The sequence below is a fragment of the Paracidobacterium acidisoli genome (genome assembly GCF_003428625.2).
In the GTDB taxonomy this organism is placed as follows: Bacteria; Acidobacteriota; Terriglobia; order Terriglobales; family Acidobacteriaceae; genus Paracidobacterium; species Paracidobacterium acidisoli.
Window position 1 is genome coordinate 346,028 of sequence record NZ_QVQT02000005.1, and the last position, 115,343, is coordinate 461,370.

Genomic DNA, 115,343 nt, shown 5'->3' on the forward strand with positions numbered 1-115,343 from the left:
GGAGAAAAGACATCTGCGGAAGCACCGGCAGACAGCGGTGCCGCGGGCCCGGCAGCGTAAAAGCGGGGAAGCAGCAGCCCGAAGGGTATCTGGCACATTTCTTGTTACAGGTAAGTTGTCATGGCAGGTACGGCGAAAGCCGTGCCTTTGTTTTTTGGGACGATATCCGAAATGAGCGGCAAGTTTTCCTGGTAGTCGGTCGGTTTGAATGATTTTGGGAAGGGCACGGCTTCAGAGCCCGCTCTGAGAGAAGTTGAAGGGTGCCGTAAAAGGCTCAAATGGAGTGCGGCTTCAGCGGCTCTGAGGGATGGTTTGTTTTCCCTGCATTGCAAACTGTCCCACGACCTTTTTTCCTGCTGTCTTGCCAGGCGGCAATGCTACACTCCAGCCAGCCCCCCTTAGTCAGTTGTCCTCGCTCCAATCCACTCCCCCGGTGACAAAAACCAGCATTCTTCGTTCGGCAGCAGCCGGACTCGGGTTCAGTCCGAAGACCGGAACCTGACGGATCAGATCATCATGCCAGTTCCGCAAGCCCTGGGTACACAAGCTCTCTCTCAGCCTGCCTCCGAACTCAATCGTCTTTCCGTGAAGACATCCTGCCTTCTGCCGCGTGGCACAGTTCTTCTTGCGCTGCTGATCTCGCTCGTAATGATCGGCGTAGTCTATCGCGATCTCAGTCCCACCTGGGATGAGCCGGCTCACATCGGCAACGGCATCGCCTGGCTGACACCTCCGCACCGCATGATCGATCCGGTCGATCCACCAGCAGGACGTGTCTCCGCAGCCCTCGGTCCTTGGCTCTTCGGAGCAGAGGCAGTCAATATCCATCGCCCCTGGGATGCCGGCAATCTTGTTCTCAGTCAAAGCGGTCATTACTGGCGAACGGCCACACTGGCCCGTCTTGGCATTCTGCCGTGGTATCTCCTCGCCGTCTTTCTCGTCTGGAGCATGACCAGGCGCTGGCTCGGCGAGTGGCCGGCCGCGCTCGCTGCCGTGCTCTTCATCTTCTGTCCACCGATTCTCGCCAATGCCAGCCTCGCCACCACAGACGTACCGTTTCTGGCGGCTTTTCTGCTGGCCGTCGACCGTATCTGGATCGCTCTTCTGCATTCCGGATGGCGCAATTACGCCTGGGCAGGCTTCGCCATTGGCCTGGCCTGCGCTTCGAAGATGTCCGGTCTGCCGTTCCTCTTTCTGATGGTGCTGGTCCTGGCCGGTTATCTCTGGTTCGCTGAGCGGAAAGCTCCTGCTGAGGCGCGTCATCCTCTGCCGCGCTTCACAGCCGTCGTCTTTACCTTTGCCGTGATGCTGATCACCATCTGGGCCGCGTATCGGTTTCAGACATCTCCGGTCATATCCTCTGCCGCGGGTCAGCGGCATGCGGCTCGCCTGGCTGCGAAGACCGGTCCGCTCCGTCCGGCGATCATGGCTCTGCTGAATCACATGCCGGCCAGCCAGTTTCTCCAGGGAATCCGCGACGCCCGCACGCTGGCCAAACATCCTCCACGCGACTACCTCTTCGGCCACAACTATACGCGGGGATATACCTGGTTCTTCTTCTTCATGCTCATGGTGAAGACGCCGATCCCCCTGCTCATTCTGGGACTCGCCGGCCTCTGCCTGGCGCTGCGAGCATTGCTCTCCGGCGGCGACCTCTTCGTCATCGTGCCCCTCGCCGGATTCTTCATCCCCATGCTGATCGCCACAGCCTCTCACGTACACCTTGGGATCAGGCACATCCTGGTCGTGTATGCGTTCCTTGCCATGCTGAGCGCCTTTGCCGCGCGGTGGCTCATCGCCCGGAGCGGAATCGCAAAGCCCGTAAAGATCGGCGCATTATGCGCGCTTGTAGCCTGGAACGTGACGGCCACTCTCATTGCCACGCCGGATTTCCTGCCCTGGTACAACGAAATCTCTGCTCCCTGGGCAACAGAGATTCACCTGGGCAGCGACTATGACTGGGGACAGGATCTCAGCCGTCTCAGCACGAAGCTGCGCGATCTCCACGCCGATCAGGCATGGATCACCTACAATGGCTCACTCGATCTGAACCAGTTCAGCCTGCCTCCGTGGCAGCCGTTGCCTGAAGGCAAACCGGTCACGGGATGGATCGCCATCAGCGAAGCGCGTTATCGCACGCAGCCCGAGGCCTATGGATGGCTCGCCGCATACAAGCCCGTAGCCATAGCCGGTAAGACCATACGCATTTACCACATTCAGTAAGCCATCAGGGAACGGCTTTAGCCGCAGAGGGATGCTCTGCCTTCTCCACACTTTTCAAAAACGACACGCCGGAAGCATCGCAGCAGGGGCAGTTACTTTGCGCTGCCCTGCTTTTCCCGCGCCCGCACTTTGAACCAGATCGGCGATCCTTCAAAGCCGAAGGCCTCCCGCACCTGGTTTTCAAGGAACCGCTCGAAAGAGAAGTGCAGCTTCACCTGCCGGTTGGTGAACAGAACGAAGGTCGGCGGTGCGACAGCCGCCTGCGTCATATAAAAGATGCGCATCTTCTTCGCCAGCGGCACACCGGCACGCTGAAAGTCGACGCGCTCCAGAAAGCGGTTCATCTGCCCGGTCGTAACACGCTTGCGGCGTTCTGCGGCAACGCGCACTACAGCATCCAGAACCCGGTGAATATTGCGCCCTTCCGTCGCTGAAATAAAAATCACCGGCGCATAGTCCAGATACTTCAGCGAGTGGCGAAGCTGCTCCTCGAAGATTTCGCGGTCGGCGGGCGGTTTGCCGTCGGTTCGCCCCGTGGTCACCAGATCCCACTTGTTGACGACGATCACGACCGACCGTCCGCTCTCATGCGCATAGCCGCCGATCGTCGCATCCGAGGCCGTCACGCCTTCCGTGGCATCGATCACCAGCAGCGCCACATCCGATGCCTCCAGATGCCGCCGCGCCATCACCACCGACAGCTTCTCCGCCATCAGGTTGGTTTTGCCCTTGCGCCGGATTCCGGCCGTATCGACAATGCGCAGGTGCCGGCCCTGGTACTCGATCACCTCATCGACCGCATCCCGTGTTGTTCCCGCAATCGGCGACACAATTGCCCGCGTCGTCCCCGTAAGCGTATTCAGCAGCGTGGATTTACCTACATTCGGACGGCCGATAATCGCCACCCGGGTCTCATGCTGCTCAAACTCGCCATGCGTGCGATGCACCGCCGGCTTTTCCGCAGCAGCCTCTTCCTCCTGCGCCGGTTCTTCTGGCTCCGTGTCTTCTTCTTCAGCCTCTTCGTTCCCGAAGGGAAGCACCGCGAACACCTCATCCAGCAGATCGCCGATATTGTGTCCGTGTTCGGCCGAGATCGGAACAAGGTTATGAATCCCGATCCGCCGAAAGTTCTCTGCCGTGGCGTCCAGCGCCACCGTATCGATTTTATTCACCGCCAGAAAAAGAGGCTTGCCGGTTTTCAGCAGCAGCCGGGCAAGATCGATATCCGGAGCGGCAAGCTCCGTTCGTCCATCGACAACCATGACGATGGCATTGGCTTCTTCCAGCGCGACGCGTGCCTGCCGGAAAATCTCCGACGGAATCAGCGCCTCATCGTCCGGAACAATCCCGCCCGTATCCACCAGCCGGGCCGTATGCCCGTTCCATCGAACCTCTCCGTAGATGCGGTCGCGTGTAATGCCCGGTTCGTCGCCGACAATCGAGCGCCGCGATCCCGTAAGACGGTTGAAGAGCGTGGACTTGCCTACATTCGGCCGTCCGACGATGGCAAAGACCGGCCCCTTCGACGAACCCTGCACCGATGGCTCGGGGAAATGCACCTTCGAAGCGCTTTGAGCAGGGCGGGGACGTTTCACATTATGTTTTCGGGGTTTCACGGTGCTTCGCCGGCTTTCCTTGAGCGGCTCAGGCCGCGAATCTCAGCGCCTGGCTGTAAAAAGGTACTTCTCTGATTCTAGACTGGTTTTTCGGCTTTTCCGGTCCTGGAGGTCGTATCCGGCATCGCTGTCGGGTTGCCGCAGCGGCTATTTCGAGGAATTTCCCGCCAGAATATGGCACGCGGCGACATCGATATTGCTTGGCGAGCCCGCCATCGTATGGAGATGCAGGAGTAGTTCGAAATGCTGCAGAGGGCCTGAGGATGAAATCCCGCACTTCTGCAGGATGGTCGAAAGCCGCGGCAGATCGGTGACAAGCCTTCCGGCCGCCTCGGTCCCTTCTCCGTTCGCTCCCGCCAGAAGCAGAACCTGGCCATTCTGATCCGGGTTTTGAACCAGAGCAATAATGGCGTACGATTCGCCCGTCGCCCATCCCAGCGCAGTCGGCACATAGTCCACGGACTCATGAGGCCGCGGATGGGTATTGTGAATCACTTCCTGTTCCGATGCCTGATCGAAGACAAAGCGGAAGTCCAGCTCATCGTTGAACAGCGCCGACCAGGGATCGGAGCGCGGGCTGCCCAGCAGAATGAAGTTGTCGTCCGTCTCAAGGTCCGACAGTCTTACGCTCCGCGCCGCATGCACCGATATCTTTCTGGCATTCGTCTCTGCCAGCTCCGCAATGTTGACGGCAATCGGCGTATCCACCGCTGCCGCCTTATCGCCGCGCAGATAAACCCTGGCGAACTGAAGCACCTCGGGCGTCAGCTTGTCCGGATCGGGAATGTAATTCCGGTTCGCATAATCCGAAACCGAAATCCGCGAGTGAGTGAGCCCCTGCATCTCCGCAATATTCGGATCGCTCGTGATCAGCTGTGTCGGCCGCGGTGAATGGAAAAACACCGACCACGGCAGCACGGAAGCCGACGGCGGCGTGGCATGCGAGAAATGGTTCCACACCATCGCCCATATCGCCAGATTCAGCACCACTGCACCGCACAAAAAATACAGCCATCCCTTTTTCGTGCTCTGCGAATGTGCCGGTTCTGCCGTCGGAACCGATGAGACCGCCTCCTGCGGAGAGGGAATTGCGTCAGCATGCGCCGCTGCCGGAACCGCAGCCGCTGCGGTGGCATGATTCGCTTCCGCCCGCGCCTCGCGAGTGATCTCCGGAATATAGGAGCCAAGCGGCAGGGCGATGCGGAACTCGGAAACACCTCCCTGCTGCCCGTAATGCTGCAGCAGGCGCTTCCGCACATCGCTGGCCGTTACGCGAACGATGGCATCATCGCTGGTATCGTAGGTGGTCGGTCTCCCGAAAAGCTCCACTCCGATCACTCGCTCTTTCAGGGATTCGAAATGACCGGCCAGCGATTGCTCGACAATGTATTCCAGAAACTGCCGGCTGCGATGGCTTCCTTTAAAGGCTGCGCCCTCGATCACTTCCTGAAGATGACGCTTGAACGCGGCAATGTCCTCTTCAGTTTCCACGATCTTTGCAATTTCGGCGGTTCGGAGATCGGTTGGGCTGGCAGGATGCATACAGGGGTCGGCGTCGCCATTCTAGCATTCTGGAAGCACCGCCGGTTGTCAGCCGCCCCGCAGCCTGCATCTGCTTCGCAGATATCAGGCGTTGCGATCAGCAGCCATATTTCATTCCGCATTTCATTCCACGCGCGGAACCGAGCCAGACCGCGGTAATTTGCAGACGGTATCTACCGTTAGCGAACCGGGAGCTTCCTTAACGCCATGTTTTTCTGCGATATGGAGAAACGTTAGAAGCACATCTAACGTTGCAATCTTCTTTGCGGTCTTTTAGCGTAAAAGCGCTTTAAGGAAAAAATGCGAAAAGCAGGCATGGTATGGGAGGTCTTTTTCACCCCGAAGCGGTGAAACCACCCGCCTCGTTATATTTCGCGGCCACAACAATCTGATCTGCAGTAAAGAAATCCGGCTGCCGATCCTTATGGAATCTCTGCTGAAAAGAATCCGGCAGAAGGCTACAGGATGATTTGGATGATGAAGCGTTTACCCGTACTGCTCTGCCTGATTTTCTTCAGTACCTCTGCATGGATCACCGCGCAGACGCATAAGGATCCGGTCGATTACGTCTCCCCCAACATTGGCGGCATCGGGCAGCTGCTCACCGCGACCATTCCTTACGTGCAGTATCCGCACGGCATGGCTCGCATCGCGCCCGTCACCACGCCCGGCATCACCGATCGCTATCTTGCTGACAAAATATATGGCTTTCCCGCCGGCCCCGCCGTGCTGATGGCCTCCACCGGCACGGCGACTACGCATCTGAAGGACTACGCCTCAGACTTCGACCACGACTTTGAAACCGCCACGCCGTATTACTACGCAACCGATCTGCTCACCTGGAAAATCAAAGCGGAGCTCACTGCAGGGAAGCAGTCGGTATTCTATCGCTTCACTCTGCCCGCCAGCCCGCATGCCCATCTCGTGCTTGGCCTCAAAGAAGGCTCGGAGCTGAAGGTTGTGGGTGACGCCGCGATCGAGGGAAGCCAGCGCATCGTCTCGCCCATCACAAAGGCCACCGATACCAGCGGTGAAACGCGCGAGTATTTTTATGCGGAGTTCTCACGCCCCTTCGGCGAGTACCAGACATGGAGCAGCGGCGCGCTCTCGCATCAGGCAGCGCAGACCGGCAATCGCATCGGCTTCGTGACGGATTTCCCCGCAACCGCTGGCGACCAGATCCAGGTGCGCGTCGGCCTGTCGTACATCAGCGCCGATCAGGCCCGTCGCAACCTTGAGCGCGAGATCCCGCAGTGGAACTTCGATCGCGTAAAGGCGGACGCTCGTGCCGCCTGGAATCAGGCGCTCGGAGCTGTCGATACAACCGGTGGCACGGAGCAGCAGCGGACCATCTTTTACACCGCGCTCTACCGCTCCCTCGGCCGCATGACCGACATCACCGAAGATGGCCGCTACTACAGCGCCTATGACCACGCCGTCCATCAGGCCGACGGTCATGACTTCTACATCGACGACGGCCTCTGGGATACCTTCCGCTCCCTTCACCCGCTCCAGCTTCTGCTCAACGCCCGCCAGCAGCAGGACATGATCCGCTCCTATCTGCGCATGTACGAACAAAGCGGCTGGCTGCCGTCTTTCCCGTCTATTGCCGGTGAGCAGGCCGTTATGATCGGCCATCATGCCGCTCAGTTCATCCTCGATACATACGAGAAGGGATACCGCGACTTCGACGTTCGCGAAGCCTACGCTGCGATGCGAAAGAACGCCACCGACGCGACCATGCTTCCCTGGAGGCGCGGCCCGCTCACCTCTCTCGATCATGTGTATTTCGATAAAGGATTTTTCCCCGCTCTGGCCTGGGACGAAGAAGAAACTGTGCTGGAGGTGACAGAAGAGCGTCGCCAGTCCGTCTCCGTCACCATTGAGAACAGCTACGATGACTGGTGTGTCGCGCAGCTCGCCAAAGCGCTCGGCAATCAGGCCGACTACCTCTATTTCACGAAGCTCGCGCACAATTACGAAAATCTCTTCAACCCCGAGATCGATTTCATGGCCCCCAAAAGCGCCGACGGCAAATGGGTCGCCCATTTCGATCCCAAACTTGGCGGCGGTCAGGGAGCCAGAGATTACTTCACCGAAGTCGATTCCTGGATCTACACCTTCGGCGTGCAGCATGACGTTGCCGGCCTCATTCATCTCATGGGTGGACGCGATGCCTTCAACGCAAAGCTTGATCAGCTCTTCGTCGAGCAGTACGGCACCTCGAAATGGCACTTTCTCGATCAGTTTCCCGATGCAACAGGACTGGTTGGCCTCTATGCTCAGGGCAACGAGCCCAGCTTTCACATTCCTTATCTGTACGATTTCTCCGGACAGCCCTGGAAGACGCAGCGCCGCGTGCGCCAGCTGATGGATCTCTGGTACACCGACACTCCGCTCGGCATTCCAGGTGACGACGACGGCGGAGCTACTTCATCGTGGTATGTCCTCAGCGCGCTCGGCTTCTATCCCGTCTGCCCCGGCAGCCCGGTCTATGAAATCGGCAGCCCGATCTTCGAGAAGAGCACGATCCGCATGGGCAATGGAAAGGACTTCACGATCCTTGCAAATCACGTCTCGGCGCAGAACAAATACATTCAGTCGGCGACTCTGAACGGAAAGTCTCTGAACAAAGCGTGGTTCAGCCAGTCCGACATCGAGAATGGCGGAACACTCGTGCTGCAGATGGGCGGCACGCCGAATGAGCAGTGGGGCAGCGCGCCGCAGGACGCTCCGCCCTCGATGACGCCGGTCGCCGCCTCAGCCGGGCAGTAGAACGAGATAGCATACACATGGAACAGATTCTTCGCCCCGTCTGTCCCGTGCGGGGCTCGTGGAGATGTGGTTTGAACAGCCCCCGTATCAGAGTCATCCTGCCTGTCCTGCTGGTTCTTCTCCTTGGCGCGGGTCGCGAAAACGCCCGCGCGCAGTCTCCCTCCACCGCCTGGCACGATGGCCGCTTCCATGTCGATACCGCCGGCGTCGTCGGCCGCTCCGATATTGTTCTTGGACAGCCCAACCTCAAACCGGCACAGGCCATGCCTCTGGGCAACGGCACTCTGGGTGCCGCCGTCTGGTCCGCCGACGGTCTGACCGTGCAGCTCAACCGCGCTGATACGCTGCCTGATCGCGATTCTCCAGGGCAGGTCGTCATTCCCGGCCTCTCCGCTGTCACGCAGGCAAAGGACTACAGCGGACGGCTCGACCTTTATAACGGAGAGTTCAAGGAGAGCGGCAATGGAATGAAGGCGACGGTCTTCGTGCAGCCGCATACCGACACACTGATCGTCGACGTCACCGGAGCCGATCCCAAAACGCCGCAGACCGTTCAGCTGAAGCTGTGGGCGCCTCGCACTCCAAAGGCATCGATCGAAGGCCAGACCGGCCTGCTCGCACAGTCGTGGATCGACAATAAGAACCCCGGCTCGTCAGGCCGTCCCTTCGGCTCCCTGGCCGCCGTAACCGCTCTTGGACAAAATGTATCTGCTGCTGTTACCGATCCTCTCACCATTACCGTAAGCGTTAAGCCTTACGCCGATGGCCACTTCCGTGTCATCGTTGCGTCGCCGCATTACGACGGACGGGAGAGCGCGGCATCTCTGATTCATCCCGCGCTCGCGGATACGTCGGCCATCGCGCATCGCGAGTGGTGGCACGGCTTCTGGGACCACGCCGCCCTCATCCGTATCAGCTCTGCCGACGGCTCCGGTGAGTACATGGAAAACCTCCGGCACATCTATCTCTTTGCCGCCGTCGCCGAAAAAGGTTCCGAGTATCCCGGCACCCAGGCGGGCGTTGCCGACATGCTCTCCTCGGCGCGCGATGTCCATCACTGGGACTCCTCCGCCTTCTGGCACTGGAACCTCCGCATGCAGGTTGCCGCGAATCTCGGAGCCGGCCTTACCGACGTCAACGCTCCGTACTTCAATCTCTATCGCGAAAGCCTTCCCGGCATCGAAGACTGGACCCGGCAGAATATGCACAACCTGCCCGGCATCTGTGTTCCGGAGACGATGCGCTTCAACGGTCCCGGCATTGAATACGAATCGAGCTGGACTCCGGCTACCATGGGCCGCGACTGCGATGCAGGCTACAGGCCTTACTACAACGCGCGAACCATCTCCACCGGAGCCGAAGTCTCTTTCTGGATCTGGCAGCAGTATCTCGCCACCGGCGACCGCAAATTCCTCGCCGAAAACTATCCGGTCATGGCCGCCTCCGCGCGCTTTCTCCTTGCTTATCAGAAGCCGGGAACGGATGGCCTGCTCCACACCAGTCCCTCCAACGCGCACGAAACGCAATGGGACGTGATCGACCCCACCACCGATCTCGCCGGGATCAAAACGCTCTACCCCGAGACCATCGAAGCGGCAAAGCTGCTCGGCAAAGATCCCGATCTCATCCGCCAGCTGCAGGCAGCGCTGTCAAAGATCCCTGCATTTCCACGCACGCAGGAATCCGGTCCTCTGACACTGCTTCCGCCTACGGCCGATGCCTCTGGCCAGGATGTGATCGCGGCTTCGTATCAGCCCGCCGCTGAAAAGCACAATATTGAGAACATCGGCCTTGAGCCCGTGTGGCCCTATGGACTAATCGGCGATGCCTCGCCTGACTTCGCGCTCGCTCGCCGTACCTATGAGCATCGCCCCTTTGTGGCTCAGGCCGACTGGAGCTGCGATCCCATGCAGGCCGCCCGCCTCGATCTGGGCAGCGAGGTGCAGGCCACTCTGGTGAGTCTCACCGAGCATTACCAGGAGTTCGCCAACGGCCTCGCCAACTGGGGCGGCCACTTTGGCGAGTTCTATGTCGAGGAATCCGGCGTCGTCGCAGACGCTCTGCAGGAAGCCCTCGTGCAGGACTACGACGGTCTGATCCGCATCGCGCCCGCCATCCCCTCCGGATGGGACTTCGACGGCAGCGTATATGTGCGCGGAAAGACAAAGGTCGATGTTCAGGTAACGAAGGGCGTTGTGACCACCGCCGTCATCGAGGCTGGAACGACAGAGCAGCTTAAAGTACGCAACCCCTGGCCCGGCCGGAAGGTCGATGTCATCTCCTCCACCGGAGCAAAGGCGATTACGGCAGATTCCGGACCGGTACTCACCTTTCATGCCGTCGCCGGTACCCGTTATCTGCTCGCGCCGCAGGACGCGCCATCATCGGCGCAGCCCTTCGCGCCCGTCACCGGCACTCCCGCCACGGCTGCAAAGCGTCTCGGCCCCGTGCAGATTGGCCTCTTTCCCGGCAGCGGTGAATGAAGCATGTATCCACCTGCAGGAGCGAGCTCATGAGCCATCATCCGCATGACCGGTTCCGCAGCTTCTGGATGGCAGCTCTGCTGCTGGCCGTCACTGCCATGCCGGCCGCGGCCCAAACCGGCGCTGCATCGTGGGTCGGAACCTGGGCCACCGCTCCCGTTCGCGACGACGCAGCCTCCAGCTTCACCCGGCAGACCCTCCGCCAGGTGATCTGCACCAGCGTTGGTGGTTCGTCCGCGCGCATACACATCTCGAACCTCTTCGGCACGCGCCCTCTGCGTGTGGAAGATGTGCACATCGCCCGGCTCGGCGACGGCTCTTCCATTCTTCCGGATACCGACCGCGCCGTCCTCTTCCGCGGCAGCCGTTTCATCGTCATTGCTCCCGGCAAAGAAGCCGTCAGCGATCCCGTCGCCTTCCAGGTTCCGGCTCTCAGCGATATCGCCATCAGCTTCTGTCTGCCGAGACCTTCAGGCCGGGCCACATTCCATGGCGCTGCCCATCAGACCAGCTACCTTGCCTCCGGAGACGTCAGCAGCAGCAAAGACCTGTCGGATGCGAAGACAACAGAAAGCACCTGGTTCCTCACCGGTCTTGACGTGCAGGGAGCCGGGCTCCACGGCGCCGTCGTGACCCTCGGAGCCTCCATCACCGAAGGCTATTTCTCCACGCCCGGCGCCAATCGCCGCTGGCCAAATGTCCTCGCGCAAAAGCTGGTGGAAGCCGGATTCGGCATCGGCGTGCTCAACGAGGGCATCAGTGGAAACCGCCTGCTCGCCGACGGCGCAGGAGCCAGCGCCAGGCATCGCTTTCGCCGCGATGTGCTGGAGCTGCCCGGAGTCCGCTGGGTCATCTTCGCCGACGCCCCCATCAACGACCTCGGTTCCACAAAGCCGCAGCCCTCGGCCGCGCAGCTCATCGCCGGCATCGGGCAGCTTATTGCGCTGGCGCATCAGAGCCATATTCAGTTTTTCTGCTCCACCCTCACTCCGTATGAGGGTGCAAACTACTGGACTCCCGCCGGCGAAGCGGCCCGCGAGCGCGTCAACGATTTTCTTCGCAGTGAGGCGAGTGGCTGCGACGCGGTCATCGATCAGGACGCCGCCACGCACGATCCCGCTCACCCCACCCGCTTTCTTCCCGCCTACGATCACGGCGATCATCTGCATCCCAACGACGCCGGCCTTCAGGCCATCGCCGGCGCCGTAAATCTGGCCCTCTTTACCCAGGCATCGGGCCGCGACGGAATGCGCAGTTCTCCGTCCGCCGGCCGTCACCGGCCATAAGACTTCAGCCCGGAAAAAGCCCCCGGTCTCTTCCCCCCGCTCCAGATCCATACCGGTGCGGCGATCCCCTTATCCGTTTTTACGGAAACCTCATCCTCGCTACGGCTAACAGGGGTACCTACCGTTACGCAACGCCCCCTCCTTTAAGTAGCTGATTACAGGAAAGATGTAGGAGCGTTACAGCGCCTCTCTAACCTTGTTCGCCGTTCAAACCGCAAATTATGGTGTTTTGCGGTTGTGAAATTCCGAAAGCGGTCGGCGCGCAGACAGGCGCTCTCTCTCAGCTCACCGGGTATTCCCGCCAGCCGCAATCCGTACCAGCAATGCGCTGTATTCCGTTCGTCTGTGCAGCTCATTGCCTGTTTTTTGCGGACATTACAAAGTGCAAGAGAAATTGCACAATACGCAACAAATTGGGTCGAGCCGGAATAAACTCCGGCAGCCCAGGAGGCCAATTATGGTTCGAAAAATTGCCACACTCCTTCGTGAAGCGCACACAGGCTTTGTCATCCTCTGTCTGCTCCTTACGGCTCCCTTTGTCCAGGCGCAGATACGCTCAGGAACGATCACCGGATCGGTCACCGACCCCAGCGGGGCGATCGTCGTTGATGCCGGCGTCACCGTAACCGACACGGGCACGAACGCCACCTACACCACCAAAACCACCTCTTCCGGCTCGTATACGGTTCCATACCTCGAGACGGGCACCTATTCGGTGTCCATCACCCATTCGGGCTTCGTCACGTTTTCAGAGACCGGCCTGCAGCTGAACCCTTCACAGACGGCTCGCGTCGATGCCGTCCTCCAGATTGGAGCCGCCTCCACGAAAGTTGAGGTCCACGCTCTCGCCGAACAGCTCCAGACCGACAGCAGCACCGTCTCCGCCGGAGTCGATTCTCTGGTCATTGACTCCATCCCGAACGTCACTGAGAACCCGCTCTACTACGCCACGCTGCAGAACGGCGTGCAGCCCCGTAATGAAGCTTCGACCAGCCAGACGCTGAACTCCTTCGGCATCGGTGTCGCCGGCCGCGCCCAGTTTTCCGCCATCGGCGTGAACGGTGGCCGTGCTTTTGAAAACGACATTCAGCTCGACGGTCTTCCCATCATGGGCGACGGCTTCAACGAAGCGTCGATCATCCCCAACGAAGAAGGCATTCAGGAAGTTCGCGTCATCAGCAACGACTTCGATGCACAGTACGGACGCGGCCAGGCCGTCATGTCCATCACCACCAAATCCGGTACGAATGAGTTTCACGGTCAGGCCTCGTACATGATCCGCAACGAAGCCCTGAATGCCAATACCTGGGGGAACAACGATCAGAACATCTCCAGGAAGGCCTTCAAGGTGAACGATTTCGGCGGAGCGGTCACCGGCCCTATTAAGAGGAACTCCATCTTCTTCTCTTCCAGCTACCACCTGCTGCGCTTCAACCAGGGGCAGACCTATCTTGAGACCGTTCCCACCGCGCTCGAACGGGTCGGCAACTTCAGCAATACATTTCAGCAGGACGCCAACGGCGCGGCCCAGCCTGCGCAGATCTTTAATCCCTTCTCCGTCACGCAGCTCGGTCCGGATCTCTATCAGCGTGCGCCATTTCCCAACGCCATCATCCCCAATCCCAATCCTGAAGCGGTCTACATGTACAGCTTCTATCCCACGCCCAACCGCACACCGGACGACGTATACAACACCAATAACTTCACCTCGACCGTTGTAAATACTGTGCGTCGCCAGACACTCAACAATCGCATCGATTACAAGCGCGGCATTCACTCCATCTACGGCAGCGGCGGATTTGACTTCGGCACCATTCTTCAGCCGAACGCCTTTGGCACAGCCGGCTTTAACAATGACCCGGCTACGACGAAAGATCGCAATCCCTATGCGCAGATCGGTGACACCATCGTTCTGAGCCCCACTCTCTTCGTCGACGTTCGTTACGGCGCAACCCGGACAGACACCATCAACTTTGCCGGCAACCACTCCGGATTCACGCAGTACGATAAGTTCGGTATCCCCTCTGCAACGCAGTCTCTCTTTGCGGAGCCCGGCGCCGCGCCTGTCGTCAATCCCAATGGCTTCGGCGGCTCGACCGGCGGCAGCAACTGGGCGGCGCTTTCAGGCGGCCAGTTTGCCAATAAGCAGGAACATCAGATCAGCCACGCCATCAACGGCAGCGTCACCAAGGTGCACGGCAACTGGACCTTCAAGGAAGGCGCCGAATACCGCGTCATCCTGGCAAACTACACGGATTTCGAAGAGGGCTCGGCCAATATCGGCGGATGCTGCGCTGGCGATCCTGGCGGCAACTACACATTCGAATATGCAACCGCAGAGGGCAAAGTTGCGCCTGGAAATACCTCTCCTCTGGAGAGTGGTATGAGCGGCGCGACCATGCTGGTGGGTGAGGGTGTCTGGTTTGTCCGTCCCGGTGCCAACCTCAAACCGGCTTATGCCGCCAAATACTTTGGTATCTATTCGCAGAATGACTGGCAGGTCCGCCCCGGCCTCACGCTCAATCTCGGATTGCGCTGGGACGTCCAGCCCGGTGTCACCGAGCGCTACAACCGCATGAGCGGCATCGACTTCACGAAGAAGAACGCATTCGGCACTATGGGTGCGATCGATTTTCCGGGAACCATGGGCTACAGCCGTAATCTCTGGGATACCGAATATCATGACTTCCAGCCGCGTCTCGGCGCAGCCTGGCAGGTCCGTCCCGGCACCGTCGTGCGCGCCGGCTTTGGCATCACCTATCTGCCCAGTAACACCGGATACTTCTCCAGTCCGAACGATTACGGCGAAGCTCCGTTTGCTCCCGGCAATCAGGCGCTGCCTTACGGCTCCAACCCGCATGGAGTTCCGGTAACGCAGTTTACCGATCCTTCTCCTCTTGTCGTGGCCACCGGGTCGAACGCCTCCGCTCCTCAGATCTACGGAACGGGCGAGGCCCTCTTTGACCGGCACCTGAAAAACCAGATCGCCAAACAGGGCAATGTCTTCATCGAGCAGGCCTTCGGCGGACGCTCGCAGTGGCTGTTTTCGCTCGGCTGGAGCGGCTCCTGGTCCGATCACCTCACCACCCGCAATCTCCCCTTTGAAGACCTTCAGAGCCTTCCCGCGGCCACGCTCGCCGGGTGGAAGAACCAGTACATCGCCAGCAACGGCGCCACCGATCCGTCCTCTGTGCAGGTAGCCAACCCCTATCAGCCGGCAACGGGTCCACTCACTCCCTTTCAGGGCAGTCTGGCCGCCAGAACCATTGAGCAGTTCATTCCGCTGCTGCCTTATCCGCATCTTTACGGCGCGGGTCTCAACGGATCGACGGGATTTGCCCGCTACAACTCGCTGCAGGTTCGCCTCAACCACGCCTTCTCCTCCGGGCTCCACCTCGATCTCAACTACACCTGGGGCAAGGAACTCGACTTCACCACCACCGGCATTGAAGACGGTCAGGGCGTGAACTACGGTGGCAACACCGGCACTCCCGATCTGGTCGATAACCGGCTCAACCAGAACTATGGACTGGCCGATCTCCCGCATCGCTTCGTTGCCACCCTCGTCTATGAGTCGCCCTTCGGCTCGAAGGGTCATTTCACCCTCAGCAATGCAGTCGCGCGCCAGGTGCTCGGTGACTGGAGCCTCGGCTCCGTCGTCACCGCGCAGGATGGAATGCCCTTCGTGATCAGCATGTCGAATGCTGGTTCCATCACCTCGCGCGTCGATCGCGTCCCTGGCCAGCCCCTGCAGGTTCCAAAGGGCCTGCAGCACTGGTACAACGGATCGACCACGGTCACGCTGCCCTGCGGCAAGACGGTCACGCCGCAGAAATACACTTTCCTCAAATACAACGCCTGCGCCTTTACCGGAGAAACGCTGACCACTCCGGACGGAAGCATCCATCCCAATCTTTACTGGAACGGTGATGCCGCTCAGACCAGCGGCGGTCTTCGTGGCCCCGGACGCTTCAACGTTGACTTCAGCCTCAGAAGAAGCTTTCCGGTCACCGAGCGCATCAGCCTGCAGGTTTCGGCGGAAGCCTCCAACCTGCTCAACCATGCGGAATTCAACGGAAGCTACACCGGAAGCCTCGGAAGCCCGAACCTGGTCAACAATCCCGGTGGGGGTCTCATTCCGGGCCTCGGCACCAGCAGTACCTATGGAACGCTCGGTGTCACAACCTTTGATCCGCGTCAGATTACGATGCACGCCAGAGTCGTCTTCTGATCGTCGCGTAATCCATCGCACATAACAGCAACCTCGAGGCTGAGACGCGCCGTACAAGGCGATCTCAGCCTCGCAGTCATCTCCGGACAAAAAATCGCACAATACACCCAGGCGGCGATGAGCAGAGCCACGCGTGGCTTTCACGAAAGGATCGGGCAGTATCGATGAGGAATGTGTTTAGACGTGTGGCAGTCGCAGCCGCCGGAGGAGCGCTGGCTGCTGCGATGGCGGGTTATTTCAGCTTTGGCCGTGTATCCGCCGCCGAATCCCACGATCACAAAACATGGACGGAATATGAGGGCAGTCTCGACTCCTCTCAGTATTCCGCGCTGAAGCAGATCGACAAATCGAATGTCACACATCTGCAGCAGGCCTGGTTCTACCCCGCCGGCAATAACGGTCTTCTCTTTGGATTCAATCCCGTCGTCGTCGGCAACACCATGTACGTGATCGGGAAGAACAACGCGATCGTCGCTCTCGACGCCGCAACCGGAAAAGAAATATGGGTCCACGACAACGACAATCCGCGATTCATCACCCATCGCGGCATCAGCTACTGGCAAAGTAAGGACGGCTCCGACCGCCGCCTCTTCTTCGGAACCGGCTATCTGCTGCACGCCATCGACGCGTCAACCGGAAAGGCCATCGACTCCTTCGGCGATCATGGCAGCGTCGATCTTCGTGTGGGCCTCGGACGCGATCCCAACTCCATCCACCAGATTCAGTCCGGAACCCCCGGACGCGTCTTTGAAAATCTGATCATCATGGGCTCTGCCACCGGAGAAGAGTACGGATCGCCTCCCGGCGATCTTCGCGCCTACGACGTGCGCACCGGCAAGCTGGTCTGGACCTTTCACACCGTTCCTCATCCCGGAGAATTCGGCTATGGCACCTGGCCCAAAGACGCCTGGAAGTACATCGGTGGAACCAATACCTGGGCCGGCATCACCATCGACGAAAAGCGCGGCATCGCCTACTTTCCACTGGGCTCGCCCACGTATGACTTTTACGGAGCCGACCGCGCTGGAGCCGATCTCTTCTCCGACTGCCTCCTTGCTCTCGACGCGCGCGCCGGAAAATATCTCTGGCACTTCCAGGCCGTGCATCACGACCTGTGGGACTATGACTTCGCCAGCTCGCCCAAGCTGCTGACCATTCGCCACAACGGAAAGAAAGTCGATGTCGTGGCGCAGGCCGGCAAGAATGGCTTCCTCTATGTGCTCGATCGCGTCACCGGCAAGCCGATCTGGCCCATCGTCGAGCGCCCCGTTCCTCCTTCTGATGTTCCCGGAGAACATGCCTCGCCCACGCAGCCCTTTCCCACCGCACCGCCGCCCTTTGCGCGGCAATCGTTCACTCCGAACGACATCGATCCGTATATTGCGGACCCCGCCGAGCGCGAGAAGATTCGCAAAGAGGTTGCAGACGCACGAAATCTTGGCCTGTTTACGCCGCCTGGCCTCACCAATACCATCGAGATGCCCGGCAACGGCGGTGGCGCCAACTGGGGCGCCAGCGCCGCAGACCCCGCTGCAGGATTTGTCTACATTCAGTCGAAGAACGCGCCATCCATGCTCAAACTCGAGCCCAAAGCGCCGCGCCGTCCGCTCTCCGGATCGCCCGCAATCCAGGGCCGCATCCTCTATCTGCAGAACTGCCGTATGTGCCACATGTCCGAGCTTCAGGGCCAGCCGCCGAGCATCCCCTCTCTGATAAACATCGTGCCCCGCATCGGTGTCGACCGCATCCGAAGCGCCGTCACCAACGGACTGTCACCCATGCCTGCATTCACCGACCTCACCCCCGGAGACGTTGATTCCCTGATCACCTACCTCACCGATCCCTCCAGCGCTCAGGTGCCTCCCGGCGTTCTCGCGCGCCTCAAATCGCCGCCGCAGTCGGAAGGTGGAGCGCCCGTACGCTACTGGACCGGCTACGGCTACATGGACTCAACCGACGGCCTGCCCGCCGTCCGCCCGCCGTGGTCCACCCTCACCGCCTATGACCTCAACAAGGGCACCATCGCATGGCAGGTGCCTCTGGGAGAGGTCTCCAGACTCGCCGCAAAGGGAATCACCGACACCGGCAGTTACTGGCCGCGCGGAGGTGTAGCTGTCACCGCCGGTGGTCTCATCTTCGCCGGCACCAAGTCCGACTCCATGATTCGCGCCTACGACAAAGACACTGGAAAGGTCCTTTGGGAAAAGGAAATGCCCGCAGCGCCCGAAGGAATCCCCGCTGTCTATGAAGTCGATGGCCGTGAATATCTGGTGGTCTGCGCAAGACCGGGCGCCGTGCTGGCAGGATCGGACGCCGGCTCTCGCCAGAACAGTGAGCAGGCCCCCGGGCCGGATGCCGGAGCATCGGCAAACTCCTCCGGCAAGGCGGAAGTACAGGGCTACTATGTCTTCGCTCTGCCTTCAGGCGATCAGAGCAGCAGCCACTGACGCATTCAATCCGATGCACCGCTGAGGGCCTGCCTGAAAAGCAGGCCCTTTTTACTTCATGCCCGCCAGAACCCCGCGCATATACGCGTAGCTCTTGGTCACGCCCGGCATGGGATCGTCGCCATGCACCTCGTATTCGAGGTCGACATATCCCGGATAACGAATCTCCTGCAGCGCCTCGAAGATTTCGCGCACCGGCATCTTTCCGTCTCCCACTGCCACCTGGCTGTCCTTTTCATGAAAGTCGGTAAGGTCTTTCATGTGCATATTGAACAGCCGTGGTCCTGCTGCGTGAATGGCCTGCACCACATCTGTCCCTGCGCGAACCGTATGGCCCACGTCGATGCAGCAGCCCATCCGCGCATCCATATGACCCACCGCCTTCAGCACATCGAGCGGAGAATGCCATATCTTATCCTCCGGGCCATGATTATGAATCGCAAGCCGGATGTCATACTCCTTCACAAACTTCTCAATGCGCGGCAGCACATTTGGCGCCGGATCGCCCGCGACAATCACCGGTATGCCGGCCCGTTTGCAGTACTCGAACTTGCTCCGAATATCGTCGTCATCATCTTTACTGAAGTAGATGGCCCCGGCAGCATGCAGCTTAATACCCGCAGCGGCGTAGTCAGCCAGCGCCTGGCTCTCTCCCTGCGGGTCCATCGGAAGATGATCTTTGGCATCCTTCGCATTCAGATCGCTGATGCTGAGCTCTTTCATAAAGCCGATCATCTGCGCCCGGCTGAAGTTGCGGAACGTATAGCTGGCCAGCCCCAGACGAATCGGCTCCTTCGCTCCCTTTGCCGAAGTCGCCCGAAAAGCGGATGACGACAACGGTACCGCCGTTAGGGCCGCTGCCGCCGCTCCGGTCCGAAGAAAGCCGCGCCGCGAAAATGTGTCCTTCATCATGACAAATCGCTCCTGCTTTTCAGGATATGGATCACGCCGCCTAAATATGCGGTGCCCAGCCCTTCTCGTACTCTCGTCCCCACATCTTCATCGCTTCCGCATCCTCCAGGATGCGCCCATCCTGAGGATTCAGCTTCAGCTCCCGATGGACCTCCCACGCAATATTGGAGAGCTGCAGCATCGTCACCGCAACATTGCCTACCTCAATCGGAGCATGCAGCTTCTCGCCCGTGCGGATTCCGGCGATAAAGTTGGCAAAGTGCGCATCGGTCATGGAATCGCGCCCGACCAGATCGGCGGATGAGGTCGCCTTGCCGGTTCGGTACTCGCTGGTCTTCTTTCCGCCCAGATCGTAGACCTCGTAACCGTCGCGATCCACCAGCACCGTACCGGTCGTCCCCATAATCGTCGAGCCGCGATCGCGATTGTAGAGCTTCATCCCCTGGCAGCTTTTACCCTCCCAGGAAAGCATCTTGTCGTCGTACTCGAAGTTCGTCACCAGCGTGTCATAGAACTGCCAGTCGTCTTTGAACTGGTACCGGCCGCCCGACGAGCTCACCCGGTTCGGATAATCGACGCCGAGCGCCCACCGGCACACATCGACCTCGTGCGTCCCGTTGTTCAGCGCCTCACCCGTGCCCCAGATGCGGAACCAGTGCCAGTTATACGGCTGCACGTTGTCTTTGTAAGGCCGCCGTGGTGCAGGCCCCTGCCAGAGGTCCCAGTCCAGAGTCGCCGGCACCGGCGCCGGCTTACCCGTCCCGATCGACTTTCTCGTATTGCTGTACCAGCATTTGGCGTAATACGCCCGGCCAATCAGCCCGTCGTGAATCTTATTTACGATCTCGATCGTGTGCGCCGACGAGCGCTGCTGCGTGCCCATCTGCACCAGCTTGTTGTACTTCTTCTGCGCTTCGATCAGCAGCGCGCCCTCTGCCGGATTATGGCTGCACGGCTTTTCCACGTACACATGCTTGCCCGCCTGCAGTCCCGCAATGGCCATCGGCGTGTGCCAGTGGTCCGGCGTGGCAATCGTGATCGCGTCCACATCTTTGCTCGCCAGCACCTTCCGGAAATCCTTCTCCGTCGCTGCCGAATAACCCATTTCCTTTTGCACGCCGCCGGCAAATTTTTCCAGAATGTTGCTTTCCACATCGCAGACATGCGTAATGCGGACCGCGTCGCTGTTGGCCTTCAGGGAGGACAAATGTGCATAGGCCCGGCCGTTCAGCCCGATCACCGCGAAGTGAAGGCGCTCATTCGCTCCCGGAATCTGTGCATAACTTTTGGCCGTCGCGTTTATAGCAAGCCCTGCGGCGCCCACGGCAAGTGTGTCCAGAAATTCGCGTCGAGTAACCACTTTTCTCTCCGTCGTCTGTTCTTTTGTATGGAAATGGCCCATCCGGCGCTGCCGGAAACTCAGCAGCCCAGACCGTCGCTTTCGAGGTCCTGCTTCAGCCCCTTAATGCTGATGCGCGTCGAAGCCTCCGGAGTGCCCGCGCCGCGCCAGTGCGTCTCCAGGCTGACCGCCTCTTTGTATCCCTGCTTCGCCAGCGCGCGAAACTGTCCGCGCCAGTCAATGATGCCGCCGCCTACGGGAGCCCACTCATATCCGCCTCCCGGCTTCCGCACGACATCTTTGCAGTGGCAGTGGCCGATCCGGTCTTTGGGAAGCAGCTTGTACCCGTTCGGATAAGGAGTTTCTCCGGCCGCGGCGGCATTGCCCGGATCCCAGTTCAGCATGAAGTTGCTGTTCGTCACCGCCGCCAGCGTCTCCGCGGCCTCGGCGCCCGTCGCCGTGTTGCACGACATCTCGTTTTCCAGCAGCAGAATCATGCCGTCTTTTTCGCAGCGCGCTGCCGCCTCCCGCAGCTTCTGGTTCATCGCCGCGCGATACGGCTTCTGATCATCGAGCCGCCAGAAATCGAAGCAGCGAATACGCCGCGTGCCGAAGGCCTTCGCCAGTTCTATCGAGCGCTCAAGCACTCCGTCCTGTGCCTTAAAATCCGCATCCGCGTGAAACTGATCGCGGCGCTCGCCCTTTGAGGAAAGCGGCGCGCCCGGCCAGTCCACCTTGAAGAGCGGACTGGCAATATCGGTCACGCGAAGCCTGTACTTCTCCAGAATCTTCCGGCTCTCGTCGACTTCCTTCGCGCTCAGATCGGTGATGTTCTTGTTCCACATCCCGCGCAGCTCAATCCAGCTCAGACCAAAGTCATGCGCAGCGACCGAGCAGCTGTGCTCAAAGTCCTGAGAGATTTCATCGTTGATCACGGACAGGCGAAACGGGCATGTCTGCAGTGCCGGTTCAGCGAATAAAGGCATCGCACCGTCCACAGCCGAAAATGCAGCAGCCGAGGCTGTCGCCTGAAGAAACTGCCTGCGAGAAATGCCCATGAGTTTTCAATGCTCCCGGTCGCATAATATGGCTTCCGGGAAACCATCATTCACGCAATCATCCGGAAATGCAAGGCCGGGGGCATGATAGACAGCCTCATATCTGGAGCTGCGGGCATGTTATTTATCGCTTCGGTTCTGCCCATCCTCCGGATACTGCCGACTGAAAGATCGCCTCGATAACAGCCATGTTTTTGATCGCGTCTTCCACCGGAACCGGCACTTCCGTATTGTCCAGAATGGCTCTCGAAAACGCGTCGCCCTGCACTGTGTACTGGTCGCATGTCGGAAAGGTCTCCGTCGTGATCCCCGCGCCGAAAAGATCACCTCCCAAATCGAGGAAGAGGCGCGTAGGCCGATCGATGGGCGCATTAAATGGAATTTCAATCTCGATGCGTCCTTTCGTTCCCAGAAACTGCACGCGCTGGTAAGGAACAATCTGCGTGCTGCAGGTAAAGATCGCCTGCCCATGAGGGAAGTCGAGAATCGCCGAGGTCAGCCGGTCCGTCTTCATCTGCGGATCGCGATCGATCAGAGAGACCACACGCGTCGGCTCCTGCTCAAAGGCAAAGCGCGAAGCCTGAACCAGATAGCATCCGATATCCATCATCGCGCCGCCGCCGGTTTCCATCTGATTCCGAATATTCGCCGGATCGATGTTGAAGTAGCTGAAGGCCCCCATGATCGAGCGCAGCTCGCCAATTCTTCCCTCGCGAAGCAGCTCTCGCAGCCTCACCCACTGCGGCGCCGTGCGCACCATAAAGGCTTCGCCGATCTTCACTCCCGTGCGTGCGCGGACGGCAAGCAGCGTCTCCGCTTCAGCCACCGTAAGGCTGACCGGCTTCTCGCACAGCACGTGCTTGCCGGCCTCCGCGGCTTTGATCGTCCACGGCACATGGAGCTGATTGGGAAGGGGATTGTAAATCGCATCGACATCCGGGTCGGCAAGAAGCTCCTCATACGAGCCGTATGCTGTCGCAATCCCGAGCGGCCCCGCGGCTTCTCTGGCCTTCGTCAGATCGCGCGATGCTATGGCGGTTACGCTGCTGAGCTGGCCCAGTTGCATTGCGGGAATCACCTTCTTAACGCCGATCGCGGCAGTGCTGAGAACACCCCAGCGCACTTTTTTGTTCGTAGCCATGGAAATCGAATCCATCCCTTTCAGGACGCATAAGCGTCTTCGCTGAAAAAACAAAATTATGGTCAGAAAGCCTGTTCGGTACAGAACGACGGTGCCATCGCGTGCAGCTCTCTCAGCCACCGGTACAGGCCCGGCCTTTCGCGGCAGGCTCCATCATACTCAATCATTTTGGGCAGTGCTTTTCATCATGGAAGTCACCGGCGAAAGGCGGCGCGCCCCGCCGGGAAAGCCATCTGGTTGACAGCCGTCTCAGTGCGGAGATAAAAGGACTGCCGTCATCGTACAGCCTCACTCCTTCGCCGCCGCGCTTCGCGGCAGTTATCAAAATCTGTAATCATCCGAACGCAAAGCTTAAGAGAGAGCCCATGATCAGCGATCGAAGAGCATTCCTCAAAATGGTTGCAGCCGGTTCCGTCGCCTTCGCTGAACCCTGCCGGCTCGCGGCCGCTGCCCTGCGCAATAAAGTCCGCATCACCGACGTGAAGTGCATGATCGTCCGTGGAACGTGGGACTGGAACCTCGTGAAGGTGGAAACAGACTCCGGCCTGTATGGCATCGGAGAAGCATACTGGGGTCCGGGCATAAAAGACCTCATCCTCCGCGAGCTGAAGCCTGCCATCATTGGCGAAGACCCACTCAATGTCGACAAACTCTACACCTGGATGCTGATGAGAAGCGCCGGCGCGGGCGCCATCGGCGGTCAGACCGTCTCAGCCGCCAGCGGCGTTGAGATCGCTCTGTGGGATCTGGCCGGAAAGATTCTGGGAACCCCCGTCTGCAACCTGCTTGGTGGCCGCTTTCGCGATCGTGTGCGCTTCTATCGAACGCTGCAGCTTCCGCACGGCAATATCGCCGATCCCGTCGCCTGGCGCGACCAGGTTGCAGAAGCCCGAGCGGAAAAGTGGGGCTGGACGGCATTTAAATTTCAGGGGAACGGGATTCCTCCCGCGCTTGATCCTCAGTTTAAAGAGCCCGGCCACGATCGGTTCACCCGCAATCTCACGGCAAAAGATATTCGCGAAATCGTGACCGCCATGGATACAGTTCGCGACTCTCTCGGTCCCGACATACCCTTCGCCATCGACTTTCACTGGGCCTATGACCTTCATGACGCCATCGCGCTGGGCAAAGCGCTCGAGCACCTGAATCTGATGTGGATGGAAGACCCTCTGCCGCCAGAGAATCCCGAGCCTATGGCGATACTTGCGCGCTCCACCTCCACGCCCATCTGCACCGGCGAAAATCTCTATGGATTTCAGGGATTCCGCCGCCTGATCGAAGCGCAGGCCTGCGCCGGCGTTCACATCGATATTCCCAAGTCCGGCGGGCTGCTCGAATCCAAACGCATCTCTGACTTTGCCGACGCTTATTACATCTTCACTGCGGCGCATAATCCCGCCAGTCCTGTGGGCACCACCGCTTCAGCGCACGCGGCAGCCGCCATGCGTGGCTTTCGCATCCATGAGCTCGCGAACTGGATCGACTGGTGGCCCGATCTCGTCATGCGCGACGGGCCTTTCTGGCAGGACGGCTATTTCACCATTCAGGACAAGCCTGGCCTCGGCATAGAAATCAATCCCGATGTCGCTAAAGCTCACCTGATGCCGGGAGAAACCTGGTGGGGTTAGAGACTTATCCTACGGGCGAAACTACGGAGTTACCGATGCTTCCGTGACTGTAGCCTGATCACACCCCGAGAAGCAGAAGGATCATGTTCAGGGTGCGGAGGGTCTCTGTTATTCGCAGAGCCCCTCCCGGATCTCACCGCGCCTCATGCTGCTATGAGAGGTGGCCCATGCTGGTTATATCTGTGACGATATGGATTTACGCCGCGTTCTTTCTGGCCTTGGCCCATCTCTTTTTCTGGGCGGCGGCAATTCTGGCTCGTGCTTCCGCGCTGAGGGTACGTTTCTTCGATGCCTTCGCGCCTTTGGGCGACGATGTTCCAGCCAGCAGATTCCGTGCTTCCCGCAGCCGGGCAATTTCCTTGTTCAGTTCAGGAATCAGATTCGCAGTATCCATACATTGCATTGTAGATCGGAACTAAGCATAGCCTCACGCATACAGAACTATTCTTCCTGCCGCACTCTGCCATAGGCGCGGTAACTGCGCATAAATTCCGCCAGTACTCGTGGTGAATCACGCAACGATATCTGCGCGAATGGGATTATGTACGAGAACAATGCAAAATGCCATGTTTTCGCTCCGGCTTACACTTTTTCTGCCTCAATCCACTTCCCGGTTCTGTCCGGATATCAATTTCAGAAATATCTCGCAGCATCAATAACGAGCGCAGGTCCGAACTGCCTCCCGCAGAAGCCGCATCCATCTGCGAAAAAGCGGAGATCCGTTCTATTAAACTGAAAGTTCTACCGACGGAAAGCCGCATGCCAGCCGAAATCATCCTTCAGCAAACCCCGGACGATGCCGCCCTCCCCGATAAGCGCGAGCAGCTGGCCGCCATCCGCACCAGGCTTGCCGAGCGCGCATCTGAGCTCGCCCAGATCCGTGCGCAGCTCAGAACCTTCGAAGGCCGCTATCTCCGCCAGGTCGGCATCCTCTATGCCGAGCTCGACGATATCGAAGCACGCATTGCCGAGCGCGAAGTCGATCTTTACGACTCCGACTCAGCTCGCAGCCGCGCCGAAGAAGCTCGCCAGCGCGCCCAGGAGACTCATGATGCCGCATTCGCCGCTGCCCGCGAGGCCGAAGAATTCGACCCGCCGCCCAGCCTCAAAACCCTTTTTCGCGACGTCGCCAGACGTATCCACCCCGACTTCGCGCGCGATGAGGCCGAGCAGAAGCACTTCACCCTGCTGATGGCTCGAGCGAATCAGGCCTACAGCCGCGGCGACATCGAAACCCTCCAGCGGCTCCTTGATGACCATCGCGAAATCAACGCCTCCATCGCCGGCGAAGGCGCTGCCGCCGAGCTTCTCCGCATCACGCGCCAGATCCGGCACGCCGAGCGCGATATCGCCGTCCTTGATGCGGAGCAGCACACGCTGCTCGCCAGCGAAATCGCCCAGCTACACCTCGACGCCGAAAGCGCCGCGCGCGAACACCGCGATCTCCTCACCGAGCTCGCCACCAGTCTCCGCGAGCAGATCGCCGACGCCCGTCGCCGCTTCGAGCTCATCGACCGCCAGATCGGCGCTCATGGAAGATAAAGCCAAAACCGGCCTGCAGCACATCGCGACCGGCGCCGCGCTGTCGCTCCATTCCACGCGCTCCGGCATCATCGCCCGTGGCCGGCGTGACGCCGCTAACGCAGCCTCTAATCCCCACTATCGTCAGGCCGTCATCGACTACAACGCGCGTAACTTCACCGCAGCTGCATCCGGCTTCCGGCTCGCTGCCGAGCAGGGCCACGCCGAATCGCAATACCTTCTCAGCACGATGTACGACGCGGGTCAGGGCCTGCCGCAGGACGAGACGCAGACCGCTCACTGGGAGCGAAAGGCAGCCGAGCAGGGTCACGCTTACGCGCAGGCCAACCTCAGCTATCGCTGTTACATCGCGAGCAACTTTTCCGAGGCTTTTGCATGGTGCCAGCGCGCCGCTTACAGTAACCTCGCCTGGGCGCAGTACAACCTGGGTCTCATGTATCGCAAAGGCGAAGGAGTCGCGCAAAACAATACCGAAGCGGCTCACTGGTATCGCCTGGCCGCCACCCGGAACTTTGCTGAAGCCCAGCAGAAGCTGGCTGACCTTTACTGTTTTGGTCAGGGCGTTCCGCGCAGCTATGCGCAGGCCGCCGCGTGGTATCGTAAAGCCGCCGATCAGGGCAACGCCGAAGCCCAGTTCCAGCTCGGTCATCTTTATGCCATCGGCCAGGGCGTCGAGCATGACTACACCCAGTCCCGCCACTGGATACGTCAGGCCGCTCTCCAGGGTCACGAACAGGCGCTCCGCGAGCTCAGGCGTCGCGAGTACCGTGACCCATAGCCCACGCCGCAACGCTCGTTAATCCTGAGCGTCTGGCTGTCGGCACTCTCAGGAATTCTCTTTCAGGATGTTGCTCTTCATTCTTATAAATAAAGCCAGACAGCGATCGCGCCATGCCTTCCGCTTATCCAGTTGTTCCATCGGCGTCCTCTGCCGCATCTGGTCATGCACGTCTGCCAGCAATACGTCTGTCCACTTTCTCGGATCGACCTGCTCTTTGGCAATCGCATAGTTCATCGGCGCAAGTTTGGCGCAGTAGTCCGCCAGGCCGCCCTGCGCATTCAGGTCGATGTTTTCAAACGGTCCGATAAAGAACCATCGCAGGCCAAGCCCTTCTGTCATAGCGGCATCAATGTCCGCGGCAGAGCAGACGCCATCTTCAACCAGACGAAAGGCTTCATTCAGGATCGCACCCTGCAGCCGGTTCACGATAAAGCCGGTGACCTCACGGTTAAGCCGTATCGGCACCTGTCCCAGCTGCCGCATCAACGCCTCAGCCGTGTCCACTATCGATGGCAGCGTCCACGGTGCGGGCACAAGTTCGACCAGCGGAATCAGATGCGGCGGATTCAACGGATGCACTACCATGCACCGTTCCCGGTTAGGAACATCTTCCGTGAACGACGATGGAGGCAAACCCGAGGTAGAACTGCCGATCATGGCATCCGGCTTAATCAGTGGCGCCATCTCTTTATAAAGAGCCTGCTTGATGGGCAGGCGCTCCGGCGAGCTCTCCTGTACATAATCCGCATCATGCACCGCCTCTTCCAGACTGCCCGCCGTCTTCAGCCGCGCGGCAATATCTTCCGGCTTCTGGCCTCGCAGCAGGTCCATCTCGGCCAGCGCTGCCGAGGACTTTTTCACAAACTGCAGCGCAATGTCGATCGATGCAGGCGACGGATCATACAGCGTCACAGAAAAGCCTGCGCGGGCAAACACCAGGCTCCACGACCCGCCAACCAGTCCACAGCCAACCAGAGCAATCTTTTTCACAGTTCACCTTTCAATTATTGAAGAGGAACAAAATCACATCTCATGTGCGCTGCGATCTTCCATAAAGTGCAGCGCCACGATGGAGACGATGCCGCCAAATACCAGATACGCCGCAATGGCATAACCGCTGCCGAACGTAGCCAGCAGATACGAAGCAATCAGCGGAGCGGGGCCGCCTGCCACTATGGATGAAAGCTGATACCCCACTCCTGCGCCCGTGTACCGCACCCCCACAGGAAACTGCTCCGAGATGAGCGAGCTTTCCACGCCGTACTGCATCGCATGCGACAGCAGCGAGAAAGAAATAGCAAGGAAGATAAGTGTCCTGTTGCCGGAGTTCAGAAGCCGGAAGTAAGGAAATGCCATGGCGATCAGAACAGCACACCCGGCATAGTACATCCTGCGCCGCCCAACATGGTCGCTCAGTATGGAAAACACCGGCAGAAGAACCAGATCCACCACGGCAGCCGCAAGTGTCGCCATCAATACGAACGTGCGGGTAAGATGCGCGGTCTCCGTGGCATAGTCCAGAATGTAAGCCGTAAAGATGTAGTACGGCATATTTTCTGACATGCGCAAAAGCGCCACCAGCACCGTCTCACGCAGATAGTGCGTCATCACAAAGCGAAACGGATGCGTCTCTATCTCGCCCGACCGTACTTTCCTTGCAAACGACGGCGTCTCTTCCACTGAGAATCGAACAACCAGCCCAATCACGATCAGGAAGCCGGAGAGCAGAAAGGGGATGCGCCATCCCCATCTGAGAAAGTTACTGCCGGTCGAGTAGCTGGACAGCATAACAGCGAGGATCGACAGAATCAGTCCCACGGAAGTGCCGAGCTGCGACCACAAGCCCGCGGCGCCCCGCTTTTTCTGGTCGCCCCACTCCAGCGCCATCAGTGCAGAGCCGCTCCACTCGCCGCCTACCGCAAAGCCCTGTACCAGACGAAACGCCACCAGCAGAACCGGCGCCCATATTCCGATGCGGGCGTAGGTCGGCAACACGCCTACCAGAAACGTTGCAATGCCGGTCATCACCAGCGTGACGACCATCGTCGTTTTGCGCCCCAGCCGGTCGCCAAAGTGTCCAAACACCACAGCCCCGATCGGCCTTACCGCAAACGCCACGGCAAACGACGCGAACGACAGCATCGTAGAGACGAAGCGATTGTGAACAGGGAAGAAGAGCTGCGGAAAAACCAGCGCTGCGGTTGCGCCGTAAATGTAGTACTCGTACCACTCAATGGTGGTTCCAATCAGGCTGGCGGCGGCAGCTCTGCGCCGCTCGCGCGTTACATTTCGTTCAGTTACATCCACGCACACCCCCGGCAGCTGAAGTCCATCTTAGCTGCTGACAGCGGCCGTGCAGGTGTTATGGCCTGCAGATAGACAGGCCTCAGCCTTCGACGGTCAAAAGGGTCTCTTCAGTCAGGAGCCCTTCTTCAGCCCCGAAGTCGAACGGCTCGCAGTAACCATTTTCAGGCGGCGAGCCGCACCCGATGGATCACGTCTTTGTACTCCATTCGAGATCGCCGACAGAAAATCCTGCTGAACGCGGTTAAAGCTGCGCCCACGCAGAACGGCGGCGACGATGGTGCGAATCGCGCGAGTATCGCTGAGGCGCACAAAGCCGCAGCCGGCATTCCGATCTATAGCCATTTCCGGAACAATCGAGATGCCGACGCCGGCGGCAACCATGCCAAGAACACTGCTGAACTGGTCACTTTCGAAGGCAATGTTCGGCGTGATGCGGGCTCGGGTGCAGGTTGCGAGGCTCAGGTCGCGGAAACAGTGGCCGTCGCGCAACATAACAAAGGGTTCTCCGCGGAGATTTCTGAGGGCAAGTGATTCTGCGGCGCAGCCTGGATGGTCTTTCGGCAGTGCGGCGAAAAGCGGCTCAGTTCGGACCGGAAACAGCTCCAGGTCCTTGTGGCGTAGAGGCAGGGCAAGAATCGCGAGATCGATCGACAGGTCCCGCAGGCTTTCGATGAGAATGGGAGTCGTTTCTTCGACGATTCGCAGCTTCGCCTCGGGATATCTCTTTGAGAAGGCCGCCGTACAGCGCGGCATCAGATAGGGCGCAATGGTTGGAATAACACCTGCGGCTACGCTGCCGCGAGCGTCCGCGTTTCTGTCGGACACGCTCGATCGTGCCGCTTCCATTCGCTCCAGAATCGAGCGGGCATGGGGCAGAAAGGCGCGGCCGGCCTCGGTAATGCGGATGCTGCGTCCCAGCCGGTCGAAGAGCTTTACTCCAAGATCTTCCTCGAGCTTTAGTACCTGCTGGGAGAGTGAGGGCTGAGCGATCCGGCAGCGCTCGGCAGCGCGGCTGAAGCTGCCCGTCTCCGCGACGGCGCAGACATATCGTAACTGGTGAAACTCCATAGGTAATACCTATACCTGAGATGCGATGTACATATTGGAACTATCCATCATCATAATGCTACATTCAGTTCGTTGAGATCGATCCTTTGGGTTTCACGCGAACCCCATCAGCTGAACCAAGCCAACCAGAAGGAGAAACACACATGGCAACCGAAGCAAAATGCCCGTTCCATCACAGCAGCGGCGAGGCCAGAACAAACAGTGACTGGTGGCCGAACCAGTTGAACCTGAACCTGCTGCACCAGCATTCATCGAAGTCCGATCCCATGGGCGAAGGTTTCAACTACGCCGAGGAGTTCAAAAGCCTTGACTACGAAGCGCTGAAGAAGGATCTCACCGCGCTGATGACAAATTCACAGGACTGGTGGCCGGCGGATTTCGGCCATTACGGTCCGTTGTTTATTCGCATGGCATGGCACAGCGCAGGCACTTATCGCATTGGCGATGGCCGAGGCGGCGGCGGCAGGGGCCAGCAGCGTTTTGCTCCCCTCAACAGCTGGCCCGATAACGTCAACCTCGACCGCGCGCGGCGTCTTCTGTGGCCGCTCAAACAGAAGTATGGAAAGAAAATCTCGTGGGCCGATCTGATGATCCTTGCCGGAAATGTTGCTCTGGAATCCATGGGCTTCAAAACCTTCGGCTTCGCCGGCGGACGCGCGGACGTCTGGGAGCCGGATATGGATGTCAACTGGGGGCTTGAGGCAACCTGGATGGGAACGGACAAGCGTTATTCCGGGGAACGCGATCTCGCAAATCCATTCGGCGCTACAACCATGGGTCTGATTTATGTCAATCCGGAGGGCCCGGAAGGCATTCCTGATCCGGTCGCCGCCGCCAGAGATATCCGCGAGACCTTCGGCCGCATGGCGATGAACGATGAAGAGACTGTCGCGTTGATCGCGGGCGGTCACACCTTCGGCAAGACGCACGGAGCCGGTCCTGGAGCGCATTTGGGACGAGAGCCCGAAGGTTCTCCGATCGAGGAGCAGGGCCTGGGCTGGTCGAGCGCTTACGCCACCGGCATCGCGGGTGACGCCATCACCAGCGGCCTCGAAGTAACGTGGACCAGCACGCCGACAAAATGGAGCAACAACTTCTTCTGGAACCTCTTCGGCTATGAATGGGAGCTGACGAAGAGTCCGGGTGGCGCGCACCAGTGGAAACCGAAGGGTGACGCGGGCGCAGGCACGGTGCCGGACGCTCATGATCCGTCAAAGCGGAAAGCGCCGGCCATGCTGACCACCGATATCGCTCTGCGCCTCGATCCGGCGTACGAGAAGATCTCGAGACGTTTCTTCGAAAATCCGGATGCGTTTGCGGATGCTTTTGCTCGCGCATGGTTCAAGCTGACGCACCGTGACATGGGCCCTCGGGCACGCTATCTCGGCCCTGAGGTTCCGAAGGAAGAGCTCATCTGGCAGGACCCGATTCCTGAAGTCAATCATGTACTCATCGACGAACAGGATGTTGAGTCCCTCAAAAAGAAGATCCTCGCTTCCGGGCTAACGGTCTCGCAGCTGGTCTCCACCGCATGGGCATCGGCGTCCACCTATCGTGGTTCCGACAAGCGTGGCGGCGCCAACGGCGCGCGCATCCGCCTTGCTCCGCAGAAAGACTGGAAGGTCAATCAGCCTGAACAGCTGGAGAAGGTGCTGAAGACGCTTGAGAAGATTCAGAGCGACTTCAACCAATCGCAGTCCGGCGGCAGGAAGATCTCGCTTGCGGATCTGATCGTTCTGGCCGGTGGCGCAGGTGTCGAACAGGCCGCGAGGAATGCGGGTATCAGCATAACCGTTCCCTTCACTCCTGGTCGTATGGATGCTTCCGCCGAGCAGACCGATGTGGAATCCTTCGCGGTGCTTGAACCGGCCGCAGACGGGTTCCGCTCTTACACAAACGGCAGCCATGCGCCTGCTGAGATCACGCTGCTGGATAAGGCACAGTTGCTCACGCTCACCGCGCCGGAGCTGACCGTGCTCGTTGGCGGCATGCGTGTGCTCAACACCAACGTCGGGCAAACCGGATATGGCATGTTCACCAAACGGCCCGAGGCACTGACCAACGACTTTTTCATCAGCCTGCTCGACATGGGCACGGTCTGGAAGGCGGCTTCAGAGTCTCAGGACGTGTTCGAAGGGCGAGATCGCGGCACAGGGGAAGTGAAGTGGGCGGCGACGCGTGCTGATCTTATCTTCGGCTCCAATGCCCAGCTCCGGGCACTGTCTGAGGTCTACGGAAGTTCGGACGCACACGGAAAGTTTGTTCATGATTTCGTCGCGGTCTGGAACAAGGTGATGAACCTCGATCGTTTCGATCTGGCGGAATCCCACCAGTAAACTCCACAGTCTTCAGTGCTCGACTTCGACCTGTTGCCGAATAATCCCGGACCGGGTCGAAGTTCGAGCCCCCGATAATAATCAGCATGGAATGACCGCCGCCCAGCCAGACCGCTGCTCGCTCTGTCTTTGTGGAAATAGAACGATTTAAAGTCTGCTGCATCAGTGGAGTTGGTACAGCCGCTCAATACGCAATCAGTAAATAAGCAAACTACGAGAATGAGCCTCGCCGAACGGCGACCGGATGCAGAGGTTTTAAGCAGGAAATGCTGTCAATCAGCGGCGAAGAATGATCTGGCGGAGAGAGGGGGATTCGAACCCCCGATAGAGCTTTTGACCCTATAACGGTTTAGCAAACCGCCGCCTTCAGCCACTCGGCCATCTCTCCACGGCGCTGTTGCAACAGTTTAGCATGGACCCGGCAGCCCCTGAATCCAGTTCACTACATCCAGCGACGGCGCTGCAGCCGTTATCGCTACCCGGAGATCGTCACATCCCACACCTGATCCAGGGATTGCCTTGTATCCATCCCTTTATCTCTTCGCCTCCAGGGCAGACACTGCAGCCACAGATAAACGACCGGTGTCAGGTAAAGCGTCAGCGACTGCGACACAAGCAGTCCCCCGGCCACCGCAATGCCGAGCGGCCGGCGCACCTCGCCGCCCATGCCGCTGCCAAGCGCAATGGGAAGCGCCCCGAGCAGCGCCGCCATAGTCGTCATCATGATCGGACGAAAGCGCTGAAGACATCCCTGGTAAACAGCCTCTTCCGGAGCCATCCGCCCCGTTCGCTCCGCATCGAGCGCAAAGTCGACGATCATGATCGCATTCTTCTTCACGATGCCGATCAGCAGAATAATGCCGAGAAACGAATAAAGGTTAAGGTCCTGCCCGAACAGCAGCAGCGTGAGCAGTGCCCCAATCGCGGCCGGGGGCAGGCCTGAAAGAATCGTAATCGGGTGAAGAAAGCTCTCGTAAAGCATGCCCAGCACCAGATAAATCACCAGCACCGCGATAACCAGCAGAAGCCCAAGCCCCCTGCGCGCGCTCTGAAACTGCGCCGCCATCCCCTGAAAGGTGAAGGTCATCGTCGCCGGCATGCCGGTCTCTTCCGCCGCCCGCCGGACAATCGCGGTGGCCGCATCCAGTGAGACGCCCGGCTTCAGATCGAACTGAAACGTCACCGCCGGAAACTGCCCCACATGATTCACCGTCAGCGGAGCGACCGTCTGACTCAGTGTCGTCACGGCAGAGAGCGGCACAAGGCGGCCCGTGTCCGACCGAATATAAAGGCTCCCCAGCGATTCCGGATCGCGCTGATACTGCTTTGCCACCTCCATAATTACGTAGTACCGCTCCGAAGCAACGGTGATCGCCGCCGCCTGCCGGTTTCCATAGGCATCGTAAAGAGTATTGGCAATCTTCTCCGGATCGATGTGGAGTGACATCGCCAGATCCCGCCGAATGTCGACATTAACGCGCGGCGCGCTCATCTGCAGATCGCTCGAAACGTTGACCAGCTCCGGCAGAGACTGCAGCTTTGCCTTCAGCCTGGGAGCCCATCGGTACAGTTCCTCCGCATCCGGTGCCTCCAGCGCTACCGAATATTGTGACCGTCCCTCGTCTTCACCCAGGGTCACATAATCCCCCTGCTTCAGATAAACATTCAGCCCCGGAATCGCATCCAGCTGCTTCTGCAGCGCGGCAAGAAGGATCTTCACGTTCGGGCGGTGCCGGTCGTTTTTGAGATTGACCCAGAACCATCCTGAATTCTGCGAGACCACTCCGGACAAATTACTTTCCATCCATGGAATCCGCGCAAGAATTCTGTTGACCTCGTTCCCATACGCAATCATCCGGTCAAACGAGTTATCCTGCGAAGCCTCCAGCGTTCCCGAGAAGTTGGGAACATTCACCTCCGGCATAAAGCTCTTCGGCATGACGACAAAAAGAAACGCCGTCATCGCCGTCATCGCAAGGCTGGCGGCGATCGTCGCTCGCTGATGGCGCAGAACCCATGCAAGCGAGCGCTGATAGGCCGTTTCCAGCAGGCCGTAGACCTTTTCCGAATGCTTCTGCAGCCAGTTGGGCGTTTGCTGCCGCGAACCCGGAAAACGGCTGCACAGCATAGGGGTTAGTGTGAGTGCCGCGACCGCCGAAAGCAGTATGGAAACGGAAATCGTCACTGCGAACTCGCGAAGCAGGCGCCCCAGCACGCCATTCAGAAAAATAATGGGCAGAAAGACGGCCACGAGTGAAACCGTCATCGAAACAATCGTGAAGCCGATCTCGCTCGCTCCATCCACCGCGGCCTGCATCCCCGTCTTGCCCATCTCGCGATGTCGCACAATGTTTTCGATCATCACAATCGCATCGTCCACAATAAAGCCGACCGAGAGCGTGATCGCCATCATCGAAAACATGTCCACGGAGTAATGAAGCAGCCGCATCACGATGAACGATCCCAGCAGAGAGACCGGAATCGTCGCAGCCGCAATCAGCGTGGCGGATATCGAGCCAAGAAACAGATAAATCACCAGCACGACCAGAGCAATGGTCAGAATCAGCGTGTGATTCACCTCCGCAATCGAATCGCGCACAATATCGGCATTGTCTGAAACATTCCCGAAGGTCACACCCGGGGGCATAGAGTCGCGCAGCGATCGAATCACGGCCTTGAGGCTCTCCGCGACCTCGACCGTATTTGTTCCCGGCTGCTTGCGCACCGCGAGAATGATGCTCCGCCTGCCGTTAATCCAGAAGGCTCGCTTGTCGTTGTCAGAGCTGTTGATGACATGGGCAATCTGGTTCAGCCGCAGCGGAGATCCGTCTCTGTACGTCACGATAAGCTGCGAATAGGCCGCTGCCGTGGCAAGCTGGCTGTCCGTCTGCAGGGAGTAATCCTTGTTGCTGCCGTACAGTGCGCCTGCCGGCAGGTTGGCGCTGTTCGTGCTCAGCGCGCTTCGCACTTCTTCAAGGTCCACGCCATACGAAGCCAGCCGGTCAGGATCAACCTCGACGCGAATCGCAGGCTGCTCCGGCCCATACACCTCCACCTGCGAAACGCCGCTCACCATCGAGAGCCGCTTCGCAAATACCTGATTGGCGTATCTCGCAAAGTCATCGAGCGCCATCGTCTTCGACGACATCTCCAGCCACAGAATCGGATCGTCTGCCGGATTCACCTTCGAATACGAAGGCGGTGATGGCATATTCTGCGGCAGCGCGCCCGCCGTGCGCGAGATCGCCGCCTGCACATCCTGCGCCGCCGCGTCCACACTGCGATCCAGGTTGAAGTGAAGCGTGATGTGGGTCTCTCCCGCCTCGCTCGATGACGTCATATTCTCGATGCCGGGAATCGTCGAAAACTCGCTCTCCAGCGGAGTTGCCACCGTTGTTGCCATCGTGTCCGGATTCGCTCCCGGCAGCGCAGCCGACACGCGAATCGTCGGATACTCCACCTCAGGCAGGTTGCTCACCGGCAGAAACGCATAGCTGAGCGCTCCAAAGCCGGCAATCGCGCCCATCAGCAGCGTTGTGGTGGTTTTGTGACGAATGAAGAAATCCGTAAAGCGCATAACACCTCGCCTGTCTGCAGCGAACAGCGCTCATTCGCCGGATGGATCATCTGCTGCCGAAGCATGTGGCGAGGCTCCGCGAGGAGTATTCAGCAGTGAGACTCTGGCGCCGGGTGTCAGCCTCAGTTGTCCCTCCGTCACCACCATCTCTCCCGCGCGAATCCCGCTGCTGACAACCGCCTCCTCTGCGCTGCCTTCCGGTTGATAGGTCCGCGATATCGTCACCGGCGTCACAGTCGCAATGCCCGATCGAACCACCCAGGTATACTTCCCATCCAGCCCGTTCTGAATCGAAGACTCCGGCACCACAACCTTTCCGTTCTCCACCGCCAGTCGCAGCCGGATGTGAACAAACTCCCCCGGCCACAGCGCTTCATTCGTGTTGGGAAACACCGCCCTGAGCTGAATCGTTCCGGTCGTGGCATCCACAGCATTGTTGATGAATGCGAGAGAGCCCTCCTGCGTGGCTCCCTCGCCGCTGCCCGCTTCCACCTTCAGAGGATCATGCGCATTCAGCTTCTGCACCTCAGCCAGCTCCTGCTCCGGAATGCTGAATGCCACATAGACGGGAGCCAGTTGCAGCAGAGTCACAAGCGTCGTATCGTTCTCTCTTGCCACGTTGCCTGCAGTCACCATTACAGCTCCGGCTCGCCCGCTGATCGGAGCCGTCACCTGTGTGAAGCTCAGCTGCAGCTGTGTCTGGCTAAGCCGCGCCCTGTCCGCCTTCGTCGTATCCGTCGCCGCTGCGGCCGCTGCCTCATCGGAGCGGAGCGCAGCCTGTGTCGTATCGCTCGTCGTTAGCATCTGATTCACGCGCTGCCCCGACAAAACACCCAGCGCTCCCAGCTTCTGTGCAATCTCCGCTTCCGACCGGCTCTGCTTCTGCGAAGCCGCGTCGCGGGCAACGATCGCGCGGGTCTGCTGCTCCACCGCTATGTCGCGCTCCAGTTGTGCCTGCTCTTCCGCGGCCTGCCGCTCGAGTGCATCCGGATCGATCACGAACAGCAGTTGCCCTTTGGTGACGTTCTGTCCTTCCTGAAACGCAACACGCTGAATCTGCCCCGTCGTGCGCGGCTTTACCTCCACGCTCTTCATCGCCTCGACGTTGCCCACCGCCGTAATCTCCAGCGGAACATCCTTTGTGACCGCCAGCGCCGCGCGAACCGGAACCCCTTCCGGAGGCGTGGAGTTCGCATCGACAACAACACGCGAGCAGGACGTCAGCGACAGGCACGCCAGCACCCCCAAAGCAACCAGCGCTTCCGGAAGAATCGGTTTGTTGCTGCTTTTCAGTGGCTTCACAGACAACTCCTGTATCAGGAAGCCACATCCTCCTCCGCCGAAACACAGTTATGCAGCCGAACAGCTCAAAATTGCAGGGAACACTGGAGATTGCGAAAAGAAAGCGCCGGCAATACCCGAGCAGACAGGACGAGCCCAGGCTGCCGCAATCTCCAGAAGGCGAAATCGCCTTCCCTGCAGAATTCACGCCGCTCCCTGCAAAGCTGTGGAAGATGCATGCGGAAAGAGCCATGCTATGGAGAAAGCATGTGGTCTGCAGAAAGACCTGCACGATATTCCGGGGCACAGCGGATGTACGATACTTCCCGAAAGTGTTTAATGAGGGATACTCGTTGAATCCCGGGTGGCTGCGCTTTCAGGCCGGCAACATCTCTGTAGACAGTCCCTGATTTCGGGAAGGACAGATATGGACACTCTTACGGCTGTTCCATCGTATGCGCAAACGTTGCCCTCATTCGGAAGAGGTGCGGCGGCTCCTTCTCCGCATCACGGCTTCCGCTTCGGCGGATATGTGATCATCCTTTCCGTGGCCGCCGTCCTTGCGCTCGCAACCGCGGAAGAGTGCCGGTCCATTCTGCATTTTCCTTCTCTTCTGTATGGGGCCGTGCTTTGGGGATGGTGGGCCATGATCGCCAGCATCATCTGGAAACTTGGCCGCCGCTTTCCTGTTCTGTCGAGCTTTTCCCCCAAAGGCGTGACCTTCCATATCCTGACGGGCTCCGCGCTCGGAGTGGCGCATCTGCTTCTTCTCGGAAGCCTCGGCTTTATCACGCCCGAGTGGCGTGGCCATGCGTCTGCACTATCGGTCTGGACCGGCCTGTTAAACATCAACCGCTTCGGCATTGAGATCCTGATCTACGGCTTCGTCCTCGGCATCACCGGCATGATCGAATATCAGATTCGCGCGCAGCGCGATGCGATCAAGTCGCTGGAGCTGCAGAAGCAGCTCTCCGCCGCCCATCTGCGCACCCTGCAGATGCAGCTCGAGCCGCACTTCCTCTTCAACACGCTGAATGCAATCACCACGCTCGTCGAGTTCGGCAGGCAGAGTGAAGCTTCAGAGATGCTCGGCCACCTGAACGCAATCCTGAAGAGCACGCTCAAACGAACCACCCCTGAAAAAGTTCCACTCTCGCAGGAGCTCGAAATCGTCGAGAACTATCTGGCCATCGAGCAGATCCGCTTTGCCGATCGCCTGCGCATCGAGATCAGGGTCGATCCCGGCGCCCTCGATGGTCTCGTGCCCTGCTTTCTGCTTCAGCCCATCGTCGAGAATGCGATTCGCCACGGCATAGCGCACTGCGAAGCAGCCGGTGTAGTCGAGGCAACCGCTCGCTGCGACGGTCACCGTCTGCATCTGCGGGTCCGCGACACCGGCCCCGGAGTCAGCACGCCTCAGCAGAATGGGCACGGCATCGGACTCAAAAACACCCGCGAGCGCCTCATGCACTTTTATCAGGACGAATTCGTGATGCATGCCCGGCCGCTCGACGCCGGCGGCTTCGAGGTCGCTATCACCATTCCCTACGAACACGGCGGAAGATGAAGCTGAAGACCCTCATCGCCGATGATGAGCCTCTGGCTCGCGAGCGGCTGCGGTTTCTTCTCGCCGGCAGCGAAGAGATCGAGCTCGCCGGCGAGTGCCGTAACGGCAGGGAGGTCGTCGCCGCTCTGCGGGAATCCCGCATCGACCTGTTGTTCCTCGATATCCAGATGCCAGGCAGGGACGGCTTCGACGTCTTCGAGCAGATTGGTGCGGCAAATATGCCGGTCACTGTCTTCGTCACCGCGCACAATCAATATGCCGTGCAGGCCTTCGAGGTGCATGCGCTCGACTACCTCACCAAGCCGGTTGAGCCCGAGCGCCTGCAGTCGGCATTGCTTCGCGTCAGGGAACAGATCGCCTCCCGCAACGCGCTGCTCACGCAGGAGCGTTTGCGCTCCGTGCTCGCAGGCCTTGAGAAAAGCAGTGACGCTCCAAAGGAGTATCCCCGTCGCCTTCTCGTGCCCAACGGCGCGAAGGAATCCTTCATCAGCGTCAGCGAGATCGAATGGATCGAAGCCGCCGACTACTACTCCTGCCTGCACGTTGGAGCAAGAAGCCTCATGCTGCGGGAAACTATCCGACAGCTCGCCTGTACCCTCGACCCGAAGAAGTTCGTGCGCATTCACCGCTCCACCATCGTCAATGTCGATCAGGTTCGTGAGATATTTCGCGAAGGCCGCAGCGAAGGATCGGTCGTGCTGCTCAATGGCCAGCGGTTGAAGATGAGCAAAACCGGCTGGCAGAATCTCCTCGCCGTCAGCCGCGCCTGAAATCTCCTCCGCAAAAAGAATCGGATTTCCCGATAAACCCCTCACTTTTGCCTTCGTTTTCCTTGTATTCTTCGTTACATTGCGATCAGTCTTTCGCAGCTTCTCCGCAGGAGTCACTCAGGTACTCAGATCCCGCAAATTCGCCCGTCGCATGCGTCTGCTGCCTCTGGTAGCAGCGACATACTTTATGGTGTCCGGCGGCCCTTACGGCATCGAAGACATCCTCGGCGGCGCCGGCTACGCTAAAGCCCTCATCATCCTCGTCACTCTGCCGTTTCTCTGGAGCCTTCCCACCGCGCTCATGATCGGCGAGCTCGCCAGCGCCATCCCTGCCGAAGGCGGCTTCTATGTCTGGGTGCGCCGGGCGCTCGGCCCATTCTGGGGATATCAGGAAGCGTGGCTCTCTCTCACCGCCAGCATCTTCGATATGGCCATCTATCCCACGCTCTTTGTGCTCTACCTCGGCAGGCTCTTTCCAGGATGGACCGCCGGATCGCGCGGCACTTTGTGGGAGCTCGCTGTCATCGTCGGCTGTTGTCTGTGGAACCTGCGCGGAGCACCCGCCGTCGGAAACGGCTCACTCGGGCTCTTCTTTCTGCTGCTCACTCCCTTCGCCGTCCTCGTCGGAGCGGCCTTTCTGCATGGCAGACATGTGCCCGTCCAGGGCATGTGGTCCATGCACGGGAGCGAAGAGACCGGCCTCGCCACAGCCATCCTCGTGGGCTTATGGAATTACATGGGATGGGACAACGCATCCACGGTCGCGCAGGAGGTCGAGGACCCGCAGCGGAACTACCCGCGTGCCATGGTCATGAGCACCATCGTCGTTGCCGTCACCTATGTTGTGCCGTTGTTTGCCATGGCTTGGGTTGCCTTCCCCATCGATCAGTTCACCACCGGCTCGTGGACCGACGCCGCGCGCTCTCTCGCCGGCCCATGGCTCGGCACCGCCATCGTCATCGGAGGAACTCTCACCGCATTCGGCATGTTCAATGCGCTCATGATGTCCTACGCGCGCCTTCCCATGACCCTCGCTGAAGACGGTATGCTCCCGTCGGTGCTTGCGCTGCGCAACCGCCGCGGCGTGCCCTGGGTCGCCGTGCTGGCCTGCGGAATCGCCTGGGCGCTCGCGCTGCAGTTCAGCTTCGAGCGGCTCATCTCCATGGACCTGATGCTTTACGGCGCCAGCCTCATCCTCGAGTTCGTCGCGCTCATCGTGCTGCGCATTCGCGAGCCGCGTCTTGAGCGTCCCTTCCGCGCAGGAAATCTCGCGACCGCCTGTCTCATCGGCGCCGTCCCCACCGGACTCATTCTCTATGCCGTCTGGTGCTCTCGCAACGAGCGCATGGCGCACATGCCCGCCCTGTTATTCGGAGCCATCATCGCCTGCTCCGGACCCATCTTCTATCGCTTCTCGAAAACCATCTGGGCAAGGCCGGAGCCGCTTCCGAATCCCGGCGACTGAGCGCTCATGCCCGCCGCCGGCCTATGCAGTCGCCGCGCGGGCTTCAAGGCTCTCCAGAAACTGCTCCAGCTCCTCCGGAAGCTCCGTCTTCAGTTGCAGAACTTTCCCCGTGCGCGGATGCGCAAACTCCAGTTCTGCCGCATGAAGAAAATTGCGGTCGAGCGAAGTCGTCTCTTCCTCCGTGGCAGATTTCTTCGTCTTCGGAGGCACAATCCGCGCCGGCGCTCCATAAAGGGTGTCTCCCACTACCGGATGCCCGATTGAAGACATATGCACGCGGATCTGGTGCGTGCGCCCCGTCTCGATCCGCACCGAAACCAGCGTGAACGCTCCAAATCGCGACGCAATGCGCCGCAGCACCGTGTAATGCGAAACGGCGGAGCGCGCGTCCGCCTCACGCTTCGTCGTCATCCGCGTACGCCGCAGCAGATCGCGCGCAATCGGCGCATTGATTGTGCCGCGGTCCTGCTTCACATTGCCGTGAACCAGCGCTACGTAAGTCTTCTTCATCCGCCGCTGCGAAAACATCTCCGCCAGCTTCAGGTGCGCCGCATCGTTGCGCGCCACAATAATCAGCCCGCTTGTCTGCTTGTCCAGGCGATGGACAATGCCCGGACGCAGTTCGCCTCCGGTGGTGGAGAGTGAGCGATAGTGGCTCAGCAGGGCATTCACCAGCGTCCCGTGATTCCGCGCATCATCCGTCGCGCCCGAGCCCGCATGCACCATCATCCCTGCCGGTTTGTTGATGACTGAAAGGTCGTCATCTTCGTATACGATTTTGAGCGGAATATCCTCCGCAAATGCTTTCAGCGGCGGCAGCGAAGGCTTCCCCAGCACCTCCACCTGCTCTCCACCGCGCAGCTTCTGCGAAGGCTTCGCTTCGGCTCCATCCACCAGAACCTTCTGCTCGGAAAGCAGCAGCTGAATGCGGGCGCGGCTCACGCCTTCGATCTGCGAAGCCAGCCACGCATCCAGCCGCTGCCCTGCCGCCTCCGGTGGAACGGAATATGTCATCGTCATAGCTACAAATAATCCTGCATTAAGGCTGCATCACTTCGGTGTCACTTCACCCGGTCCATGCAGCCCCGGAACCCATGAAGGGAAATTCGGCTGCGGCTGCGGCATCGGCGCAGCATCGGGAGGCAGCATCGCCTGCCCCATCAGCCAGTTGCGCAGCAGCAGCGGCCATGTCGAGAGCGGAATGATCGAGCCGCACAGCCCGCACCCGTGATTCGAATAGTCGTAGATGTGCAGCTCCGACGGCACGCCCGCCCGCTCCAGCGCTCGGTAAAAATCGAGGCTGTTTTCTACCGGAACCGTCGGATCTTTGGTCGTCGCAAACAGAAACGTCGGCGGTGTCTGCGCCGTCACCGCAAACTGGTTCGAATATTCGTGCTCCAGCTTCGGATCGACATCCGGCCCCAGCAGATTCATCCGCGATCCCGCATGCGCCTCCGGCAGCTCCATGCTGATCACCGGATACGACAGCACCATGAAGTTCGGCTTGCAGCTCTCCGCGTCAGTTGTATCTGTGGCAGTTACGTTTTTCTCTTCGCAGTGCGTCCCCAGCGACGAAGCCAGATGCCCCCCTGCTGAAAATCCCCACACGCCCAGCCGGTTCGGGTCGACGCCATACTCGGCAGCGTGAGCCCGAATCAGCCGCATCGCCCGCCGCCCGTCGTTGATCTCCACCGGGTAATGATAAGGAGCCACGCGGTAATCCAGCACAAAGGCCGCCATGCCCTGAGCATTCAGCCACTGCGCAATCTGGAAGCCCTCGTGCCCGATCGCGACATGCGCGTATCCTCCGCCCGGAATCACCAGAATCGCCGCGCTCGTCGACCGCTTCGCCGGCAGAAAGACATACATCCGCGGCTTGTCCACTTCGGTGTCGCCCAGTGCGCCCGGCGCGCCATTCGGCCACAGATAAATCGCACGCGGAGTCCCGGCAGTGGCTTCCTGCGGCGCGCTCCGGGCAAACGCCCGGGTAAACGGCATCAGAGAGACTGCAAGCAGAGCGGCGAGCAGAAAACGGGCAGCCTTCGAATATCTTTTCATGGGGAGCAGTATATTTCCTCCGAACCTGTTTAAGTTCTGTCCATGCTGGATGGGACGGTCATTCGCTAGCTGTAAATATCGCAGGTGCATAATGTCTTGTGCGAGGAAAAGAGAGATGACGTCTTCGGATCAGGGAATTCTCAGTATAGAAAGCAGCCATTCCGTCGATGAAACGATGGCAAAGATCGAAGCGATCCTGCGCGAAAAAAACGTAAAGCTCTTTGCGCGTATCGATCACAGCGGCGAGGCCGAACAGGCCGGCCTGCACATGCCGCCCACAAAGCTGCTCATCTTCGGCAATCCCCGCGGTGGCACACCGCTGATGCTCGCCGCGCCCACTGTCGCCATCGATCTCCCTCTCAAGCTGCTCGTTGCGGAAGATGCGGCAGGGAAGACCACAATATCGTGGAACGATCCGCACTATCTTCTCGTGCGCCACAATCTGCCCGAAGCCCTGATCGCCAACATCGCCGTGATCGCCGCCATCGCCGAGGCAGCGGCAAAATAGCTCATTCCGCTGTTACGCTTTTTCCGCCGGTCTGCGCAGCCACAGCAGCCCGCCTGCCAGCACCGCCACCAGCGCTATCGCCTGTGCAATGGTGACCGTGCCGTGAAAGAGCGTATTCGTGCGCGGAGTGCCATTCCACAGACCAAGAAAGAAACTCGCCGCCCCGTAAAGCAGCAGCCATCCTCCGGCCAGCTCGCCATCCTGCGTGCGTCGCGGCAGCCACCACAGCAGAAGCGCAAAGATCAGCACGGAGGCGGCCGCCTCATACATCTGCACCGGATGCACCTTCACCCCGAGCGGCACCCTGTACCAGATCGCCGCGATAAGGCTGTGGTACGTCACTCCCCACGGCAGGGTCGTCGGCGTGCCGTAATCAATGCCGGCACAGAGCGCGCCGATCCGTTCCAGAGCAATACCCGCCGCCAGTGCCGGAGCCGCCGCATCGGCCGCCCGCAGCAGCGAAAGCCCTTCCGCCTGTGTGTAGAGCACCGCCGCAGCCAGTCCGAGAACAACGCTGCCCATCACGATCCATTCGCTGCGTACCGTCGTCAGGCCAAGAATCCAGAAAGGATGTGCGCGAAAGATGGAGAGGTGCGCCAGCACCAGCAGCAGCCGCTCTCCGATCAGTGCCGTCAGAATCGCGACAAGTCCCGCATTCCAGATTTTGTCTGCGCGCAGTCCCAGCCGACGCCCAAAGTGCATCGCCAGCGCCAGCGCAGTCAGCAGCGCGGCAGCGGAGAAGACGCCGTATGTGGGAATACCGACGTGACCGATCTGGAAGAGTCGAGGAAACAAAACCCGTAGAGGCAGAAAACCGACCCGCGGGGCCGTGAGGTGATGCGCCGGTGAACCCGTCCTAAGACGGTGGGAACCCTCCGCAGCTCTTTAGGCATTCCGAACTGGCGGACACTGCACACCGAGCCGATTTTTCGAGTCGGGCTCCCTGTTCAATGAATGTAGGTTCAACCAGCGTTAACCACCACACCTGCTTTGCAGGCCGGTCTCTGAGTGGATGCTATCGGGAGCCTGTAAGGATTGCAAGTCGGGCGCATCGGTACAGAGCGCCCAACAGCAGTGTCAGCCGATGCGGCGTTCTTCGCTCAGCACTTCGTCCAGCAATCCTGCGAGCGAATGCGCGCGCGTGCGCAACGAGCTGCCGCTCTCTCTGTTCCTGCCCGTCAGCTCGTCGTAGCTCTCGCGCAGCGACGAAAGCTCATCGGCAATGTTCAGCGCCGCCAGCACCGCAACGCGCAGCGAGTCGACCGTCTTTCCCTGCGAAGCCACCATGCGCATCTTCGCATCCACCATATCCGCCAGCCGGCGAATGTACTCCGGGTCCTGGCCGCGCAGGTGATAGGTCTGGTCGTAGATATCGACGGTCACAGCCTGCACCGTCGTATTCGTCTGAGGATCGGACATCGGCAGACGCTCCCTTTATGCAGTGATTTCGTCCAGCTGCGTCAGCAGCCGTTCCACGCGCTGGCGCACAACGTCGCGCTCCTTCTCCAGCGTGCGAACCTGATCCTGTGTGCGCGAAAGCTCGGTCGACTGCTCGTCCAGCAGCAGCTGCAGCGTCGCTGAGTTCTGTTCTGCCGCTGCGCGTGCCTGCCGCTCGGCCTTCAGCAGCTCCACTGCGCGCAGAACGCGCTGTTCAAGCTCGTTGAAATCATCGGCGGCAATGGGCAGCTGTGCATCCTGGAGAGCTAACGTAGACATCGTGTACCTCTGAAAAGCCGTAAAAAATCGGATAGTCCTTGGCGAAGTATAGCGCCTCCCGTACAGAGGAAAACCGCGGAAAAGCATGGTGTGCGAAACCATGGTGCCCGAAAAGGTACGTGGCGCCGGAAAGGGAATTCGGTGTTTCCGCGTCGAACAGGAAAAGCCGATGCGCGCTTTGGACCGGCAGTTTCCTGGCTTCTCCGGGAAAAGTTTCTGTCTGATTTGAATGGTTGGCAGCGAAAGCCGGGCGATGCAGGGAAGCACTGCGGAGAGCATGCGACGCGCAGTGCGCGCGTCTGCTTCATGCAATGGTCGGGACGGGCAGATTTGAACTGCCGACCCCTCGCACCCCAAGCGAGTGCTCTACCAGGCTGAGCCACGTCCCGACAACAGCTGAGGTCTGCCTTACTGAGTTTACACGAGCATGGCCCCCCGCGGCTGCCCGGCCGGACAAATCCCGTTCGCCTCTCCGCAAATCCCCGCCCGCGTCCTCTGGTTACAGACAGGTTTATTTCGCAATCGCTGAAACGGCCCGCCGTCCCTTCCACACCATCCCCTCGGAACCGGCAAGTTCCTCCTTCCTTCCATCGCCGGTTTCGCAATACCTGCCCGCGGCCCCGCCGCAGTGAAAGTACGAGGACAATTTCATGGCTGCCAGCAATCCTGCTGTTTCCATACAGGTCAGCGTCACACTCCAGGCCTCCACCTGCGGCGAGAAGTCTCCGCAGGCCGTCGCCTATGCCTTCACCAGCAGCGGTCGTTTCCTTACCCGTGCCGCCGTCAGCGGCGAGGGCGCGACAGTGCTTAACGTTCCCGCGGCAGGCGCCGCGCGGGAAGTCCGCATCGTCGTCGGCCCCGAAGTCGAAGGCGATCAGTCGCCCTCTCTCTCCGAGCTGACGCGCCGCGGAGCCAGCGAGCAGTTCGTCCGCATCACAGCCGACGCGAAAGTTCCTCCCGTCATCTTCGAAATCCCTTCCGAGATTCAGCGCTGCTGGATTCGTCGCTGTCTCGTGCAGGGTACCCTTCTCAAGAGCGTCATCACCGGCGGCCTGCCCGTTGACATGCCCGTCTGCGGCGCCGAAGTCCAGATCTGGGAAGTGGAGCCGATCGAGATCATCATCCCGAAGCTCCCCATCTCCGTCATCGAAAAGCTGCGTCAGATCGTTCTCACGCCCATCGGTCCGGTCAATCCGAATCCGCCCGATCCCGCGCCGTTTACCAATGTCGCTGCTCTTTCGGCGAGCCTTCAGCTGGCAAAGCCCGTACCCACCATCGCGTCGCCCGCGCCCTCTTCTCCCGAGTACGCCAGCCTGCAGATTCTCGCTCAGACCAGCGATGCCGAATCCTTCCGTCAGGCGCTCCTCTCCAATATCTCCATCGTGCGCTCCTGGCTCTGTGAGCTCATTCCTCGCTTCGTCACCAAAACGCTGATCGCGACCACTACCACCGACCGCTGCGGGCACTTCCAGGAGCTTATCTTCCCCGGCTGCCTGGGATCGAGCCCGAATCTCTATTTCACCGCGAGCCTCAGCTTCTACGGATTCTCTCTTTTTCTCTACGCCCCAACACCGGTAGCCTGCTACACCCACTGGGGCTATCAGTGCGGCACAGAGGTTACGCTCTACACCGACAGCATCTTTGCTCCCTGCTGCTCGCCCTGCGCCCCGGTCAACGCGGGTGAAAACTATGTCCTCTTCCGCGCCATCGGAGGCGTCGACCTCAGCTCGATCTATGGAGCCAGCCCGCTGCTTCCGTCCACGCCGCTCGGCCTTGCCGCCGGTGCCGTCGTCGTCGGAGAAGACTCGCCCTTCGGAGCCACGCTCCTTCCGCGCGTCGAGTTCGACAGCTCCCTGCTCGAAAACGGCCTCGCCAGCTACTATCAGATCTCGTATTGGGATACCACCCAGTCGCAGTGGATCGTGTTGGCGGGCGATATCTACCGCCACTACAACGAATTTGTCGGCGGACAACTGGTCACGAAGTCTTACCTCGTCGGACCGCAGCCCTCCGCTCCAAAGCCCAATCTCTTCGCCATTCCGCCGGCTCTGCCTCCGGTCGGCGACTGGGCCTATCCCAACCCGGCCAACGACCTCGCCAACGCGCAGTTTCCCACCGCATCTCTGCCCACCGGCTCAACCCCGCCGACCTACGGGCTCTACCAGCTCAAGCTCGACCTCTTCGACGCCGCCGGAAATGAGGTCGACATCAACGCCGCGGGAATCAAATACTACGTCCCCTCCAGCGTCGAGCCGGACGGCACCATCAACACCGTCGATGCCTCAACCCTCAGCCTCGTCAGCGGAAACAGCATGATCATCAGCCTCTACGTCGATAACCGTCCGACGCAGGCGCAGCTCCCCGCCGTTTCCACACCCGTCGATTCCACCGCCTCCGACCCGTGCGGCATCCTGCACTACAACGGCCCTGGAGACAATGTGGATATCGAATACGTCGCCTGGCAGCCCGGCAACTTCCTCGACTGGAACCTCTACGTCGTGCGCGGCACCACCGGTACCGTAGCCTCGCTCGCAGGCAACACCAGCGCAGGCTCGCCCGGATCGCCCGTCGACTTCAACAACACCGTCGCCACCCTCATCGGCAGCTGCCCGCAGGCCGCCTTTGGCGTCAACCTGTACTGCCAGTTCCGCGGCACTGACGGATGGAGCCGCCTTGGATACGGATACGACAGCTCGCAGTCCATCGCCTTCGCGCTGACCGTTCCGTGCCCGCAGACAAAGCCTCAGTAGTGCTCAGCCCGGGAAGCGGCTCGTTTCTCCCCGCTTCCCGGTTTTTTTAGCGCAGAGCCATGATCGTCTTTCAGAATCTGCAATCCGCTCCGGTGCTGGGCTTTTGGGCGCGGCTTGTGCTGGCCGTCCTCGCAGTCTGGCGCATTTCGCATCTGCTCGCGGCCGAAGACGGCCCGTGGGAGGTCTTCGCCCGCCTCCGCCGCTGGCTGGGCATGTCGTTTCTGGGCCGGCTCATGGACTGCTTCGGCTGTATCAGTCTCTGGATCGCCGCGCCGGTCAGCTTCTTCGTTGTTCGCCGGCTGCCCGATCTCTTCTTCTGTTGGCTCGCCCTCTCCGGCGGCGCATTTCTGCTCGAGCGCATGCACTCTGAACCGGAGGCGCAGCCCGTCATCATCGAACGTCTCTCAGAAAATGAAAAGGAAGACTCCAGCCATGGGATGCTGCGGTAAGGCAAGAGCCAATCTGAGTTACTCCCGTTCCGTTGCGGTTGCAACACCCGCGGCGGCCGCCAATCCTGCCGCTTCGGCCTCCTGGCCATCCGGCAGTGCGCCTCGGCAGCTCCGCTACACCGGACAGGCCGGCATCGTGGTCCGCGGCCCTGTTACCGGAAAGCCCTACACCTTCAACGCGCAGGATCAGGTACAGACAGTCGATCCGCGCGATGCCGCGGTCCTGCTGCGCACGCAGTATTTCCGCCAGGGTTGAAAAGGACAGGGCCGTCAAAAAAACTCCGTCAGAGAAACACAGATCTGTTTGATTTTGGCAGCGTCTCAGTTTGAGATTCGCGGGTTTGGGAATAATTTTCCGCCAGGGAAAGGCGTGTATAGTGACCCGTGGCCGGGAGGCGCATCGATTCCGGCCCAGATTCTATGGAGGCTGTCTATGGCAGAAGAGCTCTTGCCCGTCTCAGATTATGGCTACGATCCTACTGGCGACGAAGGCGCGCAACACATTCAGATACACGGCGGCGGGGCTTTGCCCGATAGTTACGTTATTCCCGCGACTATGCTGCCGCCTGTAGGGATGCAGGGCACGGTTCAGGATCCGGGAGCGCCGGGAAGTTGCGCGGCCTGGGCGTCTGTTTATGGCCTGGCCACTTCAGCGGCTGCCAGGGCGGGCGGATATGATCCAGCTACCCAGGATCGTCAGGCGAGTCCGGCTTTCATCTACATGGAAGTGACCGGCATCTCCGCGCCCCCCTGCAAAGGCTCGGCGTTGACTCCGTATTTCGGGATACTTTCCCGGACCGGTACACCAAACCTGGTCAGTGCGCCCTATTATGCGAACTGCCAGGAGCTGGTGAATCTCTACCATGATCCGTCGAAGCCTCCGGCAATGGATCTGGCTTTCAAGCTGGGGAGCACGACCGTCGTCCAGACGTCGGACGCTGAGTCAATCAAGCGGACTCTTTCGGCAAATCGGCCGCTGGCCTATGGCACACGCCTGTATACCGATTGGACAAGCTACCGTGGAGAACCGGTTCCTTATGTTGGGAACGGCAAGGTTGCCAAAAGCGGAAAGACCGGCAAAGACGTCGGCCACTGCATGATGATCATCGGTTATGACGACACGATGGGTGCGTACCGGATACAGAACAGCGAAGGGACGCAGTGGGGCGATTCCGGATATATCTGGATGGCCTACGCGACCTTTGAAAAGCTGGCCCAGGGAAAGGCATTTTTCTACGATTGACCCGCTTCCACAATCCTGCCGTCAGCGATGTTGTTTCTTCCACACGTACAAAAGCCGCGTCGTCATGACGCGGCTTTCAGGATTTGCAGGCACTGATACACCTCAGCAGAAAGATGCCGGGTTGGAGCCGTTGCACTCCCCGCCTGAAACTGCGTTACTTCGTCTGCGCGGTGGTCGCATCCGTGGTGCGCGTCGCGTTGTTGTCCTGCTTCGCAGCGCTGTCACCCTCACCCTTGATGCCATCCTTGAAGCCGCGGAACGCTTCACCCAGGCCTTTGCCCAGTCCGGGCAGCTTGCTCGGTCCAAAAATCAGAAGAGCAATAGCGAAGATGATCAGCAGATGAGTTGGTGTAAAAAGATTATCCAGCATGTGGTTTCTCCCGGAGCCGGTTCCCCGCCGCGGCCCAGCCGCCGGCGAAAAGCCATCCCCGCTTTGTTATTTATTGTCGCATAGAAGCGGGGTGCTCAGCGGAAGTACGAAGCCGAGGGGCCTCCGGTTTTCTTCGCACCCTCTTATCCCCGATCCAGGTACCACGGAATATTGATCACAACGATCCGCCGGCTGCCGCGCAGCAGCAGCATCAGCTTCAGTACATTGGCGCGCTGGTTATGCAACAGGTTCTCCCACCAGTGCTTTACCACCAGCTCCGGCACCAGAACCGCAATCTGGCGGCTCTCGTCCTGCTTTTCCGCCTGCAGCACAAACTCCATCAGCGGCTGAAGAACAAACCGGTACGGCGATTTCAGCGTCACCAGCTTCGGCTCGGTCAGCTTCGCCTTCCGGATCGGCTCCAGCACCTCGGTATTCCAGTCGTCGCAGATGCTTCGCCCCGTCTCGCCCGCCTCTGTGCTGTCGACGTGCACGGCGATCACCTCCTGCGACATCATCAGCGCGAAGCGCAGCCCCTTTTCGGTGATCCTGCTCCACCGGTCCAGCGGAATAATCACCAGCGGCGGCCGCAGATTGTCGACCCGGAGCGGCTCATGGCTCGCCGTCTCCGCCGCGACCTTCCGGTAGTGCTTGTGCACCGCCATCATGACCAGGATCAGACAGGGAATCAGCAGCGCCGTCACCCACGCTCCGGCGACAAACTTCGCCACCAGCACCACCAGCAGCGTGATCCCCGTGGCGACCGCGCCCAGTCCGTTGATGCACATGCGCGCCGTCGATCCTTTGCCCTTGTTGCGCCTCCAGTGCATCACCATGCCCGCCTGCGACAGCGTAAAGGCCAGGAACGCCCCGATCGCATACAGCGGAATCAGCCTGTCCGTAACGCCGCCGAAGAGAATCAGCAGTGTCGCGGTAAAGCCCACCAGGGCGATGATGCCGTGCGAATACAGCAGCCTGCGTCCGCGCAGAATAAACACGTGCGGCAGATAGTTTTTAAGAGCGATCGCCCGCGTCAGCCGCGGAAAATCCGCAAACGCCGTGTTCGCGGAAAGCGCCAGCACCAGCAGAATCGACCCGATGGTGACGTAATAGAACCATCCGCGCCCGGCCACCGCCGCCGTAAGCTGCGAAAGCACGCTCTGGTAGCCCGTTCCCGTCGGGTCCGTCGCGCCGATGCCGTAGAACCGGCACAGCCCGGCAATGCCCGCAAGCAGCACCAGTAGCAGGGCAATAATGATGGTGAGCGACCGCTTCGCATTCTTCGTCGTCGGCTCGCGAAACGCCATCACGCCGTTGCTCACCGCTTCCACGCCCGTCATTGCCGTGCAGCCGCTCGAAAAGACCTTCAGCAGCAGCCACAGCGTCAGTGCTTCGGTGGCAGGAGGCAGCTTCGGCGGCGCATCCACCGGCGCCGGATGCCCGCCCGTGACCACCACGTGGAAGAAGCCCAGCCCGATCACCACAATCATCGTGCCGATAAACAGATAGGTGGGAATCAGGAAGACCAGCCCCGTATCGTGCACGCCCCGCAGGTTCACCAGCGTCAGCAGCACCAGTATCCCCAGACAGATCGCCAGTGTGTGAGGCTGCAGCGACGGCACCGCGGAGATCAGAGCGCCCACTCCGGCGGATATGCCCACCGCCGCCGTCAGCACGTAGTCGATCATCAGTGCCGCCGCGGCCAGCAGTCCTGCTCCGTCGCCCAGGTTCTCGCTCGCCACCGTGAACGAGCCGCCGCCGTGCGGATACGCCTCGATCGTCTGGCTGTATGAGAAATAGAGAATCACCAGCAGAATCAGAATCGCCGCGGTGATCGGCACAATCTCCCGCACGCCCATCAGGCCAAGCGGAATCAGCAGGGTCAGCGCCGCTTCCGGCCCGTAGGCCGCGGAGCTCAGTGCATCGAGGCCGAAGATCGGAATGCCCGCGGCAGGTCCGATACACTCAGCGCGTTCCTCTGACGTCGCCAGCGGACGTCCAAACAGCAGGTCAGCAATCTGCATAAATCAGTTCGAGCTTAATTCCCGCCGGCCGCTTCGCCGAGTTGTTTTTCGAAGAATCCTGCCATGATCCCGTTGGCTTCATTCGTCTCCGGCAGCGTCGGGTCATACCAGAACGCATGCGTCAGCCCCTCGAAGACCACCAGCCGCGCATCGTCTCCCGCCCGCAGAAACGCCCGGTGCAGAATCGTCGTCCCGCTCAGCAGAATATCGCGGCCGCTGGTGATAAACAGCGAAGGAGGCAGGCCGTGCAGATCGGCAAAGACCGGCGACAGAACCGGATCGCGCGCATCGGTGCTGCCGACATACTGCGTGTCATGCGACCCCGGCTTCGGCGCATCCAGATGCCCCGAAAGGCCGCCCAGCGCATACATCGCCCACGAATCGCCGTCGCGCGAAAAATCGCCCATCCCCGAGAAGACGCCCAGCGCGGCCGGCATCGGCAGGTGCAGCTCCTTCAGCTTCACCGCCACCTCCGCCGTCAGAATCGCTCCCGCCGAGGTCCCGTAAATCGCAATATGTTCCGGCTTGTACGTCTTCAGCAGTTCCTTATAGATGGCGACCGAATCGTCCACCGCCGCCGGAAAGGGATGCTCCGGCGCCAGCCGGTACAGTGCAGCCACCACCTTCGTGCGGGTCAGGTACGCAATCGGGATCGACTCGTTCAGCGAGCCCGAGTCGGAATTGAAGCCGCCGCCATGCAGGTTCAGCAGAACGCGGTCGCGGTTCCCCTCCGGCGTCGTCAGCGGCGTCACCACATGCACCGGAACCCCGGCCATCGTGCTCTCTTCCACGTTCACCGGGCAGAGCTTTTTCCATGCCTCGGCGTTTTTCACCTGATACGCGTCCGTCTTTGCCCGGCGTTCGGCCAGCGTCTCCGGAACCGCCGCATCGGACACCTGGCGCCCCAGCCGCCTCTGCGCCTCCGGACTGATCGTCTTCGGAACAGGAATGACGCGGGTAATATGCGCCGTGCCGTCGGCGTCGATGTAGCTCGTGTCCTTCTGTGGCGCTTCCGCCTGTGTCGTTCCGGAAGCCTGAGTGGCCTGCAAAGCGGCTGCGCCGGCCGGCGCCAGGGCAACCAGCGCTGAGAGCAAAGCGGCGGAGAGGAGTCTCATCATGGTTCTCCGATATCGTCAATGAAGCTGCGAAAGAACAATAACAGAGACTGCACTTTAACAGGGACTGCACTTTAACGGAGACTGCCGGGTACCCCATCTTCGCCGCCCGTTTTTGGCGGCTAAGACGGGATAAGAGTTTCACTTTGGATCAGGGCGCCGCTTCAGCCGTGCCCTGACAGCCTCAAACTACACGGGCTTCAGCCTCTGTTTAACTTTGGAAATGCAGGGTATAAATCCGGAAACAGGCACTCCATCGATAAAGGATAGTTCCGGTCCGGTTCTCAGACCGCGCTGAGCAGCAGCAGAAGCACCGCGACCACCGTCGCCGCCTGGTAGACGTATTGAGACGGATCGCTGCTGAACCGCGTGCGGACGGATGGTTCGCGTGTGACAGTTTTCAGGAAACTCATCTCTGCCCCCCTGCTGGAAATTCCCGGATGATTCGTTTCAGGCCGCCCGCCGGTCTCATCCGCTGCTGATGGAACGTCTGAAATCCCTCTCCGGATTCCGGAAAGGGAATCTCGATATTCCTCTGGACGTATTGTCGGCAGAAACAGCGCAGACTCCAACAAAAAGTTTTCCGAAATGGTGATTCTTAAGTAATCATCCGTACCAAAGCCGTCGCTTCGTCCTGTTGCCGCCGTCGAAAGCCTCCGTCTCAGCCCGCACCGGTCTCGTTATAAAATCGGCGTCATGGCGAACGAACCCCAGCAGCCGGAACCCTCTTTTTTGAGCGGCAACCATGCCTCCCCGGAACGGCCGTCGCGGCTGCCCTGGATACTCGCCGGCGTAGTCGTCCTCATCGTGGCCGGCGCGCTCATTCTGCTCGGCCATCGCGCCCAGCCAGCCAATCCCGGCGGAGCTGGCCTGGCCCCGCCCGACCCCTACGCCGCCAGTCTGTCCCTCAGCCATCTCCAGATGAGTCAGGCAGATACGCGCGTCGGGGGCCAGACCACCTATATTGATGGTCAGATCGCCAATAACGGCAACAAAACCCTCTCCGGCGTCACCATTCAGGTCGCCTTCCGCGACTTCACAAATCAGCTCACGCAGAAAGAGACCATGTCTCTCAGTCTCATCCGCACCCGCGAGCCCTACGTCGATACCGAGCCCGTCAGCGCCGCGCCCATCCACCCCGGAGACACCCGCGACTTCCGTCTCATCTTCGATCACGTCTCGCAGGACTGGAACCAGCAGGTGCCTGAGATTCGTGTCATTTCCGTTACCTCCCGTTAATCCGGCAGCCCCGTTTTTCCGGTACCTTCCCCGGGCCGCAGCTATGCAGGATTTACCCGGTTCCTTTCGGCACTGCAAATTTTTCCTGCTTCCCTCCGAAAAGTGCTTCCTTACCCTCAGGCCGGTGAGCTTCCTCAGCGGTGGAAATCTCCGGCGCTGACCGACCAAACAATTCATTTCAGGGCGTTTACGCTTTCATGGCGAGTGGCCGCCAAGTTTGGCAGGCCAGATGCTCTTTCACTGGGCAAGACGGGATGCTGCGCAGCTTCCGGAGTGTGTCCGCGGTCAACGAAGTCAGCAATATGGATCACGAGCCATACGAAGGAATGCAAATAAATATGAGAACTCTGAATTTCAAATCGAAGTCTCTCTTGAAGCCCGGCGCTGTTATGGCCCTGTTCGTTGCGGCCAGCCTGGGCTTACCGGCAGTCGCGCAGTCCAGTCAGTCCTCCAGTCAGGTGCAGACCGGAGCAGTGGCCAATGGCACCCCCAGCCAGCAGGCCGGAACGGCGGAAACAGGAACCGGACAACCTCCTCTGCAGACGAAGTCCAACGAAGGCTTCTGGGGTCATGTGAACCCCTTCGCCCGCAAGAAGTGGGTACATCGCCAGCTGGACCCGGTGAAGGACCGCCTCAATGAGCTCGATGAGCTTCAGGCGAAGAACGCCCACGATATTAAGGATGTGGATCAGCGCGCGCAGAACGGGATTCACGCCGCCCAGTCCACCGCCGACCAGGCAAATCAGACTGCGGTAGCTGCCGGACAGACGGCAACCCAGGCGAATCAGACGGCTGAGACGGCCAGTACCAAAACCCAGCAGCTCGATCAGACCGTATCCACGCTCGACCAGTATCACCAGGTCACCGACATGGAGCTTCGTTTCCATCCCGGCCAGACGGCCCTGAATGCCAAAGCGAAGGAAGCTCTGGATCAGATGGCGCAGCAGGTGCAGGGGCAGAAGGGTTACATCCTCGAGGTCGCCGGTTATTCGCACGCACGCGGCCAGGTAGGCATTCAGAGCTCGCAGCACATGGCTGAGGCAGTCGTTCGTTACCTCGCCGAACACCAGGTTCCGGTCTATCGCATTCATGAAGTAGCGATGGGCAATACTCCGATGCAGGACAGCGATGGGAATACGCGCAGCGGCAGCGCCGTGCACGTCACCCTGATGCAGAACAGTTTAGCGGCCTTGAACTCGTCATCTTCAAATGGCGGTTCGCCGATTGGTGCGACGCAGCAGTTATCCGCGCAGCCCTCCCCTCAGGGTGCTGCGTCGCAGCCAGCGGTTCCACCACAACAATAACAACGAAGGTCGCAGCAAGCTCTCACACAACGAGAGAACCAAGGCAGATTGGCCCCTCACCCGAGGGGCCCTTTTTTTGCTCCTCACATCCCCATCCCCGCTCGCGAGTAATGGACTGGTCCGCATCGCTTTGTATCCGAGCATGGCCTCCCAGGTTGCGGAAAAGCTCTGCTTTGTATCAGGGCACGACTTCAGTAGGCGGGAATCATCCGATGCGGATCGTCCCTGCCGGGAAAAGCTCTGCTTTGTATCAGGGCACGACTTCAGTCGTGCCGCAAACTTCAGAACCAGTCGGGCTTTAGCCCCTGTGGCTTTTTTGGCTGCCTTCGCCTCATACTCTCTCTTTTTCCCGCAACCTGTTCAGTCGCTCTGTTCTCTCTGTGAATTCCAGCCATAAACGAAGCGGAGAGCGGCACGCCTCCCATTGCGGTCAGCCAGTGGCCTTTGTACACTCGACCAGAGCACGCAGTCACTCCACACCTCCTCTTTCCTGCAGCGGGCATAATACGGTATTTCAATGGCTAAGATCTCCGCAGCTCTGGCAGCAGCGGCTCTTCTGATGGGCATGGGCGGCGCCTGTGGCCATGCGCAGAGCGCTCCCGCTTCACCCGCCCAGATCTGGCACTCCAGCGCCGCGCAGGATCTCAGCCATGAAGCCGCATCGATCCCCGAAGCAAAGTACGACATCGACCCACATAAGATCTGGACCCTCCCCGAGCTGATCGATCTCGCCGAGCAGCACAATCCGGAGACGCGCGTTGCCTGGGCCCAGGCAAAGGCCCGGGCCGCTTCTCTGGGAATCGCGCGCAGCGCGCTCTTTCCCACTATGGCCGCCGTAGCGCTGGCGGCCACCGTACGGACCGCCGCCCTCATCGGCGAGTACTTCCACCGCCAGACCGAGGGACTCTTTCAGCCCACGCTCCACGTTGAATACCTCGTTCTCGACTTCGGAGGCCGCAGCGGCGCCATCGACCTCGCAAAGGCCAATCTTCTGGCCTCCGACTTCGCCTTCAACGACACGCATCGCAAAATCATCTTTCAGGTCGCTTCCGCCTATTACCGCCTGCTCAACGCGAAGGGCCAGCGCGAAGCCGCCGAAGTCAGCCTGAAGAACGCGCAGACCGTCGAGGAGGATGCGCAGAACCGCCTCAGTAACGGACTCGCCACAAAGCCCGACCTCCTCGAGGCAACCGCCGCCCGCGCTCAGGCCGACTACGATCTGCAGGCCGCCGTCGGCGCCGAGGATATCGCCCGCGGCGATCTCGCCACCGTGATGGGGCTCCCCCCCGCAACCACCTTTCAGGTGCAGGACATCCACGATCTCGCCACACCTTCGGACATGGCCGGCTCCGTCGATCAGGACATCGACCGCGCCTTTGCCCAGCGCCCCGATCTGATGCAGCAGCTCACGCGCATACGCGCCGCCAGCGCTTCTATCAAGGAGGCCCGGTCCACCTATTTCCCCACCCTCAGCTTCGCTGGTGACGGCGGTCTTGCCCGTGCCTACGGCCAGCAGGATCTCTATCCCGGCAGCTACGCGCAGGGTGAGGTCTGGAGCGTCGGCATGCAGCTCAAATGGACCCTCTTCGACGGCCTCCGCCGCGAGCACCAGATCGCCGAGGCCGAAGCGGGAAAGAAAGAGGCGCAGGCCGGCGTCGAGGCGCTGCGCGATCAGATCGCCGACGAGGTCTGGACCGCCTACACCAATATGAAGACAGCTCTGCGGCAGCAGCAGGCCGCAGCCGCGCTGCTCACCGCCTCCGAGCAGTCCTATGAGGCGGCTCGTGAGTCCTACGGCTATGGTGTCCGTAATCTGCTCGACGTCGTCTCTGCGCAGAAGACGCTCGCCCAGGCCCGCTCCGAAGACATCGCCGCGCGCTCGCAGCTTCTCCTTCAGGTCGCCGGCCTTGCCTTCCGCACCGGCGATCTCATTCAGGTGCAGCCGCCGAAGGCTGGACCATGAGGCAGAGTTTCAGATCAGGAAAGAAACGAGGATGGATGAAGCTCCTGCGAAGATCGACCGCGTCCTTCGGTGCTCTCGCGGCTCTGGCAGCGCTTGCCGGCTGCGGCCACTCTCCCACCTTCAACATACTGGGATCGTTTTTCCCCGCCTGGCTGATCTGCATGATCGCCGGCATCGTGCTTGCCGCCATCGTGAACGGCATCCTGGCGCACTATAAGCTCGAAAAAGAAATTGCATGGACGATTGTTACGTATCCATGCCTCGCTGCATTCTTTGCATTCACACTCTGGCTGATCTTCTTTAGCTAACGGGAGAACTATGGCACTCAACCCGTCACCGGAGAGCCTTCGCCGCCGCGCGATCAGCAGCCTGATCATCCTGTGCGCCGCTGTGACCGGCCTGCTCGTCATCCATCAGGTCACCACCGATCCGCGCACCGACGATGCCGAGATCTTCGCAAACTACATCGGTATGGCGCCTCTGGTCAGTGGCCCCATCACCCATCTCTACGTCACCGACAATCAGCTCGTCCGTGAGGGAGATCCGCTCTTTGAGATCGACGACCGTCCCTACGCCTACGCGCTTGCCCACGCAAAATCCGATCAGCAGGCCCTCGAAGGCCAGATCGGCGACGAGCGCCGCATCATCGCCGGCAAGGTCAGCGGAGTCGACGTGGCAAAGGCCGGAGCCCTCAGCGCCGAGGCCAGCCTTGCCCGCGCCTCCGCCGCCGTCGAGCAGGCAAAGGCCGATGTCGCCAATGCCGGTGCCGCCGTCGAGCGCGCCGAAGCCGAGCTCTCCTATGCCACCAACAATCTCCACCGCATCGAGCCGCTTCTGGCCAAACAATTCGTTACCGTCGATCAGGTCGACCAGGCGCGCACGCTTGCAATCTCACGCTCCGACGCGCTGCATCAGGCCCGCTCGCAGCTCGCCCTCGCCCAGGCCGGACTCGCCGCCGCCGAAGCGCAGTATAAGCAGGGCCAGGCCACGCTGGTGCAGAGCCACCAGCAGGTGCAGCAGGCCACGCATAACGTCACCACGCTCGAGCCGCTGGTCGGCCAGATCCAGGGAAAACAGGCCGCTATCGACAACGCCCAGTACAACTACGACAACTGCAAAGTCGACGCTCCCTTCAATGCCCGCGTCACCAACCTCACCATCTCGCAGGGAGCCTACGCCACCGCCGGCCAGCACATCTTCACGCTGATCGACACCCGCGTCTGGTGGGTCATCGCAAACTTCCGTGAAACGCAGCTCCAGCACATCCGCCCCGGCATGAAGGCCGACGTATACGTCATGTCGAAGCCCAGCATCCGCTTCCACGGCGTCGTCGACAGCGTCGGCTTCGGCGTAACGCCGGACGCCGACCTCATCGGCCATCTCTCGCCCGCCAATCTGCCCGATGTGCAGCGCACCCTCAACTGGGTCCATCTCGCGTCGCGCTTCCCGGTGCGTGTGCGTATTCAGTCGCCGCCCACGGAGCTCTTCCGCCTCGGCGAATCCGCCGTGGTCGTCATCCGCGGCGAATCCTCGCTGCTGCCGCGGAAGTAGCCATGGCCACTCCCTCGGTACTGTTTCACCACGCAGAGCGGTTCACCGAATGGTTCCCCGATTTTTTGCGAAAAGAGCTCGCGCCTTATCCGGGCCGCGGCGCCGTCGTCGCGCGCATGGTCATCGCCGCAACCCTCAGCGCCGTTCTCATCGTCACCTTCCGCATTCCCGGAGGAGCCGTCGGCGCGCTCTGCGCCTTCATCCTCTCCCGCGAAAGCCTTCTCTCCACCGCCAAATCCGCAGCCTATCTCGTCCTCGCGTTTCTGATCGGAGGACTCTTCATCCCCATCGGGGCGCGCTTTTTCGCCTCGATTCCCATCACCCATTTCCTCTGGGAAGCGGCCAGCCTCTTCATGGTCTTCTTTCTTCTCAGAACGCTGACCAACTACGCAGTGGCCGTCGGCCTCAGCCTCGTCGCGACCAACATCCTCTCTATCTGGTATCTGCCCGGTCCCGCCGAGCGAAACGTCGAGCTCACGCTCTGGCAGGTCGCCGCCGCGCTCATCGGCGCGCTGGTCACGCTCGCCGTCGAGGTCGTCTTTCACGCCATCTATGGCCGCGATGAAGTCACCAGCGGCATCGACCTCCGTCTTCTGCAGATCGAAAACCTGATGACCGGCTTCGCCGCCGGCCGGCCCGCATCGTCCGAGACCGCGCACATGCTCGCGCAGTATGCCGTCGTCGGCATGGGAGCCCAGCGCCGCCGCATCGCCCTCGCCGGCGATGAGCCTCTGCACCGCGCCCGCATGAGCACTCTCGTCGCCCTCACCGGCCGCTCCATCGACTTTGCCGCCGCGCTTTCGAGCATCAGCATCGACTTCACTCCCTCTCTGCAGCAGAGAGCCGCCCGTCTCGCAGAGCATATCGCCGAGGTGCGTCACTGCCTGCTGAAGAGCGAAGTGCCGCATCCGCAGGAGCCCATCATGGAAATGGATGCGGCCACGCCGCTTCTCTCCGAAGTCGAGACGATGATTTCGCTCATGCCGTCCATCTTCATCAGTCAGAACGCAATGGACCCGCGCTTCGCCATTCCCGAAGGCCCGTCGTCTTCCAGCCGCATCTTCGTCGAGGACGCCTTCACCAATCCCGAGCATCTCCGCTTCGTGCTCAGCGGAACCCTCGCCGCCATGATCTGCTACGTGCTCTACGTCTCGCTCGCATGGCCCGGCATCTCCACCTCTGTCACCACCTGCGTGCTCACCAGCCTCTCCAACGTCGGCGCATCGCGTCAGAAGCAGGTTCTCCGTGTTGCCGGCGCCGCGCTCGGCGGCTTTGTCTTTGGACTCGGCTCGCAGATGTTCGTCCTTCCCAACATCGACTCCATCACCGGCTTCACCGTGCTCTTCGCCGCCGTCACCGCCTTCGCGGCATGGATCGCCTCTTCCAGCTCGCGTCTCTCTTATGCCGGCCTGCAGATCGCTCTGGCCTTTTACCTCATCAATCTGAGCGAGTTCAGCATTCAAACCTCGCTCACCGTAGCCCGCGACCGCGCCATCGGCGTCCTGCTCGGCGTGTCCATGATGTGGCTCGTCTTCGAGCGCTTCTATCCGCGTCCCGCCGCCGACGAAATGGTTCGCGTCTTCGTGCGCAACCTCCGGCTCATGGCCGACCTCATCGTCTCTTCACCCTGGGGAGCCGACTCCGCCACCATCGTCCGTATCCGCAGGATGAGAGACCAGATCTACAACAATTTTGGTGAGGTCAACGCCCAGGCCGACGCTGTTCCCTTTGAAACCGGACCCGGCCGCGCGGGGCACATGGCCGCGCGCGACCGCATCCGCCGCTGGCAGGCCGCTCTCCGCACCTTCTATCTGCTCGAAGCGCCGCTCATTCAGTTCCGCGTCTACGGAACTCCCGATCAGCAGGCCGGCGCCTACGCGCAGATCGAGGACGCCTTCCGCGATCAGTGCGCGCAGTCCTTTCGGAAGATAGCCGACAGGATTGAGCATCAGCTCAACCAGCGGCCGCCGGAAGCTATTGCCTTTCCCAGTCTCCTGTCCGCCTTTGACGCGCCTCATACCGGCACGCAGGCTCTGCTCACCGAGCGCGAACAGGCCCTGCTGCGCATGTCGCGCACCATCGCCTCGCTCGCCGACCGGCTGCAGCGCGAAGCCGTCTCCGAGCCTCTCTACGCGACGGAATAACCGCAGCCTGCAGCAGAAAGCCTTCTCGCCGCCGCCTGTTTTTTGCCGTGTAATCGGAGCTGATGATGCGTCAGGCTCTTTCGCCTGTGCGGAAAGATCTCGCGGAGCGAGATCGGTGGAAGCACCGGGCTTTAGCCCGGTGAAGAAGCGAGTGGGAAAAGGGGCTTCAGCCCCGGAGCTGCCGCCGCCTATTTTTTGCCCGTATAGCGAACGAACAGGTCAGGGAACTCTTTCTTCAGAGTTTCCACCTTCGGCCTGTCGCAGATCTGAATATAAGGATTGTCCGGATTCCTCAGCGCATAATCCTGGTGATACTCTTCGGCGCGATAAAAACCTTTGAGCGGCGTCACCTGCGTCACGATCGGCTTTGAAAACACCTTCGCCGCATCCAGTTGCGCAATGTAATCGGTCGCGATGCGCTTCTGCTCGTCATTGGCATAAAAGATCACCGACCGGTACGAAGGCCCCACATCCGGTCCCTGCCGGTTCAGCTGCGTCGGATCGTGCGCCACCGAGAAGAAAATACGCAGCAGCTGTCCATACGTAATCTGCGAGGGATCGTAGACCACCTTCACCGACTCCGCGTGTCCTGTCGTCTCCGTTGTCACCTGATTGTAGGTCGCCGTCGAGGCCGAGCCGCCCGCATAGCCCGCCGCCGTATCCACCACGCCGCGCACCCGCTCGAAGACCGACTGCGTCCCCCAGAAGCAGCCGCCGGCAAACACTGCCGTCTGCTGCGCGCCCGCCGCAGGCGTTGCGTCCATCTTCGGCGGAGGAACCGGAGCACCCGACGCAGCCTGAGCCGTACATCCGGCCAGAGCCACGGTCAGAAGAGAAAGCGCAAAGAGACGCAGGCAGCGATGCATCGTGACGTACCTCACTCTCTATATGATCCGCGAAACGTCAAATGGTTACACCCTCAGCCGAAGGGCGAGCGGAAAGAAACACTTTCACACCATGAAACCGCCGCGCGCGCTGTGAATCCGGATGCAATGGAAGCGTCGTATCCCCTGATGTAAAAAGAAGGAAAGTATGTCTCTCCCTGAAAGCAACACTGCTGAGATCACGGCGAACGATGCCGGTGCTGTTCCTGAAGCCGGTGCCCGTTCCTGGGCCATCGGATTTTCCAGCTTCATCCTGATTCTTCTGCAAAGCGCCTGCACGATGGTCATGGCCGTCAGCGGCATCCGTGTTCTCATCGGACTCACCGCGCTCGCCGCCGCCGCCGGTCTGCACCGGCCCGCTCGCGGCTTTCATGCCGACATCTTCCGCATTCCCATGATGACGATTGCCGTCGCCGGCTCCGTCATCAATCTCTATGTCCTGTGGCGCATCCGCACTCTGCGCAAGCGCCCGGCTGCGCAGTGGCGTGTCCGCCCGGCTTCACCAAAGCAGCTGCGCTCAGAAGCCTTCCAGATCGCGCTCGCCATCCTCACCCTCGTGCTGGTCGCCGCTGAAGGCGTGACGCACCACATCATTCACCACGTCCCATAACCGCGCGACAGGCGCGGTCAGAAGGGGTGCAGACGCAGCCACTCCGCGCAGAACGCATCTTCTTGAAAAGAACAGATTGTGCGGCATTTCCATCCGGTACCGGATGGCCGGGTTTCAAAACAGGCTGGCCGAAAAGGAATACTCCTGCCGTCCTTTATGGCCAGCCCGCGGTTTACTTTGTGGTGCTGGCCTCGATCAGGTGCTTCTTTTCCTTGTGATCGTGGAAATTCTTCGCTGCATACTGCACGCGGTCGCGGGCATAGGCCGCATCGTGCCAGCCATGAATCTCCACCCGCTTCCCTTCAAGGTCCTTGTAAATGGAGAAGAAGTGGGTAATCTCCTTCAGCATGTGCGGATAGATCTCCGAATAATTCCACACATCGGTGTAGCGCGGATTTTTGCGGCCGACCGCCAGAATCTTTTCGTCCAGCACGCCCTGGTCCAGCATCTCCAGCACTCCGATCGGGCGCACCTGCATCACGCACCCCGGAAAACTGGGAGCATCCACCAGCACCAGCACGTCGAGAGGGTCTCCGTCGTCGCTTAGTGTCGAAGGAATAAAGCCGTAATCTCCCGGATAGTGAACCGGCGAATAGAGATTCCGGTCCAGCCGGAAAACGTGAAGCTGCTTGTCGTACTCGTACTTATTAATGCCTTCAAACGGAATTTCAATCACGGCGTTGATGACTTCCGGCATCTTTTCACCGATCGGCAGTTCGAGATAATTGACCATAAAATTCCATTCTCAGAAGGATGTGCCGCTTGCACCGGGAAGGGCCCGCGGGGGATACCGTTTATAATCGGGCACGATGAAGGCTCATGTCTATGTTACGCTGAAAAAAACCGTCCTCGACCCGCAGGGACAGGCTATCCATAATGCATTGAAGAAGATGCAGTATCAAGGCATCGAAGACGTGCGTCAGGGAAAGTACTTTGAACTGCGTCTCGACGACACCCTCGACGCCGCCTCTGCCCGCGCCGAAGTCGACCGCATCGCCCGCGAGGTGCTCACCAATCCGGTGATCGAGGAATACACCTTCGAGCTCGAATAGCTTCGGCTCCCGCCTTCAGGCCTGGCCGGAATTGCCGGGACACTGCTCCTGTATGGAGCAATCTTCGGAAGGCACTGGAATTCTGCTTTATATCGAATACTGAAAATCTGTTTTGTATCAGGGCACGGCTTCAGCCGTGCCGCAAAGGTCGAAAAGAATTCCGGGCTTCAGCCCCTGATGGACGCATTTCCCGTTTTACAGAATTTTTTCCTGTGCCCTGAGCGCTGCGCCCTGTGTTCTGTTCTGCGCCCTGTTTCTGTACCCTGTTTCTATGTGCGGCATTGTTGGCTACGTAGGGAACCGCAAAGAAGTGGTTCCCATCATCATCGAGGGCCTCAGACGGCTCGAGTACCGCGGATACGATTCGGCGGGCATCGCCGTCGGCAATGGCCACGGGCTGGAGCTGCGGCGCGCCCCCGGCAAGCTGAAAAACCTTGAGGATGTCATCCGCGAGCGCCCCATCGAGGGTTCCTGGGGCGTCGGCCACACCCGCTGGGCCACGCATGGCCGCCCCACCGAAGAGAATGCCCATCCTCATCGCGACTGCTCCGGCCGCATCGTCGTCGTACACAACGGCATCGTTGAAAACTATCTGGCGCTCCGGCACGAGCTCGCCTCCGAAGGCCACCAGTTCGTCACCGAGACCGATACCGAAGTCATCGCGCACCTGATCGAGCAGCAGCTCAAATCCGCCGCTGAATCCGGTAAAACGCTCTCCCTCGAAGACGCCGTCCGCCGCGCCGTCCGCCGGCTTACCGGAGCCTTCGCCATCAGCGTCATCTCCGCCGGCGAGCCGAACAAAATCGTCGCCGCCCGGAACGGACCGCCCGCCGTCGTCGGTGTCGGCGAGGGTGAAAACTTCGTCGCCTCCGACGTGCCCGGCATCCTGCATTATACGCGCAATCTGTACTTCCTCGCCGACGGCGACATGGCCATCCTCACCCCCTCCGGTGTCACGCTGACCGATTTCGATGGCCATCTCATCGAGCGGCCCCTGCAGCGCATTCAGTGGGACCCCATCCAGGCGGAAAAAGGGGGCTACAAGCACTTCATGCTCAAGGAGATCTTCGAGCAGCCCCGCGCCATCCGAGACACCACCCTCGGCCGCATCTCGCTCGACACCGGCCGCGTCTTTCTCGCCGAAATGGAGATCTCCGACGAGGAATTCCGCGACATCGAAAAGATCAACATCGCCGCCTGCGGAACCAGCTGGCACGCCGCCACCGCCGGCAAATTCATGATCGAGCGCCTCGCGCGCATCCCCGTCGAAGTCGACTACGCCAGCGAGTTCCGTTATCGCGATCCCATCGCCGGACGCAACACGCTCGGCCTGCTCATCACCCAGTCCGGCGAAACCGCCGACACCCTCGCCGCGCAGCGCGAAATGATCGCCAAAGGCTCAAAGACCGTTGCCATCTGCAACGTCGTCGGCGCCATGATCGCCCGCGAAGCCCACGGCACCATCTACACCCATGCCGGGCCCGAGATCGGCGTCGCCTCCACCAAGGCCTTCACCTCTCAGCTCGTCGCGCTCTTTCTCTTCGCGCTGCATCTGGCCCAGGTGCGCGGCTCCGTCAGCGAGGACGAAAGCCGCACCTTGGTCGAAGCCCTCAGTCTGCTGCCCGGTAAGGTGCGCGAGATTCTGCACACCTGCGACAGCGAGTGCGAAGCGCTCGCCAGGCGCTACTCCGGCGCCCGCGACGCGCTCTTCCTCGGCCGCGGCATTCACTATCCCATCGCGCTCGAAGGCGCGCTCAAGCTCAAGGAGATCTCCTACATCCACGCCGAGGGCTATCCCGCCGGCGAGATGAAGCACGGCCCCAACGCCCTCATCGACGAGACGCTTCCCGTCATCGTCCTCGCCACAAAGGATGAGCACAACCGCGACTCCGTCCTCCGCTACGAGAAGACCCTCTCCAATATTCAGGAGGTCACCGCGCGTTCCGGCAAAGTCATCGCCGTCGCCATCGAGGGCGATACCGCCATCCGCCAGCTCGTCGACCACGTGCTCTGCATCCCCGCCGCGCCCGAGCTGCTGCTGCCTATCCTCGACGTTATCCCGCTGCAGCTTCTCGCTTATCACATCGCCGTGCGCCGTGGCTGCGACGTCGATCAGCCCCGCAATCTCGCAAAATCGGTCACTGTGGAGTGAGCGCCCGCCAGTGTTTCAGCTTTTCGTCAGTATCGATTAAAGCAGGGCGGAATGTCTCTAAAGTCTCTAAAACTGATGCGCGACTTGACGCGTCCGATATACTTGGAGACAGATAGGTTTGCGGGTCATCTCCATTGGAGAGATGATCACAGAGAAAGGGCAGACAAATGAGGAAAATCGGCGGTCAGTAGTAATTACCAATCCCAGTGCAGGTGATAGGTAAATCCGGTTTTAGGGTTTTTAATAACCGATCGGATACAGCGTCCTCCGTTGTAAATGAGAGGTTTTTCCAGCGTTCTGGCGGGTTCTCCACCCGCTTCCAGCATTAGTGAAGCGTTCCGGCAAGGGCGATTTTCCGGCAATTCCACTTCCAGTTCCACTTTTCTCGTGTCGAGCGCCACTTCGTGCAGCAGACCTTCGTGATCGTCCAGGAATGAGTCGTACACCTCACATTCAAGTGTGATGGTTCTTTCATCGCCACGATTCAGGGCGGGCTTCAGATGGATGGCATAGCTTTGCAGGCAGCCCATGGACGTGATCTGCGATGGCGCGCAACCATCGATCCTCACAGGGCCAAGTTGACCGTCGGCTACCATATTGCGAAACCAGAGCTGATCGACGGAGCCGAAATTGACCCTGACAGTCTGGGTGCGCCGAAGCACGGCGGCTCTGCCCGAAGAATCTTTCAGGATCACTTTTTTGGCGAGGCAGGTGGTCGTGAGAACGGTCCGGTTCATCTTCCATTCTATAAATCCGAGTGCAATCACAGCGATGAGTATCACCAGCGCCACAGCAGTCGCAGTTCGAGCGGATTCGTGAATCAGAGGGATAAGGCCGGCGACGCCCAGAATAAGTGCGGCCCAGGCTAATTTACGGTCTGTGGACAAACATGTTCTCCATGGTCTGCTTTTGCAGACCCATTATGAGGGAAGCCTTCTCTGTTGCAATACGCACGGATATGACACTCACTGCCGGGAAGGCAGGCTCGCCGTCACCCGCGTCCCGTCCAGATAAAACGTCGTCAGCCCCAGCATGTCGGTGCGAAAGGTCTTCACCTGAGCCTGCTGCAGCTCCTCCAGCACCACGTGCCGCGGATGCCCGTAGAAATTCCGCCGCCCCACCGAGATCGCTGCCCATTCCGGTCGAACTGCGGCCAGGAATGCAGGTGTCGTCGACGTGCGGCTGCCATGGTGCCCGACCTTCAGCACATCGGAGTGCAGGCCGCCCTCGGCCAGCATGCGCTCCTCGCTCGGCGCTTCTGCATCGCCCTCCAGCAGGGCGGAGGTCTTGCCGTAACGAAGCTGCAGCACCATCGAGTCGTTATTGCCCGGCGACGCCGCAGGCCGGTAATCCGCCGCCGGAGCCAGCACCCGCACCGCCGTATCCTCGCCGAAGCGAAACTCCTCGCCTGCCGTGTGCCGCCTCACCGTCACCCTCAGCAAACTCGCCTCCGCCATCACGCGGTCATACATCGCAGATCGGGGATTGATCCCGATCCACAGCTCGCGCGGACGGAAATTCGCCAGCACCGCGGCCATCCCGCCAATATGATCCGCGTGCGCATGCGTAATCGCCACAGCATCCAGCCTCCGAATCCCGCGCGACCACAACACCGGCGAAACCACATCCTCGCCGATATCGAAATTCGCATCCGGCGACTCGCCCACCAGCCCTCCCGCATCGACCAGCAGCGTCTTCCCGTCCGGCGTCACCACCAGCAGCGAGTCGCCCTGCCCCACATCGATCGCCGTCACCTCCAGCGTGCCCGCCCGATGCTGCTGCGGCTGCGGAAGCACCGTCGCCGCTACGCTCGCGCCCAGCAGTACCAGCGCCGCGGGAATGCCGAAGCGGTGCCTCCGCACCGCCGCAATGGCCAGCGCCATCAGCAGAATCGCCAGCACCACCGCAGGTCCTGACGGCGCCGGAATGCGAAGATCGCCTGCCCGGCTACTGCCGAAGAAGTGAACGATCCCCGTAACCCCGTGCAGCAGCAGCGCCGTGAACGCCCCCGGCACAGCGGCCAGCGAAGGCGCCGCCAGCAGCAGAAAAAATGTGATCAGTGCCGACGGCAGCAGCAGCCCCAGCAATGGAACGATCAGCAAATTCACCGGCAGCGCCGCAATCGTGATGCGGTGGAAGTAAACCGCCATCGGCAGCGCCATCATCAGCTCGATCGCCGCCGAAGTCACCAGCACCTCCAGGCACAGCAGCGCCAGCCGCACCATCCCAGGAAAGCAGAGCCGCGCCACGCGCCTTCCCGTAAACATCTGCAGCCCCTGTGCCAGCATCCGCAGGCTCACGCGAAACTGCGCAATCTTTGCAGGCAGCGCCGGATCGAGCGGCAGCAGCCACAGATCCTTCGTCGCCCGCAGATACGGCCCGAAACTCCGCTCCGCCATCGGCACGGCAATACCTGCGACGGCGATCACCGAAAGCAGCGTCATCTGAAAGCCGGCATCGAAAAGCGCCGCCGGATTCGCCGCCAGCATCGCCAGCGCCGCAAATCCTATGGCGTTCAGCGGCTGCCGCTCGCGCCACAGCAGCCGCCCCGTCAGATACAGCGCCACCATCCAGAAGGCCCGCTCCACCGGCTGCCCAAAACCGCTAAAAAACGCATAGCCAAACGACAGCCCGATCGTCGCCAGCGTGGCCGCAACCCGCTGCAGCCGCAACCGCCGCGCCATCCAGAAGACCAGGCTCGAAAAGATCGCCAGATGCATGCCCGAGACGACCAGCAGATGAAACGATCCCGTCCTCTCAAAGCCCACCCGCACCCGATGCGCCAGAAACGTGCGGTCTCCCGTCAGCATCGCCGTCAGCATCACGGCATCTTCCTGCGAGAGCCGCAGCAGCGCGGGCAGATGTTCTGCGATGCGCCCCGAAGGGGTGTCCGGCGCACTGGCAAACTGCAGAATCCGCGTGCTCGCCGCCTCCTGCAGCGCATGCAGCCTGCACGAAAGCTCTTCCGTCGCCGGCCGATGCGCAGCAACCACAGAGGCCTTCGCCGCATTCGCGCTTGCCAGCGCCGCAACGCCCTGCCTGCGCAGCCACGCGCCCGCGTCCCACACTCCCGGATCGAGAAACCGCTCCTCCGTATGCAGCGCGAACGTCCCGCTCAGTCCGTCGCCGCAGTGAATCTGCGGAAACGGTGCCTCCGCCGGTGCAAACAATGTGATCCGCGCTGTCTCCGGACGCGGCAGTGCATCGCCGCCCGCGCCGCTTACGAAGGAAACCCGCACATCGATCTGCTGGCTGTGCTCCGGCCGCAGCTTCGTCGAAAACGGCGACGACGATTCCACGCTGCGCACCGGCCCGTAGCGAATCACGCGCCCCCGGACCAGCCTCGGCGAATTGTCCGCCAGCCGCGCCAGCGGCGTCTGTTCCGCAGGCCGCGGCTGCATCTCCGCGCAGAAAAGGCCGAGCAGCAGAAACATCGCAGCCAGCGCAACCGTCCCCATGCGCGGAGCGCGCCACGCCGTCCACACCGCCATCGCGATCGACAGCACAAGCGCCGCAAAGACCAGCCCCGGGACGAACCACAGCCATCCCGCGGTCAGATCGCCGCCCGCAAACCAGCACGCCGCAAAAAGCGCCGGAGCCGCGGCAAACTGCAGTGCTGCCGGCACGCCCTGTGCCGTTCGTCTGTGCGCAGCCGCCCGTGATCGGAGAGCAGCGGCAGGGGGCGCGGAGATGGTTGCGGTGGACATGGCGGCCGTCACTCAGCGACCGCACAAAGACCGTCAGCGCAGCGTCAACTGCGTCACGGACTCGATGTGGAATGTGTGCGGAAACGCTGTAGATGGCAGCGTAACCCGCATAAACAGGGCTCGCAAATGACTTTGGTGTCCAAAGGCTGAAAACAAAAAGGAGACACCATGTTCGAAAAGAACGGCAGATACTTCGCCGACTGGCGGGACACCAGCGGCAGGCGCAGGCGGAAGTCATTTCCGAGCGCGAAACAGGCACGGCGTCACGAGGCGAAGGAGCAAGCTGCGTCAAAAAAAGGGAAGCGCTCGGCACAGTCGCTGCGTGGACGAGCGCTTACATCAAAGAGCAGCGGACGCACAGTCACAAGCGGCGTGCAGCGGTCATCCTCAACGCGCTGCACAGCGAAAAAAAGATCAGAGAGCTGACCGCGCTGGACGTGGTGGCGATGGCGACATCGCTGCTCGCGAAGCGCGAAACAGCAGCGGCAAAGTATTCGGCCATGGGAGCGCTGCGCTCGCTCCTGCGGCTCATGCGACCCAACACGCGGCTCACAGAGGCGGTGCCGGTCGTGGCCAAGCCGCGGCCACGCAACGTACTCATCTCCGACGAAGAGCGGCAGGCAATGCTGCTGACCGCGGCGCCATTCCTGCAGTGCTTCATCCTGTTGTGCGGCGATCTGGCGCTGCGGTCCGGCACCGCCGCTCGAATCGCGCCGGAGCACTATGACCCCATAAGTCAGGAGCTGCGATACGTCACGAAGGGCGGTCGCACCATGCACATGCCGGTGACGCGGCAGCTCGTCAGGCTATTCGAGCTGGTGCCCGCAGACGCCGACAGGACCCGGCCGTACGTGCAGCATCTCTACGGGCGGTCGATCACACAGCATGCGCTCATCAGGCAGTTCGCGCGGCTGTGCGGGCGGCTCGGCATCCGGGGCAAAACGCCGCATGATCTGCGGCGCAGCACAGCCGTCAAAGTCATGGACATCACCAAAGACCTGCGCGTTGTGCAGCACCTGCTCGGACATACGTCACTCGACTCGACACTCTATTACCTCGATCACGACTACGGCCACGTGGACCGCGAGCTGATCGAAGAAGCCGCAAAAGGCAGAAAGGCCCATCAGGCATGAAGCACACAGTAGAAGCTGCAAAAACCCCTGTAAAACACTGGGTGCCGGAAATCTGGGCAACAGCGCACGAAGCCGAGCAGTCAGCATCCATCGAAAGCTACGTGCATTATTGCGAGAAGGCACACGCCGAGGCCCGCGCGGAAGCCATCGAGTCGAAGTGCAGCGAGAGCGAGGCCGATAACGTGGCCGCGGCAGCGTGGCGCTGCACGCTGCCGCTGCTCAGCAGCCGCACGGCCGTGCAGGCGTTCATTGCCTGCGTGGCGGTGGGCCAGCAGCGCGGCTGGATCAAACCCGAAGAGAGCCGCTCGCTCATGTACACGGCACAGACCGCGCTCAGCGTGCTGAGAAAGGCTGGCGCGTGATGCAGGCCGACCTGCAGGCCATCTCTGACAGCATCGTCGCGCTGGTCGAGGCAATCGAAGGCGTCGGCAGCCCCGAGCAGTTCGACGCGCTCACGCTGGAGCTGTACTGGCGGGCGCGTCTGCTGCGCGATCAGGTCTCGGTGCTGAAGGCGGCGAAGCGACGAGCCATGAGCGCGGCCATCTGAGGCGTGATACGCTCACACGGGCACAACCAACAGGCGCGGCCCTCCGGCCGCGCCTGTATCGTTTCGGAGGCCAACATGGAGCCATATCTGCGCAATGTGCTGCGCCGCTATGCGGAGCATGCCTGTAATCCCGGCCGAACCACCATTGCGGCGTGGCGGCTGACCCGCAGCGGCATCAGGAAGCAGTGGGACAGGGATGCGGAGCTGATCTGGCGCATGGACATCGCCGCACTGCTGCGCCGCCTGCCCGACCCAACCCACACCATCCTGCTGCTGGTGCATGGCATCGGCTACAGCGCACAGGCGGCGGCCATCCTCGTCTCGCAGAGCTACACACAGACCCGCGCCGATCTGCGCATAGCAGAGGAGCGTTTCAGCGAGCTGCATGCGGCCTATGAGGCAGGCGAGCTGCCACCGGCACGCCGACGCTGCAGCGGCCGGGTGCAGTAAAGCGGGCAGGCGCGGAGTCGCAGCGTGGGTTCGTGCCCGGATCAGCAGTGAGGCACGTCGGCCGCCAGCGCAACCGCGGCGCTGTTACCCGCCGTGCTGCGGTGGGCTCGGCCACATCGGCCTCGCCGTCAGGCACGGCCGCATCCGCCTTCGCGCTCACGCGCTGCGGCGGCTCTCATGCGGCCGGGCCATCTCACGGGCTGCGCCCGTACCCCTCAGCTCCGTCCGGCAGCGTGCGGTTCCGCGCGGATCAGCAGGCGTGCCCTCACGTGGACCATCGGCCCGCGCGGGTCACAGCAACCGGCAATCCTGTCCAAAAGGAAAGTATGCTGCCCCCACGGGCAAAGCACACATGGCGGCGCGGGCAGGCGGCCAGCCCCACGCTACAGCCGCGCGGGTCCGCGCGGGCTCCGGCCTCGCTGCGCTCGGCTGCCCGTGCTCCCACGCGCAGCGCGACGGGCGTGGCCGCCTGCCCTGAGCGCCGCACGGACCGCACCAAAGGCCGTCCATGCCCCGTGGCATGGCCATTGTGTGCGCCTGTCCTCGCCCGTCAAGGCACGCTTCGCTCTTCGGCCCTGACCGGCTGCGGGAGGCGCGAAACCCGCTCCGCTATCGGGGCATGGAGGAAAAAGCATGGCAGGCAAACGCCGTACCCACCCCATACCACCCCCACCCCCTCCCCCCGTGCGATCACTGATCGCACGGGAGCGGGAGCGTCGGCCGGAGCTGCGTCCGGGAGCACCGGCACCGGCCACGGCCACGCTGCTGCGCCACCAGCGTCAGGAGCCCCTGAGCGCCTTCACCGCGTGGGTGCGGGCCGGAGGTCACAGCCATCCGGTGCCGGTGGAGCGGGACGGCATGGACGAGCAAAGCCGGGCGCTCTTCGGGCTGATGCTGACCGATGAAATCGACCGGCTGCGGCAGCAGTTACGCGTGGCGCAGCCTTCGGCGGGCGGGCCGGACGCGCTCAGTCTGTGGCTGATGCTGGTCTGGTGCTGGCTGGAGCCGGAGGCGCGGTACCAGCACCCATGGCTGCGGCTGAACGCGTCGGAGTGGACGGCAAAGGAAGCGGAGCTGCTGGCGCGGCTCGATCATCCGGAACTGAAGGCCATCGCCGCACGGCTGATGTCACACCGGACGGGTGTCCAGCGCTGAGGCGCCGGTGACCATGGTGTCCACGCGGTGTCCATCATGCCTGCAATTCCGCTGGACACCGCGTGTCAGGCGGGCTAAAGTGGGTATCCATCACCCGCGTGACACCAGCGTCAACTGCGTCACGGACTCGATGTGGAATGTGTGCGGAAACATATCCACCAGATGCATCTCTCTGAGGTGATAGCCGGATTCTACCAACGCGCGCAGATCGCGAGAGAGCGTGGCCGGATCGCACGAAACGTAAGTAATGTGCGCTGGTTTCAGCTGTCCCAGCAGTGCTGTTACGTCTTTTCCCAGCCCGGCGCGCGGCGGATCGGCGACCACCAGATCGGGTGTCTTCTCTCCGCGCCTGACCGCGCCGCGAAGAAAGGCCTCCGTATCCGATGCGACGATGCGCGCAGCCTTCCGCTCCGGCGCTGCCGCGTGCAGATTGTGCCGCAGGTCTGTAACCGACGCCGCAGCCGCCTCTACCGCCGTCACCTCTTCGAAGGTCTCCGCCAGCGGCACCGTAAAAAGCCCCACGCCCGCATATAGATCCCACGCCTTCGCACCGGAGCGCCCGCCTGTCGCCAGCTCGACAAAGCGATCCACGAGAAAGCGGTTCACCTGAAAGAACGCCCCCGCGCTCACGCGGTACTCATGGCCTGCCGCGCGATAACGGAGCCAGGTCTCACCCTCCGCCGCCAGCCGCCGTCCCGTCTGTTTCCCGCGATCGGCCGAGTACGCGCACATCCCCGCCAGCTTTGGAAGCTCTGCGCGCAACACGCCCCACAGCGTTCGCAGCCGCTCGGCAGCCTCGCGCTCCGCGAGCGAGGTCCAGAGCGTGACCAGCAGTCCGCTCTCGTCCTCATTGGTGAAAAGCTCCACTTCCTCAGCCCACGCCGCCATGCCCGCTTCCGCGCCGATGCTCCTCACCGCCTCCATCGCTCGCTGCACTGCAGCAGCGGCAATCGGACACCGCTCGACCGGCAGGTTCGCATGCGATCCCGCCCGTTTATAGCAAAGCGCGAAAGGCTCCCGCTGCACATGCAGCCGCACGCGGTTGCGATATCCGAGCGGCTCGCCGAAGGCCGTCCTGATTTCAGGAATACCGGCAACACGAGCCCGCTCCAGCGTCTCGTGCAGAATCGCCGTCTTGATGCGAAGCTGCTCCTCGTACACCGCATGCTGGTAATGGCAGCCGCCGCATGCACTGAAATAAGGACAGGCCGCCGCTGTGCGCTCCGGCGAAGGTTCCAGTACCGCATCGAGCGCCGCCTCGTCATATCCCTGGCCGCGCTTCGTAATGTGCGCTTCCACCTCTTCGCTCGGAAGCGCAAACGGCACAAAGACCGCCTTGCCTTCCGCCCGCGCCAGTCCCGCGCCGCCGTAAATCGCCTTCTCTATCCGCAGCTTCATCCCTGGCTCATATAAAAAAGGCTGAGACGCGGCAGGCTGTGCTGCTCCAGCAGCCGCTTGTGAAGAAACTGCTGCTCGATCTGGCGAATCTGTACCGCCTGCATCTTTCGCCGGTACGGCGCCAGCTCGCGCTCGCTCTGTTCGCGCAGCCGCAGCAGCTCTTTCTCCGGAGTCGTCGCCACCAGCACCGTGAGCAGTTTTTCTTCCAGCACCGTCAGGTTGCGCTCCAGCTCTTCCAGATTCGCCGCCGCTGCGCCGCGCGTCTGTGCCGCCAGCTCCTCCAGCCGTCCCGCCATCTCCTGCACTGTCTGCATGGCCAGCTCCGCAAGTTTCGCCGCGCGAAGCTCCACAGCGCATCCCGCAAGGTGCCGCGCAATGCGCTCCTGCTCAAAACCCGGCGCCGAATCGCTCGAAGAAGCCTTCGCCAGACCGACTGAAGCCTCCTTCATCTCTTCCACCGCCGTCATTACTTCCTGCGCGCACCACGCCAGCCCGTTCACCTGGCGCGTGCCGCGGCCGCCCGTGCGCTGCTTCCGCGCCTCGTGCCGGTCAAAGGCCGAATCGATCCCGCGCAGCACCGCCTCCAGCGGCACGCCGGCCTCTCTCCATGTTTCGATCAGCGCCCAGTCCAGGGTCGAAAGCAGCAGCAGCGAGCCGCGCCGCTGCTGAAAGCGCTGCTCGATCTCAGTGAAGTAATTGAAGTAGTTTTCCAGGTTCCTGCCGCCTCGCCGCCCTGCTGCCAGGCCGGATCTCTTCAGGTCGCATGCGCCCGGGCTTTGGCCGTGCGATTCCGTTCATAGATAATGCGCAGGCCTTCGAGCGTCAGCGTCTCATTGACCTGCGTGATGTACTTCGACTCGTGCGCAACAATATGCGCCAGCCCTCCGGTCGCCACGCACTTCGTATCCTCGCCCAGCTCGGCGATCATGCGTTCCAGAATGCTGTCCACCAGACCGATATGCCCGTAAAACAATCCGATCTGCAGATTATCGATCGTGTTCGTGCCGATCACCTTGGCCGGCTTGCGAATCTCGATCCGCGGCAGCCGCGCCGCCCGTGCAAACAGCGCCTCGGCGCTGATATTGAGCCCCGGCGCGATCGCTCCGCCAAGAAACTCTCCCCGGCGCGAGATCACGTCGAAGTTGGTTGCCGTCCCGAAATCGACCACAATGCACGGCCCGCCGTACTTCTCATACGCGCCCACGCAGTTGGCAATGCGGTCCGCGCCCGCCTCGCTCGGATTATCGGTAAGAATCGGCAGCCCCGTCTTGACTCCCGGCTCGATGAACAGTGGCTTCTGGTTGAAGTACCGCTCGCAGAACTGCCGCAGTATCCAGTCAATCGGCGGAACCACCGACGCGATCACGATGCTGCTGATCGTGCCGTCCTTCACGCCTTCCGTCTGCAGCAGGTTGCGGATCAGAATTCCGTATTCATCGGCCGTCTGCGCATGCCGCGTGCTGATGCGCCACGTCGCGCGCAGCTCTGTCGCGTGGCCATCCGCCAGCGTGTAAAGCGCAATAAGCGTGTTGGTATTGTTTACATTGAGCGCGAGCAGCATGGCATCACCGGACCGTTGCAGAATGATCTTCGCGCACGCCGCCGGAATAAACCGTTCGCAGCCCTTCTGCGGTGCGCACTACAAGAAAACCTCGCGCGTCGAGCCCTTCCGTTATCCCGGAAAAACCCTCGCCCTCTTCCACGCGCACGCGCCTGCCGCGAATCCAGCTCGAAGCCCCCTCCAGCCGGCGGAGAATGCTCTCTGCATGGTTCGTGGCGGAGGTCAGCGCGCTGACTTCGCGCTGCAGCGATTGTAACAAAGCAAGGAGCAAATCCTGCCGCGCCCAGTTGCGTCCTGTTTCGATACAAAGCGACGTCGCCAGCGTGCGCAGCTCCTCCGGAAACTGCTCCTGATGCACGTTGATTCCAATCCCCACAACCGCATGCCGCACGCGCGTGACCTCGGCATTCAATTCGGTCAGAATCCCGCAGAACTTCCGCCGTCCCAGCAGCAGATCGTTCGGCCATCGCAGATCGGCCCGGAGCGAAGTCACCTCTTCGACCGCCGCCCGCACCGCAAGCCCCGCGGCCAGCGAGAGCCACAGCGCATCGGCCGGAGCCATGCGCGGACGCAGCAGAACGCTGACGTACAATCCCGATCCCGGCGGAGAAGACCACGCATGCGCTCCGCGCCCGCGTCCCGCCGTCTGCTCATCGGCGAGGTACACCATCCCCTCCGGAGCGCCTGCGTCCGCCTGCTGCATCGCGTAAGTATTGGTCGAATGGATCGTCGGAAAGTACCGCAGCTTCCCTGCGAAGGGCGTGCCCGCCAGCGCCGCATCGGCAGCCGCCAGATCGAACCCGTCCTCGGTTGCCGGCGCACTCTGCGGGCTGTACCGGCCGCTCTGATCCATGCACTGCCCCTCTGGAACCCGGGCCGTGATTCGCGCCGGTCTCCTGCAGAAACTCCGCTGCGCCGCCGCAAAAACCGGCGCATCCTCCTCTACTCTACCTGACCGATGTAAACCCCGAAGGGTGGCAGCGTGACCGAGTTCAGCGATACCGGATCAGCCCCTCCCGGCGTCTTCAGAAGCGTCTTCACGCCTTCGCCCGCAACCCCGTGCGCCTTCAGATCGAAGCCGATCGTCTGCGGCTGTGCCGTAAAGTTGCACGCCACCACCACCGCCTCGCCACCCGGAGCCCTGCGCAGCCACGAGAGTACATGTGCGTCCGTGGTGTTCAGCATCGTCTCGTCGCCCTCGCGCAAAGCTGTATTCGATTTCTTCAGCGCGATCAGCTCTTCATACCAGTGCAGTATCGAGTCGCTTTCATCCGACTCCGCCGCCACATTGATGGTCCTGTAGCTTGGCGGAATCGGCAGCCACGTCTTCCCGCCCGCGCCCGAAAAGCCCGCATTCGGCCCCGCCGTCCACTGCATCGGCGTGCGCTCGCCGTCGCGTCCCTTGTTCTTCGGCCAGCCGGTAATGCCTACCGGATCGCGAACCTCCGCTTTCGTCTTCGGAGGCGTGGTCACCATGCCGATCTCATCCCCGTAATACATCAGCGCCGTATCGCGCGAGGCGAACAGAATCGCCGCCAGCATCCGTCCAATGTCCTTGTTGTGCACCCCGTCGCCATAGCGGTCCCATCGCGCATTGTCGTGGTTATCGAAGACGAACAGCGGCTCGTTGCCGTTCAGCTCCGTCTCTGCCTCGTTGATGCGTCTGCGAAACAGGCTCACGTCCAGGCGATTGATGAAGCCCACCTGCATATCCATCGGCAGCTGCAGCTCGTCGTTGTGCAGCCCGTACATCTTCCGCAGATCGGCAATGCTCGACAGATAGGTCTCGCCGATCAGCACAACCTGCCGTCCCTGGTAGCTGTCCGTCACCTTCCGCAGCTCGCGCAGCACGTCGTGCACCTCCGGCAGATTGTTCGTCTCCGTCTCCGCCAGCGTCACGTCGCCGTACGCGTTGATCATCGGCTTGCCGTCCTTGCCGGGAATCTCCTTCTCATTCGTCAGCTTCGGATCTTCAAACAGCGTCGTGATCGCATCCAGCCGGAAGCCGGCGACGCCGCGGTCCACCCAGAAGCGCACCACGTCGTACATCGCTTTGCGAACCTCAGGATTGTTCCAGTTCAGGTCCGGCTGCTGAATATAAAACTTGTGGTAGTAGTACTGGCCTGTCTTCCTGTCGAGCTCCCACGCCGAGTGCCCGAAGTCCGACTGCCAGTTATTCGGCGGCCCGCCGTTCGGCCCCGGATCATGCCACATATACCAGTCGCGCTTCGGATTCTCCTTCGAGCTGCGCGACTCGATAAACCACGGATGCTTATCCGAAGTATGGTTCAGCACCATGTCCATAATCACGCGGATATTGTGCTTCTTCGCTTCCGCCATCAGGTGATCGAAATCTGCCATCGTGCCGTACTGCGGATCGATCGCCTCGTAATTCGAGATGTCGTACCCGAAGTCGACCTGCGGCGAAGGATAGATCGGCGAAAGCCAGATCGCGTCCACTCCCAGCGACTGCAGATAGCCCAGCCGCGAAGCGATGCCGTTCAGATCGCCGATCCCGTCGCCATTCGAATCCTGAAAGCTGCGCGGATATACCTCGTACAGCACCGCGCCCTTCCACCACGGGTGGCCGCCCGTATTCTGGCCTGCTGTGGAAGTCTGCTGTGCGAATGCGGAAACCTGCGCGAATGCGGAAATCGCCAGCAGTGCGCTCAGCGCAACTGTTGCCAGCGTGCGTTTCGATCGCCATCCCTGCTGCCTCATATCATGGCCCTCCGGAAGAAAAGAAGAAGGACGCCGGCCGCAGTGTGGAGGCAGGACGCCTTCCATCCAACGCTCAGAAAGCTACCACAAACGGCAGTCATCAGGAGGAGGCCGGCAGGCCGCGCAAATCAAAAAAGCCGCTGCCGCGCGCAGAAAATCGTCTTAGTAATGTTTCCCCGCGCCCTCAGTGGCTCTTTTCTGTTCCCGGATTCGCATTATGCCCAAAATCCAGGCCAAAGTGCGGCTCCGACTTCGTCCCCGTCACCTTGATCGGTACCTCGGTTCCCGCGCCGTGTTTCGAGAAGAACGGATCGACCGGCTTCAGCAGCAGAGATTTCCATCCCGTCACCAGCTGCGAGACCTTCGCCTGCAGCCGCGCCTTGCCGTGAAAATCGAACTGCGCTCCATCCAGCGAGTAAATGCCGTCCAGCGCAATCTGCGCTCCCGGCACATCGTAGTTCAGGTTGGTAATCATCAGCCGCGCGCTGTCGAGCATAAAATCCCCGCTCATATCCGACGCAACGTTGGCTGCGACATTGTTGTCCGGATCATCGTCCTTGTCCGCTTTTCCCTCGCGCTCTGCCTCTTTCGCCCGGCCCTGGCCGCGCAGGCTCAGCTCATCCACCTTTTCCTGCACCTTATCGTTCGTAAAGTGCACCTGCTCGATCCGGAACGACCCATTCAGCTGCAGCTTGTCCGGCACCGCAAGGTCGCCCGGCGGAATCCTCAGCTTCGTGTGCATCGTCAGCGCGCCCGTCATCACCGGAGGCACCGTCTTCACCGCAAGCTGCAGCATGTCCTGAATCGTCCCCGGCGTCACCGTAACGTCCAGCAGAATGTCATGCCCCTGCTTTCCCGGCACGCGCACCACGTCGCCCTTCGCCAGAATGTGCGAGTGTCCCAGCCACGCGTCCACCGGCTGCAGATGCGTATCGCCGTTCGTGCCGTCCACAACCGCATGAAACGTCGTGTTCAGCGGCATGGGATGGTTCGCAATATCGATGCGGAAATCCGGCGTCTTCGTCTCGCCGTCCACGGCGATATGGTTCAGCGTGCCCTCATACTTCCCGTCCGACGACAGAATGCCGCCGATGCCCTTCAGCGTGCTCAGGTCGGCATTGCGAAACTCGTAGCTTCCGCGAACCGGCGTATCGCCCGGACTATCGGCGGAAAACGGGCCGAAATAGCCGGTCGTATTGATATCGCCCACCGGCTTCGGGTTCACCAGAATGGCATGAAACTTCATCGGCTGGCCCGCGCCAATCGAGTCCAGCGTCAGGCTTGAGATGTCGAACTCCAGAGGAATCTTGCCCGGCTTCCCCGGCCTCATCACCAGCGACGCCTTATTCACCTGAATCTCATCCACAAAGATCGAAACGTGCTTCCCGCTCCCGTTTCCCTCCGGGTGCGGCACATTCTTCCGCTGGTTCTTTGGCGGCATCTGAATCGCCAGCCCCTCCAGCTGCACGCGGGCAATGTGCAGCGGATTCTCCAGCAGCCCCCGCCAGTGCACGTGGAACGAGAACTTCTCCACCGCAAACAGCGGCTGCTGCATATCCAGCTGGTTCGGATACAGTTTCAGTCCACCCCCGGTCACCTCGAAGCCCCGCAGCACCGAAACGTCGAACCGTTCGAGCTCCACCCGGCTGTCGAACCGCTGCGAAAGCGCATCGACCACATGAGCCTTCAGAATCGGTTCGGCCCGGTGCAGCAGGATCTCCGCCACAATCAGCACTGCAATCAGCGCCAGCAGCACAATGCCGCCCACCCAGTAGAGAACCCGACGCATGCGGCTTCCATGCCGCCGGGGAGAATCGTTTCGCGAAGAATCGCTTGTCGTCGTGCTGTTCTGATCGGTCACGTATAAACTTTCCACGCCCCGAGGGGCAAAGCGGAGCTCAGGTCCAAAGGCAAAGAGGAACTTAAACTCTTAGAGGCGCTTTGCCGCCTCCGCGTTGGTTCAGGCAGACGTACCCCTGAGTATGCGCCCTCCCAGCCGGGGAATGAATGGGGTGTTCGCAGGATTCGGGGTGCCCCACCTTCGCGACCGGGGTCCCCGGCGCACGCGGTGTTCGTGCGCTGGGGTGAGGAACCGGGGTCCCCGGCGCACGTGGTGTTCGTGCGCTGGGGCGGGAAGCTAAGGTGGGAATGAAAAACTCTTTCCCCTTGTCATCCCGAGCGAAGCCGAGGGATCTGCAGTTGTTTTTCGTCTCGCACCAGCGAGACCCGGTAGAAGCCCCCGGCGAACAGTGTTCGCTGGGGTGATCGTTAGCCTCATGACAAAAGCCTCAAAACCCCGAGGGAGGGTTCGCCGGGTGGGATAAAAGAATCCCTGGGTGCCCCCTGTCCGGATTTTCGGACATGGGATGCTTCCCCTCCCACTACACCTCCTGCGTTCCGGCGAGTTACGGTGAATAGGCTGGCTCTGCATCCGGCAGAAATCGGGGACACATGAGCGATCGCAGAAAAATCGTTACCGGTCTAGGAGAGCTTCTCTGGGACCTTCTTCCCTCCGGAGACCGCCTCGGCGGCGCTCCCGCAAACTTCGCCGTCATGGCCTCCCGGCTTGGCGATCGCGGCATCGTCGCCAGCCGCCTCGGAGACGACAAGCGCGGCCGCCAGGCGCTCGTCGCGCTGCACCCCCTGCCCATCGACACGTCCTTCCTTCAGTCCGATACCGCCTTTCCCACCGGAACCGTCTCCGTCTCTCTCCTCCACGGCGAGCCCGAATACACCATCCACGAGCCCGTCGCCTGGGACCAGCTCGCCTTCACTCCCGAATGGCAGTCCCTCGCGCAGCAGACCGACGCCGTCTGCTTCGGCAGCCTGGCGCAGCGCTCCGCTGTCGCCCGCGCCACCATCCAGTCCTTCCTCGCCTCTACGCGCCCGGAGTGCGTCCGCATCTTCGACGTCAATCTTCGCCCGCCCTTCTTCAGCACCGGAGTCATCCACGCGTCGCTTGCGGCCGCCACCATCCTCAAGCTCAATGAATCCGAGCTGCCCCGCATCCTCTTTCTCGCCGGCCTCGGCTCGTTTCCGGTTGCCGATGACGAAGCCGACCTCTGCAAGGCAGCGCGTCTTCTCTTCGACCGCTTTCCGCTTCGCCTCGTCTGCATCACGCTCGGCGCCCGCGGCAGCCTGCTCGTCTCCCACGAATCCCACCACCGCCATCCCGGCGTGCCTGCCGATCTCAAAGACGCCATCGGCGCCGGCGACGCCTTCACCGCCGCCCTCGCGCACTACTATCTCGAAGCCGCGCCGCTTCCCGTGCTCAATGAAGCCGGCAACCGCTGGGGTGCCTGGATCGCTTCGCACTCCGGAGCCATGCCCGCCCTTCCGTCCGAAGTTCTCGCCGGGATAACCCAGGCGATTCGTGCCGTCTGACCGTGATTGACGGCGGTTCGCCGCAGTTGTATCGTGCCTGGAAGTATGCCTCACTTACCTACACCGCAGGAACGGCGCGCGCTCGGCCAGGCGCGGCGCAAACAGGTCAGCCGTCAGAACCACGGCCACTGGGACCCGAGCCAGCGTAAGTACGATCCCATGAAGCTCCTCGCGGATTCCATGCGTGGCCGCGTCCCCGCGCTCATCCCCGTCAAGTACCAGCTCATGGCTGACTCGCCCTTCGGATTCTTCCGTGGCGCAGTGCCCATCATGGCCGCCGATCTCGCTTTGCTGCCGCACACCGGCATCGTCAACCAGATCTGCGGCGACGCGCATGTCCGCAATCTCGGCGCCTACGCCGCGCCCGACGGCCGCCTCGTCTTCGACATCAACGACTTCGACGAGACCATCCGCGGCCCCTTCGAGTGGGATCTCAAGCGCCTCGCCACCAGCCTCGTCCTCGCCGGCCGCGCCGTCAGTTGCAAGGGAGGCATACGCGAAGACGCGGTCCTGACCTTCATCGACAGCTACCGCAGGCTCGTCAACACGCTTGCCCGCATGCCGGTCATCGACGTCGCCCGCTACCAGGTCCATCGCCTGCAGCGCATCTCGCCCGTCTCGAAGGCGCTGCTCAAGGCCGAGCGCAGCACCCCGGTCCATTCGCTCGATCAGCTCACCATCCCCGGTAAAGACGGCTCGCGCATCTTTAAGGACAATCCTCCGCTGCTCACCCGGCTCACGCCCGCGCAGGCCCGCCCCGTGCTCGCCTCGCTCGCCGCCTACCGCGAAAGCCTTCTGCCCGAGAGGCGGCACTTTCTCTCCCAGTACCGGCCCGTCGACGTGGCCTTCAAGGTCGTCGGCACCGGATCGGTCGGCACCCGCGACTACCTCATCTACTTCGAGGGCAATGGTCCCGGCGATCCGCTCTTCCTCCAGATCAAGGAGGAGCCCGGCTCCGCCTACGCGCCCTGGCTCGATGCCGCCGGCCTCGCCTCCCATCAGGGACAGCGCGTAGCTGAAGGGCAGCGCGCCATGCAGTTCCTCTCCGACTCTTTTCTCGGCTGGACGACCATCGCCAACCGCCAGTACCTCGTCCGCCAGCTCAACGATCACAAGGCCGGCATCGAGGTCGAAGACCTCGCCGGCGACGGCCTCATCGAATACGCGCAGATGTGCGGCGAGCTGCTCGCCCGCGGCCACTCCCGCTCCGGAGACGCCTGCATGCTGGCCGGTTATATCGGCACCGGCAACAAGCTGGGCGGGTCGATGGTGAAATTCGCCGAAGCCTACGCCGACCAGACGGAAAAGGACTGGGAGACCCTGAAAAAATCCGGAAAAGCGCCAAAGGCAGGCAGCCCAAAAGCGGGTGGCTGAGATCCGGTCAGCAAGAAAGCGGTCAGCAAAGTACACTGCTCTCCTCACTGCTGACCGCTGACCGTCTCACCACTGACCGTCTCACCACTGGCCGCTCCACCACTGGCCGCTCCATCACTGGCCGCTCCACCGGCTGACCGTCTCACCGCTGACCGCACCACCAGCTAAAATAGACATATGCTCCAGCTTGCCGGCGCCGGCAAACGATTCGGCCACAAACTCCTCTTTGAAAATGCCAACTGGCTCATCACCGCCGACGAGCGCACCGCTCTGGTCGGCGCGAACGGCACCGGCAAATCCACCCTGCTCAAAATCCTCGCCGGCTTCGACGGCCTCGACTACGGTGGCGTGCAGCGCACCCGCGGCATGAGCATCGGCTACCTGCCGCAGGACGGCCTCGCCCTCCACGGCCGCACCGTCTTCGAGGAGTGCCTCACCGTCTTCGACGAGCTTCGTTCGATGGAGCGCGAAATGGAGCCCCTCTCCGAGTCGCTGGCCACACTCGATCCCGAAAGCGCCGAATACGCCGCCGCCGCCGACCGCTGGGCGCACATCGACTCGCGCCTCCACGCGCACAACGTTTATGCCCTCGACGCCCAGGTCGGCAGTGTCCTCACCGGCCTCGGCTTCTCCAAAGAGGACTGGCAGCGCCGCACAGAAGAATTCAGCGGCGGATGGCAGATGCGCATCTCGCTCGCCAAACTCCTCCTCGAAAGCCCCGACCTGCTCCTGCTCGACGAGCCCACCAACCATCTCGATCTCGAATCGCGCAACTGGCTCGAGGACTACCTCAAAACCTATCCCGGCGGATACATCCTCATCTCGCACGACCGCTGGTTCCTCGACGTCACGGTGGATAAGATCATCGAGATATGGAACAAGGGCCTGCACGTCTACCACGGCAACTACGAAAAATACCTCCAGCAGAAGGCCGAGCGCCGCGCGCAGCTTGAATCGGCATATCGCAATCAGCGCGAGCACATCGAGCACCTCGAAGCCTTCATCTCCCGCTTCCGCTACCAGGCCACCAAGGCAAAGCAGGTGCAGAGCCGCATCAAGGAGCTCGAAAAGATCGAGCGCATCGAGATCCCTCTCGAAGAGCAGGCCATTCACTTCACCTTCCCGCAGCCGCCGCCCTCCGGCCGCACCGTCGTCGAAGTCTCCGGCCTCTACAAAAGCTACGGCGAAAAGCAGGTCCTCAGCGACGTCAGCTTCACCATCGACCGCGGCGACCGCATCGCCCTCGTCGGCGCCAACGGAGCAGGGAAGTCGACCCTCATCCGTCTGCTCTCCGGGCAGGACACGCCCACCAGCGGCATCCTGAAGCTCGGCCACAACGTCCTCGCCGAATACTTTGCGCAGGATCAGTACAAAGTCCTCGACCCCGGCGCGCGCATGCTCGACGACATCAGCCGCACCGCGCCCAAAGTGACCGAGACCGATCTGCGCAGCCTCCTCGGCTGTTTTCTCTTCTCCGGCGACGATGTCTTCAAGCGCCTCGGCGTCCTCTCCGGCGGCGAGCGCAACCGTTACGCACTTGCCCGCATTCTCGTCAGCCCCGCCAACTTCCTGCTCCTCGACGAGCCCACCAACCACCTCGACCTGCGCGCCAAAGACGTGCTCCTCGACGCCATCAACAAATTCACCGGCACCGTCATCTTCGTCTCTCACGACCGGTATTTCATCGACGGCCTCGCCACCCGCGTCTTCGAGGCCGAAGGCGGACACGTCCACGTCTACCCCGGCAACTACGAGGACTACCTCTGGCGCAAACAGGGCGGAGCCGAAGCCCTGGCCAGCGCCTCCGCGTCCGCCGGCAGCGCCGCCGTCTCGCTGCCCGAGCCGCCGAAGCCCGAGCCTGCAAAGGAAGACAAGCCCGCAAAGAAGGTCAATCCGATCAGGCTGAAGCAGATGCAGGACCGCCTTGGCTTTGTCGAGGCCGAAATCCCCCGCGTCGAGTCCTCCATCGCCGCGGCCGAGCACTCCCTCGGCGTCTACGTCTCCGCCGAAGAGACCCAGCGCCTCACGCAGCAGCTCGACGCTCTGCGCTCACAGCACTCTGCCCTCAGCGGCGAATGGGAAGAGCTCGCCCTCCAGCTCGAAGAGTCATCGGCGGTATAAGCCTCCGCGGTCAGTGGCGTTCGCATCTGTGGCTGACACTCAAGCATAATCAGAAGTGATGCCACCACTCTGGAAACCGGAAAGCTGGGCAGATCGTCTGGCGGAGCTCGAGGCACGCTCCGGCGATCTGAAGGAAGTGCCGTTGCGCCGCGATGTGCGGTCGCTCGGTATGCTGTTGGGCGAGGTCCTGCGCGAGCAGGCCGGTGTCGAGCTCTTCAACAAGGTCGAAGAGCTCCGTCTCGCTGCCATTCGCCGCCGCGAGGCGCACTCCGAAGGCTCCGCGAAGGAAGCCGAAGACCTCATGCAGGCCGCCGTCCTCGGCGTGAATACCCTCGGCGTCGATCAGGCCTACCGCCTCAGCCGCGCCTTTGCCTTTTACTTCGAGCTCATCAACCTGGCCGAGACCAATCACCGCAAGCGCCGCCGCCTCTCGCTGCAGATCAGCGAAGATGGGCAGCGCGGAGACGATATCCAGCGCGGTTCGTTCCGCGGCACTCTGCGCGCCATGCGCCGCGTGGGCATCACGGCCGAGGAGGCTCTCGCCTGGCTGCGCCGCATCCGCGTCATCCCCGTCTTTACCGCCCACCCCACGGAGATCGCCCGCCGCTCCGTGCTTCTCAAGCGCCGCCGCATGGGCGATTTCCTCGAGCAGCTCGACCGCATCCCCATCCCCGACGAGGAGCTGACCTCGCTCGAGGACGCGCTCACCGCCGAAATCACCGCCCTCTGGCAGACCGACGAGGTGCGCAGCCGCCGGCCCACCGTCTCCGACGAAATCCGCATGGGCCTCGACTACTACGACGTCTCCATCTTCGAGACGCTGCCCGGCCTTTATCAGGAGGTCTCTGCCGCCCTCGCTGCTGAGTACGATCTCCACATCGACGCAGCCGAGCTCCCGCTGCTGCTCTCCTTCGGCTCGTGGATCGGCGGCGATCGCGACGGCAACCCTTACGTCACCACCGAGGTCACCCGCGAAGCCATCCGCGCCGCGCGCTCCCGCCTGCTCCGTTACTACGACGCGCGCCTGCTCGAGACCATCGATCTGCTCACCACCTCCGCGCAGCAGCTGCCAGTGAGCGAAGAGCTCCGCACCCGCCTCGGCAGCTTCCTCGCCGACCTCGGCACCGACGCCGCGCAGATCTTCGGGCAGCGCTTCGAGTTCGAAATCTACCGCCGCTATCTCTTCTGCGTGCGCTCGCGCCTCCTGCGCACCGCCGGCATCACTCCCTCCGATCACGACCTGCTCGAGACCGCGCTCGTCTCGCTGCCCGCCTACTGCTCCGCGCAGGAGCTGCTCGAAGACCTCGGCATCGTGCGCCGCAGCCTCGCCGCGCATGGCGGCATCCGCGTCGCCGAAACGCAGATCGACCCGCTGCTCCTGCTCGTTCGCACCTTCGGTCTGCATCTGCACACCCTCGATATCCGCCAGCACGCCCGCCAGCACCAAAAGGCCCTCGAAGAGGCCTCTGCCTGGCGCGAGCAGCAGCCCATCGCCGTTCCCTCCGGCCTCAGCCCTGAATCCCGCGACGTCCTCGAAGCCTTCCGCGCCATCGCCGAAGTCAAGGCCGGCTGCAGTCCCGAGGCCATCCGCCAGTACGTCATCAGCGGTGCCGCCACCGTCGAAGACATCCTCGCCGTCGTCTGGCTCGCCCGTCTCGGCGGGGTCGAGGTCGCCGGCAATGGCCGCGACCCCGGCATCATGCCCGTGCCGCTCTTCGAATCCATCGAGGACCTGCGCAATGCCCCCGAAGTCTGCCGCCGTCTCTGGACCTCGCCCGATTACCAAAAGCTGCTCGCCTCCTGGGACAACACGCAGGAGGTCATGCTCGGCTACTCCGACTCCAACAAGGACGGAGGCATGCTCGCCAGCACCTGGGAGATCTTCCGCGCCCATCGCGCTCTCCACGAGGTTGCGCACGAATGCGGCGTGCAGCTCCGTCTCTTTCACGGCCGCGGCGGCACCGTCGGCCGCGGCGGCGGACCTACCCACCGCTCCATCTACGCGCAGCCCGTCGGTGCCTTCGACGGCCAGATCCGCATCACCGAGCAGGGTGAAGTCCTCAACTGGAAGTACTCCGACGTCGTCCTCGCCGAGCGCAATCTCGAGCTGATGATCGCCGCCTCGCTCGACGCGCTCGCCCGTCCCGATGCCCTCGACCCTGACGGCCATCGCTCCGGCGTCATGCGCCCCGCGTGGGAGGCCGCCTTCGACGAGCTCTCCGAGACCTCCTTCCACTTCTATCGCCATCACATCCTCGACGATCCCGAAGTGCTCGAATTCTTCGAGACCGCCACCCCCGTCAGCGAGCTCGAGCACGCCCGCATCGGCTCGCGCCCCTCGCGCCGCAAGGGCAAAATGAGCCTCGCCAATCTGCGCGCCATCCCCTGGGTCTTCGGCTGGACGCAGAGCCGCCTCCTCGTCCCCGCCTGGTTCGGCGTCGGCCACGCGCTCGGCGAATATGCGGAAAAGCCCGGCGGTGCCGCTCTGCTGCGCGAGATGATGGAGGAATTCCCCCTCTTCATCGACCTCATCCGCAACGTCGAAATGGCCCTTGCCAAAGCCGACCTCGGCATCGCCTCGCTCTATGCCTCGCTGGTGCCCGACGCCGCCCTCCGCGAGCGCGTCTTCGCAAAGCTCAAAGCCGAGTTCGAGCGCACCCTCTCCGCCGTCCTCGCCGTCACCGGTCAGAGCGAGCTGCTCCAGACCAACCAGGTGCTCGCCCGCTCCATCCGCCTGCGCAATCCTTACGTCGACCCCATGAGCCTCATCCAGGTCGACCTGCTCCGCCGCAAGCGCGCCGGCGAAGACACCGAAGAGGTCAATCGCGCCATCTCCGGAACGATTAACGGCATCTCCGCCGGTCTGCGCAACACCGGCTGAGACGATAAAGCACGAATCCGTTCCAGAACGGCATTCGCCTTTGCACTGTCCCGAATCGGAACGCGCGCCGTGAAATTTCCGCGGCGCGTTTCTCCGGAAGCCTCCGCCTCACCCTATGCTCGCTTTGTGAGAGGAGCTTCCATGCAGCCACAGGCGAGTCCGCACTCCGGCATCCGGCCTCCGGTCGAAGACATTCACGCCGTTCTGGGGCGCTTTCAGGAATGGGCGGAGACCCACCGCCAGTCGCGCGAGCATGCCGCCGCTCCGGTCGCCGCGCCCGCAGCCCGGCGCAAAGCCTCAAAACGAAACAGCCCCGGCCTGCGCGATCTCACTTATGAGGAAGCGTTGCAGTCTGCGCGCCGCCATCATTCGCCCGCGCCGGAGGCAGCCTCATCGCCTGCCGCGGCAAAAGCCATCGCTCCGGAGCCGTCTGCGGCCAAAACCCCAATCCCGTCCCCCACTGCGAAATCATCTGTAAAGCCCGCTGCGAAGATCACCGCGCCGGTCACAACCCAGGCCAGTGCTCAGGTCATTCCCCCAACCGTTCCCCCGGCCGTTTCCAGGCCCTCCCCGTCTCCGCGCTCCTCCAGGCCCTCCCCTTGTCCCCCGCGGGCCCTCCCCCCGTCCGACTTCCGCCAGGCGCTCGCCCGCAGCGTAGCCCTGCCGGCCTCAGTCGAGCCGCCCTCCGTTGCCATGATGATCCCCGTCTCGGCGCGCCCCTCCGTCGTCTCCGTGCGTCTCGCCGTCGAAGAACGCGAGCGCATGAAGGAGTACGCTGCCGAGGCCGGCCTCTCCGTGTCGGCTTATCTCCGTCAGTGCGCTCTTGAGGTGGAACAGCTCCGCGCCCAGGTGAAGGGCATGATGGAGATCACCCGCCAGGCTGCCGTCACCCCGGCGCCCGCCATTCTTCCCGTCCCCGGCTTCCGGGGCTGGTTCCGCCGCAGAATCTTCCCCGGCAAACCCGCAACCACGGGCCTTACCCTGCGGGCCTGACGTCCTTCCCGCCTCATAACTGCGGTACCGGCGCCGGTGAAGAAGCAGAAGCAGGCAGATTCATGACCCCGCAGTTATCCACGGATACAGACTGCCCTGACCTCTACCTGCCCCTCGGCACGCTGCAGGCGCTGTATCAGCCGTCCCGGCTCCTGGCTTCGGAATGAATGGCTTCGGAACGAATGAAATAAGGAATGAATGGAACGATGAGACACTTTCCCTGCTGAAGCAGCCGGGTCAGGGCCCCTGCCGCACTTCCTGGGAGCTCTGCTGATACTCCACATTCAGCAGAGCCTCGGCCGTCAGCTCATCGGCGTTGCGCAGGGCAGGGAAGAGCGCCGCCCACAGCCCTGTCACCATCATCGAGCCGATCCCGCCAATCACCACCGCCCGCACCGCGCCCCACCACTGCGCCGTCAGGCCGCTCTCAAACTCTCCAAACTCGTTCGACGCGCCCAGAAACAGCGAGTTCACCGCGCTTACCCGCCCGCGCATCTCCGGCGGCGTCGCCAGCTGCAGCATCGAAGACCGGATCACCACGCTCACCATGTCTGAGGCGCCCACCACAAACAGCGTCACCAGCGACAGCGCAATGTTTTTCGAGAGACCGAAGATCACCGTCGTCAGCCCGAACAGCGCCACGCAGATCAGCATCCTCGCGCCCGCCCCGCGCCGTATCGGCTTCCAGGTCAGGAACATCGAAACGCTCAGCGCCCCAATCGCCGGAGCCGCCCGCAGCATGCCCAGACCGCGCGGCCCCGCATGCAGAATGTCCTGCGCAAAAATCGGCATCAGCGCCGTCGCGCCGCCCAGCAGCACGGCAAACAGATCGAGAGAGATCGACCCCAGCAGAATCGGTGTCTGCTTTACATAGTGAATCCCCGCCAGGATCACGTCCTTCGAGATCGCCCGATGTTCCATCCGCCCCGGCCGCACATGCAGCGAGCCGATCAGCGCCAGGAAGCATACCAGCGTCACCAGCGTGAACGCATACACCAAGCTTGAGCCGTGCAGCCGGCTCCTCAGCGGCAGCGTGAACAAGATGCCGCCCAGCGCCGGACCGCTGATGTTCGCGATCTGGAACATCGTTGCGCCCCACGTCACCGCGTTGACGAAGTGCTCCTTCGGCACCAGGTGCGGAATCAGCGCCGAGCTGGCCGGCCCGCTGAACGACCGGCCCGTGCCCACCAGCAGCAGGACTCCGTAAATCGGCCACACATTGCGCAGCCCCGTCCACGCAAACAGAAACAGCGCCAGCGTGCACAGCACCTGCAGCGAGTAGCACACCAGGATCACCATCCGCCGGTCGAAGCGATCCGCCACATGGCCCGACGGAAGAATGAAGATCAGCCCGGGCAGAAACAGCGCAAGGCCGGTATACCCCAGGTTGATGGCCTTGTGGGTCATCTCGTACACCTGCCAGGCCACCGCCAGCGCCTGTGCTTCGGCGCCGATGATCACAAGAACCCGGGCAAGCTGATAGAAGCGAAAATCGCGGGAGAGGAACGCAGCGCCGGCGGCGCTGCTACTGGAAGAGTCGGCCATGCCTGCTTTGTTTATACCCTGGCTGGCCCGGCTCATGCGTTGCCGGAAATGTGAAGATGCGGCGACTCGTCCGGCAGGGTTTAGTTTGAAAAGGTGGCGTCCACAACTCCGGAATTTCCCAAAATACCCATCGCCGGGGCCAATCCCGCGCTCGAAACTCTGGAGCCGGAGCTGCCTGCCATTCGCATGGTGGGCCTCGGCCCCCTCCGCGCCATCGTGGCCGTATGTCTCTGTGGAGTCTTCGCTTTCCTCAATCTTTACGTCACGCAGCCCATGCTGCCGCTGCTCTCGAATATCTTCCATGCCTCCCGGGCCGCAGTCGGCTTAACCGTAAGCGCTTCCACCCTGGGTGTCGCCCTCTCGGCCGCCATCTTTGGAGCCCTCGCCGAAAGGCTCAGCCGCAAGCGCGTCATCGTCGTCTCCACCCTGGTGCTGGCCGTGCCCACCGTGCTCGCCGCCACCTCTCCCGGCCTGCACACCCTCATCTTCTGGCGCTTTCTCCAGGGCCTCATCCTCCCCGGCATCTTCGGCATCACCATCACCTACATCGGTGAAGAGTGGCCCAAAGAGACCATCGCGCTCATCATGAGTATTTACGTCAGCGGAACCGCCCTTGGCGGCTTCATCGGCCGTCTGAGCGCCGGGCTCACCGCCGAGCGCTTCAACTGGCACTGGGCCTTCCTCCTGCTCGGCGGACTCACCCTCACCGGTGCCCTCGTCATCGCCCGCTGGCTGCCCAGCGAAACCCGCCCCCTCCACGGTCATCCCGGCGGATTCGTCGCGCAGCTCCGGCCCATGGTCGGCCACTTCCGTAATCCCCGCCTGCTGGCCACCTTCGCCGTCGGCTTCGGCATGCTCTTCGCCCTGGTCGGCATCTTCACCTACATCACGTTCTATCTCGCCGCTCCTCCCTTCGGCCTTTCCACCGGAGATCTCAGCTGGCTCTTCGCCATCTACCTCGTCGGCCTGCTCGTCACGCCCCTGGGAGGCTATCTCGTCACCCGCATCGGCATGCGCTTCGGCATCGCCAGCGCCATCGCGCTCTGCCTTGCCGGCTCGCTCTTCACCCTTTCTCATCACCTGTGGATTGTTATCTTTGCGGGACTCGGCCTGGTCTGTACCGGCGTCTTCATCGCCCAGTCCACCGCGGCCAGCTTCCTGCGCATCGCCGCGCCCGAAGGCTCGCGCGCCTCGGCCGCCGGACTTTACATCACCTGCTACTACATCGGCGGCACCGCCGGCGGAGTCATCCCCGGCTACATCTGGTCCTTTGGAAAATGGCCGGCCTGCGTTGCTCTGGTCGCCGCCCTGCTGCTCGTCATTCTCGTGATCGCTCTGATCGGCTGGCGCGAACCGAAAGAGCTGAGAAGCCCCGCACGCGCATAACGCCTGATCTCCAGGCCGTATTAACATATACCCGAGCCACTAAGCTGTGGATTCAGAGAACAAATTTGAATTGTCATCCCGACCGAAGCAGACGCCGTCAGGCGGCTGCGCAGCGGAGGGACCTGCATTTCTTCCCTCCCAGCCTGAAGTCTGACCGCGAATCCATTCGTTTCCTCCGCCTGCTTTCCCCTATATGTCGATACGACCTATTCCCTAATCTCTAATCCCTGATCCCTGTCTTCTAAACTCCCCGCTCTTGCCGCCCGTCTTGCTCTCCAGCGCAATCTCCCGGATCACGATCCCCTTATCCAGCGCCTTGCACATGTCATAGATCGTCAGCGCCGCGATCGAGGCCGCCGTCAGCGCTTCCATCTCCACGCCCGTCTGCGCCGTCGTCGCCGCTGTGCTCTCGATCTTTACGCCCTTGCCGGTCGTCTCCAGATGCACATCCACAAAGCTCAGCGGCAGCGGATGGCACATCGGAATCAGCTCCCAGGTTCGCTTCGCCGCCTGAATGCCCGCAATCCGCGCCACTTCCAGCGGATTCCCCTTCGGATTCTGCGGCAGCGCCGCCAGAACCTCTGCCGAGAGCGCGACAAACGCCGAGGCCCGCGCCTCCCGCCGTGTCGCCGCCTTGCCGCTCACGTCCACCATCTTCGCTTCGCCTGCGTCGTCGTAATGCGAAAGCCTGCTCATGGAGTCAGACTATATCAGCAGTGTTGTCACCGGCTCACCCGCCTGCATCCGCTCCGCGTCCTCGCGCACCGCCACAAAGCAGTCCGCCGCCGCCGCGCTTGCCAGGTCGCCCGAGCCCTGCCATGCCATCCGCCGCACCACCGTGCCGTCGACACTGCCTTCCCGGCGTGCGGGAAGAAACCGCGTCAGTCCCGGCTTCACGACAATCTCTTCCGCCAGCCGCGCCATCCCGAATGCCGGCTCGTGCCGGTTCTCTCCCGACAGCGCCGCCAGCATCGGCGCGGCGAACAGGGCAAAGGTCACCATCGTCGACAGCGGATTCCCCGGCAGTCCAAAGAAATACTGCTTACCCTTCGCTCCAGGCAGCCTTCCAAAGACAACCGGCCTGCCCGGCTGAATCTTCACTCCGGTAAAAAGGAACTCCGCATCCAGCGCCAGCAGCGCCTGCTCCACAAAGTCGAACCGCCCCATCGAGACGCCGCCCGTCAGCAGAATCAGCTCGCATCCCATCGCGCTTTCAATCGCTCGCCGTGTTGCCTCCGGATCATCCGGCACAATCGGCAGCACCGGGGTCCCCGGCGCACATGGTGTTGGTGCGCTGGGGTGGAGCCCCACCGGCTCACCGCCCCGCGTCATAACCTGCGCCGCCAGCGACCAGCTGTTCGAGTTGCGAATCTGCCACGCCTGCGGCTGCTCCTCCGCCTCCACCAGCTCATCGCCGGTCGCCAGAATCGCCACGCGCGGCCTCGCAAACACCTCCGGCTGCGTTACGCCGCATGCAGCCGCAGCGGCAATCTGCGCCGGTCCCATCCGCACTCCGGCAGGCACCACCACAGCGCCCGCACGGGCCTCCGCTCCCTCCGGAACGATATTCTCTCCGCTCGCCGGCTCTCGCCCCGGCATCACCTGAATCGTCCCGCCTTCCGCGATCACATGCTCGACCATCACCACGCAGTCGGCTCCCGCCGGTACCGGCGCGCCCGTCATGATCTCTGCCGCCTCACCCGCATCCAAACGCGAGCCCATCCACATCTCACCGGCGCGCACCAGCCCCATCACCCGGAGCCTTATCCCCGGCTTCGTCAGATCGGCAGCGCGGCAGGCAAATCCGTCGCGCGTCGAGCGGGGAAACGGCGGCTGATCCCGGTCCGCGTCTATCGCTCGCGCCAGAACACGTCCCGCCGCATCGCGCAGCGCCACGCGTTCGCTGCGCAGAGCCTCGCCGTCCTTCACCCTGCGCGCCTCTTCGGCTACAACCGAAACCGCCTCGGCATAACTCAGCACAATCGATCGAGAGCCACTTTGCACAGCGTCGATTCTCGCAGAAAACAAAAGCGCCGTCCGTGGACGGCGCTCTCGTTCAGCCCCTGTTGCGAGCCCAGTCAGTAGAACAGGATCAGTGCTTCCTGCCGGCCTTGTAGCTCGTTTGCTGCTTTTCGCCGAAGCTGGCAAGAATCTGCTGTACCTCCGGAGCGAACTGACCATTCGGAGCGACCTCCAGATACTTCTGGTAAGCCGCGATGCACTCCGGCGGAGCCGTCACCTTCTGGGTCTTCGGATCGACCGTCGCCTGGTTCACCAGTGCCTGTCCCTTCAGGTAGTAGGGAATCGGCCGGTTTGGATCGGCGGCAATCGCCTTGTCCGCCGCCGCCGCCGTCAGATCCGGCTTGCCGAGCTGGCTGAAGACGATGGTCTCGTTCTGGTAATACAGACCCGCGTCCGTCGGATTGATCTTCGCCGCGGCATCGTAAGCGGCCTGCGCCTCAGGAGTCTTCCCGATCCGCGCCAGCGACTCGCCCAGACTGTCGCCCGCGCTGCCTTCCAGCTGCGGATTCGGCTTCTTCGTCGCCTGATCCAGATCGATCGCCTTCTGCAGCGAGGTCACCGCGTCGTCATACTTCTTCAGACCCTTCTGCGCCACGCCCAGCTCCACCCACAGCACCGCCGCATCCGGCTTCGCCTGCGTGTCCTTCTGCATCAGCGCCTCGGAGGCCTGGAAGTTCTTCGCCTGGTTATCGTCGCGCGCCTGCTTCAGGTCCGCGTTCAGGTTCTTGATAACCGAGTTTTCCTTCATGATCGCCGAGTTCTTCTTCTTGAATTCCTCGATCTGCTTCTGCTGCTCCGGCGACAGGTTCTTCAGGTACTCCGGCCGCGACATATCGAAGTCCTGCTGCACATCGGCGCCCGCAGCGACCTTCACATCCGGAAATTCATCGACGACCTTATCCTGCGGCGTGTCCGGATTCCGGTAGATCACCGCATACGTGCCCGCGGCAACGCCGTCGCCCGTATAATTGCCGTTCGCGTCCGTCTTGAAGGAGTACTTCGCGGTCTTGCCGCCATCCTGCGACAGCGACACCGTGCCGTTGGCCAGCGGAACGCCCGTCGGGTCCTGCACATGGCCATGAATCTTCGCCGTCTGTTCCTGCGCCGTCATCGGCAGCGCGGCTGAAAGAAGGGCCGCCAGTGCAATGGCCAGCCGGAATCTTGTCTTTCGCATCATCATTCTCTCCCGGAACTCCGCGCGTCTTTCGTTCTGTCGCGGTTCCTTTCCCTGTAGTTGAGTCATCCCCCGGACGGCTCCAGCTGCCGCCGGAAATCCTGAAGGTTTCGTACCGCATACGGAATCGGATCTTCCGCTCCCGCCTGGGCAAATGCGCGCAGCCGCAGCACGCAGCTCTCGCACTCGCCGCACGCCTCCCGCGTGCCGGAATAGCACGACCACGTTAAATGGAGCGGAGCCCGCAATTCAAGGCCCAGAGCCACGATCCCGCTCTTGCGCATATGGATGAGCGGAGTCTCGACTTCGATGTCTCCATTCCGCGTTCCCGTGCGAATCAGCTGCTGAAAGGCCTCGTAATATGCCGGCCGGCAGTCCGGATAACCGGAGCTGTCCTGCTCTACCGCGCCGATAAAGATCTTCTTCGCCTCCAGCACCTCCGCCCAGCTCACCGCCGCGGAAAGAAAGTGCGCATTGCGGAAAGGCACGTAAGTGACTGGAATCTCTGAGCCGATCGCGGCCTCCGCCGACGCCTTCGGCACCTCGATCTTCGTATCCGTCAGCGCCGAGCCGCCGATGGTGCGGAACAGGCCGATCCGCAGGTGCAGAAAGTCCTCGAGCTGCAGCGCTTTGGCCACGTCCAGCGCCGCCCTCAGCTCGCGCTCTTCGGTGCGCTGCCCATAGCTGAAGTGGACCGCGTACGCGTCGTAATCCCGCGCCGCCAGCGCCGCGCATACGCAGGAGTCCATGCCTCCGGAGAGACAGACGACGGCGCGCGTGCGGGGAGTGGACATCTTTCTCTATCGTATCGCGAAGCCCGGAATAGCATGCCCCAGGGCAAAGATCAGGGCCGATGGCCGGGGAGACGCATCCATTTCAGATGTGTGCCCAGCTTTTCAAAGGCAGGATCGGCAGACACCAGGGTGGCCTTCCGGCCGATGGCAAGAGCCGCCGCGTAGCTGTCTGCATAGCCCAGTTTGTAGCGGTGTTTCAGCCCAGCCGCTTCGAGCGCCTGATCCGCATCAGCGGGAACCATGTACACGAAATTACGAAGTGTGCCGATATAGGTGGCTGCGGTGGATTCTCCGGCTGTCTTCAGGAGTGTGTAATAAACCTCTCCGAGGTTGATTACGGACATAAACAGATGTGTACTCCCCATCTGTGTCTGCCGTATCAGCTCCTGTACCTTCAGGCTACCGCCCGCCTCATCGCCCGCGAATTGCCGGATGACAGCATTCGCGTCGAGGACATACTCCCTGGCTGCCGCTTTCGGCGATCTCACAGGTGTTTAAATTTCCGTTCTTCCAGAAGACGCTCCGCTTCGCGTTCTTTCTGAAGAGTCTCTTCCAGGGGATAGTCCTTCAGTGAGCCATGCAGTGCCAGAAGAGAGTCGACATGATGCGGCTCGATGACCAGACGCCCATTTTCTTCATGAAAGGTTACAGACGTGCCCTCTTTCAGCCGGTACTTCTTTCGCAAAACAGAAGGGATGACGATCTGTCCTTTGGAGCTGACCACTGCATGAGAGCGCATATTTCTTACCTCAGGTAAGAAATAGTATACATCGCTGCCTTCTGGCTTTACAGAAGGAGCTTCCGCTCGGTCAGATCCCACTGCCCGAGAGGATAGTCCGCACAAGCCTTTTTGTGTGTGGATCGACATATCCCCTGCCCCATGTCATTCCGAGCGAAGCTGAGGGATCTGCGTTTCCTCCCGGGTGACCCGAAATCCCGGATAGTCGAAATCCCGGATAGTCCGAAACCCCAGGGGCCCCGGCATCCATCCGGAAACCCGCTCATCGCCCGCTCTGGCCAGCCCACCATCCATCGAACGCCTCGAGCGCCCGCTCGCACTGCATCCGGTGGCGCTCTTTCTTGTCGCGAATGCGCTTCCGCGTCTCCTCGTCCAGCGGAACCAGCAGATCGAAGGTGATATTCGCCGGCTGAAAGTGCTTCGCCTCGGTCTTCGTAATATAGTTCACCAGCGATCCCAGCCCTGTCTCGCGGGGAACCGGCATCACGTCCTGCCCCTGCGCCGCGCGCGCGGCATATACCCCCGCCAGCATCCCCGTCGCGATCGATTCCGTGTACCCCTCCACGCCCGAGATCTGCCCCGCAAAGAAGATGCCCGGATACTCCCGCAGATACAGCCGCTCCGCCAGCACCTGCGGCGCGTTGATGTACGTGTTGCGGTGGATCTGTCCGTAGCGCAGAAACTTCGCCTGCTCCAGCCCCGGAATCATCCGCAGAATCCGCGCCTGCTCGCCATACTTCAGGTGATTCTGAAAGCCGACTAGGTTATACGAGTCCGCCCGCAGATTCTCGCAGCGCAGCTGCACCACAGCATGCGGCGTCTTTCCCGTCCGCGGATCGCGCAGCCCCACCGGCTTCATGCAGCCGAAGCGCAGCGTATCGCGCCCCCTCCGCGCCAGCTCCTCAATCGGCAGGCAGCCCTCGAAGTAGTCCAGCTTCTCCCACTCCTTCTCCTGCACCGTCTCCGCCGTCACCAGCGCGTCGTAGAAGCGGTCATACTCTTCCTTCGTGAAGGGGCAATTGATGTAGTCCGCTGTGCCCTTGTCCCAGCGCGCCGCAAAGTACACCCGCTCCTTATCGATCGAGTCCGCCTCGACAATCGGGCTGATCGAGTCGTAAAACGCCAGGTGCCCGCTGCCCGTCAGCCGTCCAATCTCCGCCGACAGCGCCGACGACGTCAGCGGCCCGCTCGCAATCACCGTAATGCCGTCCGCCTCATCGAGGTGCGTCACTTCCTCGCGGTGTACCGTAATCCGCGGCTCCTGCTCGATCCGCTCTCCGATCCGCCGCGAAAACTCCACGCGATCCACCGCCAGCGCATGCCCTGCCGGAACCGCGCTCGCATCCGCGCACTCCAGCAGCGGCGATGCCGCCCGCCGCATCTCCTGCTTCAGCAGCCACGGAGCCGTGTTCTCGCTCTCCGACTTCAGCGAGTTCGAGCACACCAGCTCGCCGAAATCCGCCGTCTCATGCGCCGGCGTCGAACGCACCGGCCGCATCTCGTACAGATCCACCTCGACACCCATCCGCGCCGCCACCAGAGCCGCCTCCGGTCCCGCCAGTCCGCCGCCAATCACCCGAATCCGTCCGCTCATCCCGCGTTTGTCCCGTCTACCGCTTCGTCCACCGTCTCACCCATTCCAGCCAGCGCTGCAATATCCGCGCCTGTCACTCGCATACCCCGCCACTCGCTCAGCATCTTCGCGCCGATGCTGTGATAAAAATCGATCGCCGGCTGGTTCCACTCGAGCACCGCCCACTGCAGCCGCGCGCACTTCCGCTCGACCGCAACCCGCGCCACCCGTGCGAGCAGCGCCTTTCCAATCCCGCGCCCGCGAAACTCCGTCTTCACAAACAGATCTTCCAGGTACAGACTTCCGCCCTGCCACGTCGAATAAATCGGAAAGAACAGCGCAAACCCCGCCGCAACACCTTCGTACTCCGCGATCAGGCACTTGAAGCAAGGCTCTGCGCCAAACCCGTCCTGCATCAGTTGCGCCTCAGTCATCTCGACCGAGTCGGGCTCGCGCTCATATACAGCCAGCGCATGAATCAGATCGAGCATCAGCGGAACATCCTCCGCCGCGGCGGGACGAATACGGATCGGCATCGCAGTCATAGAATCTCTTCCGATTATAGAAACCGCCGTGCTCCTCAGCCCCGCCTCGCCCGCGAATTGCTTTGCGCCCCGCTCTTCGATACCGTACTCTCGTCGCAGTTCGAATTCCGTTGAGGGATTGCCGCACGCCATGAAGCCTCTGTCACCGCTCGACGCTCTTCAACCCGCCTTCGCGCGCACTCTCTCCGTCCTCGGAAAGCCCTTCCGTTTCTGGTTCTTCGTCAAAATCGCTCTGGTCGCCGCCCTCACCCAGCCCAGCTTCTTCTCCGTCATCGTCAGCTATCCGCTGCAGGCCGTGCAGTTCGCCGTCGCCGGCCGTCTGCCGCACCGCCGGCCCACGTGGGGAGCCGCCTCCAGCTTCGCCGGCACATCCGGCGCCTCCGCCTCCGTCTTCGCCATCAGCGCGTTCATCGTCATCGCCCTCATCGGACTCGTCATCTGGGTCGTGATCAGCTATCTCTACTGCCGCCTGCGCTTCACTCTCTTTGACCTCGTCGTCTACCGCCACGGCAAAGTCGGCGAGGGATGGTCGAAGTACGGCCGTCAGTCCTGGCGTTTCTTCGGCCTCATCCTTCTCGTCTCGCTCGTCTTCCTGCTCGCAGCCGCCGTCACGGCTGGCCCGATCATCATCCACATGATCGCCTCGCTCCACGGCATGACGCCGGAAGATATCAGCGCCAATCCCTTCGTCATCTTCGGGCACATGCTGCCCCTGGTCTTCATCCTCTTCGCCCTGGCGCTCCTCTGGTCCATTGCCGACGCCATCATGCAGGACTTCCTCCTGCCGCCCATGGCCATCGACGACGCTCCGCTCGAGTCCGCCTTTGCCCGTTTCTTCCGCCTCTTCGGCGACCGCCCCGGCTCCGTCCTGCTCTATCTTCTGTTGCGCTTCGTCATCGCTCTGGGACTCTCCTGGGTGCTCATCATGGCCGCCATGATCGTTCTCGTGCTCTTCGGCCTCGGCGGCGGCGGCCTCGGCTTCCTGCTCTGGCACGCCCTCTGGCACACAGGGCTCGCCGGACAATCCGTCTTCGTCGCTTACTGCATCGCCGCCGGACTGCTCTTCCTGGTCCTTTATCTCCTTGCCATGGTCTCCATCTACGGTTCAGTCGCCGTCTTCAAGGAGTCCTACGCCGTATATTTCTTCGGCTCACACTATCCCGAGCTCGGCAGCCGCCTCGACCCGCCCTCTGAAGAAGACCTCGTCGGCGTCCGTCTTCCCGTACCCCTGCCGCCGCTCACCCCACTGCAGGAGCCGCCGCCCCTCTGGTGAGCAGACGCCATCCTGCTCTGTCGGCTTCCGCGGGGCTCAGGCGCTCCAGGGATTGAGAAGTGGAACGCCGGCCGCGGCAAAGTGGCGTGTATTGCACGTCACCAGCGTCAGCTTTGCATTGGCTTTGTATCGGGGCACGGCTTCACAGCCTGCGGAAAAACTCTGTTTTGTATCAGGGCATGACTTCAGTCGTGCCGTAAGTGGCTGAAAAATATGCCCGGGCTTCAGCCCCTGAAGCACTCCTTTGCAAACTGAGACACTATCAAAATTCCATCTCGCGTCCGGAAGCAAATTCCCGATTCAGATGCAAAATGCCATCTCCGAAGAGATGGCATTGGGTGATTCACGAAGTTCGAAGATTCAGACGGAGAGCTTGCTTTGTGCCTCATGCCCCGCCGACATCTTCCTCGCCATCGCCGGAAGCCCGAAGGCCAGCCCTGCCACCAGCGCGGTCGACAGCAGATCGTTGCGATAAAACGGCATCGCCGCCGTGTAGCACGCCGCCAGACCGGCCAGCGTGTGCGGATACATCGTCGCCACCGATCCGATCCACACCGCGTAGTTGCTCACCACAAAAAACGAGGTCGAGGAGAGCGCCACCGCGCCCGCCACGCGTCCTGCCGAGACCTTCTTCGCCAGCAGAATATGCCCCAGCACCACCACCGCCGCATACCACACCCACGTCACCAGATAGCTGCTCGTGTGGAAGGGGTAGTTATACGCATACACCGTCAGGTAGTAATCGGTCGCCATCAGCGCCAGCACCGGCCACATCGCCTGCCGCAGCGGCCGCCGCGCCCCGAAAAACAACAGGGAGCCGCCCACCGCGGTGAAGTTCAGCCATTCATGCGGAATCACGCGGCTCAGTACGGCCAGAACAACCAGCAGATATGCGGACATAGATACCTCCGGTTCAGGATATCAGGGCGTCCCGGACACAGCTCACGGCATTTACGCCTTTCTGATCCCTGATCCTGCCTTACTTCTGCTCCCGCCCGCTCATGAACATGCCTTCGATCTCATTCCCCGCGCCCACGTACGTCCATGCGCTGAGCGGCGCTCTGCGATCTGCTTTTTCCGTGTCCGATGAACGAACCCCTCCATCCGCAAACCGCAGATCGCGGAACTCCACCGTGTGCCAGCCCGGCTGCGGATCTTCCGTTACTCCCGGCGCCATCTCGTCTCCCATGTCCTGCGTCAGCGGCCACGACGACCAGTCCAGATACACGCGCCCCAGATACGACTGCTTCGCCGCCGCCACCGCCGCCGTCACCGGAGGCTTATAAATCCGGTTCGAATACGCGTCCGTCTGAACCCGGTTGTGCAGCGTTCCCACCTCTGCCGTCTGGTAGTAGTCCTGCGTCTCCATCAGGGCATGCCACGCAAACGGATCGGCCATGTGCGGCTCCGCCGCCACGCGCAGCACCGGCTCACTCGTCAGATCGCCGTTCCTCACCATCTCCATCGCGTGCGCATGCTCGGCATTCCGAATGCCCCACCAGATCACCACAAAGCTCAGCGCGGCAATCGCCCAGCCCCGTCCGCGAAACGGCTTCTTCCTCGCTCCGATCTCGCGATCCGTCAGCCCGAAGATCCACGGCATCACCAGCGCCAGCAGCAGCGCCAGAAAGATTTCAGGGTCGAAGATGAAGACGATGCTCCACGCATGCCAGTGTGCGTCGAAGGGAAAGAACGGTCGAATACCGTAATTGTTCGTAAAGTCCAGCAGCAGATGGCTCAGGTCCGCGATCAGCGCAAACAGCCAGATCAGAAACCAGCGCGGCGCAATCGCCGGAGGTTTTTTCCGCCAGCGGTGGACCAGCCACACAAATCCCGTCGTCACCAGCGCAATCACCGGCGCAAACACCAGCGTGTGCGTAATGCCGCGATGGTGCTCGAAGCCCGCCACCGGCCCGTGAAAGCCCCACAGAACATCCAGGTCCGGCGCCTCCGCGGCCAGCGTCATCGCCAGCGTGGCATAGGCAGTCTTCCGATTAAAGCCCGAGCGGCCCAGACAGGCCCCGGTCAGAAAATGAGTAACTGGTTCCATAGAAATATCGGATCAATCGTCGGGAAAAAAGTCGGATCAAGTATCAGATCGTTGCGCCGGCCCGGACTACGGCCCAGACTACCTGCACCGCGCCCGACGCCGCAAACAGAAACGCCGCGGCGCACCGCGGCATTCTGCTCCCGCCCGTCTGTTCTCAGACCAGTTTTGCGTCCAGAACGATCTCCGTATTGCCATGGAAGAGCCGCGAGATCGGGCAGCCGCTCTTCGCATTCTGCGCCGCCGTCTCAAAGGCCGACTCGGTCGCGCCCGGAACCTTCGCGCGCGTCGTCAGATGGATCGACGTAATCGTGAACCCCGCGTCCGTCTTCTCGAACTTCACCACAGCCGTGGTCTCCAGAGACTCCGGCGTCAGGTTGGCATTGCCAAGCTGCGCGCTCAGCGCCATCGTGAAGCATCCGGCGTGCGCCGCCGCAATCAGCTCCTCGGGGTTCGTGCCAATCCCGTTTTCAAACCGTGTGCTGAAGGAATACTGCGTCTCTTTCAGAACTCCGCTTGCTGTTGAGATAACGCCCTTGCCATCCTTCAGGCCACCATTCCACACAGCGCTGGCATTGCGCTCCATAAGCCCTCCTTTTCTTCTGATGAGGTTCTGTGTTTTGCCGGATTGCGACAGTCGGCTCCGGCCTCTGTACGGGTATGATGCGTCCGTTGACCCACCTCATCATACTGCGAACCGCGGGCCGGTGTTGTTTCACAGGGATCAAACCCAGGCAAAGGCCCTTCTCACCGCCTCAAAACGGCGGTAGGCTTGCAAAATGCAGTCTGAAACCGACCATCTCAGCGCAAAGGAGCCGTCACCGGTCCCTCCCATCCTCGCCGAGCCCTCCGAACACCACTCCGTCTGGTGCCCCAACTGCTCCTCGCGCCTCGACGGACACCGCTGCAAGCTCATCTGCCGCTCCTGCGGCTATTACCTCAGCTGCGCCGACTATTATTGAGCTGGCTTTGAGACTATTTCAGTAATTCTCTTTCACGTCGACGGAGCGCTTCGAAGCATGCTTCACCGTCCAGCAACTTTACTTTGCCGCTTTTGATCTCGTTATAGCGGCGGCCTAATTTTTCTCGCACATGGGCCAGTTTCTCGAAGTAGCCAGATATCGCTTCTTCGATGATCTCCTCCGGGGTGCGGCTGGTTTCAGCGGCCCGCTGCTCGATCTTTGTCTGCAGCTCCGGATTCAGATGCACATCCATAAGCAAAGGCTAGTGACGCCCTCTGCGCAAGTCAATTACGGCTCGCTCTTCTTCCTTGCCGCCGCAAACTCATCTCCCGGCTGCCAGCCCACCGTCTGCGGTGAAGACGAAGCCTGCCACCCCAGCAGAAATCCGAACCGCGCCATCTTCGCATCGCCGCGAAAATCCATCGACGCCCGGTACTCATCCGACGGCTGATGATAATAGTGATCCACAAAATCCTCCGCCTGCGCCACGCCCCACGCCGCGTCGTGCCCCTCAAACAGCGTCCCCTGATCGATCGAGAACGAAGGAATCCCCACCCGCGCAAAGCTGAAGTGGTCCGAGCGGTAGTAGTGTCCTGCTCCCGGAAACTGATCCGGCTGAATCGTCAGGTCGAACGCCTTCGCCGTAGCCTCCACCACCGGATAAAACGTCGTCCGCTCCGCGCCGCTCACATCCACCGCCATCGGTATGCCAATCGGATTCAGCATGTCGTAGTTCAGGTCGAGCGCAATCTGTCCCGCCGGAACCGGAGGATGCTCGCCCAGGTACTGCGATCCCAGCAGCCCCTGCTCCTCCGCCGTCACCGACGCGAAGAAGATGCTGTGCGCAGGCTTCGCCGTCGACTGCGACCACGCCCGCGCCAGCTCCAGCAGAATCCCGCAGCCCGTCCCGTTGTCCGCCGCGCCGTTGTAGATCTGGTCGCCCTTAAGACTCGGATCGATCCCCAGGTGATCGTAGTGCGCCGAATAGATCACCGCCTGGTCGTGCTCCGGCGTGCTCTCCGTCCCCGGCAGCTCCGCGATCACGTTGTCCGACACATACCGCCGCACCCGGCTCGAAACGTGCGCCTTCAGCCGCACCGGCAGCTCCACCGCGTGAAAGCCGCGCTTTCCTGCCGCTTCGATCTCTTTGTCCACATCCAGCCCCGCCGTTGCCAGCAGCTTTCGCGCCACATCGAGCTGAATCCAGCTCGCCGCCCGCAAAGTCGCCGTCGCATCGTCCGCCAGATACGACTTCTCCACCGACTGCGAATTCTCGACCACAGACCAGGGATAGCTCGCCAGATCGGTGCGATGAATAACCAGCACCCCCACCGCGCCCAGCCGCGCCGCTTCCTCGTATTTGTAGGTCCAGCGGCCGTAGTAGGTCATCGTCTTTCCCTTGAAGAACGCCGGATCGTCCGACAGCGGCTCGTTCACGATCACCAGCAGCACCTTGCCCTTCACGTCCACGCCCGCAAAGTCGTTCCAGTGATACTCCGGCGCATCGATCCCATAGCCCGCAAACACAATCGGCGCGTCGATATCCGCCGACTCCTGGCCCGTCTCGTCCTTCGTCACATAATCGGCGCCATAACGCAGATCGATCGGAGCACCGACCTTCTCCGGCACAAACGAAAAGTGCGTCTGATCCTCATTCGTGTGCACCGCATACAGCGAGACCTTCTGGAAATACGTCCCGTCATCGCCCGCCGGCTTCAGCCCGTCCAGCGCAAACTGCGTGGCGATGTATGCGGCCGCCAGCTCGCCGCCGCGTGTCCCCGGTCCGCGTCCCTCCAGCAGATCGCTGGCCAGGAATTTCACGTGCGCCCGAATCTTCTCCGGATCGATCGACGCCGCGGCCACTTCCGCGCCTCGCGGCACGCCCGCAATCGCCGGCACAAAGGCTGGAGGCGCAGCACTCCTCTGTGCCGCCGCCGGCAGGCATGCAAACAGCACCATCATCAGACCGGCAGCAGATCCGGCAGCAATACGAACCATCTTTCTCCTCTCGCCGCGGCCGCAGACAAAAGCCGCGTTACAGCACAATCCTGTCCGTCGATTCCTCAAGCGCATGCAGCGGGCCCGGGCCGTCATACCCCGGCATCACCTTCAGCCGCTTCAGAATCTTCCGCGACAGCCCGGTCAGCGGCATCTCCATCAGCATCCGCGCCGCAATCCACTCCCGCGTATTCTCCGTCCCGGCCAGCTCCCGGCTCTGCTGCGCGTTCAGCACAAAGACCGAGACATAGTAATTCGTGTTGGTGATCGAGTGCCGCACCGTCAGCGCCGGAGCATCCTCCTGCGCTGTCTTCGCCTCGATCTCCGGCAGCTCCCACATCCCTGCCATCAGCGACGCATCCGCCGGACGCTGCTCCAGCAGCACCTCCGTCTTCGGCCACGCCTTCCTCCGGAACAGCCCGTATGCCATCTCCCGGCTCCGCATCTTCTTCGCCGGAGCCGTCACATGCTCCCCGCGTGTCGCGCACCCCTCCTGCACCGGACACCCCAGGCACAGCGGTCCCCGCGGCAGACACATAGTTGCCCCCAGCTCCATCATCGCCTGATTGAAATCCGCCGGCCGCTCCGGATCGAGCAGCCGCGCCGCCTCTTCCTGAATCCTCGTCTTCAGCGCGCGGCTCTCTTCCTCTTCGCTCTGCCCCATGTAGCGGATCAGCACCCGCTCCACATTGCCGTCCACCACCGCCGCGGCCTCTCCGAAGGCGATGCTGGCAATGGCTGCCGCCGTATACTCGCCCACCCCCGGCAGCTCCCGCAGCCCGGTCACAGTGCGCGGAATCTGCCCGCCGTGCGCCATAATCTGCTTCGCCGCCTGGTGCAGCATCCGTGCCCGCCGGTAATAACCCAGCCCGCTCCAGTGCGCCAGCACCTCGGCCTCATCGGCCTCCGCCAGCGCGGCCGCATTCGGAAACCGCTCCATAAACCGCGTGTAGTACTCCAGCACCGCGGCCACCCGAGTCTGCTGCAGCATGATCTCCGATACCCAGATCGCCCACGGGTCCGCCGTGCGCCGCCACGGAAGATCGCGCGCGTTCTCTCCGTACCAGGCAAGCAGCCCGCGCCGGAACTCGTCTACTCCTGGTCCGCTCTCCATCCCAGCATTCTAATGCGCAGTCCCCGGCCGCCCCTGGTGCAGGCAGACCTCGCGCCCCTGCTACCCTGAGAAAGCAGCCCTTATGGATCGCACCGCTCAGCTCGACTTCATCCGCCGTCTCCCCAAAGCCGAGCTGCATCTGCACCTCGAAGGCGCCGTCTCTCCCGAAACCCTCGTCGAGCTCAGTCTCCGCCACGACGCCGGCTCCCTCACCCTCGACCAGGCGCAGGCCCTCTGTCGCTACACCGACTTCTCCGGCTTCATGATGGCCTTCAAGGCCGTCACCGAGCGTCTCCGCACCCCCGAAGACTACGAGCTCATCACGTATCGCATGCTCCGCCGCCTCGCGCAGCAGGGCGTCGTCCACGCCGAAGCCTACGTCTCCGTCGGCGTCGTCTACTACTGGCGCCGCATCGAGTTCGAGCCCCTCTTCGCCGGCATGGAGCGCGCCCGCCTCCAGGCCGAGCATGACTTCGGCATAACCCTCTCCTGGATCTTCGACGCCGTCCGCCACTTCGGCCCCGAAGAGGCCGCCAAAGTCTTCCGCAAAGCCGCCGAGATGCAGCGCAGCCACCCCTCCATCGCCGGCATCGGCATCGGCGGCGACGAGCGCCGCACCGGAGCCGAGCCCTTTCGCGACCTCTACGCCGAAGCCCGCGACGCCGGTCTCCATCTCACCGCCCATGCCGGAGAAACCGTCGGCCCCGAAGGCATCTGGGGCGCGCTCAACATCGGAGCCGAGCGCATCGGCCACGCTCTCTCCGCCATCCACGACCCCGAGCTCATCGAGATCCTCGCCCACCGCCAGGTGCCGCTTGAAATCTGCGTCACCTCCAACCTCCGCACCGGCTGCTGCCTCCACATCGAGGACCACCCCCTGCGCCGCTACTTCGACGCCGGCCTCATGGTCACCCTCAACTCCGACGACCCTGTCCTGTTCGGCAGCGACCTCGAAAGCGAATACCTCCTCGCCGAAGAGCAATTCGAGTTCACGCAGGAACACCTCCGCGAGCTCGCCGCCAACTCCATCGAAGCCAGCTTCCTGCCTCCCGAGCGCAAAATCGTCCTCCTCCAGCAGATCGAATCCATCGCCTGATCCGCGCTTCTGCGTTTTTCTTCTGACTCCCGGGTGCCCCATCTTCGCGCAGCTAAGGTGGGAAGCGAAAAGCGGGAAGCCTCACCGCTTTGTATCAGGGCACGGCTTCAGCCGTGCCGAACCAGCCTCAAAAACCAAAGGGCTTCAGCCCCTGTGCGACATAGCCACGGAACAGTTCTCGTCTCGCGCCAGCGAGACCGGTAGAAGCACCGGGCTTCAGCCCGGTGAATAAAGGACCAAAGGAAAAGGGGCTTCAGCCCCGGCTCCGCCAAAACACAAAATCACCCGGGTGTCCCATGTCCGGATTTTCGGACATGGGAATGAATATTCTTTCCATGTCATCCCGACACCCTCCCCTTGTCATCCCGAGCGAAGCGCGAAGCGCGCAGCGGAGGGATCTGCATTCTCTTCCCATTGAAGAATCCGGGCGCCCCACCTTCGCGAACCGGGGTCCCCGGCGCACGCGGTGTTCGTGCGCTGGGGTGGAGAACCGGGGTCCCCGGCGAACAAAGTTCGCTGGGGCAGGAAGCTAAGGTGGGAAACGAGGCGAAAGATGGGAAGCCTCACCGCTTTGTATCAGGGCACGGCTTCAGCCGTGCCGAACCAGCCTCAAAAACCAAAGGGCTTCAGCCCCTGTGCGACATAGCCACGGAACACTTCTCGTCTCGCGTCAGCGAGACCCGTAGAAGCCCCCGGCTTTAGCCGGGGGCTTCAGGGCACGAGAAGGAAAGGGGCTTCAGCCCCGGCTCACGCTTGTCATCCCGTATCCTCCAAAAATCTGCACGCCCAATTCACTCACAGCAAAACTTCGCCGATAAACCCTCTGCACAGTCTCTTATGAGCTGCGCTATCATGGACCCATGAAGCGTCGAAAAAAGTGCAGACTTTTCGGCTTCAAAAGGAAGGCTGCAGTGAGTGCTCTGCCTGTGTCTCTCAACATCTCCGAAGACGAATCCTCCGTCGTTCTGCGTGCGGTTGGATGGGCCTCCGTCGCCCTCGGTGTGACGGCCCTCAGTCTTTACATCGGCCGCGAGCTGCGCGCGCGCTATAAGTTCAAACGCCGCACTCCGTCAGACTTCTACTCCCACGCCGGTGACGAATTCCCGACCGAATACGGAATGGGGATCTGACCTCGGTCAGGCCGCTCTCCGGCCCCGCGCTCCTGCTCTGATTCGGACCCGGCAGAGAACCCTGTCAAGCCGGCTTGCCTGTCGGCTCTCCGTGTCCTGCTCACGATGCAGGTCTTGCCGGAGAAAAAATCTGGCATGAAGTTTTCATCCCATCGCTAAAATCGAGATAGAGAATCAAAAAAACCTGCCTCTCCGGCAGGTTTTTTCTTTTGCGAAAGGGTGCGGAGTATGACAGAAAAACCAGAGCAAACCCCAGCCTCCGCAGACGGACGGCCTTGCGGCAAAGACGGCTGCGAATCCCGCAAAGACAGCCGTGAACCTCGCATCGGCGGCCTTCTGCCTGGTGCCCTGTTTTCTGTCATCTGCGTCTCTTCACGGCCGGGTATGCGGCATCGGCAGCCGCATTTGCCGCATGGCAGCCGTGAGCGAAGTGCTTTGCCGTCCGTCAGATACCGGGGATATCGTTTACGCTTCCGATGAGGTCCGCTGAAAACAAAGCACTTCCGGAAAATCGGCCTGTTTTTTTGAAGCCTTCTGCGCAAAGGCAAAAGGCTCCGGAACCAATCTCAGATCGCTCCGGAGCCTTCGGTTGAACGAGTGAATTGCGGTCTTACCGCTGGTTCGCCAATCCGCGCAGCACGTACTGCAGAATGCCGCCGTTCTCGTAGTAAAGGATCTCCTGCGGCGTATCGATGCGGACCTTTGCCTCGAACTCCTTCACCTTGCCGTCGGGTGAAGTTGCCTTCACCTTGAGCGTGCGGCCGCCGGAGAACTTCGAATCGAGCAGCACCTTCAGGCCGGTGAAGTCGAAGACCTCTTCGCCCGTCAGCCCAAGCGATTCGACGGTCTGTCCTTCGGCGAACTGCAGCGGGAGGATGCCCATGCCGACCAGGTTCGAGCGGTGGATGCGCTCGAAGCTTTCGGCGATGGCGACGCGAATGCCCAGCAGCTTCGGTCCCTTGGCTGCCCAGTCGCGCGATGAGCCGGAGCCGTACTCCTTGCCGGCGAGAATGACCAGAGGCACATTGCGCTCGGCGTACTTCACCGATGCGTCGAAGATGCTCATCTGCTCGCCCTCGGGCAGCAGCCGCGTCACGCCGCCTTCGGTGCCCGGAGCCAGCTTGTTGCGCAGACGAACGTTGGCGAAGGTTCCGCGGACCATGACTTCGTGGTTGCCGCGGCGCGAGCCGTAGGAGTTGAAGTCGGCAGGCTTGACGCCGTGCTCGACGAGATACTTGCCGGCAGGGCCGTTCTGCTTGATCGAGCCTGCGGGCGAGATGTGATCGGTGGTTACGGAGTCGCCGAGGACGGCGAGCACGCGCGCACCGGTGATATCCGCGACCGGAACGGGTTTTGCAGGCATGCCGTCGAAGTACGGAGCCTTGCGGATGTAGGTGGAGTCGCCTTCCCACTGGTAGACATCGCCGGTGGGGAACTGCAGATGCTGCCAGTTCTCATCGCCCTTCGTGACGGTCGCATACTCCTTCGTGAAGATGCCGGAGTCGATCGACGAAGCGATGGTGTCGGAGACTTCCTTCTGCGACGGCCAGATGTCCTTGAGGTAAACGGGCTGGCCGCTCTTGTCCCTGCCGAGCGGCTCGCTGTCGAAGTTGTGATCGATGCGTCCGGCGAGGGCGTAGGCGACGACCAGCGGCGGCGACATGAGGTAGTTGGCGCGAACGTCGGAGTTGATGCGGCCTTCGAAGTTGCGATTGCCGCTCAGCACCGACACGGCGACCAGACCGTGATCGTCGATGGATTTCGAAACGTCGCTCGGCAGCGGTCCGGAGTTGCCGATGCAGGTGGTGCAGCCGTAACCGACGACGTTGAAGCGCAGCTTGTCGAGGTAGGTCAGCAGCCCGGCCTTTTCGTAGTAGTCGGTGACGACACGCGAGCCCGGCGCGAGCGATGTCTTGACCCACGGCGGCACCGCCAGGCCCTTCTCGACGGCCTTCTTCGCCAGAATGCCGGCTGCGACCATCACCGACGGGTTCGAGGTGTTGGTGCAGCTCGTAATGGCGGCGATCACGATCGAGCCGTGGTCGAGATACTTGTCCACATCGACGTGGAAGCGTTCTTTGATCGACGTGGTCGGCCCTGTTTCATGCACGCCCTGCGCGGCTTCGGGATTATCAGACGGATGTCCGCCTTCACCCTCCCACCGAACCACCTGGCGCACGCCGTTCGAGCTGGCGTTCGGTCCAAGCAGATTCGGAAGCTGCTTCCTGAAGCTTGCTCCCGCTTCCTTGAGCAGCACGCGGTCCTGCGGGCGCTTGGGACCGGCGACGCTGGGCTCGACCGTCGCCAGGTCGAGCGAGAGGGTCTGGGTGTATTCGGCTTCGGGCGAGCTTGCGCTGTGGAACATGCCCTGCTCTTTGTAATACGCCTCGACGAGCGCGATCTGCTCTTCGCTGCGGCCGCTGAGGCGCAGGTAACGCAGCGTCTCCGCATCGACGGGGAAGATGCCGCAGGTTGCGCCGTACTCGGGCGCCATGTTGCCGATGGTGGCGCGGTCGGCGAGGGGCAGCTCGCTGATGCCGGGGCCGTAGAACTCGACGAACTTGCCGACGACGCCGAGCTTGCGCAGCGCTTCGGTGACGGTGAGAACCAGATCGGTTGCGGTCGCGCCTTCGCGCAGCCTGCCGGTGAGCTTAAACCCGACCACCTGCGGCACCAGCATGGAGACAGGCTGGCCAAGCATGGCGGCTTCGGCTTCGATGCCGCCGACGCCCCATCCGAGGACGCCGAGGCCGTTGATCATGGTGGTGTGGGAGTCGGTGCCGACCAGCGTATCGGGGTATGCACGGAGCTTGCCATTGACTTCGGTGGTGAAGACCACGCGCGCCAGGTATTCGAGGTTGACCTGATGGCAGATGCCCATGCCGGGAGGCACGGCGGAGAAGTTGCGGAAGGCGTCCTGTCCCCACTTGAGGAAGGCGTAGCGCTCGCGATTGCGCTGGAACTCGAGCATCGCGTTCAGCGAGTAGGCATTGTTGGTTCCGTACTCGTCCACCTGCACGGAGTGGTCAATAACCAGTTCTGCGGGTTGCAGCGGGTTGATCTTCTGCGGATCGCCGCCGAGCTGCTTCATGGCGTCGCGCATGGCAGCGAGGTCAACGATCGCCGGGACGCCCGTGAAGTCCTGCATCAGCACGCGGGCCGGCATGTAGGCGATTTCGCGGGAGGGCTCGGCCTTCGGGTCCCACTTTGCAAGGAACTCGATGTCGTCCGCCGTGACGCTGCTGCCATCCTCATAACGCAGCAGGTTTTCGAGCAGAATGCGCAGGCTGAAGGGCAGCCGCGACAGGCTTACGCCATTCTTTTCGAGCGCGCTCAGGCGAAAGATCTCATACGATTTGCTGCCGGATTTCAGCTCAGACCGGCTGCCAAAACTGTTCCCAGTGTCAGACATGGGTGTTCCTTCCTTTTCCAGGCTAAACGGACACAGCTCATCGCTCACGCCGTATCGGATTCATGGCGGCGGAGCGCATACAGATGCAGGCTAATGCTGCGGAGGGGCGCTCGTCTATGCGGCGAGCGAGGCGGCGATGCGGCCGCGGTCAGGGTGCCCGCGGCGAAAGCGCTTGAGAGGAGGAGAAAGCCGGAAGGTATTCATCGTCCTGACCAGTATTCTAGAGCAAATGCAGCCTCTGTCATACACTGCGTGGAATTCCGGAAATTGCTATAACAATAGTAGAAGAAGAGAGATCGATTATGCCCCACATGGTGTTTTGCGCCCGCTACAAGCAGGAGCTCGAAGGCCTCGACGAGCCGCCCTTCGACAGCGACTTTGGCCACAAAATCTACAACAGCGTCTCGAAGAAAGCCTGGCAGGAGTGGCTGGAGCATCAGAAGATGCTGCTGAACGAATATCGCCTGCAGCCCTGGACTCCCCAGGCGCAGGAGTTTCTCGTCGAACAGATGACGCAGTACTTCTTCGGCGAAGGAGCCTCGCTCCCGAAGGAATACGTTCCGCCCAGCCACTAAGCAGGTGAATGGTCATTCCGCCGAAGCAGCCGCTCAGACGGCTGCGCGGCGGGGGGATAAGCGGAATTGCAGTGAGCGCCATGCCGGGCCAGTCAGACTGCCGGCTGCTCCGCTGTCGTCTTCTCCCTTAGCCGGTTCAGTTTTCCGTTCCGCAGCTCAAACACCTCGCCCCGCCAGACGACCGTGTGCGCGGCAAAACTCCATGCCCAGATGCCCAGCGCCAGCAGGTCGCGTACCGGCAGCAGCCACAGGTCTCGTAATACCTGCCGGTCGTTCAGCAGGCCAGTCCCCACACTGAGCGCCACCAACACCCGTGTCGGCAGCGCCAGGCAAAGAAGAGCAATCGAGGGCAGGTTCGCTCCAGATGCGATCAGATTCAGAAGCGCCCACGCCAGCCCGTAACTGAACGCCAGTCCGGCATAACCCCAGCGGCGCGAATCGCGCACCCCGCGCGCCCAGCGCAGCTGATGGTCCAGAAACTGCCGGAAGCGGTACGCCGGAACAGACGTCTCCACGACCTCATCGCTCAGTTGTACAGAGAATCCTGCCTCGGCAATGCGCCGTCCCAACTGGTAGTCGTCCGCCAGATAATCGGCCAGCGGCGCCAGCCCTCCGGCAGCTTCGAGCGCTGCGCGGGAGCAGGCCAGCGTCGATCCCAGTCCGAAGCGGATCTCGCCGTCCAGCAGCAGGGCAGTAAAGACCCCCGGCATGAAATCGGTGGAAATGCCGAGCGCCTCGATCTTTGAGCCGAGCGTTCCATGTGCGCGTCCGCGGTACGGTGCAGTCACCATGCCCACCGGCTCGCGGCCGCTGGCTGCTCCGAAAGTCGCAAGGATGCGCGTCAGATAGCTCGGACCCACGCGGATGTCGCTGTCATTGATGACCACATAGTCGTGGCGGGCGTGAGGCAGCATCTGCGTCAGATTGCTCACCTTTCCGTTCGCGCCCAGCACCTCCGGGCAAACGATCAGGCGAATGCTGTGCTCCGGAAACTCGGCCTCCAGCCTGCGCACAGCCGGCATGGCCGGATCGTCGAGGCTGGAGACGCCGAAGAGAATCTCATATTCTCCCGCGTATTGCTGGCGGCAGTGGCTGGCAAAGGCCTCATACATCTCCGGATCGAGCCCCTTTACCGGCTTCAGAATGCTCACGCCCGGAGCAAAATCCGGTACCGTCTGGCTGCTGCGGCGCAGAAAGGCGCGGGATGCCCACAATGCAGTCAGGAAATATCCCAGACCTGCCAGTGTGAACAGGAGAGTAACGGTTTCTACTGCAGTGGCGAAGAAGTACATCCGCCATCAGTGTACTGATTTCATGCCTTGAAAAGCCTTACAGGAGGCGCGTATCTCCCGTGCGCGGCCTATTCGTAGCGCAATGCCTCGATGGGATCGAGATTTGCAGCCTTCCACGCCGGATAGATCCCGAAAACCAGACCAATTCCACAGGAAACGATGAAGGCAATCACCGTCCAGAAAGCAGACATAGAAGCAGGGAAATCGATACCGTAGCGAATCGCCAGCGTCAGCAGCGCCCCCAGAATAACGCCGATTACCCCACCCAGGGCGCAGAGCGCGATAGCTTCCACCGTGAACTGAACCAGCACCTTTCTCCTGGTCGCTCCAATAGCCTTCCGCACCCCGATCTCGCGCGTTCGCTCCGTGACCGAGACCAGCATGATATTCATCACCCCGACCCCCCCCACCATCAGGCCCACACTGGAGACCGCGAACATAAAGATCACAAGTCCGGCGGTGATTTGCCCCCAGAGGCGGGTAATGGAATCCGGGCTGAAGATCGCAAAATCATCATCCTTCTCGACGCGCACGCGGCGGCGCTCACGAAGAAGCGTCCGTAATTCCTCTTCAACGATGGAAGCATTCTTTGGATCATCGTATTTGACAGTGATCCAGACATCTTTTTGCTCGGGATGAATCTTTCGAAAAGTGCTGAGCGGAAAGATCGCTTTATTGTCCTGAGGGTTCTTCCCTCCGCCAAAAAGCTGCTTCTGCTTATCGAGAACGCCAAT

Annotated in this window: 93 protein-coding genes, 2 tRNA genes and 1 other RNA gene (2 of these 96 running past the window's edge); 45 read left to right on the forward strand and 51 right to left on the reverse strand. The window is 61.6% G+C overall.

Translation table 11 applies throughout. The features are described 5' to 3' along the window. Nucleotides 1-60: the end of an integration host factor subunit beta gene (locus tag D0Y96_RS15360; RefSeq protein WP_117301612.1), read on the forward strand. Its footprint begins 273 nt before the window's first position; the window shows 60 of its 333 coding nt (coding positions 274-333); the start codon falls outside the window, past its left edge; its stop codon occupies nt 58-60. Nucleotides 61-516: 456 nt separating this feature from the next. Further along, the gene (locus D0Y96_RS15365; RefSeq protein ID WP_117301614.1) at nt 517-2,223 is read left to right on the forward strand and encodes an ArnT family glycosyltransferase; all 1,707 of its coding nucleotides are present in this window, start codon (nt 517-519) and stop codon (nt 2,221-2,223) included. 92 nt (nt 2,224-2,315) lie between these two features. Here D0Y96_RS15365 and der read toward each other — a convergent pair whose 3' ends face one another. Further along, nucleotides 2,316-3,782: a ribosome biogenesis GTPase Der gene (gene der / locus D0Y96_RS15370; RefSeq protein WP_350449098.1), complete on the reverse strand. Its 1,467-nt coding sequence runs from the start codon at nt 3,780-3,782 to the stop codon at nt 2,316-2,318. A gap of 204 nt (nt 3,783-3,986) precedes the next feature. Then, nucleotides 3,987-5,330, reverse strand: coding sequence for a hypothetical protein (locus tag D0Y96_RS15375; RefSeq protein WP_147325091.1), 1,344 nt, complete (start codon nt 5,328-5,330; stop codon nt 3,987-3,989). Between the two features lie 525 nt (nt 5,331-5,855). Between D0Y96_RS15375 and D0Y96_RS15380 the strand changes: the two genes are divergently transcribed. From D0Y96_RS15380 to D0Y96_RS15400, 5 genes are all read left to right on the forward strand, one after another. Further along, nucleotides 5,856-8,156: a GH92 family glycosyl hydrolase gene (locus tag D0Y96_RS15380; protein WP_199480368.1), complete on the forward strand. Its 2,301-nt coding sequence runs from the start codon at nt 5,856-5,858 to the stop codon at nt 8,154-8,156. Between the two features lie 71 nt (nt 8,157-8,227). Further along, complete coding sequence (locus tag D0Y96_RS15385; protein WP_117301622.1) at nt 8,228-10,639, forward strand: glycosyl hydrolase family 95 catalytic domain-containing protein; 2,412 nt, start codon at nt 8,228-8,230, stop codon at nt 10,637-10,639. Nucleotides 10,640-10,668: 29 nt separating this feature from the next. Then, nucleotides 10,669-11,925 (forward strand): SGNH/GDSL hydrolase family protein, encoded by a 1,257-nt coding sequence (locus tag D0Y96_RS15390; RefSeq protein WP_158562426.1) that lies wholly within the window; start codon nt 10,669-10,671, stop codon nt 11,923-11,925. Between the two features lie 457 nt (nt 11,926-12,382). Further along, complete coding sequence (locus D0Y96_RS15395; RefSeq protein WP_117301627.1) at nt 12,383-16,156, forward strand: TonB-dependent receptor; 3,774 nt, start codon at nt 12,383-12,385, stop codon at nt 16,154-16,156. A gap of 185 nt (nt 16,157-16,341) precedes the next feature. Further along, a complete protein-coding gene (locus D0Y96_RS15400) occupies nt 16,342-18,603 on the forward strand; it encodes an outer membrane protein assembly factor BamB family protein (protein ID WP_158562427.1) in 2,262 nt (753 codons plus the stop codon). A gap of 51 nt (nt 18,604-18,654) precedes the next feature. On the opposite strand, the gene D0Y96_RS15405 is transcribed toward D0Y96_RS15400, so the two are convergent. The 4 genes from D0Y96_RS15405 to D0Y96_RS15420 all read right to left on the reverse strand — a co-directional run bounded on the left by D0Y96_RS15405 (nt 18,655) and on the right by D0Y96_RS15420 (nt 23,053). Continuing rightward, nucleotides 18,655-19,515 (reverse strand): sugar phosphate isomerase/epimerase family protein, encoded by an 861-nt coding sequence (locus D0Y96_RS15405; RefSeq protein WP_350449092.1) that lies wholly within the window; start codon nt 19,513-19,515, stop codon nt 18,655-18,657. A 40-nt stretch (nt 19,516-19,555) separates the two neighbouring features. Then, nucleotides 19,556-20,875 carry a Gfo/Idh/MocA family protein gene (locus D0Y96_RS15410; RefSeq protein WP_117301939.1) on the reverse strand — a complete coding sequence of 440 codons (1,320 nt, stop codon included), beginning with the start codon at nt 20,873-20,875 and terminating at the stop codon, nt 19,556-19,558. Nucleotides 20,876-20,934: 59 nt separating this feature from the next. Then, nucleotides 20,935-21,840, reverse strand: coding sequence for a sugar phosphate isomerase/epimerase family protein (locus tag D0Y96_RS15415; protein ID WP_252263826.1), 906 nt, complete (start codon nt 21,838-21,840; stop codon nt 20,935-20,937). 196 nt (nt 21,841-22,036) lie between these two features. Further along, nucleotides 22,037-23,053 carry a Gfo/Idh/MocA family protein gene (locus D0Y96_RS15420; RefSeq protein WP_117301941.1) on the reverse strand — a complete coding sequence of 339 codons (1,017 nt, stop codon included), beginning with the start codon at nt 23,051-23,053 and terminating at the stop codon, nt 22,037-22,039. 365 nt (nt 23,054-23,418) lie between these two features. Between D0Y96_RS15420 and D0Y96_RS15425 the strand changes: the two genes are divergently transcribed. The 3 genes from D0Y96_RS15425 (at nt 23,419) to D0Y96_RS15435 (ending at nt 27,001) form a co-directional block, all read left to right on the forward strand. Further along, nucleotides 23,419-24,681 carry a mandelate racemase/muconate lactonizing enzyme family protein gene (locus tag D0Y96_RS15425; RefSeq protein WP_117301943.1) on the forward strand — a complete coding sequence of 421 codons (1,263 nt, stop codon included), beginning with the start codon at nt 23,419-23,421 and terminating at the stop codon, nt 24,679-24,681. 759 nt (nt 24,682-25,440) lie between these two features. Further along, nucleotides 25,441-26,223 carry a coiled-coil domain-containing protein gene (locus D0Y96_RS15430; RefSeq protein WP_117301635.1) on the forward strand — a complete coding sequence of 261 codons (783 nt, stop codon included), beginning with the start codon at nt 25,441-25,443 and terminating at the stop codon, nt 26,221-26,223. Then, complete coding sequence (locus D0Y96_RS15435) at nt 26,213-27,001, forward strand: tetratricopeptide repeat protein (RefSeq protein WP_117301637.1); 789 nt, start codon at nt 26,213-26,215, stop codon at nt 26,999-27,001. The genes D0Y96_RS15430 and D0Y96_RS15435 overlap by 11 nt, the downstream gene beginning before the upstream one ends. 48 nt (nt 27,002-27,049) lie before the next feature. On the opposite strand, the gene D0Y96_RS15440 is transcribed toward D0Y96_RS15435, so the two are convergent. The 3 genes from D0Y96_RS15440 to D0Y96_RS15450 all read right to left on the reverse strand — a co-directional run bounded on the left by D0Y96_RS15440 (nt 27,050) and on the right by D0Y96_RS15450 (nt 30,379). Then, nucleotides 27,050-27,994: a 3-hydroxyacyl-CoA dehydrogenase gene (locus D0Y96_RS15440; protein ID WP_117301640.1), complete on the reverse strand. Its 945-nt coding sequence runs from the start codon at nt 27,992-27,994 to the stop codon at nt 27,050-27,052. 33 nt (nt 27,995-28,027) lie between these two features. Then, nucleotides 28,028-29,311: an MFS transporter gene (locus D0Y96_RS15445; RefSeq protein WP_199480370.1), complete on the reverse strand. Its 1,284-nt coding sequence runs from the start codon at nt 29,309-29,311 to the stop codon at nt 28,028-28,030. 111 nt (nt 29,312-29,422) lie between these two features. Continuing rightward, a complete protein-coding gene (locus tag D0Y96_RS15450) occupies nt 29,423-30,379 on the reverse strand; it encodes a LysR family transcriptional regulator (RefSeq protein ID WP_117301646.1) in 957 nt (318 codons plus the stop codon). 143 nt (nt 30,380-30,522) lie between these two features. Between D0Y96_RS15450 and katG the strand changes: the two genes are divergently transcribed. Next, nucleotides 30,523-32,715, forward strand: a complete 2,193-nt coding sequence (katG, locus tag D0Y96_RS15455; protein ID WP_117301648.1) for a catalase/peroxidase HPI — start codon at nt 30,523-30,525, stop codon at nt 32,713-32,715. A 295-nt stretch (nt 32,716-33,010) separates the two neighbouring features. Here the strand turns inward: katG and D0Y96_RS15460 are convergent. The 3 genes from D0Y96_RS15460 to D0Y96_RS15470 all read right to left on the reverse strand — a co-directional run bounded on the left by D0Y96_RS15460 (nt 33,011) and on the right by D0Y96_RS15470 (nt 37,594). Then, nucleotides 33,011-33,103 (reverse strand) — tRNA-Ser (locus tag D0Y96_RS15460). An 87-nt stretch (nt 33,104-33,190) separates the two neighbouring features. Next, on the reverse strand, nt 33,191-36,292 hold the full coding sequence (locus D0Y96_RS15465) for an efflux RND transporter permease subunit (protein WP_117301651.1): 3,102 nt from the start codon (nt 36,290-36,292) through the stop codon (nt 33,191-33,193). A gap of 30 nt (nt 36,293-36,322) precedes the next feature. Then, nucleotides 36,323-37,594 carry an efflux RND transporter periplasmic adaptor subunit gene (locus D0Y96_RS15470; protein ID WP_117301653.1) on the reverse strand — a complete coding sequence of 424 codons (1,272 nt, stop codon included), beginning with the start codon at nt 37,592-37,594 and terminating at the stop codon, nt 36,323-36,325. 50 nt (nt 37,595-37,644) lie between these two features. Between D0Y96_RS15470 and D0Y96_RS15475 the strand changes: the two genes are divergently transcribed. The 4 genes from D0Y96_RS15475 (at nt 37,645) to D0Y96_RS15490 (ending at nt 41,375) form a co-directional block, all read left to right on the forward strand. Then, nucleotides 37,645-37,983, forward strand: a complete 339-nt coding sequence (locus D0Y96_RS15475; RefSeq protein WP_117301655.1) for a hypothetical protein — start codon at nt 37,645-37,647, stop codon at nt 37,981-37,983. Between the two features lie 17 nt (nt 37,984-38,000). Then, complete coding sequence (locus tag D0Y96_RS15480; RefSeq protein WP_117301657.1) at nt 38,001-39,140, forward strand: sensor histidine kinase; 1,140 nt, start codon at nt 38,001-38,003, stop codon at nt 39,138-39,140. Beyond that, on the forward strand, nt 39,137-39,910 hold the full coding sequence (locus D0Y96_RS15485) for a LytR/AlgR family response regulator transcription factor (protein WP_117301659.1): 774 nt from the start codon (nt 39,137-39,139) through the stop codon (nt 39,908-39,910). The genes D0Y96_RS15480 and D0Y96_RS15485 overlap by 4 nt, the downstream gene beginning before the upstream one ends. A 151-nt stretch (nt 39,911-40,061) precedes the next feature. After that, nucleotides 40,062-41,375 (forward strand): APC family permease, encoded by a 1,314-nt coding sequence (locus tag D0Y96_RS15490; RefSeq protein ID WP_117301661.1) that lies wholly within the window; start codon nt 40,062-40,064, stop codon nt 41,373-41,375. A gap of 21 nt (nt 41,376-41,396) precedes the next feature. On the opposite strand, the gene D0Y96_RS15495 is transcribed toward D0Y96_RS15490, so the two are convergent. After that, nucleotides 41,397-42,395, reverse strand: coding sequence for an RluA family pseudouridine synthase (locus tag D0Y96_RS15495; protein WP_199480372.1), 999 nt, complete (start codon nt 42,393-42,395; stop codon nt 41,397-41,399). 30 nt (nt 42,396-42,425) lie between these two features. Beyond that, entirely contained in the window at nt 42,426-43,433 is a 1,008-nt protein-coding gene (locus tag D0Y96_RS15500; protein WP_117301663.1) for an alpha/beta hydrolase, read from the reverse strand. Between the two features lie 115 nt (nt 43,434-43,548). On the opposite strand from D0Y96_RS15500, the gene D0Y96_RS15505 reads away from it, so the two are divergent. After that, nucleotides 43,549-43,941, forward strand: coding sequence for a DUF302 domain-containing protein (locus tag D0Y96_RS15505; RefSeq protein WP_117301665.1), 393 nt, complete (start codon nt 43,549-43,551; stop codon nt 43,939-43,941). A 12-nt stretch (nt 43,942-43,953) separates the two neighbouring features. On the opposite strand, the gene D0Y96_RS15510 is transcribed toward D0Y96_RS15505, so the two are convergent. The 5 genes from D0Y96_RS15510 to D0Y96_RS15530 form a co-directional block, all read right to left on the reverse strand. Beyond that, nucleotides 43,954-44,736 carry a prolipoprotein diacylglyceryl transferase gene (locus D0Y96_RS15510; protein ID WP_158562428.1) on the reverse strand — a complete coding sequence of 261 codons (783 nt, stop codon included), beginning with the start codon at nt 44,734-44,736 and terminating at the stop codon, nt 43,954-43,956. A 17-nt stretch (nt 44,737-44,753) separates the two neighbouring features. After that, nucleotides 44,754-44,943: non-coding RNA, 6S RNA (gene ssrS / locus D0Y96_RS15515), on the reverse strand. 75 nt (nt 44,944-45,018) lie between these two features. Next, complete coding sequence (locus tag D0Y96_RS15520) at nt 45,019-45,360, reverse strand: cell division protein ZapA (RefSeq protein WP_117301668.1); 342 nt, start codon at nt 45,358-45,360, stop codon at nt 45,019-45,021. Nucleotides 45,361-45,375: 15 nt separating this feature from the next. Further along, nucleotides 45,376-45,657, reverse strand: a complete 282-nt coding sequence (locus D0Y96_RS15525) for a hypothetical protein (protein WP_117301671.1) — start codon at nt 45,655-45,657, stop codon at nt 45,376-45,378. A gap of 312 nt (nt 45,658-45,969) precedes the next feature. Next, nucleotides 45,970-46,046 (reverse strand) — tRNA-Pro (locus D0Y96_RS15530). Between the two features lie 261 nt (nt 46,047-46,307). On the opposite strand from D0Y96_RS15530, the gene D0Y96_RS15535 reads away from it, so the two are divergent. The 4 genes from D0Y96_RS15535 (at nt 46,308) to D0Y96_RS15550 (ending at nt 50,099) form a co-directional block, all read left to right on the forward strand. After that, on the forward strand, nt 46,308-48,407 hold the full coding sequence (locus tag D0Y96_RS15535; protein WP_117301674.1) for a hypothetical protein: 2,100 nt from the start codon (nt 46,308-46,310) through the stop codon (nt 48,405-48,407). 59 nt (nt 48,408-48,466) lie between these two features. Further along, a complete protein-coding gene (locus tag D0Y96_RS15540; protein WP_117301676.1) occupies nt 48,467-48,856 on the forward strand; it encodes a hypothetical protein in 390 nt (129 codons plus the stop codon). Beyond that, the gene (locus D0Y96_RS15545; RefSeq protein WP_117301678.1) at nt 48,840-49,112 is read left to right on the forward strand and encodes a hypothetical protein; all 273 of its coding nucleotides are present in this window, start codon (nt 48,840-48,842) and stop codon (nt 49,110-49,112) included. Before D0Y96_RS15540 ends, D0Y96_RS15545 begins: the two co-directional genes overlap by 17 nt. A 177-nt stretch (nt 49,113-49,289) precedes the next feature. Further along, complete coding sequence (locus D0Y96_RS15550; protein WP_117301681.1) at nt 49,290-50,099, forward strand: C1 family peptidase; 810 nt, start codon at nt 49,290-49,292, stop codon at nt 50,097-50,099. Nucleotides 50,100-50,253: 154 nt separating this feature from the next. Here the strand turns inward: D0Y96_RS15550 and D0Y96_RS15555 are convergent, their stop codons facing one another. From D0Y96_RS15555 to D0Y96_RS20605, 4 genes are all read right to left on the reverse strand, one after another. Further along, the gene (locus tag D0Y96_RS15555; protein ID WP_117301684.1) at nt 50,254-50,469 is read right to left on the reverse strand and encodes a twin-arginine translocase TatA/TatE family subunit; all 216 of its coding nucleotides are present in this window, start codon (nt 50,467-50,469) and stop codon (nt 50,254-50,256) included. 143 nt (nt 50,470-50,612) lie between these two features. Beyond that, nucleotides 50,613-52,493 (reverse strand): APC family permease, encoded by a 1,881-nt coding sequence (locus tag D0Y96_RS15560; RefSeq protein ID WP_117301686.1) that lies wholly within the window; start codon nt 52,491-52,493, stop codon nt 50,613-50,615. A gap of 14 nt (nt 52,494-52,507) precedes the next feature. Further along, complete coding sequence (locus tag D0Y96_RS15565) at nt 52,508-53,611, reverse strand: GTSAG motif subfamily hormone-sensitive lipase (RefSeq protein ID WP_117301689.1); 1,104 nt, start codon at nt 53,609-53,611, stop codon at nt 52,508-52,510. 281 nt (nt 53,612-53,892) lie between these two features. After that, nucleotides 53,893-54,021: a hypothetical protein gene (locus D0Y96_RS20605; protein WP_286676428.1), complete on the reverse strand. Its 129-nt coding sequence runs from the start codon at nt 54,019-54,021 to the stop codon at nt 53,893-53,895. Between the two features lie 283 nt (nt 54,022-54,304). Between D0Y96_RS20605 and D0Y96_RS15570 the strand changes: the two genes are divergently transcribed. The 6 genes from D0Y96_RS15570 (at nt 54,305) to D0Y96_RS15595 (ending at nt 61,809) form a co-directional block, all read left to right on the forward strand. Then, nucleotides 54,305-54,847, forward strand: a complete 543-nt coding sequence (locus tag D0Y96_RS15570; protein WP_117301691.1) for a DUF2393 family protein — start codon at nt 54,305-54,307, stop codon at nt 54,845-54,847. A 389-nt stretch (nt 54,848-55,236) separates the two neighbouring features. Beyond that, entirely contained in the window at nt 55,237-56,151 is a 915-nt protein-coding gene (locus D0Y96_RS15575; RefSeq protein ID WP_117301949.1) for an OmpA family protein, read from the forward strand. 517 nt (nt 56,152-56,668) lie between these two features. Continuing rightward, entirely contained in the window at nt 56,669-58,114 is a 1,446-nt protein-coding gene (locus D0Y96_RS15580) for a TolC family protein (RefSeq protein ID WP_252263827.1), read from the forward strand. Between the two features lie 35 nt (nt 58,115-58,149). Next, complete coding sequence (locus tag D0Y96_RS15585; RefSeq protein ID WP_117301694.1) at nt 58,150-58,422, forward strand: YtcA family lipoprotein; 273 nt, start codon at nt 58,150-58,152, stop codon at nt 58,420-58,422. Nucleotides 58,423-58,432: 10 nt separating this feature from the next. After that, nucleotides 58,433-59,665, forward strand: coding sequence for an HlyD family secretion protein (locus D0Y96_RS15590; protein WP_117301697.1), 1,233 nt, complete (start codon nt 58,433-58,435; stop codon nt 59,663-59,665). A gap of 2 nt (nt 59,666-59,667) precedes the next feature. Then, complete coding sequence (locus D0Y96_RS15595; protein WP_117301700.1) at nt 59,668-61,809, forward strand: FUSC family protein; 2,142 nt, start codon at nt 59,668-59,670, stop codon at nt 61,807-61,809. A 188-nt stretch (nt 61,810-61,997) separates the two neighbouring features. Here D0Y96_RS15595 and msrA read toward each other — a convergent pair whose 3' ends face one another. Then, on the reverse strand, nt 61,998-62,675 hold the full coding sequence (gene msrA, locus D0Y96_RS15600) for a peptide-methionine (S)-S-oxide reductase MsrA (RefSeq protein ID WP_117301702.1): 678 nt from the start codon (nt 62,673-62,675) through the stop codon (nt 61,998-62,000). Nucleotides 62,676-62,841: 166 nt separating this feature from the next. Between msrA and D0Y96_RS15605 the strand changes: the two genes are divergently transcribed. Next, nucleotides 62,842-63,303 carry a hypothetical protein gene (locus tag D0Y96_RS15605; protein WP_252263828.1) on the forward strand — a complete coding sequence of 154 codons (462 nt, stop codon included), beginning with the start codon at nt 62,842-62,844 and terminating at the stop codon, nt 63,301-63,303. A gap of 172 nt (nt 63,304-63,475) precedes the next feature. On the opposite strand, the gene D0Y96_RS15610 is transcribed toward D0Y96_RS15605, so the two are convergent. Next, complete coding sequence (locus D0Y96_RS15610; RefSeq protein WP_117301704.1) at nt 63,476-64,036, reverse strand: inorganic diphosphatase; 561 nt, start codon at nt 64,034-64,036, stop codon at nt 63,476-63,478. A 76-nt stretch (nt 64,037-64,112) separates the two neighbouring features. Between D0Y96_RS15610 and purS the strand changes: the two genes are divergently transcribed. Together purS and glmS are read left to right on the forward strand one after the other, a co-directional pair. Next, nucleotides 64,113-64,355, forward strand: coding sequence for a phosphoribosylformylglycinamidine synthase subunit PurS (gene purS, locus D0Y96_RS15615; RefSeq protein ID WP_117301707.1), 243 nt, complete (start codon nt 64,113-64,115; stop codon nt 64,353-64,355). A 271-nt stretch (nt 64,356-64,626) separates the two neighbouring features. Next, entirely contained in the window at nt 64,627-66,507 is a 1,881-nt protein-coding gene (gene glmS / locus D0Y96_RS15620) for a glutamine--fructose-6-phosphate transaminase (isomerizing) (protein ID WP_117301709.1), read from the forward strand. Between the two features lie 194 nt (nt 66,508-66,701). Here glmS and D0Y96_RS15625 read toward each other — a convergent pair whose 3' ends face one another. Then, nucleotides 66,702-67,394, reverse strand: coding sequence for a hypothetical protein (locus tag D0Y96_RS15625; protein WP_117301711.1), 693 nt, complete (start codon nt 67,392-67,394; stop codon nt 66,702-66,704). Between the two features lie 78 nt (nt 67,395-67,472). Then, nucleotides 67,473-70,133: a ComEC/Rec2 family competence protein gene (locus D0Y96_RS15630; RefSeq protein ID WP_215601630.1), complete on the reverse strand. Its 2,661-nt coding sequence runs from the start codon at nt 70,131-70,133 to the stop codon at nt 67,473-67,475. Nucleotides 70,134-70,660: 527 nt separating this feature from the next. On the opposite strand from D0Y96_RS15630, the gene D0Y96_RS15635 reads away from it, so the two are divergent. The 5 genes from D0Y96_RS15635 (at nt 70,661) to D0Y96_RS15655 (ending at nt 73,499) form a co-directional block, all read left to right on the forward strand. After that, nucleotides 70,661-71,347 (forward strand): tyrosine-type recombinase/integrase, encoded by a 687-nt coding sequence (locus D0Y96_RS15635; RefSeq protein WP_117301717.1) that lies wholly within the window; start codon nt 70,661-70,663, stop codon nt 71,345-71,347. Further along, the gene (locus tag D0Y96_RS15640; RefSeq protein ID WP_117301719.1) at nt 71,344-71,709 is read left to right on the forward strand and encodes a hypothetical protein; all 366 of its coding nucleotides are present in this window, start codon (nt 71,344-71,346) and stop codon (nt 71,707-71,709) included. The genes D0Y96_RS15635 and D0Y96_RS15640 overlap by 4 nt, the downstream gene beginning before the upstream one ends. After that, nucleotides 71,706-71,894: a hypothetical protein gene (locus tag D0Y96_RS15645; RefSeq protein ID WP_147325092.1), complete on the forward strand. Its 189-nt coding sequence runs from the start codon at nt 71,706-71,708 to the stop codon at nt 71,892-71,894. The genes D0Y96_RS15640 and D0Y96_RS15645 overlap by 4 nt, the downstream gene beginning before the upstream one ends. A gap of 75 nt (nt 71,895-71,969) precedes the next feature. Further along, a complete protein-coding gene (locus D0Y96_RS15650) occupies nt 71,970-72,344 on the forward strand; it encodes a hypothetical protein (RefSeq protein WP_117301723.1) in 375 nt (124 codons plus the stop codon). A gap of 684 nt (nt 72,345-73,028) precedes the next feature. Further along, nucleotides 73,029-73,499 (forward strand): hypothetical protein, encoded by a 471-nt coding sequence (locus D0Y96_RS15655; RefSeq protein WP_117301726.1) that lies wholly within the window; start codon nt 73,029-73,031, stop codon nt 73,497-73,499. Between the two features lie 90 nt (nt 73,500-73,589). Here the strand turns inward: D0Y96_RS15655 and rlmD are convergent, their stop codons facing one another. The 6 genes from rlmD to D0Y96_RS15685 all read right to left on the reverse strand — a co-directional run bounded on the left by rlmD (nt 73,590) and on the right by D0Y96_RS15685 (nt 80,968). Continuing rightward, nucleotides 73,590-74,897 carry a 23S rRNA (uracil(1939)-C(5))-methyltransferase RlmD gene (gene rlmD / locus D0Y96_RS15660; protein WP_117301728.1) on the reverse strand — a complete coding sequence of 436 codons (1,308 nt, stop codon included), beginning with the start codon at nt 74,895-74,897 and terminating at the stop codon, nt 73,590-73,592. Then, complete coding sequence (locus D0Y96_RS15665) at nt 74,894-75,655, reverse strand: hypothetical protein (RefSeq protein WP_491562714.1); 762 nt, start codon at nt 75,653-75,655, stop codon at nt 74,894-74,896. The genes rlmD and D0Y96_RS15665 overlap by 4 nt, the downstream gene beginning before the upstream one ends. Then, complete coding sequence (locus D0Y96_RS15670; RefSeq protein ID WP_117301733.1) at nt 75,652-76,458, reverse strand: type III pantothenate kinase; 807 nt, start codon at nt 76,456-76,458, stop codon at nt 75,652-75,654. The genes D0Y96_RS15665 and D0Y96_RS15670 overlap by 4 nt, the downstream gene beginning before the upstream one ends. 4 nt (nt 76,459-76,462) lie before the next feature. Further along, nucleotides 76,463-77,311: a biotin--[acetyl-CoA-carboxylase] ligase gene (locus D0Y96_RS15675; protein WP_117301735.1), complete on the reverse strand. Its 849-nt coding sequence runs from the start codon at nt 77,309-77,311 to the stop codon at nt 76,463-76,465. A gap of 89 nt (nt 77,312-77,400) precedes the next feature. Further along, on the reverse strand, nt 77,401-79,179 hold the full coding sequence (locus D0Y96_RS15680) for a glycoside hydrolase family 13 protein (protein WP_117301737.1): 1,779 nt from the start codon (nt 79,177-79,179) through the stop codon (nt 77,401-77,403). Nucleotides 79,180-79,363: 184 nt separating this feature from the next. Continuing rightward, nucleotides 79,364-80,968, reverse strand: coding sequence for an AsmA family protein (locus D0Y96_RS15685; protein ID WP_117301955.1), 1,605 nt, complete (start codon nt 80,966-80,968; stop codon nt 79,364-79,366). 662 nt (nt 80,969-81,630) lie between these two features. Between D0Y96_RS15685 and D0Y96_RS15690 the strand changes: the two genes are divergently transcribed. The 5 genes from D0Y96_RS15690 to D0Y96_RS15710 all read left to right on the forward strand — a co-directional run bounded on the left by D0Y96_RS15690 (nt 81,631) and on the right by D0Y96_RS15710 (nt 89,932). Further along, on the forward strand, nt 81,631-82,563 hold the full coding sequence (locus D0Y96_RS15690; protein WP_117301740.1) for a PfkB family carbohydrate kinase: 933 nt from the start codon (nt 81,631-81,633) through the stop codon (nt 82,561-82,563). 45 nt (nt 82,564-82,608) lie between these two features. Then, the gene (locus D0Y96_RS15695; RefSeq protein ID WP_117301743.1) at nt 82,609-83,937 is read left to right on the forward strand and encodes a DUF2252 domain-containing protein; all 1,329 of its coding nucleotides are present in this window, start codon (nt 82,609-82,611) and stop codon (nt 83,935-83,937) included. 177 nt (nt 83,938-84,114) lie between these two features. Beyond that, nucleotides 84,115-86,058, forward strand: a complete 1,944-nt coding sequence (locus tag D0Y96_RS15700) for an ABC-F family ATP-binding cassette domain-containing protein (protein WP_117301745.1) — start codon at nt 84,115-84,117, stop codon at nt 86,056-86,058. 58 nt (nt 86,059-86,116) lie between these two features. Then, on the forward strand, nt 86,117-88,939 hold the full coding sequence (locus D0Y96_RS15705; RefSeq protein WP_117301748.1) for a phosphoenolpyruvate carboxylase: 2,823 nt from the start codon (nt 86,117-86,119) through the stop codon (nt 88,937-88,939). Between the two features lie 141 nt (nt 88,940-89,080). Continuing rightward, nucleotides 89,081-89,932 carry a plasmid mobilization protein gene (locus tag D0Y96_RS15710; RefSeq protein ID WP_147325093.1) on the forward strand — a complete coding sequence of 284 codons (852 nt, stop codon included), beginning with the start codon at nt 89,081-89,083 and terminating at the stop codon, nt 89,930-89,932. Nucleotides 89,933-90,169: 237 nt separating this feature from the next. Here the strand turns inward: D0Y96_RS15710 and D0Y96_RS15715 are convergent, their stop codons facing one another. Further along, nucleotides 90,170-91,477: an MFS transporter gene (locus D0Y96_RS15715; RefSeq protein ID WP_117301957.1), complete on the reverse strand. Its 1,308-nt coding sequence runs from the start codon at nt 91,475-91,477 to the stop codon at nt 90,170-90,172. 93 nt (nt 91,478-91,570) lie between these two features. Between D0Y96_RS15715 and D0Y96_RS15720 the strand changes: the two genes are divergently transcribed. After that, nucleotides 91,571-92,863: an MFS transporter gene (locus D0Y96_RS15720; protein WP_350449094.1), complete on the forward strand. Its 1,293-nt coding sequence runs from the start codon at nt 91,571-91,573 to the stop codon at nt 92,861-92,863. A gap of 213 nt (nt 92,864-93,076) precedes the next feature. Here D0Y96_RS15720 and moaC read toward each other — a convergent pair whose 3' ends face one another. The 8 genes from moaC to D0Y96_RS15760 all read right to left on the reverse strand — a co-directional run bounded on the left by moaC (nt 93,077) and on the right by D0Y96_RS15760 (nt 99,710). Continuing rightward, the gene (gene moaC / locus D0Y96_RS15725) at nt 93,077-93,559 is read right to left on the reverse strand and encodes a cyclic pyranopterin monophosphate synthase MoaC (RefSeq protein WP_117301753.1); all 483 of its coding nucleotides are present in this window, start codon (nt 93,557-93,559) and stop codon (nt 93,077-93,079) included. A gap of 9 nt (nt 93,560-93,568) precedes the next feature. Next, nucleotides 93,569-94,867 (reverse strand): molybdopterin molybdotransferase MoeA, encoded by a 1,299-nt coding sequence (locus tag D0Y96_RS15730; RefSeq protein WP_350449095.1) that lies wholly within the window; start codon nt 94,865-94,867, stop codon nt 93,569-93,571. Nucleotides 94,868-94,955: 88 nt separating this feature from the next. Then, nucleotides 94,956-96,059 (reverse strand): carboxypeptidase regulatory-like domain-containing protein, encoded by a 1,104-nt coding sequence (locus D0Y96_RS15735; RefSeq protein WP_117301961.1) that lies wholly within the window; start codon nt 96,057-96,059, stop codon nt 94,956-94,958. 65 nt (nt 96,060-96,124) lie between these two features. After that, a complete protein-coding gene (gene queC / locus D0Y96_RS15740) occupies nt 96,125-96,853 on the reverse strand; it encodes a 7-cyano-7-deazaguanine synthase QueC (protein WP_117301758.1) in 729 nt (242 codons plus the stop codon). Between the two features lie 50 nt (nt 96,854-96,903). After that, nucleotides 96,904-97,341 carry a type II toxin-antitoxin system VapC family toxin gene (locus D0Y96_RS15745; RefSeq protein ID WP_117301760.1) on the reverse strand — a complete coding sequence of 146 codons (438 nt, stop codon included), beginning with the start codon at nt 97,339-97,341 and terminating at the stop codon, nt 96,904-96,906. Continuing rightward, the gene (locus tag D0Y96_RS15750; protein WP_117301763.1) at nt 97,338-97,721 is read right to left on the reverse strand and encodes an AbrB/MazE/SpoVT family DNA-binding domain-containing protein; all 384 of its coding nucleotides are present in this window, start codon (nt 97,719-97,721) and stop codon (nt 97,338-97,340) included. Before D0Y96_RS15750 ends, D0Y96_RS15745 begins: the two co-directional genes overlap by 4 nt. 133 nt (nt 97,722-97,854) lie before the next feature. After that, a complete protein-coding gene (gene trmFO / locus D0Y96_RS15755; protein ID WP_117301765.1) occupies nt 97,855-99,186 on the reverse strand; it encodes a methylenetetrahydrofolate--tRNA-(uracil(54)-C(5))-methyltransferase (FADH(2)-oxidizing) TrmFO in 1,332 nt (443 codons plus the stop codon). Continuing rightward, on the reverse strand, nt 99,183-99,710 hold the full coding sequence (locus D0Y96_RS15760) for a GNAT family N-acetyltransferase (RefSeq protein ID WP_252263829.1): 528 nt from the start codon (nt 99,708-99,710) through the stop codon (nt 99,183-99,185). Before D0Y96_RS15760 ends, trmFO begins: the two co-directional genes overlap by 4 nt. Nucleotides 99,711-99,840: 130 nt before the next feature. Here D0Y96_RS15760 and D0Y96_RS15765 point away from each other — a divergent pair, with 130 nt between their 5' ends. Next, nucleotides 99,841-100,983, forward strand: a complete 1,143-nt coding sequence (locus tag D0Y96_RS15765) for a DUF7544 domain-containing protein (RefSeq protein WP_117301767.1) — start codon at nt 99,841-99,843, stop codon at nt 100,981-100,983. A 360-nt stretch (nt 100,984-101,343) separates the two neighbouring features. On the opposite strand, the gene D0Y96_RS15770 is transcribed toward D0Y96_RS15765, so the two are convergent. From D0Y96_RS15770 to D0Y96_RS15780, 3 genes are all read right to left on the reverse strand, one after another. Then, complete coding sequence (locus tag D0Y96_RS15770) at nt 101,344-101,883, reverse strand: DUF6580 family putative transport protein (RefSeq protein ID WP_117301769.1); 540 nt, start codon at nt 101,881-101,883, stop codon at nt 101,344-101,346. 79 nt (nt 101,884-101,962) lie between these two features. Next, nucleotides 101,963-103,033, reverse strand: coding sequence for a metal-dependent hydrolase (locus D0Y96_RS15775; RefSeq protein WP_117301771.1), 1,071 nt, complete (start codon nt 103,031-103,033; stop codon nt 101,963-101,965). Between the two features lie 154 nt (nt 103,034-103,187). Beyond that, nucleotides 103,188-103,616, reverse strand: coding sequence for an OsmC family protein (locus tag D0Y96_RS15780; RefSeq protein WP_117301773.1), 429 nt, complete (start codon nt 103,614-103,616; stop codon nt 103,188-103,190). A gap of 193 nt (nt 103,617-103,809) precedes the next feature. Here D0Y96_RS15780 and D0Y96_RS15785 point away from each other — a divergent pair, with 193 nt between their 5' ends. Beyond that, nucleotides 103,810-103,992, forward strand: coding sequence for a hypothetical protein (locus tag D0Y96_RS15785; protein ID WP_117301775.1), 183 nt, complete (start codon nt 103,810-103,812; stop codon nt 103,990-103,992). Nucleotides 103,993-104,005: 13 nt separating this feature from the next. Here D0Y96_RS15785 and D0Y96_RS15790 read toward each other — a convergent pair whose 3' ends face one another. From D0Y96_RS15790 to D0Y96_RS15800, 3 genes are read right to left on the reverse strand one after another with little or no spacing between them, the layout of a single operon-like run. Next, nucleotides 104,006-104,245: a ribbon-helix-helix domain-containing protein gene (locus D0Y96_RS15790; protein WP_117301777.1), complete on the reverse strand. Its 240-nt coding sequence runs from the start codon at nt 104,243-104,245 to the stop codon at nt 104,006-104,008. A gap of 35 nt (nt 104,246-104,280) precedes the next feature. Then, nucleotides 104,281-105,990 (reverse strand): M28 family peptidase, encoded by a 1,710-nt coding sequence (locus D0Y96_RS15795; RefSeq protein WP_252263830.1) that lies wholly within the window; start codon nt 105,988-105,990, stop codon nt 104,281-104,283. A 37-nt stretch (nt 105,991-106,027) separates the two neighbouring features. Continuing rightward, nucleotides 106,028-107,104, reverse strand: coding sequence for an A/G-specific adenine glycosylase (locus D0Y96_RS15800; RefSeq protein ID WP_117301779.1), 1,077 nt, complete (start codon nt 107,102-107,104; stop codon nt 106,028-106,030). A gap of 82 nt (nt 107,105-107,186) precedes the next feature. Between D0Y96_RS15800 and add the strand changes: the two genes are divergently transcribed. Together add and D0Y96_RS15810 are read left to right on the forward strand one after the other, a co-directional pair. Continuing rightward, entirely contained in the window at nt 107,187-108,200 is a 1,014-nt protein-coding gene (gene add / locus D0Y96_RS15805; protein ID WP_117301782.1) for an adenosine deaminase, read from the forward strand. A 911-nt stretch (nt 108,201-109,111) separates the two neighbouring features. Beyond that, on the forward strand, nt 109,112-109,330 hold the full coding sequence (locus D0Y96_RS15810) for a hypothetical protein (protein WP_199480374.1): 219 nt from the start codon (nt 109,112-109,114) through the stop codon (nt 109,328-109,330). Nucleotides 109,331-109,940: 610 nt separating this feature from the next. On the opposite strand, the gene acnA is transcribed toward D0Y96_RS15810, so the two are convergent. After that, nucleotides 109,941-112,742, reverse strand: a complete 2,802-nt coding sequence (gene acnA / locus D0Y96_RS15815) for an aconitate hydratase AcnA (RefSeq protein ID WP_117301785.1) — start codon at nt 112,740-112,742, stop codon at nt 109,941-109,943. Between the two features lie 302 nt (nt 112,743-113,044). Between acnA and D0Y96_RS15820 the strand changes: the two genes are divergently transcribed. Then, nucleotides 113,045-113,317, forward strand: a complete 273-nt coding sequence (locus D0Y96_RS15820) for an oxidative damage protection protein (RefSeq protein ID WP_117301788.1) — start codon at nt 113,045-113,047, stop codon at nt 113,315-113,317. A 92-nt stretch (nt 113,318-113,409) separates the two neighbouring features. Here D0Y96_RS15820 and hpnI read toward each other — a convergent pair whose 3' ends face one another. Beyond that, the gene (gene hpnI, locus D0Y96_RS15825) at nt 113,410-114,609 is read right to left on the reverse strand and encodes a bacteriohopanetetrol glucosamine biosynthesis glycosyltransferase HpnI (RefSeq protein WP_117301790.1); all 1,200 of its coding nucleotides are present in this window, start codon (nt 114,607-114,609) and stop codon (nt 113,410-113,412) included. 68 nt (nt 114,610-114,677) lie between these two features. Next, nucleotides 114,678-115,343, reverse strand: the 3' portion of a protein-coding gene (locus D0Y96_RS15830; RefSeq protein ID WP_117301793.1) for an ABC transporter permease. It continues 588 nt past the right edge of the window; 666 of the gene's 1,254 nt are visible here — the last part of the coding sequence; the start codon falls outside the window, past its right edge — the gene reads right to left on this strand; the stop codon is at nt 114,678-114,680.

Excerpts from the sequence above, each read along its gene's own strand:
- D0Y96_RS15365 (WP_117301614.1), top strand. The coding sequence starts at position 517 with ATGCCAGTTCCGCAAGCCCTGGGTACACAAGCTCTCTCTCAGCCTGCC.
- D0Y96_RS15380 (WP_199480368.1), top strand. The coding sequence starts at position 5,856 with ATGATGAAGCGTTTACCCGTACTGCTCTGCCTGATTTTCTTCAGTACC.
- D0Y96_RS15390 (WP_158562426.1), top strand. The coding sequence starts at position 10,669 with ATGAGCCATCATCCGCATGACCGGTTCCGCAGCTTCTGGATGGCAGCT.
- D0Y96_RS15395 (WP_117301627.1), top strand. The coding sequence starts at position 12,383 with ATGGTTCGAAAAATTGCCACACTCCTTCGTGAAGCGCACACAGGCTTT.
- D0Y96_RS15405 (WP_350449092.1), bottom strand. The coding sequence starts at position 19,515 with ATGATGAAGGACACATTTTCGCGGCGCGGCTTTCTTCGGACCGGAGCG.
- D0Y96_RS15415 (WP_252263826.1), bottom strand. The coding sequence starts at position 21,840 with ATGCCTTTATTCGCTGAACCGGCACTGCAGACATGCCCGTTTCGCCTG.
- D0Y96_RS15420 (WP_117301941.1), bottom strand. The coding sequence starts at position 23,053 with ATGGCTACGAACAAAAAAGTGCGCTGGGGTGTTCTCAGCACTGCCGCG.
- D0Y96_RS15425 (WP_117301943.1), top strand. The coding sequence starts at position 23,419 with ATGATCAGCGATCGAAGAGCATTCCTCAAAATGGTTGCAGCCGGTTCC.
- D0Y96_RS15430 (WP_117301635.1), top strand. The coding sequence starts at position 25,441 with ATGCCAGCCGAAATCATCCTTCAGCAAACCCCGGACGATGCCGCCCTC.
- D0Y96_RS15435 (WP_117301637.1), top strand. The coding sequence starts at position 26,213 with ATGGAAGATAAAGCCAAAACCGGCCTGCAGCACATCGCGACCGGCGCC.
- D0Y96_RS15450 (WP_117301646.1), bottom strand. The coding sequence starts at position 30,379 with ATGGAGTTTCACCAGTTACGATATGTCTGCGCCGTCGCGGAGACGGGC.
- katG (WP_117301648.1), top strand. The coding sequence starts at position 30,523 with ATGGCAACCGAAGCAAAATGCCCGTTCCATCACAGCAGCGGCGAGGCC.
- D0Y96_RS15465 (WP_117301651.1), bottom strand. The coding sequence starts at position 36,292 with ATGCGCTTTACGGATTTCTTCATTCGTCACAAAACCACCACAACGCTG.
- D0Y96_RS15475 (WP_117301655.1), top strand. The coding sequence starts at position 37,645 with ATGCAGCCGAACAGCTCAAAATTGCAGGGAACACTGGAGATTGCGAAA.
- D0Y96_RS15480 (WP_117301657.1), top strand. The coding sequence starts at position 38,001 with ATGGACACTCTTACGGCTGTTCCATCGTATGCGCAAACGTTGCCCTCA.
- D0Y96_RS15485 (WP_117301659.1), top strand. The coding sequence starts at position 39,137 with ATGAAGCTGAAGACCCTCATCGCCGATGATGAGCCTCTGGCTCGCGAG.
- D0Y96_RS15490 (WP_117301661.1), top strand. The coding sequence starts at position 40,062 with ATGCGTCTGCTGCCTCTGGTAGCAGCGACATACTTTATGGTGTCCGGC.
- D0Y96_RS15495 (WP_199480372.1), bottom strand. The coding sequence starts at position 42,395 with ATGACGATGACATATTCCGTTCCACCGGAGGCGGCAGGGCAGCGGCTG.
- D0Y96_RS15500 (WP_117301663.1), bottom strand. The coding sequence starts at position 43,433 with ATGAAAAGATATTCGAAGGCTGCCCGTTTTCTGCTCGCCGCTCTGCTT.
- D0Y96_RS15505 (WP_117301665.1), top strand. The coding sequence starts at position 43,549 with ATGACGTCTTCGGATCAGGGAATTCTCAGTATAGAAAGCAGCCATTCC.
- D0Y96_RS15520 (WP_117301668.1), bottom strand. The coding sequence starts at position 45,360 with ATGTCCGATCCTCAGACGAATACGACGGTGCAGGCTGTGACCGTCGAT.
- D0Y96_RS15525 (WP_117301671.1), bottom strand. The coding sequence starts at position 45,657 with ATGTCTACGTTAGCTCTCCAGGATGCACAGCTGCCCATTGCCGCCGAT.
- D0Y96_RS15535 (WP_117301674.1), top strand. The coding sequence starts at position 46,308 with ATGGCTGCCAGCAATCCTGCTGTTTCCATACAGGTCAGCGTCACACTC.
- D0Y96_RS15540 (WP_117301676.1), top strand. The coding sequence starts at position 48,467 with ATGATCGTCTTTCAGAATCTGCAATCCGCTCCGGTGCTGGGCTTTTGG.
- D0Y96_RS15545 (WP_117301678.1), top strand. The coding sequence starts at position 48,840 with ATGGGATGCTGCGGTAAGGCAAGAGCCAATCTGAGTTACTCCCGTTCC.
- D0Y96_RS15550 (WP_117301681.1), top strand. The coding sequence starts at position 49,290 with ATGGCAGAAGAGCTCTTGCCCGTCTCAGATTATGGCTACGATCCTACT.
- D0Y96_RS15555 (WP_117301684.1), bottom strand. The coding sequence starts at position 50,469 with ATGCTGGATAATCTTTTTACACCAACTCATCTGCTGATCATCTTCGCT.
- D0Y96_RS15560 (WP_117301686.1), bottom strand. The coding sequence starts at position 52,493 with ATGCAGATTGCTGACCTGCTGTTTGGACGTCCGCTGGCGACGTCAGAG.
- D0Y96_RS15565 (WP_117301689.1), bottom strand. The coding sequence starts at position 53,611 with ATGATGAGACTCCTCTCCGCCGCTTTGCTCTCAGCGCTGGTTGCCCTG.
- D0Y96_RS20605 (WP_286676428.1), bottom strand. The coding sequence starts at position 54,021 with ATGAGTTTCCTGAAAACTGTCACACGCGAACCATCCGTCCGCACGCGG.
- D0Y96_RS15570 (WP_117301691.1), top strand. The coding sequence starts at position 54,305 with ATGGCGAACGAACCCCAGCAGCCGGAACCCTCTTTTTTGAGCGGCAAC.
- D0Y96_RS15575 (WP_117301949.1), top strand. The coding sequence starts at position 55,237 with ATGGCCCTGTTCGTTGCGGCCAGCCTGGGCTTACCGGCAGTCGCGCAG.
- D0Y96_RS15580 (WP_252263827.1), top strand. The coding sequence starts at position 56,669 with ATGGCTAAGATCTCCGCAGCTCTGGCAGCAGCGGCTCTTCTGATGGGC.
- D0Y96_RS15585 (WP_117301694.1), top strand. The coding sequence starts at position 58,150 with ATGAAGCTCCTGCGAAGATCGACCGCGTCCTTCGGTGCTCTCGCGGCT.
- D0Y96_RS15590 (WP_117301697.1), top strand. The coding sequence starts at position 58,433 with ATGGCACTCAACCCGTCACCGGAGAGCCTTCGCCGCCGCGCGATCAGC.
- D0Y96_RS15595 (WP_117301700.1), top strand. The coding sequence starts at position 59,668 with ATGGCCACTCCCTCGGTACTGTTTCACCACGCAGAGCGGTTCACCGAA.
- msrA (WP_117301702.1), bottom strand. The coding sequence starts at position 62,675 with ATGCATCGCTGCCTGCGTCTCTTTGCGCTTTCTCTTCTGACCGTGGCT.
- D0Y96_RS15605 (WP_252263828.1), top strand. The coding sequence starts at position 62,842 with ATGTCTCTCCCTGAAAGCAACACTGCTGAGATCACGGCGAACGATGCC.
- D0Y96_RS15610 (WP_117301704.1), bottom strand. The coding sequence starts at position 64,036 with ATGGTCAATTATCTCGAACTGCCGATCGGTGAAAAGATGCCGGAAGTC.
- purS (WP_117301707.1), top strand. The coding sequence starts at position 64,113 with ATGAAGGCTCATGTCTATGTTACGCTGAAAAAAACCGTCCTCGACCCG.
- glmS (WP_117301709.1), top strand. The coding sequence starts at position 64,627 with ATGTGCGGCATTGTTGGCTACGTAGGGAACCGCAAAGAAGTGGTTCCC.
- D0Y96_RS15635 (WP_117301717.1), top strand. The coding sequence starts at position 70,661 with ATGGCGACATCGCTGCTCGCGAAGCGCGAAACAGCAGCGGCAAAGTAT.
- D0Y96_RS15640 (WP_117301719.1), top strand. The coding sequence starts at position 71,344 with ATGAAGCACACAGTAGAAGCTGCAAAAACCCCTGTAAAACACTGGGTG.
- D0Y96_RS15650 (WP_117301723.1), top strand. The coding sequence starts at position 71,970 with ATGGAGCCATATCTGCGCAATGTGCTGCGCCGCTATGCGGAGCATGCC.
- rlmD (WP_117301728.1), bottom strand. The coding sequence starts at position 74,897 with ATGAAGCTGCGGATAGAGAAGGCGATTTACGGCGGCGCGGGACTGGCG.
- D0Y96_RS15670 (WP_117301733.1), bottom strand. The coding sequence starts at position 76,458 with ATGCTGCTCGCGCTCAATGTAAACAATACCAACACGCTTATTGCGCTT.
- D0Y96_RS15675 (WP_117301735.1), bottom strand. The coding sequence starts at position 77,311 with ATGGATCAGAGCGGCCGGTACAGCCCGCAGAGTGCGCCGGCAACCGAG.
- D0Y96_RS15680 (WP_117301737.1), bottom strand. The coding sequence starts at position 79,179 with ATGAGGCAGCAGGGATGGCGATCGAAACGCACGCTGGCAACAGTTGCG.
- D0Y96_RS15685 (WP_117301955.1), bottom strand. The coding sequence starts at position 80,968 with ATGCGTCGGGTTCTCTACTGGGTGGGCGGCATTGTGCTGCTGGCGCTG.
- D0Y96_RS15690 (WP_117301740.1), top strand. The coding sequence starts at position 81,631 with ATGAGCGATCGCAGAAAAATCGTTACCGGTCTAGGAGAGCTTCTCTGG.
- D0Y96_RS15695 (WP_117301743.1), top strand. The coding sequence starts at position 82,609 with ATGCCTCACTTACCTACACCGCAGGAACGGCGCGCGCTCGGCCAGGCG.
- D0Y96_RS15700 (WP_117301745.1), top strand. The coding sequence starts at position 84,115 with ATGCTCCAGCTTGCCGGCGCCGGCAAACGATTCGGCCACAAACTCCTC.
- D0Y96_RS15705 (WP_117301748.1), top strand. The coding sequence starts at position 86,117 with ATGCCACCACTCTGGAAACCGGAAAGCTGGGCAGATCGTCTGGCGGAG.
- D0Y96_RS15710 (WP_147325093.1), top strand. The coding sequence starts at position 89,081 with ATGCAGCCACAGGCGAGTCCGCACTCCGGCATCCGGCCTCCGGTCGAA.
- D0Y96_RS15715 (WP_117301957.1), bottom strand. The coding sequence starts at position 91,477 with ATGGCCGACTCTTCCAGTAGCAGCGCCGCCGGCGCTGCGTTCCTCTCC.
- moaC (WP_117301753.1), bottom strand. The coding sequence starts at position 93,559 with ATGAGCAGGCTTTCGCATTACGACGACGCAGGCGAAGCGAAGATGGTG.
- D0Y96_RS15735 (WP_117301961.1), bottom strand. The coding sequence starts at position 96,059 with ATGCGAAAGACAAGATTCCGGCTGGCCATTGCACTGGCGGCCCTTCTT.
- queC (WP_117301758.1), bottom strand. The coding sequence starts at position 96,853 with ATGTCCACTCCCCGCACGCGCGCCGTCGTCTGTCTCTCCGGAGGCATG.
- D0Y96_RS15750 (WP_117301763.1), bottom strand. The coding sequence starts at position 97,721 with ATGTCGATCCACACACAAAAAGGCTTGTGCGGACTATCCTCTCGGGCA.
- trmFO (WP_117301765.1), bottom strand. The coding sequence starts at position 99,186 with ATGAGCGGACGGATTCGGGTGATTGGCGGCGGACTGGCGGGACCGGAG.
- D0Y96_RS15760 (WP_252263829.1), bottom strand. The coding sequence starts at position 99,710 with ATGACTGCGATGCCGATCCGTATTCGTCCCGCCGCGGCGGAGGATGTT.
- D0Y96_RS15765 (WP_117301767.1), top strand. The coding sequence starts at position 99,841 with ATGAAGCCTCTGTCACCGCTCGACGCTCTTCAACCCGCCTTCGCGCGC.
- D0Y96_RS15770 (WP_117301769.1), bottom strand. The coding sequence starts at position 101,883 with ATGTCCGCATATCTGCTGGTTGTTCTGGCCGTACTGAGCCGCGTGATT.
- D0Y96_RS15775 (WP_117301771.1), bottom strand. The coding sequence starts at position 103,033 with ATGGAACCAGTTACTCATTTTCTGACCGGGGCCTGTCTGGGCCGCTCG.
- D0Y96_RS15780 (WP_117301773.1), bottom strand. The coding sequence starts at position 103,616 with ATGGAGCGCAATGCCAGCGCTGTGTGGAATGGTGGCCTGAAGGATGGC.
- D0Y96_RS15785 (WP_117301775.1), top strand. The coding sequence starts at position 103,810 with ATGCAGTCTGAAACCGACCATCTCAGCGCAAAGGAGCCGTCACCGGTC.
- D0Y96_RS15790 (WP_117301777.1), bottom strand. The coding sequence starts at position 104,245 with ATGGATGTGCATCTGAATCCGGAGCTGCAGACAAAGATCGAGCAGCGG.
- D0Y96_RS15795 (WP_252263830.1), bottom strand. The coding sequence starts at position 105,990 with ATGGTTCGTATTGCTGCCGGATCTGCTGCCGGTCTGATGATGGTGCTG.
- D0Y96_RS15800 (WP_117301779.1), bottom strand. The coding sequence starts at position 107,104 with ATGGAGAGCGGACCAGGAGTAGACGAGTTCCGGCGCGGGCTGCTTGCC.
- add (WP_117301782.1), top strand. The coding sequence starts at position 107,187 with ATGGATCGCACCGCTCAGCTCGACTTCATCCGCCGTCTCCCCAAAGCC.
- acnA (WP_117301785.1), bottom strand. The coding sequence starts at position 112,742 with ATGTCTGACACTGGGAACAGTTTTGGCAGCCGGTCTGAGCTGAAATCC.
- D0Y96_RS15820 (WP_117301788.1), top strand. The coding sequence starts at position 113,045 with ATGCCCCACATGGTGTTTTGCGCCCGCTACAAGCAGGAGCTCGAAGGC.
- hpnI (WP_117301790.1), bottom strand. The coding sequence starts at position 114,609 with ATGTACTTCTTCGCCACTGCAGTAGAAACCGTTACTCTCCTGTTCACA.